99 protein-coding genes, 1 tRNA gene and 1 pseudogene (2 of these 101 running past the window's edge) are annotated in these 115343 nt (G+C 63.2%); 34 read left to right on the plus strand and 67 right to left on the minus strand.

The genetic code is table 11. The features are described 5' to 3' along the window. On the plus strand, nucleotides 1-1047 hold the 3' portion of the coding sequence (locus AC3ANQ_RS14485; protein ID WP_488301687.1) for an NAD(P)H-dependent flavin oxidoreductase. Its footprint begins 36 nt before the window's first position; only the last 1047 of its 1083 coding nucleotides appear in the window; its start codon lies off the left edge, out of view; it ends in the stop codon at nucleotides 1045-1047. 11 nt (nucleotides 1048-1058) lie between these two features. Here AC3ANQ_RS14485 and cydD read toward each other — a convergent pair whose 3' ends face one another. Genes cydD through AC3ANQ_RS14500 form a run of 3 tightly spaced genes read right to left on the minus strand, consistent with a single transcriptional unit; the run spans nucleotide 1059 to nucleotide 7219 of the window. Beyond that, nucleotides 1059-4487 (minus strand): thiol reductant ABC exporter subunit CydD, encoded by a 3429-nt coding sequence (cydD, locus tag AC3ANQ_RS14490; RefSeq protein WP_488301688.1) that lies wholly within the window; start codon nucleotides 4485-4487, stop codon nucleotides 1059-1061. Nucleotides 4488-4490: 3 nt separating this feature from the next. Beyond that, complete coding sequence (gene cydB, locus AC3ANQ_RS14495) at nucleotides 4491-5588, minus strand: cytochrome d ubiquinol oxidase subunit II (RefSeq protein ID WP_488301689.1); 1098 nt, start codon at nucleotides 5586-5588, stop codon at nucleotides 4491-4493. Between the two features lie 20 nt (nucleotides 5589-5608). Beyond that, the gene (locus AC3ANQ_RS14500; protein ID WP_488301690.1) at nucleotides 5609-7219 is read right to left on the minus strand and encodes a cytochrome ubiquinol oxidase subunit I; all 1611 of its coding nucleotides are present in this window, start codon (nucleotides 7217-7219) and stop codon (nucleotides 5609-5611) included. Nucleotides 7220-7489: 270 nt separating this feature from the next. Here AC3ANQ_RS14500 and AC3ANQ_RS14505 point away from each other — a divergent pair, with 270 nt between their 5' ends. Both AC3ANQ_RS14505 and AC3ANQ_RS14510 read left to right on the plus strand, forming a co-directional pair. Continuing rightward, a complete protein-coding gene (locus AC3ANQ_RS14505; protein ID WP_395801992.1) occupies nucleotides 7490-7876 on the plus strand; it encodes a BlaI/MecI/CopY family transcriptional regulator in 387 nt (128 codons plus the stop codon). Between the two features lie 6 nt (nucleotides 7877-7882). Beyond that, nucleotides 7883-8875 (plus strand): M56 family metallopeptidase, encoded by a 993-nt coding sequence (locus tag AC3ANQ_RS14510; protein WP_488301691.1) that lies wholly within the window; start codon nucleotides 7883-7885, stop codon nucleotides 8873-8875. A gap of 22 nt (nucleotides 8876-8897) precedes the next feature. On the opposite strand, the gene AC3ANQ_RS14515 is transcribed toward AC3ANQ_RS14510, so the two are convergent. Next, nucleotides 8898-11006 (minus strand): DNA gyrase/topoisomerase IV subunit B, encoded by a 2109-nt coding sequence (locus AC3ANQ_RS14515; protein WP_488301692.1) that lies wholly within the window; start codon nucleotides 11004-11006, stop codon nucleotides 8898-8900. Nucleotides 11007-11228: 222 nt separating this feature from the next. Between AC3ANQ_RS14515 and AC3ANQ_RS14520 the strand changes: the two genes are divergently transcribed. After that, nucleotides 11229-11450: a DUF7455 domain-containing protein gene (locus AC3ANQ_RS14520; RefSeq protein ID WP_265978992.1), complete on the plus strand. Its 222-nt coding sequence runs from the start codon at nucleotides 11229-11231 to the stop codon at nucleotides 11448-11450. Nucleotides 11451-11606: 156 nt separating this feature from the next. Here the strand turns inward: AC3ANQ_RS14520 and AC3ANQ_RS14525 are convergent, their stop codons facing one another. Both AC3ANQ_RS14525 and AC3ANQ_RS14530 read right to left on the minus strand, forming a co-directional pair. Further along, a complete protein-coding gene (locus AC3ANQ_RS14525; protein WP_488301693.1) occupies nucleotides 11607-12257 on the minus strand; it encodes an FMN-binding negative transcriptional regulator in 651 nt (216 codons plus the stop codon). 37 nt (nucleotides 12258-12294) lie between these two features. After that, complete coding sequence (locus tag AC3ANQ_RS14530; protein WP_488301694.1) at nucleotides 12295-13254, minus strand: DMT family transporter; 960 nt, start codon at nucleotides 13252-13254, stop codon at nucleotides 12295-12297. On the opposite strand from AC3ANQ_RS14530, the gene AC3ANQ_RS14535 reads away from it, so the two are divergent. After that, the gene (locus tag AC3ANQ_RS14535; protein ID WP_488301695.1) at nucleotides 13253-14665 is read left to right on the plus strand and encodes an aminotransferase-like domain-containing protein; all 1413 of its coding nucleotides are present in this window, start codon (nucleotides 13253-13255) and stop codon (nucleotides 14663-14665) included. The two genes, AC3ANQ_RS14530 and AC3ANQ_RS14535, sit on opposite strands and share 2 nt — an antisense overlap. An 86-nt stretch (nucleotides 14666-14751) precedes the next feature. Here AC3ANQ_RS14535 and AC3ANQ_RS14540 read toward each other — a convergent pair whose 3' ends face one another. The 4 genes from AC3ANQ_RS14540 to AC3ANQ_RS14555 form a co-directional block, all read right to left on the minus strand. Further along, complete coding sequence (locus AC3ANQ_RS14540; protein WP_488301696.1) at nucleotides 14752-16047, minus strand: RNA polymerase sigma factor; 1296 nt, start codon at nucleotides 16045-16047, stop codon at nucleotides 14752-14754. Nucleotides 16048-16411: 364 nt separating this feature from the next. Further along, nucleotides 16412-17677, minus strand: a complete 1266-nt coding sequence (locus AC3ANQ_RS14545; protein ID WP_488301697.1) for a DUF4192 domain-containing protein — start codon at nucleotides 17675-17677, stop codon at nucleotides 16412-16414. A gap of 163 nt (nucleotides 17678-17840) precedes the next feature. After that, complete coding sequence (locus tag AC3ANQ_RS14550; protein WP_488301698.1) at nucleotides 17841-19199, minus strand: MFS transporter; 1359 nt, start codon at nucleotides 19197-19199, stop codon at nucleotides 17841-17843. A 35-nt stretch (nucleotides 19200-19234) separates the two neighbouring features. Further along, nucleotides 19235-20173: a proteasome assembly chaperone family protein gene (locus AC3ANQ_RS14555; protein ID WP_395801971.1), complete on the minus strand. Its 939-nt coding sequence runs from the start codon at nucleotides 20171-20173 to the stop codon at nucleotides 19235-19237. A gap of 319 nt (nucleotides 20174-20492) precedes the next feature. On the opposite strand from AC3ANQ_RS14555, the gene AC3ANQ_RS14560 reads away from it, so the two are divergent. The 5 genes from AC3ANQ_RS14560 to AC3ANQ_RS14580 all read left to right on the plus strand — a co-directional run bounded on the left by AC3ANQ_RS14560 (nucleotide 20493) and on the right by AC3ANQ_RS14580 (nucleotide 26585). Continuing rightward, nucleotides 20493-22013 (plus strand): leucyl aminopeptidase, encoded by a 1521-nt coding sequence (locus AC3ANQ_RS14560; RefSeq protein WP_488301699.1) that lies wholly within the window; start codon nucleotides 20493-20495, stop codon nucleotides 22011-22013. A 235-nt stretch (nucleotides 22014-22248) separates the two neighbouring features. Then, nucleotides 22249-23631 carry a dihydrolipoyl dehydrogenase gene (lpdA, locus tag AC3ANQ_RS14565; protein WP_488301700.1) on the plus strand — a complete coding sequence of 461 codons (1383 nt, stop codon included), beginning with the start codon at nucleotides 22249-22251 and terminating at the stop codon, nucleotides 23629-23631. A 107-nt stretch (nucleotides 23632-23738) separates the two neighbouring features. After that, complete coding sequence (gene sucB, locus AC3ANQ_RS14570) at nucleotides 23739-25463, plus strand: 2-oxoglutarate dehydrogenase, E2 component, dihydrolipoamide succinyltransferase (protein WP_488301701.1); 1725 nt, start codon at nucleotides 23739-23741, stop codon at nucleotides 25461-25463. 157 nt (nucleotides 25464-25620) lie between these two features. After that, on the plus strand, nucleotides 25621-25974 hold the full coding sequence (locus AC3ANQ_RS14575; RefSeq protein WP_488301702.1) for a hypothetical protein: 354 nt from the start codon (nucleotides 25621-25623) through the stop codon (nucleotides 25972-25974). A 182-nt stretch (nucleotides 25975-26156) separates the two neighbouring features. Next, nucleotides 26157-26585, plus strand: a complete 429-nt coding sequence (locus AC3ANQ_RS14580) for an OsmC family protein (RefSeq protein WP_265979004.1) — start codon at nucleotides 26157-26159, stop codon at nucleotides 26583-26585. A gap of 95 nt (nucleotides 26586-26680) precedes the next feature. Here AC3ANQ_RS14580 and AC3ANQ_RS14585 read toward each other — a convergent pair whose 3' ends face one another. Beyond that, complete coding sequence (locus tag AC3ANQ_RS14585; protein ID WP_488301703.1) at nucleotides 26681-30190, minus strand: S41 family peptidase; 3510 nt, start codon at nucleotides 30188-30190, stop codon at nucleotides 26681-26683. Nucleotides 30191-30273: 83 nt separating this feature from the next. On the opposite strand from AC3ANQ_RS14585, the gene AC3ANQ_RS14590 reads away from it, so the two are divergent. Continuing rightward, nucleotides 30274-31173 carry a TIGR01777 family oxidoreductase gene (locus AC3ANQ_RS14590; protein ID WP_488301704.1) on the plus strand — a complete coding sequence of 300 codons (900 nt, stop codon included), beginning with the start codon at nucleotides 30274-30276 and terminating at the stop codon, nucleotides 31171-31173. A gap of 14 nt (nucleotides 31174-31187) precedes the next feature. On the opposite strand, the gene AC3ANQ_RS14595 is transcribed toward AC3ANQ_RS14590, so the two are convergent. Then, entirely contained in the window at nucleotides 31188-32813 is a 1626-nt protein-coding gene (locus AC3ANQ_RS14595) for a serine/threonine protein kinase (protein ID WP_488301705.1), read from the minus strand. Nucleotides 32814-32958: 145 nt separating this feature from the next. Here AC3ANQ_RS14595 and lipB point away from each other — a divergent pair, with 145 nt between their 5' ends. The 3 genes from lipB (at nucleotide 32959) to AC3ANQ_RS14610 (ending at nucleotide 35495) form a co-directional block, all read left to right on the plus strand. Beyond that, a complete protein-coding gene (gene lipB, locus AC3ANQ_RS14600) occupies nucleotides 32959-33627 on the plus strand; it encodes a lipoyl(octanoyl) transferase LipB (RefSeq protein WP_488301706.1) in 669 nt (222 codons plus the stop codon). Next, entirely contained in the window at nucleotides 33624-34643 is a 1020-nt protein-coding gene (lipA, locus tag AC3ANQ_RS14605; RefSeq protein ID WP_488301707.1) for a lipoyl synthase, read from the plus strand. The genes lipB and lipA overlap by 4 nt, the downstream gene beginning before the upstream one ends. An 87-nt stretch (nucleotides 34644-34730) precedes the next feature. After that, nucleotides 34731-35495 carry a DUF4191 domain-containing protein gene (locus AC3ANQ_RS14610; RefSeq protein WP_488301708.1) on the plus strand — a complete coding sequence of 255 codons (765 nt, stop codon included), beginning with the start codon at nucleotides 34731-34733 and terminating at the stop codon, nucleotides 35493-35495. 73 nt (nucleotides 35496-35568) lie between these two features. On the opposite strand, the gene AC3ANQ_RS14615 is transcribed toward AC3ANQ_RS14610, so the two are convergent. Then, the gene (locus AC3ANQ_RS14615) at nucleotides 35569-36006 is read right to left on the minus strand and encodes an RDD family protein (protein WP_488301709.1); all 438 of its coding nucleotides are present in this window, start codon (nucleotides 36004-36006) and stop codon (nucleotides 35569-35571) included. Between the two features lie 339 nt (nucleotides 36007-36345). Between AC3ANQ_RS14615 and glnA (AC3ANQ_RS14620) the strand changes: the two genes are divergently transcribed. Beyond that, entirely contained in the window at nucleotides 36346-37770 is a 1425-nt protein-coding gene (glnA, locus tag AC3ANQ_RS14620; RefSeq protein WP_488301710.1) for a type I glutamate--ammonia ligase, read from the plus strand. Nucleotides 37771-37904: 134 nt separating this feature from the next. Here the strand turns inward: glnA (AC3ANQ_RS14620) and AC3ANQ_RS14625 are convergent, their stop codons facing one another. The 4 genes from AC3ANQ_RS14625 to AC3ANQ_RS14640 all read right to left on the minus strand — a co-directional run bounded on the left by AC3ANQ_RS14625 (nucleotide 37905) and on the right by AC3ANQ_RS14640 (nucleotide 41419). Next, complete coding sequence (locus tag AC3ANQ_RS14625) at nucleotides 37905-38198, minus strand: tyrosine-type recombinase/integrase (protein WP_488301711.1); 294 nt, start codon at nucleotides 38196-38198, stop codon at nucleotides 37905-37907. A gap of 511 nt (nucleotides 38199-38709) precedes the next feature. Next, nucleotides 38710-39297: a hypothetical protein gene (locus tag AC3ANQ_RS14630; RefSeq protein WP_488301712.1), complete on the minus strand. Its 588-nt coding sequence runs from the start codon at nucleotides 39295-39297 to the stop codon at nucleotides 38710-38712. A 263-nt stretch (nucleotides 39298-39560) separates the two neighbouring features. Continuing rightward, nucleotides 39561-40241, minus strand: a complete 681-nt coding sequence (locus AC3ANQ_RS14635) for a hypothetical protein (RefSeq protein ID WP_488301713.1) — start codon at nucleotides 40239-40241, stop codon at nucleotides 39561-39563. Further along, nucleotides 40238-41419, minus strand: a complete 1182-nt coding sequence (locus AC3ANQ_RS14640; protein WP_488301714.1) for an Acg family FMN-binding oxidoreductase — start codon at nucleotides 41417-41419, stop codon at nucleotides 40238-40240. The genes AC3ANQ_RS14635 and AC3ANQ_RS14640 overlap by 4 nt, the downstream gene beginning before the upstream one ends. A gap of 1343 nt (nucleotides 41420-42762) precedes the next feature. Here AC3ANQ_RS14640 and AC3ANQ_RS14645 point away from each other — a divergent pair. The 4 genes from AC3ANQ_RS14645 (at nucleotide 42763) to AC3ANQ_RS14660 (ending at nucleotide 46031) form a co-directional block, all read left to right on the plus strand. After that, nucleotides 42763-43914 carry an NAD(P)/FAD-dependent oxidoreductase gene (locus AC3ANQ_RS14645; RefSeq protein ID WP_488305336.1) on the plus strand — a complete coding sequence of 384 codons (1152 nt, stop codon included), beginning with the start codon at nucleotides 42763-42765 and terminating at the stop codon, nucleotides 43912-43914. A gap of 4 nt (nucleotides 43915-43918) precedes the next feature. Further along, nucleotides 43919-44839 (plus strand): RNA polymerase sigma-70 factor, encoded by a 921-nt coding sequence (locus tag AC3ANQ_RS14650; protein WP_488301715.1) that lies wholly within the window; start codon nucleotides 43919-43921, stop codon nucleotides 44837-44839. Between the two features lie 568 nt (nucleotides 44840-45407). Further along, nucleotides 45408-45743 carry a hypothetical protein gene (locus AC3ANQ_RS14655; protein WP_488301716.1) on the plus strand — a complete coding sequence of 112 codons (336 nt, stop codon included), beginning with the start codon at nucleotides 45408-45410 and terminating at the stop codon, nucleotides 45741-45743. 27 nt (nucleotides 45744-45770) lie between these two features. After that, nucleotides 45771-46031, plus strand: coding sequence for a hypothetical protein (locus AC3ANQ_RS14660; protein ID WP_488301717.1), 261 nt, complete (start codon nucleotides 45771-45773; stop codon nucleotides 46029-46031). Nucleotides 46032-46038: 7 nt separating this feature from the next. Here AC3ANQ_RS14660 and AC3ANQ_RS14665 read toward each other — a convergent pair whose 3' ends face one another. The 3 genes from AC3ANQ_RS14665 to glnA (AC3ANQ_RS14675) are packed head-to-tail and all read right to left on the minus strand — an operon-like array spanning nucleotide 46039 to nucleotide 50972. Continuing rightward, the gene (locus tag AC3ANQ_RS14665; RefSeq protein ID WP_488301718.1) at nucleotides 46039-46560 is read right to left on the minus strand and encodes a GNAT family N-acetyltransferase; all 522 of its coding nucleotides are present in this window, start codon (nucleotides 46558-46560) and stop codon (nucleotides 46039-46041) included. A gap of 50 nt (nucleotides 46561-46610) precedes the next feature. Further along, entirely contained in the window at nucleotides 46611-49622 is a 3012-nt protein-coding gene (locus AC3ANQ_RS14670) for a bifunctional [glutamine synthetase] adenylyltransferase/[glutamine synthetase]-adenylyl-L-tyrosine phosphorylase (RefSeq protein WP_488301719.1), read from the minus strand. A gap of 9 nt (nucleotides 49623-49631) precedes the next feature. Then, nucleotides 49632-50972, minus strand: a complete 1341-nt coding sequence (gene glnA, locus AC3ANQ_RS14675; RefSeq protein ID WP_488301720.1) for a type I glutamate--ammonia ligase — start codon at nucleotides 50970-50972, stop codon at nucleotides 49632-49634. Between the two features lie 191 nt (nucleotides 50973-51163). On the opposite strand from glnA (AC3ANQ_RS14675), the gene panB reads away from it, so the two are divergent. Next, nucleotides 51164-52066, plus strand: a complete 903-nt coding sequence (panB, locus tag AC3ANQ_RS14680; RefSeq protein ID WP_488301721.1) for a 3-methyl-2-oxobutanoate hydroxymethyltransferase — start codon at nucleotides 51164-51166, stop codon at nucleotides 52064-52066. 4 nt (nucleotides 52067-52070) lie between these two features. Here the strand turns inward: panB and AC3ANQ_RS14685 are convergent, their stop codons facing one another. Beyond that, the gene (locus AC3ANQ_RS14685) at nucleotides 52071-52235 is read right to left on the minus strand and encodes an SPOR domain-containing protein (RefSeq protein ID WP_155854374.1); all 165 of its coding nucleotides are present in this window, start codon (nucleotides 52233-52235) and stop codon (nucleotides 52071-52073) included. Between the two features lie 115 nt (nucleotides 52236-52350). On the opposite strand from AC3ANQ_RS14685, the gene map reads away from it, so the two are divergent. The 3 genes from map (at nucleotide 52351) to AC3ANQ_RS14700 (ending at nucleotide 54232) form a co-directional block, all read left to right on the plus strand. Next, nucleotides 52351-53229: a type I methionyl aminopeptidase gene (map, locus tag AC3ANQ_RS14690; protein ID WP_488301722.1), complete on the plus strand. Its 879-nt coding sequence runs from the start codon at nucleotides 52351-52353 to the stop codon at nucleotides 53227-53229. Between the two features lie 72 nt (nucleotides 53230-53301). Next, complete coding sequence (gene ppgK, locus AC3ANQ_RS14695; RefSeq protein WP_488305337.1) at nucleotides 53302-54105, plus strand: polyphosphate--glucose phosphotransferase; 804 nt, start codon at nucleotides 53302-53304, stop codon at nucleotides 54103-54105. Next, nucleotides 54095-54232, plus strand: a complete 138-nt coding sequence (locus AC3ANQ_RS14700; protein WP_488301723.1) for a hypothetical protein — start codon at nucleotides 54095-54097, stop codon at nucleotides 54230-54232. Before ppgK ends, AC3ANQ_RS14700 begins: the two co-directional genes overlap by 11 nt. Nucleotides 54233-54356: 124 nt before the next feature. Here AC3ANQ_RS14700 and nrdR read toward each other — a convergent pair whose 3' ends face one another. From nrdR to AC3ANQ_RS14715, 3 genes are all read right to left on the minus strand, one after another. Then, nucleotides 54357-54860, minus strand: coding sequence for a transcriptional regulator NrdR (nrdR, locus tag AC3ANQ_RS14705; RefSeq protein WP_488301724.1), 504 nt, complete (start codon nucleotides 54858-54860; stop codon nucleotides 54357-54359). A gap of 169 nt (nucleotides 54861-55029) precedes the next feature. After that, entirely contained in the window at nucleotides 55030-56403 is a 1374-nt protein-coding gene (hisD, locus tag AC3ANQ_RS14710; RefSeq protein WP_488301725.1) for a histidinol dehydrogenase, read from the minus strand. Between the two features lie 9 nt (nucleotides 56404-56412). Next, on the minus strand, nucleotides 56413-56958 hold the full coding sequence (locus AC3ANQ_RS14715) for a hypothetical protein (RefSeq protein WP_488301726.1): 546 nt from the start codon (nucleotides 56956-56958) through the stop codon (nucleotides 56413-56415). A 117-nt stretch (nucleotides 56959-57075) separates the two neighbouring features. Here AC3ANQ_RS14715 and AC3ANQ_RS14720 point away from each other — a divergent pair, with 117 nt between their 5' ends. Then, a complete protein-coding gene (locus AC3ANQ_RS14720; protein WP_488301727.1) occupies nucleotides 57076-57576 on the plus strand; it encodes a flavin reductase family protein in 501 nt (166 codons plus the stop codon). A 45-nt stretch (nucleotides 57577-57621) separates the two neighbouring features. Here AC3ANQ_RS14720 and dnaE read toward each other — a convergent pair whose 3' ends face one another. From dnaE to AC3ANQ_RS14840, 24 genes are all read right to left on the minus strand, one after another. Then, nucleotides 57622-61179, minus strand: coding sequence for a DNA polymerase III subunit alpha (dnaE, locus tag AC3ANQ_RS14725; RefSeq protein WP_488301728.1), 3558 nt, complete (start codon nucleotides 61177-61179; stop codon nucleotides 57622-57624). A gap of 47 nt (nucleotides 61180-61226) precedes the next feature. Further along, nucleotides 61227-62171 carry an RluA family pseudouridine synthase gene (locus AC3ANQ_RS14730; RefSeq protein ID WP_488301729.1) on the minus strand — a complete coding sequence of 315 codons (945 nt, stop codon included), beginning with the start codon at nucleotides 62169-62171 and terminating at the stop codon, nucleotides 61227-61229. Then, entirely contained in the window at nucleotides 62164-62757 is a 594-nt protein-coding gene (gene lspA, locus AC3ANQ_RS14735; protein WP_488301730.1) for a signal peptidase II, read from the minus strand. The genes AC3ANQ_RS14730 and lspA overlap by 8 nt, the downstream gene beginning before the upstream one ends. Nucleotides 62758-62850: 93 nt before the next feature. Then, nucleotides 62851-63534, minus strand: a complete 684-nt coding sequence (locus AC3ANQ_RS14740) for a DivIVA domain-containing protein (protein WP_488301731.1) — start codon at nucleotides 63532-63534, stop codon at nucleotides 62851-62853. Between the two features lie 167 nt (nucleotides 63535-63701). Continuing rightward, on the minus strand, nucleotides 63702-63989 hold the full coding sequence (locus AC3ANQ_RS14745) for a YggT family protein (protein WP_488301732.1): 288 nt from the start codon (nucleotides 63987-63989) through the stop codon (nucleotides 63702-63704). A gap of 103 nt (nucleotides 63990-64092) precedes the next feature. Continuing rightward, complete coding sequence (locus AC3ANQ_RS14750; RefSeq protein WP_488301733.1) at nucleotides 64093-64623, minus strand: cell division protein SepF; 531 nt, start codon at nucleotides 64621-64623, stop codon at nucleotides 64093-64095. A gap of 88 nt (nucleotides 64624-64711) precedes the next feature. Then, a complete protein-coding gene (locus AC3ANQ_RS14755) occupies nucleotides 64712-65461 on the minus strand; it encodes a YggS family pyridoxal phosphate-dependent enzyme (protein WP_488301734.1) in 750 nt (249 codons plus the stop codon). Next, nucleotides 65454-66149 carry a purine nucleoside phosphorylase YfiH/LACC1 family protein gene (locus tag AC3ANQ_RS14760; RefSeq protein ID WP_488301735.1) on the minus strand — a complete coding sequence of 232 codons (696 nt, stop codon included), beginning with the start codon at nucleotides 66147-66149 and terminating at the stop codon, nucleotides 65454-65456. Before AC3ANQ_RS14760 ends, AC3ANQ_RS14755 begins: the two co-directional genes overlap by 8 nt. Before the next feature lie 38 nt (nucleotides 66150-66187). Continuing rightward, nucleotides 66188-67417 (minus strand): cell division protein FtsZ, encoded by a 1230-nt coding sequence (gene ftsZ / locus AC3ANQ_RS14765; protein ID WP_488301736.1) that lies wholly within the window; start codon nucleotides 67415-67417, stop codon nucleotides 66188-66190. A 215-nt stretch (nucleotides 67418-67632) separates the two neighbouring features. Beyond that, a complete protein-coding gene (locus AC3ANQ_RS14770) occupies nucleotides 67633-68472 on the minus strand; it encodes a cell division protein FtsQ/DivIB (protein ID WP_488301737.1) in 840 nt (279 codons plus the stop codon). Beyond that, nucleotides 68465-69838, minus strand: coding sequence for a UDP-N-acetylmuramate--L-alanine ligase (gene murC / locus AC3ANQ_RS14775; protein ID WP_488301738.1), 1374 nt, complete (start codon nucleotides 69836-69838; stop codon nucleotides 68465-68467). Before murC ends, AC3ANQ_RS14770 begins: the two co-directional genes overlap by 8 nt. After that, nucleotides 69835-70941, minus strand: coding sequence for an undecaprenyldiphospho-muramoylpentapeptide beta-N-acetylglucosaminyltransferase (gene murG / locus AC3ANQ_RS14780; protein ID WP_488301739.1), 1107 nt, complete (start codon nucleotides 70939-70941; stop codon nucleotides 69835-69837). Before murG ends, murC begins: the two co-directional genes overlap by 4 nt. A 6-nt stretch (nucleotides 70942-70947) precedes the next feature. Then, nucleotides 70948-72252: a putative lipid II flippase FtsW gene (gene ftsW / locus AC3ANQ_RS14785; RefSeq protein WP_488301740.1), complete on the minus strand. Its 1305-nt coding sequence runs from the start codon at nucleotides 72250-72252 to the stop codon at nucleotides 70948-70950. Between the two features lie 2 nt (nucleotides 72253-72254). After that, the gene (gene murD, locus AC3ANQ_RS14790) at nucleotides 72255-73856 is read right to left on the minus strand and encodes a UDP-N-acetylmuramoyl-L-alanine--D-glutamate ligase (protein WP_488301741.1); all 1602 of its coding nucleotides are present in this window, start codon (nucleotides 73854-73856) and stop codon (nucleotides 72255-72257) included. Beyond that, complete coding sequence (gene mraY / locus AC3ANQ_RS14795; protein ID WP_265979046.1) at nucleotides 73838-74947, minus strand: phospho-N-acetylmuramoyl-pentapeptide-transferase; 1110 nt, start codon at nucleotides 74945-74947, stop codon at nucleotides 73838-73840. The genes murD and mraY overlap by 19 nt, the downstream gene beginning before the upstream one ends. Next, nucleotides 74944-76434, minus strand: a complete 1491-nt coding sequence (locus AC3ANQ_RS14800) for a UDP-N-acetylmuramoyl-tripeptide--D-alanyl-D-alanine ligase (protein WP_488301742.1) — start codon at nucleotides 76432-76434, stop codon at nucleotides 74944-74946. The genes mraY and AC3ANQ_RS14800 overlap by 4 nt, the downstream gene beginning before the upstream one ends. Before the next feature lie 6 nt (nucleotides 76435-76440). Beyond that, a complete protein-coding gene (locus AC3ANQ_RS14805; protein WP_488301743.1) occupies nucleotides 76441-78081 on the minus strand; it encodes a UDP-N-acetylmuramoyl-L-alanyl-D-glutamate--2,6-diaminopimelate ligase in 1641 nt (546 codons plus the stop codon). Nucleotides 78082-78203: 122 nt separating this feature from the next. Beyond that, nucleotides 78204-80000: a peptidoglycan D,D-transpeptidase FtsI family protein gene (locus AC3ANQ_RS14810; RefSeq protein WP_488301744.1), complete on the minus strand. Its 1797-nt coding sequence runs from the start codon at nucleotides 79998-80000 to the stop codon at nucleotides 78204-78206. A gap of 43 nt (nucleotides 80001-80043) precedes the next feature. Continuing rightward, a complete protein-coding gene (ftsL, locus tag AC3ANQ_RS14815) occupies nucleotides 80044-80703 on the minus strand; it encodes a cell division protein FtsL (protein WP_488301745.1) in 660 nt (219 codons plus the stop codon). Continuing rightward, the gene (gene rsmH, locus AC3ANQ_RS14820) at nucleotides 80700-81698 is read right to left on the minus strand and encodes a 16S rRNA (cytosine(1402)-N(4))-methyltransferase RsmH (RefSeq protein WP_488301746.1); all 999 of its coding nucleotides are present in this window, start codon (nucleotides 81696-81698) and stop codon (nucleotides 80700-80702) included. Before rsmH ends, ftsL begins: the two co-directional genes overlap by 4 nt. Nucleotides 81699-81881: 183 nt before the next feature. Further along, nucleotides 81882-82313: a division/cell wall cluster transcriptional repressor MraZ gene (gene mraZ, locus AC3ANQ_RS14825; RefSeq protein ID WP_488301747.1), complete on the minus strand. Its 432-nt coding sequence runs from the start codon at nucleotides 82311-82313 to the stop codon at nucleotides 81882-81884. A gap of 380 nt (nucleotides 82314-82693) precedes the next feature. Further along, nucleotides 82694-83056 carry a DUF3040 domain-containing protein gene (locus AC3ANQ_RS14830; protein WP_488301748.1) on the minus strand — a complete coding sequence of 121 codons (363 nt, stop codon included), beginning with the start codon at nucleotides 83054-83056 and terminating at the stop codon, nucleotides 82694-82696. Nucleotides 83057-83292: 236 nt separating this feature from the next. Next, nucleotides 83293-84549, minus strand: coding sequence for a DNA polymerase IV (gene dinB / locus AC3ANQ_RS14835; RefSeq protein ID WP_488301749.1), 1257 nt, complete (start codon nucleotides 84547-84549; stop codon nucleotides 83293-83295). A gap of 118 nt (nucleotides 84550-84667) precedes the next feature. Beyond that, complete coding sequence (locus AC3ANQ_RS14840) at nucleotides 84668-84823, minus strand: hypothetical protein (protein WP_488301750.1); 156 nt, start codon at nucleotides 84821-84823, stop codon at nucleotides 84668-84670. A gap of 70 nt (nucleotides 84824-84893) precedes the next feature. Here AC3ANQ_RS14840 and AC3ANQ_RS14845 point away from each other — a divergent pair, with 70 nt between their 5' ends. Beyond that, a complete protein-coding gene (locus AC3ANQ_RS14845; protein WP_488301751.1) occupies nucleotides 84894-85181 on the plus strand; it encodes a hypothetical protein in 288 nt (95 codons plus the stop codon). Further along, nucleotides 85178-86269: a polyprenyl synthetase family protein gene (locus AC3ANQ_RS14850; RefSeq protein WP_488301752.1), complete on the plus strand. Its 1092-nt coding sequence runs from the start codon at nucleotides 85178-85180 to the stop codon at nucleotides 86267-86269. Before AC3ANQ_RS14845 ends, AC3ANQ_RS14850 begins: the two co-directional genes overlap by 4 nt. Nucleotides 86270-86369: 100 nt before the next feature. Here AC3ANQ_RS14850 and AC3ANQ_RS14855 read toward each other — a convergent pair whose 3' ends face one another. Continuing rightward, entirely contained in the window at nucleotides 86370-86723 is a 354-nt protein-coding gene (locus AC3ANQ_RS14855; RefSeq protein ID WP_488301753.1) for an Rv2175c family DNA-binding protein, read from the minus strand. A 233-nt stretch (nucleotides 86724-86956) separates the two neighbouring features. Between AC3ANQ_RS14855 and AC3ANQ_RS14860 the strand changes: the two genes are divergently transcribed. Then, complete coding sequence (locus tag AC3ANQ_RS14860; protein WP_488301754.1) at nucleotides 86957-88312, plus strand: lytic transglycosylase; 1356 nt, start codon at nucleotides 86957-86959, stop codon at nucleotides 88310-88312. Between the two features lie 72 nt (nucleotides 88313-88384). Beyond that, entirely contained in the window at nucleotides 88385-90460 is a 2076-nt protein-coding gene (gene pknB, locus AC3ANQ_RS14865; protein ID WP_488301755.1) for a Stk1 family PASTA domain-containing Ser/Thr kinase, read from the plus strand. A 73-nt stretch (nucleotides 90461-90533) separates the two neighbouring features. Here the strand turns inward: pknB and AC3ANQ_RS14870 are convergent, their stop codons facing one another. Together AC3ANQ_RS14870 and AC3ANQ_RS14875 are read right to left on the minus strand one after the other, a co-directional pair. Continuing rightward, entirely contained in the window at nucleotides 90534-91961 is a 1428-nt protein-coding gene (locus AC3ANQ_RS14870) for a class II 3-deoxy-7-phosphoheptulonate synthase (protein WP_488301756.1), read from the minus strand. A 67-nt stretch (nucleotides 91962-92028) separates the two neighbouring features. Next, nucleotides 92029-92832, minus strand: a complete 804-nt coding sequence (locus tag AC3ANQ_RS14875) for a lysophospholipid acyltransferase family protein (protein ID WP_488305338.1) — start codon at nucleotides 92830-92832, stop codon at nucleotides 92029-92031. A gap of 302 nt (nucleotides 92833-93134) precedes the next feature. Between AC3ANQ_RS14875 and AC3ANQ_RS14880 the strand changes: the two genes are divergently transcribed. Both AC3ANQ_RS14880 and AC3ANQ_RS14885 read left to right on the plus strand, forming a co-directional pair. Then, the gene (locus tag AC3ANQ_RS14880) at nucleotides 93135-93950 is read left to right on the plus strand and encodes an alpha/beta hydrolase (RefSeq protein WP_488301757.1); all 816 of its coding nucleotides are present in this window, start codon (nucleotides 93135-93137) and stop codon (nucleotides 93948-93950) included. Beyond that, nucleotides 93943-94500 (plus strand): hypothetical protein, encoded by a 558-nt coding sequence (locus tag AC3ANQ_RS14885; protein ID WP_488301758.1) that lies wholly within the window; start codon nucleotides 93943-93945, stop codon nucleotides 94498-94500. Before AC3ANQ_RS14880 ends, AC3ANQ_RS14885 begins: the two co-directional genes overlap by 8 nt. Before the next feature lie 41 nt (nucleotides 94501-94541). Here AC3ANQ_RS14885 and AC3ANQ_RS14890 read toward each other — a convergent pair whose 3' ends face one another. Then, a complete protein-coding gene (locus tag AC3ANQ_RS14890; RefSeq protein WP_488301759.1) occupies nucleotides 94542-95657 on the minus strand; it encodes an ROK family glucokinase in 1116 nt (371 codons plus the stop codon). A 207-nt stretch (nucleotides 95658-95864) separates the two neighbouring features. Here AC3ANQ_RS14890 and AC3ANQ_RS14895 point away from each other — a divergent pair, with 207 nt between their 5' ends. Beyond that, the gene (locus tag AC3ANQ_RS14895) at nucleotides 95865-97676 is read left to right on the plus strand and encodes an AMP-dependent synthetase/ligase (RefSeq protein WP_488301760.1); all 1812 of its coding nucleotides are present in this window, start codon (nucleotides 95865-95867) and stop codon (nucleotides 97674-97676) included. Between the two features lie 92 nt (nucleotides 97677-97768). Here AC3ANQ_RS14895 and AC3ANQ_RS14900 read toward each other — a convergent pair whose 3' ends face one another. Continuing rightward, on the minus strand, nucleotides 97769-101164 hold the full coding sequence (locus AC3ANQ_RS14900; RefSeq protein ID WP_488301761.1) for a pyruvate carboxylase: 3396 nt from the start codon (nucleotides 101162-101164) through the stop codon (nucleotides 97769-97771). 313 nt (nucleotides 101165-101477) lie between these two features. Here AC3ANQ_RS14900 and AC3ANQ_RS14905 point away from each other — a divergent pair, with 313 nt between their 5' ends. Continuing rightward, complete coding sequence (locus AC3ANQ_RS14905) at nucleotides 101478-102296, plus strand: ParA family protein (protein ID WP_488301762.1); 819 nt, start codon at nucleotides 101478-101480, stop codon at nucleotides 102294-102296. A 143-nt stretch (nucleotides 102297-102439) separates the two neighbouring features. Here AC3ANQ_RS14905 and AC3ANQ_RS14910 read toward each other — a convergent pair whose 3' ends face one another. The 5 genes from AC3ANQ_RS14910 to gcvH form a co-directional block, all read right to left on the minus strand. Continuing rightward, the gene (locus AC3ANQ_RS14910; protein ID WP_323054716.1) at nucleotides 102440-103033 is read right to left on the minus strand and encodes a MerR family transcriptional regulator; all 594 of its coding nucleotides are present in this window, start codon (nucleotides 103031-103033) and stop codon (nucleotides 102440-102442) included. 241 nt (nucleotides 103034-103274) lie between these two features. Continuing rightward, a complete protein-coding gene (locus AC3ANQ_RS14915; RefSeq protein ID WP_488305339.1) occupies nucleotides 103275-103778 on the minus strand; it encodes a bifunctional nuclease family protein in 504 nt (167 codons plus the stop codon). Then, nucleotides 103778-104494, minus strand: coding sequence for a transcriptional regulator FtsR (gene ftsR, locus AC3ANQ_RS14920; RefSeq protein WP_488301763.1), 717 nt, complete (start codon nucleotides 104492-104494; stop codon nucleotides 103778-103780). Before ftsR ends, AC3ANQ_RS14915 begins: the two co-directional genes overlap by 1 nt. A gap of 20 nt (nucleotides 104495-104514) precedes the next feature. After that, a complete protein-coding gene (locus tag AC3ANQ_RS14925) occupies nucleotides 104515-104994 on the minus strand; it encodes an FHA domain-containing protein (RefSeq protein ID WP_488301764.1) in 480 nt (159 codons plus the stop codon). Between the two features lie 141 nt (nucleotides 104995-105135). Continuing rightward, nucleotides 105136-105522 (minus strand): glycine cleavage system protein GcvH, encoded by a 387-nt coding sequence (gene gcvH / locus AC3ANQ_RS14930; RefSeq protein WP_488301765.1) that lies wholly within the window; start codon nucleotides 105520-105522, stop codon nucleotides 105136-105138. 163 nt (nucleotides 105523-105685) lie between these two features. On the opposite strand from gcvH, the gene AC3ANQ_RS14935 reads away from it, so the two are divergent. After that, complete coding sequence (locus AC3ANQ_RS14935; RefSeq protein WP_488301766.1) at nucleotides 105686-106588, plus strand: DNA-formamidopyrimidine glycosylase family protein; 903 nt, start codon at nucleotides 105686-105688, stop codon at nucleotides 106586-106588. A 51-nt stretch (nucleotides 106589-106639) separates the two neighbouring features. Here the strand turns inward: AC3ANQ_RS14935 and AC3ANQ_RS14940 are convergent, their stop codons facing one another. After that, on the minus strand, nucleotides 106640-107863 hold the full coding sequence (locus tag AC3ANQ_RS14940) for an MFS transporter (RefSeq protein ID WP_488301767.1): 1224 nt from the start codon (nucleotides 107861-107863) through the stop codon (nucleotides 106640-106642). A gap of 172 nt (nucleotides 107864-108035) precedes the next feature. Between AC3ANQ_RS14940 and AC3ANQ_RS14945 the strand changes: the two genes are divergently transcribed. Continuing rightward, nucleotides 108036-108482 (plus strand): MarR family winged helix-turn-helix transcriptional regulator, encoded by a 447-nt coding sequence (locus AC3ANQ_RS14945; protein ID WP_461836203.1) that lies wholly within the window; start codon nucleotides 108036-108038, stop codon nucleotides 108480-108482. Nucleotides 108483-108560: 78 nt separating this feature from the next. Here the strand turns inward: AC3ANQ_RS14945 and AC3ANQ_RS14950 are convergent, their stop codons facing one another. From AC3ANQ_RS14950 to scpB, 8 genes and pseudogenes are all read right to left on the minus strand, one after another. Further along, nucleotides 108561-108911, minus strand: coding sequence for a zinc ribbon domain-containing protein YjdM (locus AC3ANQ_RS14950; protein WP_488301768.1), 351 nt, complete (start codon nucleotides 108909-108911; stop codon nucleotides 108561-108563). Nucleotides 108912-109198: 287 nt separating this feature from the next. After that, a tRNA-Pro gene (locus AC3ANQ_RS14955) sits at nucleotides 109199-109272 on the minus strand. 127 nt (nucleotides 109273-109399) lie between these two features. After that, complete coding sequence (der, locus tag AC3ANQ_RS14960; protein ID WP_488301769.1) at nucleotides 109400-110950, minus strand: ribosome biogenesis GTPase Der; 1551 nt, start codon at nucleotides 110948-110950, stop codon at nucleotides 109400-109402. Between the two features lie 10 nt (nucleotides 110951-110960). Then, nucleotides 110961-111660, minus strand: a pseudogene (locus AC3ANQ_RS14965) (lysophospholipid acyltransferase family protein). A 25-nt stretch (nucleotides 111661-111685) separates the two neighbouring features. After that, nucleotides 111686-112399 (minus strand): (d)CMP kinase, encoded by a 714-nt coding sequence (gene cmk / locus AC3ANQ_RS14970; protein ID WP_488301770.1) that lies wholly within the window; start codon nucleotides 112397-112399, stop codon nucleotides 111686-111688. Continuing rightward, complete coding sequence (locus AC3ANQ_RS14975) at nucleotides 112399-113505, minus strand: prephenate dehydrogenase (protein WP_488301771.1); 1107 nt, start codon at nucleotides 113503-113505, stop codon at nucleotides 112399-112401. Before AC3ANQ_RS14975 ends, cmk begins: the two co-directional genes overlap by 1 nt. Before the next feature lie 3 nt (nucleotides 113506-113508). After that, the gene (locus AC3ANQ_RS14980; protein ID WP_488301772.1) at nucleotides 113509-114744 is read right to left on the minus strand and encodes a pseudouridine synthase; all 1236 of its coding nucleotides are present in this window, start codon (nucleotides 114742-114744) and stop codon (nucleotides 113509-113511) included. Between the two features lie 169 nt (nucleotides 114745-114913). Further along, a protein-coding gene (gene scpB / locus AC3ANQ_RS14985; RefSeq protein ID WP_488301773.1) for an SMC-Scp complex subunit ScpB crosses the window boundary here: on the minus strand, nucleotides 114914-115343 show its 3' portion. 236 nt of this gene lie beyond the right edge of the window; 430 of the gene's 666 nt are visible here — the last part of the coding sequence; its start codon lies beyond the right edge, outside the window; it ends in the stop codon at nucleotides 114914-114916.

Raw genomic sequence — 115343 nt, forward strand, 5'->3', positions numbered from 1 at the left:
AATATTGAACTGCCCATCGTTCTTGGCCCGTTCGGCGGTCTCTCATGGGTGGAGCTGTCGGCCACCGTCAGCGAGGCCGGCGGACTCGGTTCGTACGGGCTCTACGGCTATGAGCCGGAACGGATTGCCGCCACAGCCCGCGAACTCCGGGAGGCCAGCGGGAAACCATTCGGGCTGAACGTCTGGCTCCCCATCGAGGGCGAGGAACCGCCGTCGGTGGATGCCGAGCAATTCGCCGGCTACGTGGACGTCCTCCGGCCCTATTTCGAGCTGGTGGGCGTGGAGCCTCCCACGCAGCCTGAAACCTATCTGCCCGATCTGGAAGGTCAGATCCAAGCGGCCATTGACGCCCAACCGGCCGTGCTGAGCTTCGTGTTCGGTGTTCCGTCCGAGTCTGTGATCGAACAAGCCCACCGGAACGGCATTGTAGTAATGGGTACGGCGACCACCGTGGACGAAGCCGTAGCCTTGGATGCCGGCGGAGTAGATGCCATCGTTGCCACGGGGATGGAGGCTGGCGGCCACCGGGTTTCATTCCTGCGTGCTCCGGAGGACTCGCTCGTTGGAACCATGGCCCTTGTGCCGCAGGTGGCGGATGCGGTCTCGGTTCCGGTCATCGCGGCCGGCGGTATCTCCGATGGCCGTGGGGTCGCTGCGGCCCTGGCACTGGGTGCTGATGCGGTCCAGATCGGTTCGGCTTTCCTTGCCACGCGCCAATCAGCCATCAGTCCAGCGCACCTGGCCGCGCTGCACGGACCCGACGCCGCCCACACTGTCCTGACCCGCGCCCTCAGCGGTCGTTTAGCGCGCGGCATCCCCAACCGGATCATCGCTGAGCTCGCCGACCCCGCCGTCCACGCCCCGTTCCCTATCCAGAACTGGCTGACCGGCAAGTTCCGCCCCGCTGCGGCTACCCAGGGAATCCCGGGGCTCATGTCCCTGTGGGCCGGACAATCGACGCCGCTCATCCGGGAAGACGATGCGCGGAAGCTCGTGGACAATATCGTCGAGTCGGTGGACGCCATCTTTGGGCGGCTCGGCCGTTAGCCGCTGCTCCGCTAGTTTCCGTGCACCAGCGCCGGGAGGCCCGATGGTAAGCCGAGGTCCAGCCGGGAGTCTCCCCCGCTGATATCGGCCGGGTTGTGGGTCACGAGGACTACTGTGACGTCTCCCAGTCCGCCACGAAGTTCTGCCATCATCAAACGGGCGGCTTCGGCGTCGAGATGGGCCGTCGGCTCGTCCAGGAGGAGGACTTTTGCTCCGGTCAGGAGCGTGCGGGCCATGGCGAGACGCTGCCGTTCGCCGCCGCTCAGGAACGAACCCGAGGGGCCTATGCGGCTATCCAGCCCGTAAGGAAGCCCCGATACCAGTCCGGAGAGCCCGACGGCGCCCAAGGCCTCGTGCATGTCCGCTTCGGAAGGTCTGTGGCTGGCCGGGCGGGCGAGCAGCAGGTTGCCGCGGATGGTGGAGTCGAAGAGGTGGGCCTCCTGCGGACACCACGCCGCGTTCCCGGTGACGTAGGCTGCGCCGGACGATGCCGGCAGGAAACCGAGCAGCACCGAGAGCAGTGTCGATTTGCCGGAACCGGACGGACCCGTGACGGAGAGCCACCGCCCGGGGGCAGCCTCGCCGCCCAGCCCGCTGAACACCGTGGTGCCGCCGGGCCAAGACGCTTCGAGTCCGTCCAACAGCAGCCCCGGAGAACCGCCAGGCCGCTCCGGTAAGGCCAGTACACCGCCGTCGGACGCAGCTGACGTGTCAAACGCTCCCGACTTGGCGATTCGCCGCAATACCGCGGCCAAGGCGGGGGCCTGCCGCACTGCAGACACTACCGCCCCGTAGGGTTCCGCGAGCGCCAGTTGCATGAGCACAACCACGGCAAGCACAGCTGGCGCGACAGTTCCGGCTTGCACCGATGGTGCAGCGAGAATGCCCGCGGCCAAGGCTCCGAGGGTGCAGGCAAGAACGGTCAGTGCCTGGCCTATGCCGTCAGCCCACGCGGAACGCTGTGCGGCCGCAGTGGCCGCGTTGTCACGTCGGGTCAAGGACGATAGGACGGCAGGGGCCACGCCGTTGGCGCTGAGTTCGGCACGAGCGTCGAGGGCGGAGGCAACGTCGCGTAGCACCAGCGAACGCAATTTCTGCTCAGCGCGCGCGGCGTTGCGGTCCGCCCACAGGGCAAGCAGGGGGGCCAGAACAACCCCAACCACAGACGCCGCGATAACGGCCGGCACCGCTACGGGCACGAGCAGTGCCGAGGCGGTCACCGCCGACGCCGCGACGGCAAGGGCCGAGAGCGGCGGAAGTACGACGCGGGGCAACAAGTCCCGCAGCGTATCGACGTCGTCGACCACTGCCCCGAGCACGCTGCCGCCTTGCAGGAGCCGTCGGAGGGACAGTGCCCGCGCACTGAGCGCCGCCCACAGCGCTCCCCGGAGCCTTGTCATGGCGGCGAAGACGGCGTCGTGAACGAGGAGCCGTTCAGCGTAACGGAGCACTGCCCGGCCAATGCCGAAGAACCGCACACCGACAATGGCTCCGAGCAAGTAAAGGATGGGCGGTTGCTCACTGGCCCGGATAATGAGCCAGCCGGACAATCCGGACAGGGCCACGGCGAACAAGGCGGCGAGCGCCGCGATCAGCACAGCACCGGCGAACTTGTAGCGGACGGGAGCGAGGATACGTGCCAAGGCGTTGAGGGTGGAAATGGCGGTGGGGGGTTCAATCCCCCCGGCCGGGCCGCCCCGAAGATGGCTGTCCTGCTGGATTGCTGTTCCACGTGCGGCTGCCGCGGGCTCGGGATTGGCCCGGCCCGCTTGCTGCTCTGCCGTCCCGCCCTCGAGCCGCACCACGTGGTCCGCAAGTTTCCGGGTTGCGGCATCGTGGGCGACCAGGATGACAGTGGCGGCCCCTCGCAGGCCCTGGATTGCCGTGCGGATGGCATCTGCGGAGGCGGCGTCGAGATGGGCGGTGGGTTCGTCGAGCAGGAGTACCGTGGCTCCGGCTTTGAGGCGCGCCAGGCCGCGGGCGACGGCAACGCGCCGCAATTCGCCAGGGCTGAGCTCCGCGGGGTGTTTGAGTGCGAGGTGTTCCGCGGCAGCCTTCTCCAAGCACTCCATTGCGGTCGCGTTGCGGGCGTCCGGCGTGGATTTGGAGTCGGTTGTCGGGAAGCCCCGGCTGCCGCCGTTGAGGTAGAGGACGATCTCGTCCAGCACCGTTCCAGCCACCATGACGGGATGCTGCGGCACCCAGGCCACGGCTCCGGCGCCCAGTCCGGCAACGGTACCGCTAACGCGCGCCCGCGGACCGTCGCCGGTCGTGCCAGCCAGAACGCCCAGTACGGTGCTCTTTCCCGAACCGCTGCGGCCGTCAAGGGCCGTGATCTGCCCTACGGGGGCATGGAAGTCGATGGGCCCGACGGCGGCCGCGGCCCGTCCCGCGTAGCTCACCGTCAGGCCGGTGACCACGACGTCGGCGAGCGGCTTGTTTGTGGCGTCCGCGCCGACGTCGTACGCCTCTGTGCTGGAAACTTCGCTCAGGGGGCGGCCCGCCGGCGACTCCAGCACGGCGTTAGCGGCGGCCAGTGCTTCGCGGCCGTCGTCGCTGGCGTGGTGGGCCGTGCCCAGCTCACGCAGGGGAAGGTAGCAATCGGGGGCGAGGATGAGAGCCAGCAGGCCTGCTTCCAGGCCCATGTCCCCCGCCACGAGTCGTACGCCGATGAAGACGGCAACAACGGCCACGGAAATGGTGGCGATGAGCTCCAAGGCGAGGGCGGAAAGGAAGGCCGTCCGCAGGGTTCCCATCGTACGGGAACGGTATTCCTCGGAGAGGTCTTCGAGTGCTGCGCGTTGTTCGCGGGCGCGGCCCAATCCCACGAGCACCGGGAGCCCCTTGGCCAGCTCCAGGATGTGCCCAGAGAGCCTCCTCAAGGTGGATTGAGCCTCGTGGACCCTGTCCTCGGTGTGGCGGCCGATCAGCACCATGAAAAGCGGTACCAGCGGCAGGGTCAAAACCACAACCACGGCACTGACCCAGTCCGCGAAAAGTATCCGGACGCCCAGGAGCAAAGGTACTGCGGCGCAATTGACCAAGGCCGGCAGGAACTGGGTGTAGTAGTTGTCGAGCGCATCAAGTCCGCGCGTCGCGAGCACCGCCATCCCGCCGTCGTTCACTCCGCCGACCCGTCCCGCGGCCCCGGCACCGAGGGCTCGGCCCAGAAGCCTGGACCTCAGCTCTTCCTTGACCCCGAGGGCCGCCCGGCGCGCCGCGACTCCCTGGCCCCAGACCGTCAGCGACCGCAGCACCGCGCCGATGGCACCCCAGAGGAGTCCTTCCCGCCACCCCATGCCGCCCGCGGCAAGTCCGGACAGCATCCCCGCGACGGCCTGTGCAATCAGGACCAGTGACAAGGCCTTGAGCGATGACAACAAGCCAAGGGCGTACAGGGCGGATCGGGTGGCGGGTCCGTCTGGCAACTGGGGCTTCATCCGCTACTCCCTCGCGTTGTGGCGTGCGTGTTTTGCAGCCGGACCGCCCGACGCCGCGTGACCGACCAGCACCTTGGCCGCGATGGCCGGCAGGAAACCATGTGCGGCCGGAATGTGTGCCGCGCTGACGCGCTGGCGGAACACCCAGTAGGTCCACGCCTGGTAGGCGATGACAAGGGGCAGACCGACTGCCGCAACGATGCTCATCAACCCCAAGGTGTAGGCGGAGGATGAGGCGTTGGAAATGGTGAGGTTGAAGGCAGGATCCAAGGTCGAAGGAATCACCACCGGGAAGGCTGCACCGAAGATGGATGCTGTGGCGCACACCAGGAACACACCCAGGGCTCCGAAGGCCCTGCCCTCGGCTCCCTTGCGGGCGAGAACCCAGGCCGCTGCGGCAGCCAGGACTCCCACGATCACGAGTGCCCAGGTCCACGTCTTGCCGCTAAGGAGTTGGACGGCCACCATCCATCCCAGCAGCGGCAGCAATGCGACTGGCGAGAGCCGCACAAACCAGCGGCGCGCGCGATGGCGCACCTCGCCGTCGGTCTTCAAGGCTAGGAACGCCAAAGCATGCACCAGGGCGAACGCCACGACGGCGAAGCCGCCCAGCACTGCGTAACCGCTGAACCAGGCAAAGGGGCCGCCTTGGCGGTCGCCGTTAGCGTTGAGCGGCAGCCCGGTAGTGGTCAATGCCAGGGCCGCGCCGATGCCGAACGCTGCCGTGAACGAACCAATGGCAATGGCCCAGTCCCAGATGGTCCGCCAGCGCGCGGTGTCCACCTTGCCCCGGTACTCGAAAGCCACAGCTCGGAAGATCAAGGCCACCAGGACAAGTAGCAGGGGCAGGTAGAGGGCCGAGAACAGCGAGGCGTACCAGAGCGGGAAGGCCGCAAACGTGGCGCCGGCCGCGGTCAGCAACCAGACTTCGTTCCCGTCCCATACCGGGCCGATCGTGTTCAGTAGAACCCGGCAGTCGGTGTTGTTCCGGGCGAAGAGCTTCATGAGCATTCCGACGCCTAGATCGAAGCCCTCCAGGAAGAGGTAGCCGGTCCACAGCACGGCGATGGCTATGAACCAGACGGTTGGCAACAGTTCCATGCGAAAGATTCCTCTGCTTCCTAGTAGGCGAATGCCAGGACGTCGTCGCTGTCGCCGGGCTGGCCCGGGGCACCCGGGGTCCCGCCGTCGTCCTTCTTTTCTTTCTTTTCGCCGTGGCGAGCCTCAGCGAGCTCCGGCATCGCGGAGGCCACGCCCCCGCGGGCATATTTGACCAGCAGCCGGACTTCCACCACCAACAGGACCGCGTAGATCGAGGCCAACACCACCAATGAGGTAATGAGCTCAGCGGCAGACACTCCGGGAGAGACGGCCGCGGCCGTGAACATGAACACCTGGTCGATGCCGCTCGCGTCCGGATTGGGCGCGACGACGAATGGCTGCCGGCCCATTTCCGTGAAGATCCAGCCGGCGGCGTTGGCCCCAAAGGGAGCAAGGATCCCGAAGACTGCAAGGCGCATGATCCAACGAGATTGCGGCACCACTCCCCTGCGCGTCACCCACAGGGCAAGCAACGCGGCAAAGGCGGCAAGCCCACCGAAGCCAATCATCATGCGGAAGCCCCAATAGGTGACTTCCATGACCGGCACGTACTGGATTTCCTGCCCTGCGCGATCGCCGTATAGGGGATCGTTCGGCAAGTGAGTGCCGTACTTGGCCTTGTACTCGTCCAGGAGGCTGTTGACGCCCTTCACCTCTGTGCTGAAGTCGCCCTTGGCCAGGAAGGAGAGAATGCCGGGAACCTCGATCACGGCCACAACGTCGTTGCAGTTCTTGGAGCCGACATTGCCGACACTCAGCACGGAGAATCCAGTGCCGTCGTGGCATGCGGCCTCAGCTGCGGCCATCTTCATGGGCTGCTGTTCGAACATCAACTTGCCCTGCAGATCGCCCGTGAAGGCGGTCCCGGCAAAGGAGATCATGGCAACGACGGCGCCGATCCGCAAGGAATTGATCCACACCTTGTAGTCTGCCTTGTCCCGTCCGGGGATGTTGGCTTCGCCGGGAATGGCGCGGCCGTCCGCATCGACGGTGTCAATGCCGTCGTGGCGGCGCCGCCAGAGGTGGTACCACGCGATGCCCAGAAGGAACGCACCGGCGACGCCTAGAGCGCCGAAGAGCGTGTGCGGCACAGCCACCAAGGCGGTGTTGTTGGTGAAGACCGCCCAGGCGTCGGTCATGACGGGGCGCCCGTTGACCATCTCGATGCCGACCGGGTGCTGCATCCAGGAATTGGCGACGATGATGAAGTAGGCCGAGAAGAGCGAGCCGATCACTGCGATCCAAAGGCACGCGAGGTGGACACCCCGCTTGAGCTGCTTCCAGCCGAAGATCCACAGCCCTAGGAAGGTCGATTCCACAAAGAACGCCAGAAGCGCTTCCAGGGCCAGGGGCGCGCCGAAGATGTCTCCAACGAAGCGGCTGTACTCACTCCAGGCCATGCCGAACTGGAATTCCTGCACAATGCCCGTGGCCACGCCCATGATGAAGTTGATTAGGAAGAGCTTGCCCCAGAACTTGGTCATCCGCAGGTATTCAACTTTTCCGGTGCGGTACCAAAGTGTCTGGATGACGGCCACAACAAGCCCCAGCCCGATGGTCAGCGGCACCATCATGAAGTGGTAGACCGTGGTGATTCCAAATTGCCAGCGTGCGATTTCCAAGGCGTCCATGGCTGTCCTTATTGTCCCGCCGCCCGCTTGCGGCGTCCATTTTCTACGTTGTGTAGAAATTTCTTCTTCTACGCAGTGTAGAACAAATCCGTCCGATGTGATCACCACTCTTCCAGTGGCGTAACAGTGCCGCAAGGACACGCCGCGCCGCATGTTCTACTTCACGTAGAATCGCGCTCCAAAAAGCGGTAGATTGATGGTGGAATGTTGGATCATCGCACTCCCCCGGGCCTATCGCGGCGGGGAACTGCGGAAAGTAGGGATGCATTGATGGCAAGTCTTGGTGAACTGGAACGGGCGGTCATGGATCTGCTCTGGGCAGGCCAGGAGGCTGCGACAGCCAACAAACTTCGTGACCTGCTGGCGCAGGACTCCGCAGCCGCCGATGGCATCGCAGGGCACCAGGGCAAGGACCTCGCCGTCACCACGGTGTTGACGGTCTTGTCCCGCCTTGAGAAAAAGGGCCTTGTGGAGCGCGAACGGGGTACCCGTCCGCACCGCTACCAGGCCGTGTCGAGCCGCGCTGACCACACGGCAGACCTCATGCATGAGGCGCTGGGGTCGGCCCCTGACCGCGAAGCCGTGCTGGCCCGGTTCATTGGTTCCGTAAGCGAAAGTGAAGCTGCCACGCTGCGCAAACTGCTCGGCAAAAACTAACCACCCATGTTCTGGACCTCATATTTTCTGGCGGTCCTTGCTTTGGTGCTGGCATGGCCAGTTCCGGTTCTCTTGTCGCGCGCCGAGTGGCCGGCGCGCGCACCTTTCATGGCCATGGTCCTCTGGCAAGCCATCGCACTTGCCGGGGGCCTCTCCATGATCGGGGCCATGCTCGTCTACGGACTTGAGCCCGTCGGCGACAACCTCATTGCGGGGCTGCGTTCGTTGACCGGCATGGTGCTTCACAACGAGCCCACTACAGCGCTGGGCTTCTGGCATTTGTTCGCTCTGTCCGCAGCGGCGCTGCTGAGCGCCCATCTGGTGTTTACCCTGCTGCTGACCTACGTCAAGATCGAGCGGCAGCGGCAGCGGCACCGTGAACTCCTCGCGCTTCTGGCCTCACCCTCCGACGACGGTCCGGGAACCGTGGTCATCAACCATGCCTCACCCGTTGCCTACTGCCTTCCCGGCGGAGCAAGGTCCGTGACCGTGCTGTCCGATGGCCTGATGGCCGCACTGGAACCTGCTGAACTCAGGGCCGTCCTGATCCACGAGAACGCGCATCTCTCGCAACGCCACGACCTCCTCTTGTGGGCCTTCGCCGCGTGGCGCCAGGCGCTGCCCTGGTTCCCCACTACCCGGCTCGCCCAGGTGGCGGTCAACTCCCTGATGGAGATGCTCGCCGATGACGTGGCGCTGCGCACCGAAAGCAAGGGAACCCTCATCAAGGCGATCGCGATCGTGGCCAACGGTTCCGCCCGTCCCGCGGAGCGGGTCTCGCTCCCCGGAACAAGCGCCCAGGACTCTTCCTCTGAAGACGGCACATTGAGCGGCACCGGTGGTGCCGATTCACCACGTACGACGGCGTCGCGCGTCAGCAGGCTACTCTCGCCCAAGCCCCCGCTTTCGGCAGGACTTCGCGCCTTGGTCCTCGCGGCGTCGGCCATGTTGCTTGCCGTGCCCACAGGACTGCTGATCGTGCCGGGCCTGCTGGGCTAAGCCGTGCCCGCTGAATCGGGCATCAGGCGTCGATGCGTTCCCGGTCCAGGTCTGCGGCGCCCGCAATGATGAAGTCCTTGCGCGGGGCGACGTCCGAACCCATCAACAGGTCAAAGGTGTCCTCCGCCATCTTGGCATTCTCAATCCCCACCTTGCGGAGGGTGCGGTGGCGCGGATCCATGGTGGTCTCGGCGAGTTGCTCGGCGTCCATCTCGCCCAGGCCCTTGTAGCGCTGGATCGGTTCTTTGTAGCGCTTGCCTTCCTTGGCGAGCTTTGCCAGCAGGACGTGCAGCTCGGCCTCCGAGTACGTGTATATCATCTCGTTGGCTTTCTGGCCCGCGTTGATGACCTCCACCCGGTGCAAGGGCGGTACTGCCGCGTACACCCGGCCCTCGTCGATCATCGGACGCATGTACCGGAAGAACAAGGTGAGCAGAAGCGTGCGGATGTGGGCGCCGTCGACGTCTGCATCGGTCATGAGGATCACCTTGCCGTAACGGGCGGCGTCGATGTCGAAGCTCCGGCCGGACCCTGCACCCACTACCTGTATGAGGGCGGCGCACTCTGCGTTGGAGAGCATGTCCCCCACCGAGGCTTTCTGCACGTTCAGGATCTTTCCACGTATGGGCAAGAGCGCCTGGAAGTCCGAGGACCGCGCCAGCTTGGCGGTGCCAAGGGCGGAGTCACCTTCCACGATGAACAACTCGGAGCGTCCGACGTCGTCCGTGCGGCAATCAGCTAGCTTGGTTGGCATCGACGACGTTTCCAGTGCATTCTTCCGGCGCTGCGTTTCCTTGTGGACCCGGGCCGAGATGCGGGACTTCATCTCGCTGACGATTTTCTCGAGCAGCAAGGTGGACTGGGCTTTGTCATTGCGGTTCGCCGAGTTCAGACGCGCCGTGATCTCGTCTTCCACCACTTTGGAAACGATCGCCCTGACCGCCGATGTGCCCAGGATTTCCTTGGTCTGGCCCTCGAACTGCGGCTCTGCCAGGCGGACAGTCAGCACGGCCGTCAGGCCTGCCAGCACGTCGTCCTTCTCGATCTTGTCGTTGCCCGCTTTGAGTTTGCGTGAGTTCGTTTCCACGGCCTTGCGGAAGGTCTTCAGGAGTGCCTGCTCGAAGCCGGCCTGGTGTGTTCCGCCCTTGGGCGTGGCGATGATGTTGACGAAGCTCCGCATGGTGGTCTCATAGCCGATCCCCCACCGCAGCGCGACGTCAACTTCACAATCGCGCTCCACTTCGGCGATCTTGCTGTGCCCATTCTCGTCAAGGACCGGAACGGTTTCCTTGAACTTGCCCGCACCGTGGAGCCGCCAAATGTCAGTGACACCCGAATCTGCGGCAAGGAAGTCGACAAACTCGGAAATGCCGCCGTCGTGGTGGAAGACCTCTTCGTGCGGGCCGTCCGCACCGGGCGTGCCGGGGAGTCGGCGCTCATCGCGCACGGTGAGCTTGAGGCCCGGAACCAGGAAGGAGGTTTGGCGGGCGCGGGCAGCGAGGTCCTCGTGCGAGAACTTCGCGTCCGGGGTGAAGATCTGACGGTCCGCCCAGTAACGGATGCGGGTGCCGGTGACGCCTCGTTTGGCTTTGCCGACAACGTCGAGCACCGAATCTTCGACGAACGGTTCAAAGACCGACGTCGGGCTGGGCTTGGAGCCGGTGTCCTTGAACCGTCCGGGTTCCCCCCGGCGGAAGGACATCTGGTAGGTCTTGCCGCCGCGGTCCACCTGCACGTCAAGACGGGCAGAGAGCGCATTCACAACGGACGCCCCAACGCCGTGCAAACCACCCGAAGCCGTGTACGAGCCGCCACCGAACTTTCCGCCGGCGTGCAGTTTGGTGAAGACGACCTCGACGCCGGTCAGCCCGGTCTTGGGTTCCAAGTCAACGGGGATGCCGCGGCCGTCGTCGTGGATTTCCACCGAATTGTCAGCGTGCAGGATGATTTGGATGTCGTGGCCGAAGCCCGCCAGCGCTTCGTCGACTGAGTTGTCGATAATCTCCCACAGGCAATGCATGAGGCCACGGGAGTCGGTGGAGCCGATATACATGCCCGGACGCTTGCGGACCGCTTCGAGGCCTTCCAGGACTGAAAGGTGCCGGGCGTTGTATTCAGAACTCGGTGCCACGGGCGGGGCGCTCCTTCGGGGTGTAACAGACGCAAATTAAGGCTTCTCCTAGGCTAGTCGCCCCTGAGCCAAGACGAGTGCTGCCACTCCCAATCGTGCCGGACGCCACTTCCTAGTGTTACGCACATGTGATACGCGGACAGCGAACGTGACCCATCCTTGCCATGGTTTCGCTTCGAATGCTGGTTATATGGATACACAGAACTACTAAGGAGGCCGAACATGACAACAGCAGTTGCAGACCGCACACTCAATGCACTCGACCGGTGCGACCGTTGCGGGGCCCAGGCATATGTCCGCGTTGTACTCGAGTCCTCCGGCGGTGAGCTGCTCTTCTGCGGCCACCACGCACGCGCAATAGAGGCCACGCTGCGGCCGATGACCTCGGACTGGCATGACGAAACGGGTCGCCTTCAGGAGAAGGAACCCGTCCTGGCCGACTAGCCATCCATGGCCGCCCACAGGCCGCCCGGTTGACAAAATTTCATAGAGATAGCGAGGCCCCTCCGGATGGAGGGGCCTCGCTGCGTTAACCGTGCTGCGTTAAATCAGTGGCGGCATAGAGGAAGCGCCGCTTAACAGGGAAGCTGTCTCCGTGCCCTACGCGAAGCCGGCGTCCGGGCGCGATCTTTCCTGCCTGGCTCGCGCTACGTCGGCGGAGGCCTCTGCTTGCCCGCGTGCCTCAAGGCCAGCAATCACGCCATCAATGTCCGTGTCAGGTCGGTTTTGGCTGAGTTTGGTTTTCGCTTCGATCCTCGTGATCAATAGTTCGACGCCAACGATGGCTCGCAACTGACCTGCGACGTAACGCTCCGGCGCATCGTCCACGGACCACGGTCGCTCAAAGGGGGCTTCGTTGAGCCCTGTCAGCCGCCGGACCTGGTTGCCGAGCCACGCCACATCGTCATGGACGGCGAGCCTTCCGTAGACGTGGGCTGTGGAGTAGTTCCACGTCGGGACGACACGTCCGTGTTCGGCCTTCGAGGCGTACCACGAAGGCGAGACATAGGCATCCGCACCCTGGATGATGACTAGTGATTCTCCGATCGCCGGCTCGGACCATTGCGTGTTGGTTCGGGCGAGGTGTCCGTGCAACGCGCCGTGTTCGCCGATCGAAGGATCGTAGACGAAGGGCACGAAACTGGCGAGCAGGCCTCGCTGGGTCATGGTGACTAAGTTTGCAGCGCCCGGCCGCATGAGGAGGTCATGGATGGAGTCGGTGCCGGCTTGGAAGTGCGCTGGAATGTACATGGGGTTCTCCTTCGGGGTAGGGGGATCTTGATGTCCGTTAGCGATTCTGGTTCGCAGGCTTCGGATTGAGCCGGACGCGGACGGCGACGCCGGCGCAAAGGATGACGGCGATTCCACCGACGATTGTGGTCCAGCCCAGGGTTTCGCCAAGCAGCAATCCTGCCCAGCAGATGCTCATCACGGGCTGGACGAGTTGTATCTGGCTGACCTTGGCCATAGGCCCAATGGCGAGGCCCCGGTACCAGGCGAAGAAGCCGAGGAACATACTAACGATTCCGAGGTATGCAAAAGCAGCCCATTGAGCCGGTGAAGCTAACGGAGGCTGCTGAGCCATGGAGAGCGCCGTCAGACCGGCCATCAACGGCAATGCCAGCACGAGCGCCAAGGATACGGTCTGCCACGCGCCGAGTTCGCGTGCGAGCAGTCCCCCTTCGGCGTAACCGATAGCCGCCGCAATGACGGCACCGAGGAGCAGCAAGTCCGCCCAGTTCAGCTGTCCGAGCCCGCCGGACTGCGCTGGGTGACCTGCCTGCGATAGGGCGAATGCAATGGCTGCAATGGCTCCCACGGCCGTGACCAGCCAGAAAGCGATCGGCGGATGCTCACGTCCGCGCAGCACTGCCGCAGTTGCCGTCGCGGCAGGCAACAGAGCGATGACGACGGCACCGTGACTGGCCGGCGTCGTCATGAGGGCGAATGAGGTAAGCAACGGGAAGCCGACAACAATCCCGGCAGCGACCACCGCGAGCCGCGCCCATTGCTTGCCTCGAGGAAGTCGCTGCTTGGTGAGCGAGAGCGCACACATTGCGAGTATCCCTGCGACGACGGCACGACCCGAGCCGATAAACAGGGGCGACAGGCCACCAACCGCCGCTCGGGTGAAGGGAACAGTGAACGAGAACGCCGCTACTCCCAGAAGGCCCCACCAAAGGCCCGTGGCTGGAAGGGACGGTATCACTGGGCGAATAAGCGTAGTAGCGCTACTATTGTCTCTCATGAACAACGATAGCAGTTCCCGGATTGCGATGCGACTGCGCGAATGGATCGCAGGGGCGGCGCCGGGATCCCGGCTGCCATCCACGCGGTCGCTGGTTGCCGAGTTCCAGGCCAGCCCGGTGACGGTGCAGAAGGCCCTGCAAGCGCTCACTTCCCAGGGCTTGATTGAGAGCAGGCCCGGCGTCGGGACTTTTGTGCGGGCCGTCCGGACTGCCAGGCCGTCGGATTACGGCTGGCAGACTGCGGCGCTGCGCGCACCGCAGGCACCTCCCCGCTCGGCCTCCACAACGATGCGCAGCACCTCGAACGACGTCATTGCTTTCCACTCCGGCTACCCGGACCGGGAACTCCTGCCGGAGCGCCTTGTGCGGGCCGCGCTCGCCCGCGCCGCCCGGGGAGACGCGGCATTGTCTCGACCACCCGCGGCGGGGCTTCCCGAGTTGCAGTCCTGGTTCGCGCACGAACTAGGCTCTACGACCCTGGCAGGGCTCACCCCGCCAACACCGAGCGACGTCATCGTGCTGCCAGGAAGCCAAGGCGGCCTCAGCTCGATATTTAGTGCGTTGGTGGGCCACGGGCAGCCACTGCTCATGGAATCCCCGAGCTACTGGGGAGCCATTCTGGCCGCGACGCAAGCGGGAGTCCGCATAATTCCGGTGCCCAGCGGGCCCGATGGGCCCGACCCGGAAGAATTGGCCAGGGCCTTTGAGGAGACCGGTGCACGCCTGTTCTACGCACAACCGAATTACGCGAACCCCACCGGAGCGCAATGGCCCGCTCGACGGGGCGAGCAGGTCCTGGACGTGGTGCGCGCGAACGGTGCGTTCCTGGTGGAGGACGACTGGGCGCACGATTTCGGCATCACTTCGGCTCCCATGCCCATCGCCGCACGTGACGATTCCGGGCATGTCGTCTATCTGCGCTCCCTCACGAAGAGCGTCTCCCCGGCCATCCGCGTTGCTGCCGTCATCGCACGCGGCCCGGCCCGCGAACGCATCCTCGCAGACCGGGCCGCAGAGTCGATGTATGTCAGCGGGTTGCTCCAGGCTGCAGCACTCGATGTCGTCACACAGCCAGCCTGGCAGACACATCTACGCAGCCTTCGCCATCAGCTTCAATCCCGCCGCGACCTTCTGATCACGAGCCTGCGCGAACACGCCCCTCAGGCCCATATCAGCCAGATCCCCAAGGGAGGGCTGAACCTCTGGGCACGCTTGCCGGACGGGACAGACCTAGAAAGGCTGACCCTGGATTGCGAGAGTGCCGGGGTGATGATCGCCGTCGGCAATGAGTGGTTCCCGGCTGAACCGGCAGGTCCGTTCATCCGGCTCAACTATGCCGGCCCCAACCCGTCCGCCTTCCCGGAAGGTACAAGGATCCTCGGCCAGGCACTCGAACGAAACAAGCGTTAGGAACATGAAAATGGACCCCCGGAAGTTCAACCGAGGGTCCATTTTCGTGGAAGCCTTGCGCCGCTTAGCGCAGGGCGTCCGTTGCTTTAGTCGAGGTAGTCCCGCAGAACCTGCGACCGTGAGGGGTGGCGCAGTTTGGACATCGTCTTGGATTCGATCTGACGGATGCGTTCGCGGGTGACTCCGTAGACCTTGCCGATTTCGTCTAAAGTCTTCGGCTGGCCGTCGGTGAGGCCGAAGCGCATGGCTACCACGCCTGCTTCACGCTCGGACAGGGTATCGAGTACCGAGTGCAACTGCTCCTGGAGCAGGGTGAAGCTCACGGCATCCGCCGGCACCACGGCTTCGGAGTCCTCGATGAGGTCGCCGAACTCGGAGTCACCGTCCTCGCCAAGCGGGGTGTGCAGCGATATGGGCTCGCGGCCGTACTTCTGGACTTCGACGACCTTCTCGGGCGTCATGTCCAGTTCGAGGGCCAGTTCCTCAGGCGTGGGTTCGCGTCCGAGATCCTGCAGCATTTGGCGCTGGACGCGTGCCAGTTTGTTGATGACTTCCACCATGTGCACCGGGATGCGGATGGTGCGGGCTTGGTCTGCCATGGCGCGGGTGATGGCCTGGCGGATCCACCAGGTGGCGTAGGTGGAGAACTTGAAGCCCTTGGTATAGTCGAACTTCTCCACTGCACGGATCAGGCCCAGGTTTCCTTCCTGGATGAGGTCCAGGAACAGCATCCCGCGGCCGGTGTAGCGCTTGGCAAGGGAGACCACAAGGCGAAGGTTGGCTTCGAGGAGGTGGTTCTTGGCGCGCTTGCCGTCGTGGATGATGAACTCAAGCTCACGCTTGAGCTTCGGGTCCATGGAACCGTCGTCCGCGTTGACCTTCTCCTCTGCGAAGAGGCCGGCTTCAATGCGGAGCGCAAGGTCGACTTCCTGCTCCGCGTTCAGGAGGGCGACCTTACCGATCTGCTTCAAGTAATCCTTGACGGGGTCGGCCGTTGCGCCGGCAGACATAACCTGCTGGACAGGAGCGTCGTCGTCATCGGCATCCGAGTAGACAAAACCGGAACCTGTTGAGGCAGGCTTCTTGCCCTCGTCGCCTTCTTCGACTTCCTCGGTGAGCTCTGCTTCATCGGGAACGACGGCGTCAAAATCCTCGACTTCTTCGGAGTCCTCGTCGGCGCCGGCGGACTTGGTGGCTGCTTCGGCAGCGGCCTTGGCGCCGGGCTTGGGCCCGCGCTTCTTGGGTGCCGGCTTCTCTGCACCTGCAGTTGAAGCATTGGCAGCACGCGTTGCCGCACGCTTCGCAACTGTAGCCGCCTTCTTTTCTTCGGCGGACAGTTCGGCCTGGGCGGCGGGTTCCTTCTCGGCGGAAGACGGGGTCACAGAAAACCTTTCTAGCGGCGGTCTGTGGAATCACCATGGGGGCAACACCACTATGACCCTGTCAAGTCCGCGATGAACATCAAGTGCCATCGCCGACCGCAGAGTCTTTAGATAGAACTCCCGACGACGCCTAAATGTTCCCTAGGTTCAGGGACATTTGGGGCACTTGAAACACGGACCCAACCGGGTCTCGGCAACCATTGTCTCACGGTTTTGGATTCCGGGGGTCGATGAGGGCTTCCTTGCGGACAATTACGCGTCGGCGGATTTCCCGCGGTGATACGCTCTGGAGGCTTCAGGTCGGATGCCTGTCTTCACGTCGGGTCCCTGGCTTTACGTCGCATCACCACGTCACGGCATCTCGTCACGCCGCAGCCCCACCGAACTTCCGCCACGCAGAGGTCTTGCTTTTCGCCCACCCGCACACTGTGCCGCGTCGTACCACTTCCGCAAGAAGTTCCGCGAGTCGATAGCCCTGTTGTTCGGCGTCCGCTCGCGAAAAGAACTCGTCGGCGAACGAACCGCTTCCCTGACACCATTGAATCCACCCCCGGATCGTGAGCGCGGCAGCGCGTCCCTCGCCACCGCCGCGCCGCGAGAGCCTCGCCAGAACCCGGTCCAACGTGGTCAGCCGTTCCCAGTTCGGGTTATCCGGGTAGAGTCCCATCAACACGTCTCCGTACCGCAACGCGTTGATATCGGCAGCCGCGGTCCTCGGAGGCTCCCCTCCTGATGCCCGGCGCCCCTTCCCTGCTGCCGGCGACTTCCCTGCTGCCTGCGAGAGGGGACGAAGTCCGGGCGGAATGAGCAAGGCTTCTTCGTGATCGCCTTCGGGAGAAAAGAAGCGGAAGGCCTCCGCACCGCCGCGGGCGACGCCTTTCCCGGCGGCTGCCAAGACCACTACGGCGTCGCGCCACGCCGGGACCCGCAGGCTCGCCCGGAGGAACGCCGCAGCCTCAAGGTCGATTTCTTCGGGAAGACCGGAGTCGAGGACACGTGTCCACACATCCAGCATTTCTTCGAACGCCCCTTTGCTTTGCCACCTTCGAAGCATCTCCTCAAGGGTGGCGGCTTCCGCACTCAAGAACTCCGGATCAACGGCCGGTTCGTCCTCCGGCCCCAGCAACCGGGGTGACTCCCTGACGCTGCTCCCCCTGAAAACCATTTCGGCGTTGAGCCGGCTGTCGAGGATCTGGTCCACGGAACGCCCAGGGATAGGGCAGCACGCGACGTCGGTGCAGAACGCGCTGCGCCAGTAGTCAGAACCAATAAACCAGGCGTCCCGGAGCGCTAGGCCGCGGCGGGCCAGCACGAGATCCAATGCCTCCAGCAGCGGAACGTTGCCCCGCACAACGCCTCCATCTTCCCAGCCATCGTCACTGAAAATTGCCAAGAGTGCTCCGTCGGCGTCATGGTCCGCTTCCAAATATTCGGCGATCCTCCGTGAGTACACCGCGAGCACCCTTTCGGATCTGTCGGGTGGAAGGTCCACTCGCAGGGTGGCGCCTAGCGTCTGGCCGCGCAAAGTGATGGCCACGAGACTCTCCTTTGGCCAGTGCCCCAAGGCATGGGGAATGAAGCCCAGAATGTCCTCGGGCCGGGAGATGGTTACACGTTTGTCTGCTGTCATGAATCCAGCATCGGCAGCAAAAGGCGGCGACGGCAGGCCTCATTTGCCCTATGTGGACAAAGGTTCCAGTGACTGCCTGTGGAGGAACACTTCCGCAGTCCGCACTACGACGCCTCCCGAAGAAAGGCGGGCCACCGCGAAAGGGCGCCAGGGCGGAAGCAGGCTAGCTCGCTGAGCTTCGCTGCTTCGCGAGCCGTTCGCGTCGCAATTCCACGCGGCGCCGGCGCTGATTTGCCAATGACACGAGGAGCGGTGGAACGTGCACGCCCTGCGCCGCCATCTGGCGGCGCACCTTGCGGCGGGTCATGACGATCAAGACGGTACCCACAAGAAGGAATAGGAATTGCACGCTCAATGCGATGCGAAAGGACGCCAGGCCGTACAGCTCCCCGCCTGAGAAGCCGCTGGTGTGGAGAATATCTAGGATGAGCCCCACCAAGTAGATCGTCAGGAGCGCCGCAACGAAGCCGCCCACGTTGACGATGCCCGTGGCAGTACCGATCCTGTGGGACGGATTGAATGTCCGGGCAAAATCAAAGCCGATCATGGACCCGGGGCCACCGATAGCGAGAGCGATCACCAACAAGGCAAGCAACCACAAGGGCGCCCGGTTTGGCAGCAGCAGAACCGCACCCCAGGCAAGTGCGGTGGCCGCCGTAATCAGGAGGACCATGGCCGAGCGCCGCATCGGGTGCCTGGCCACGAAGGTTCCAAACAGAGGCCCCACGAGAATGCTCGTAACCACAAAAAGTCCCATCAGGGCGGACACGGTGGCCGCGTCCAGGCCCTGCGCCGACACCAGAAACGGGTAGCCCCAGGACATGGCGAAGACGTTACCGCTGAACTGGACAGTGAAGTGGCACCAGAGCCCCAAGCGCGTCCCGGGCTGCCGCCACGCACGCGCCAAGGTCACACCCGTGGCGCGCAGCCCTTGCGCGCTCTCCCGGGGCGGATGACCGGGCGGCACGTCCCTGAGCAAGGCGAGGACAAGGACGACGGCGAGTGCGGACAGGGAACTCAGCGCCAAGAAGGCTGTATTCCAGCCCGCGGAATGGAGGACCAGCGCGAACGGCACCACACTGATGAGCTGGCCGAGCTGGCCCGACATTCCGGTCAGCTGGGTGACGAGCGGAACCCGGGCCGGCGCGAACCAGATCGGCACGAGCCGGATCACGGAGACAAAGGTCATGGCGTCGCCTGCGCCGACGAGCACCCGGCCGAGCACGCCGCCCGGAACCGTCTCGGCATAAGCCAGTTGGAGTTGGCCGAGCCCCATGAGCACGGCCCCGCTGGCAATCATGGCGCGGGAACCGAAGCGGTCAACGAGCAGCCCGACCGGTATCTGGAGGCCGGCATAGACGAGCAATTGCAGCACCGTGAAGAAGGAAATAGCGGCAGCGCTGGCATGGAATCGCTCAGTCGCTTCAAGTCCGGACACACCAAACGATGTGCGCTGGGCCACTGCCACCAGATAGGCGAGCACCCCGATCGTCCATATGAGCCAGGCGCGGGGTGCGTTCACCCTTCCATTATGCCCGGGGCTGCATTAAAGCTGCTTTATGGGCGCGCATCTTTACGTGCGAGGTACGCCTCAACCGCGGCGCCCAAGTCCTCGGCGTTGGGCAGCTCGTCGTTCTCGTCAGCGAGCAGGGATCGGCGGACGGTCCCCTCGGCTTTGTCGTCATAGCGGGATTCCAGTTTCGAAACCACCTGCTGGACGTCCTCGGATGCCTCCACCTGTTCTGCGATCTGCCGGCCCACTTCCCTGCCGGCCTCACGGAGACGGTCCGTGGGCAGCATCAGGGACGTCGCCGCACCGAGGTATTCAAGACCCGCGACCGCGGCTGGCGGGTACTCCGCATCGGCGAGGTAGTGCGGAACATGGATAACGTAACCGGCCACCTTGCGCCCGGCTTCGCTCAGCCGCAGTTCAAGAATGTGGCCAATGGCCGAAGGGACATCGACAGTAGGCTTCCACGTTGAGATCCCTTCGATGAGTTCCGGGCGGTTGCCGTGCACCGTGACCCCGACCGGCCGGGTGTGCGGAACCGGCATGGGGATCGAGTGGATCCACGTAACCAAGTTGACCTCGAGTTTTTCCACGATCCCAACGACGGCGCGCGAGAACCGCTCCCACTGGAGGTCGGGTTCAAAACCGGCAAGCAGCAGGAAGGGCTCGCCCAGGCCGTCCTTCAGCATGTAAAGCGCCAACTGAGGGGCCTTGTAATCCTCCAGATGGTCCTCGACGAAGCTGATGTGGGGACGGCGCGTGCGGTAGTCAATGAGCTGGTCGGCATCGAAGACGGCCACGGTTTCGACCTCAAGGGTGTCCAGCAGTTCCCGGTTGATCTGGTGGACCACGTGGCCGGCATCGGCAAACCCCGTGAAGCCCATCAGCATGTTGAGCCCCCTGATTTCCGGGCTGTGGAAGAGCTCGGTGTTGCTCGCGTACAGCGACTCAGGGTCAAGGAGTGAGCCGGAAATCCGTTCAAACACGGCGTGTTCCTTTCGCAGTTGCAAATTCTAGGAGGAGCAGGCGTCCGCACACCGCGGCAGGTGCCTTCGGCGGCCGGCCACGCTCCATGTATTGGTACAACGCCCCGGACAGGCTACGCATTCCTGTCAGCTTGTGTGCTGCAACTCTCACTTAATTGCTATCCGGCGCAACAGACAGACTACGATCGAGACGTGCCGCCATATGCGGACCGACGCAACCGCAAACGTTGTCACAAGCGGACAACCGACGGGTATCAGGGCCGGGCGCCCAACATGCAGCCCGGCCAATCCATGCAGAGAGAAATGAGGACGGATCCTCGTGGTGAAGACTACAGACATCACCCTTGGCACCATTGCCAAGGACCTGAAAAAGTCGCCCAGCGACGCACTCGTGATAGGCATCGGGCAGGGTCCTGACGGACCGGTTCTGCTCGGGAACCCGCTGAGCGCCAAGGCTGCGGAATCCCTCGCAGCCTCGCTGGGACTCCTGGGCATCACAGGAGCAGCCGATCAGGTTCACCGTCTGCCAGGTCTTCCGGAGACCGGCTCGGGCGTTCTTGTCCTGGCGGGTGTCGGCAAAGTGGCCGACGACGCTCCCCTCACTGAGGAAGCCCTGCGCCGCGCTGCGGGATCCGCGGTCCGGCAACTGGCTGGCCTTTCCTCCGTGACGCTCGCCCTCCCGACGGCGTCCCTCGCCGATGTCGCAGCTGTAGCCGAAGGCGCCGTGCTCGGTTCCTATTCCTACACCGAGCACCGCTCCAGCAAGGACGGCCTCAAGGATCGGGTCGGCAAGGTCCTGATCCACACTGCGCTTGACGGCAAGGAAGTCCAGACCTACCTTGACCGGGCGTTGCTCGTGGGACGCGCGGTCAATGCGACCCGTACGCTGGTCAACCAGCCGCCAAGCCACCTTTACCCGGAGTCCTTTGCCGAAGCTGCCAAAGAACTGTCCAAGGGACTCCCGGTCAAGGTGACCGTGTGGGACGAGAAGCGCCTTGAGAAAGACGGCTTCGGCGGAATCCTGGGCGTCGGAAAGGGTTCAACCCGCCAACCGCGCCTTGTCAAGGTGGAGTACGCACCGGCGAAAGCCACCAAGAAGATCGCGCTCGTGGGCAAGGGCATCACCTTCGACACTGGCGGCATTTCGATCAAGCCGGCCCTCGGCATGGGCGACATGAAGAGCGATATGGCGGGCGCCGCCGTCGTACTTAATACTGTTTTGGCCGTCGCGGGACTCGGGTTGCCGGTCAAGGTGACCGCGTGGCTCTGCATCGCCGAGAACATGCCCTCCGGCGCGGCACAGCGCCCGGCGGATGTCCTCACGGTCTACGGCGGCAAGACGGTGGAGGTCCTCAACACCGACGCCGAGGGACGCCTGGTCATGGCCGACGGCCTGGTCGCGGCGAGCCTCGAACAGCCGGATGCCATCATCGACGTCGCAACGCTCACCGGCGCACAATTGATCGCCCTCGGCGACCGTACTGCAGGCGTCATGGGTTCGGATGCTGTCACCGGCGCGCTCAAGTCCGCTGCCGACCGCGCCGGCGAACTCGTCTGGCCGATGCCGCTGCCGGAAGAACTGCGGGCAAGCCTCGATTCGCAAGTGGCGGACATCGCCAACATCGGCGAACGCCACGGCGGAATGATGACCGCGGCCGTTTTCCTGCGCGAGTTCGTCGGCAAGGACGCAGACGGCAAGCAAATCCCCTGGGCACACGTCGACATCGCCGGCCCGTCCTTCAACAACGGAAGCCCTTACGGCTACACGCCCAAGCAAGGCACCGGTTGCACCGTCCGGACGCTGCTCGCCTACGTCGAAGACGTGCTGGCAACCGCCTGAACCAGCCTCCAAGTGGGGCCGGTTCATGACCGGCCCCACGGCCCGACGTGAGTCTGGCCACAAGCGCCCCACAAAAGCCTCGGCAGGGTGGAGCATGGATAAGTGGTTCGCTAAGGTGAACCACGGTAGTCACAAATGCAAGAGAACTTCGGTGCTGGCATAATCGCGGCAGTACAAGTTCCAAGACCAGATGACGCGTAGTCGCGTGTCATCGCTCACGCGAGGGAGCGTCCTAGTGGCCGATCAGGCAACTGCGCAAGAATTCGACATCCTGGTACTCGGTGGCGGCAGCGGCGGCTACGCCACGGCTCTGCGTGCCGTTCAGCTTGGTTTCACCGTTGGTCTCGTCGAGAAGGCAAAGCTCGGCGGAACCTGCCTGCACAACGGGTGTATCCCCACCAAGGCACTGCTGCACTCGGCCGAACTGGCCGATCACGCACGCGATTCCGCCAAGTACGGCGTCAACGTCACGTTGGACAGCATCGACATCACCGCCGTGAACGCTTACAAGGACGGAATCGTCGCCGGTAAGTACAAGGGCCTGCAGGGACTCATCAAGTCCAAGGGCATCACGGTCATCGAGGGCGAAGGCAAGCTCCAGGGCACCGACACCGTAGTAGTCAACAGCACGGTGTACAAGGGCAAGAACATCGTTCTCGCCACCGGCTCGTACTCCCGTTCGCTGCCCGGCCTCGAAATCGGCGGCCGCGTCATCACTTCCGACGAAGCGCTGACCATGGACTACATCCCGAAGAGTGTCATCGTCCTCGGCGGCGGCGTCATCGGCGTCGAATTCGCTTCTGTATGGAAGTCCTTCGGCGTCGACGTCACGATCGTTGAAGGCCTCCCTTCCCTGGTTCCCAACGAAGACACCGCCATCGTCAAGAACCTTGAGCGCGCCTTCAAGAAGCGTGGCATCAAGTTCAGCACCGGCGTCTTCTTCCAGGGCGTGGAGCAGGACAACAACGGCGTGAAGGTCACCTTGGTTGACGGCCAGACCTTCGAAGCCGATCTCCTCCTGGTTGCCGTGGGCCGCGGCCCGGTCACCGCCAACCTTGGTTACGAAGAAGCAGGTATCACCCTCGACCGCGGCTTCGTCATCACCAACGAACGCCTGCACACCGGCGTCGGCAACGTCTACGCCGTCGGCGACATCGTCCCCGGCGTCCAGTTGGCCCACCGCGGGTACCAGCAGGGCATCTTCGTCGCCGAAGAGATCGCGGGCCTGAACCCGGTGGTCGTTGAAGACGTGAACGTCCCGAAGGTCACTTTCTGCGAACCCGAAATCGCCACCGTTGGCTACACCGAAAAGGGGGCCAAGGAGAAGTTCGGCGAGGACCAGGTCCAGACCCAGGAATACAACCTGGCCGGCAACGGCAAGAGCTCCATCCTGGGCACCGGCGGCATCGTGAAGGTCGTCCGCCAGAAGGACGGCCCCGTCGTCGGTATCCACATGATCGGCTCCCGCATGGGTGAACAGATCGGCGAAGCACAGCTGATCGTCAACTGGGAAGCACACCCGGAGGACGTGGCTCAGTTCATCCACGCACACCCGACGCAGAACGAGACCCTGGGCGAAGTCCACCTCGCCCTGGCGGGCAAGCCGCTCCACGGCTAAGTCTTTACGCAAGACACCCGGTCCTGCGCCCGCACGAACTGCGGGCGCAGGACCCCAGCAGGCACCACTCATCCGCACTAAAGATCAATAAGGAGAACGGGGACGACATGTCTGAATCCGTTAACTTGCCCGCCCTTGGTGAAAGCGTCACCGAAGGCACCGTCACTCGCTGGCTCAAGCAGGTTGGTGACCGAGTGGAAGTCGACGAGCCCCTGCTCGAAGTTTCCACCGACAAAGTAGACACTGAAATCCCGTCTCCTATTGCCGGCATCATCGAAGAGATCCTCGTAGCTGAAGACGAGACCGCCGAAGTCGGTGCTCCCCTGGTCCGGATCGGTAGCGGCAGCAATGGCGCAGCAGCTCCCGCAGAGGCACCTGTGGCAGAAGCACCGGCGGCGCCCGCCCCTGTCGAAGCGCCGGCTCCTGAAGCGGCACCGGCCCCAGCAGCCGAGCCGGCTGAGGCACCCGCAGCAGCTCCTGCCGCCGCATCGGGCCACGATGTGACCCTGCCGGCCCTGGGCGAAAGCGTCACCGAAGGCACGGTAACCCGCTGGCTCAAGGCCGTCGGCGACACCGTCGAGGTCGACGAGCCGCTCCTTGAGGTGTCCACCGACAAGGTCGACACCGAAATCCCCTCCCCTGTTGCTGGTACCCTGCTGGAAATCCGCGTCAACGAAGACGACACCGCTGAAGTCGGATCAGTCCTGGCTGTCATCGGCTCCGGCGCCCCCGCCGCCGCTGCACCGGCACCAGAAGCTGCTCCCGCACCAGCCGCTCCGGCTGCCGCTCCCGCACCAGCCGCAGCCGCTCCGGCTGCCCCCGCGCCCGTTGTTGAGGCAGTACCCGCAGCAGCACCCGCCGCCCCGCCAGCTCCGGCCCCGGTTTCAACAGAATCCGGATACGTCACCCCCCTCGTCCGCAAGCTTGCCAACCAGAACGGTGTCGACATCACCACCGTGACGGGCACCGGCGTCGGCGGCCGGATCCGGAAGCAGGACGTGCTCGCCGCGGCCGAAGCAAAGAAGGCAGCCGCTGCCACTCCCGCGCCGGCGTCCGCAGCTCCTGCGGCCCCCAGCAAGCCTGCCGCCGCTCCCGTGGTTGCCTCTTCGCTGCGCGGGACCGTGGAAAAGGCTCCGCGCATCCGCCAGGTCATCGCCCGCCGCATGCGTGAGTCACTCGAAACCTCCACGCAGCTGACCCAGGTGCACGAGGTCGACATGACCAAGATCGCCAAGCTCCGGCTCAAGGCCAAGGGTTCCTTCGAAGCCCAGAACGGCGTCAAGCTCACCTTCCTGCCGTTCATCGCCAAGGCCGTCGCTGAAGCACTGAAGCAGCACCCCAAGCTGAACGCTGCCTACGACGAAGCCAAACAGGAAATCACCTACCACAACGCGGAACACCTCGCGATTGCGGTAGACACCGACAAGGGCCTCCTGGTCCCGGTCATTTCCGACGCCGGCAACCTGAACCTCGCAGGCCTGGCCAGCAAGATCGCCGACGTCGCCGGCCGCACGCGCCAGGGAAAGATCGGTCCTGACGAGCTGTCCGGCGGCACCTTCAGCATCACCAACATCGGTTCTGTGGGCGCCCTGTTCGACACGCCGATCATCAACCAGCCGCAGGTAGGAATCCTGGGCACCGGCGCCATCGTCAAGCGCCCAGTGGTGGTTGCTGACGAGAACGGCGACGACTCGATCGCCATCCGCTCCATGATGTACCTGTCGCTGACGTACGACCACCGCTTGGTCGACGGCGCCGACGCCGGCCGCTTCCTGCAGACCCTCAAGGCCCGCCTTGAAGAAGGTGCCTTCGAAGCGGACCTGGGCCTCTGATTCCAGTCATGGCGTAGCGACCGCACCGCCTAACGGTGCGGATCACGACGACGGGCAGGCACCGGTGGGAAACCGCCGGGGCCTGCCCTTTTTTTGTGCGCGCACTTGCTCCGTGGCTTTGCTACGGCATGTAGAAGATTCTGGCTAAGCTGGAGCCATGAGTATTCTCTTCAACGTCCTGCTGTTCTTGCACATCGTCGGCGCAGCCATGATTGTGGGCTTCTGGATCGCCACCATGAAGCAGCCGACCGTCCACCCGCGTCAGCGGGATGGCGCATTCGTGCAGCTGATCACCGGCATTGCCATGATGGGAATCCTGCCCATGCTGCCCAATGCCCACCCCGACTACTTCAAACTCGGTATCAAGTTCGTCATCGGCCTCGCCGTAGCCGTGCTCGCCGTCATTGGCTCCCGCAAGGTCAAGAAGGGCGAACCGGTCTCCACCGGCCTCGCACACGGCGTCGGAGGATTAGCCTTGATCAACATCGCCATCGCCACGATCTGGCAGTAATTCCCTGATCGACATGCGGCCGCCTGGACCCACCGTCCAGGCGGTCGTTGCCGTTTTGGCCGTGGCGGTCACAATCCTCTGAGAGCGGACAAGCGCTGCGCCGCCGTCGTCGAATCCCTAGGATTGAACCCGGCGGCATCCGGCATCCGGATGCCAATTCGCAACGACGCAGAGGAGTGGACATGGCTACAACACGCACCGCACACACCGTATGGAACGGCAACCTGATCGAAGGCGCCGGCAACACCACGCTGGACAGCTCCGGACTCGGAAACTTCGACGTTACCTGGAAGGCCCGTGCGGAGTCCGCAGAGGGCAAGACCAGCCCGGAAGAGCTGATTGCGGCAGCACACTCGGCATGCTTCTCGATGGCCTTCAGCAACGGCGTGGCAGGCGCAGGCTTCACCCCCGAAGAGGTCAACACCAAGGCCGACGTCACATTCCAGCCAGGTGTTGGCATCACCGGTATCCACCTCACCGTGAGCGCACGCATCCCGGGTGTCTCCGAGGAAGAATTCCAGCGCCTGGCCGAAGACGCCAAGGTGAACTGCCCGGTCTCACAGGCACTCCGGGCAACCCCGATCACGCTGGAAGCCTCTTTGGCCTCCTAGCACTAAGCGCGAAAGGCCCCGCCGACTCCCCGTATCAGGGGTTGGCGGGGCCTTTCGCGTTGGCCGATCCGGGGCCTTTTGCCAGGCGGTTTGGTTCAGCCTTGTTGCGGCCGAGCGGGCAGTGCGGCCGGACGGACCTTACGGTAGCCTTCGCGCAGCGGAGGCCGGTCAGTGGGCAATTCCTGGACCATTTCCTTGAGCGCACCAATCCCGTACTCCAACTGGGGATCCATGCCCGCTGCGTAAGCGTGCGGCGGGAACACCACTTCGATGTCGGGCTCAACCCCAAAGTTCTCCACGCTCCAGCCGATGCCGCCGGAGAACCATGTGGCATAACGCGGCTGGGTCACACCCGTGCCGTCAGCCAGGGAGAAGCGGTTGTCGATGCCCACAACGCCTCCCCAAGTCCGCGTGCCGATGACGGGACCGATGCCGCGGAGCTTGGACACCTGCGTGATGATGTCGCCGTCGGAGCCGGCGAATTCGTCGGTGAGGATAATGACCGGTCCTCGCGGAGCATGTTGGGGGTACGTTCGTGGCTTTTCGCCCCGGGGCATGCTCCAGCCCGTGACCTTGCGGCCGATCAGTTCAGCCACCAGTTGAGACGTGTGGCCGCCGCGGTTGCGCCGGACATCAACAATCAACCCGTCCAGGGCGGTCTCGGTATCGAGATCCCTGTGAAGCTGTGCCCAGCCGTTGGCCATCATGTCCGGGACGTGCAGGTAGCCGAACTTTCCATCCGAGGCCTCGCGTACGGTACGCCGGTTGGCATGTACCCATTCCTGGTACCGCAGGCGTTCCTCGTCCTTCACAGGAACCACGGCAATACGCCGCTGCCGACCAGCCGCTTCACCGTGTCCATCGCCATTGAGGAGCGTGAGTTCCACGGTGCGGCCAGCGGCGCCCACCAGTTGTTTTGCCGGAGTTCGGTCCGCTGAAAGCCCGACGCCGTCAATCGCCAAGACGACGTCGCCCACCTTCGCGTCGGCTCCGGGTCGCGTCAACGGCGAGTTGGACAGGGGGTCTGAGGAGTCTCCCGCGAGGATGCGCGTGATCTTCCAGCCAGCCTCCGTGAACTTAAGATCGGCACCGAGCCGGCCCTGTCCGTTGCTGCCGGGTTCACCCGCGGCCGCCGGACGTACATAGGCGTGGGAGGTACCGAGCTCGCCATGGATTTCCCACAGAAGGTCCACCAAGTCGTCGTGCGATCCGAGGCGTTCGACGACGGGACGGTACAGGCGGTGCACCGATTCCCAGTCCTGGCCGGCCATGTCCTCGGTCCAGAAGAAGTCCCGCTGCAGCCGCCATGCTTCGTCGAACGCTTGCGCCCACACAGCAAGCGGATCCATGATGACCCGGATCCGGTTGAGCTCAACGTTGACGCGCTCACCTGAGTCATCATCAACCTTGGTGTCCGAGGGCACGGCAATAACAAGCTTGTCGTTGACGAAGACCAGTTTCTTGCCGTCACCGGACAGCCGGTAGCGCTCAACCGCCGAAGCCAAGGTGACCTGCTTTTGCTTCGAAAGCTCGTAGCGGACCAAAGCGGGAGCCGGTGCCTTGTCCTGCGCCTTCCCCCGGCCTTCTCCAGTAACACCTGAAAGCGGGGTGTCGAGCCACAGGAGCGCATCGCTGGCAGCAGAAAGATCCGAGTAGTTGCCTTGCGGCACGGGGACGCCGATGACACGCAATGCCAGGCCGTCAAGGTCCACCCGGACCTGGACAGTCGCTCCCGCGCTGTCCTTCGCGCCGCCCGTCGCCACTGTGGCAGCCTCGGTCTCCTCAAACAGGTCCACGACCGGCCCGAAGGGAGAGGGAGTGTCCGCTGCGAGTGCCACGAGGTACGGCTTGATCGGGCTGGGGAAGGACAAATCGAAGGCGTGGCCGTCGTAGACGGGATCAAAACTGCGATTCGACAGGAACGCCAGGAACTTGCCGTCGGGGGTGAATGTCGGTGATTCGTCACAAAAACGGCCATCGGTGACATCCACAATGTCTTCCGGGCTGGCTGTATTGATCATCCGCAGCTTGCTCCGCGAACCAAACGACGTCACAGGTTCGGACCACGCGAGCCATTGTGAGTCCGGCGACCACGCGAGTCCGTCAATGCTGCCATCCCCCACGCTCACAACCAGCGACAAAGTGCCACCGTCCGTGTCTGCGAGGTAGACGTCACCGAATGCGGTACCTACTGCAAGCCGTCGGCCATCAGGGCTGGCCTCAAGGGCACTCGGGCGGGCTGCCCTGGGGAAGTCGATCCGCAGCTCGTCCGCCTGGCCCTCCGGAGCGACGTCGAACGCCGCTGGGCTGCCCTCTGAGGCCGGAGCGGCTTCCGTGTGCGGCTGCGCATGCCGAAGCGCGGGCATCACCGGCTGTCCCGCGATGGCTGACGCAGAGACGGGGCGGGGCAACTGAGCGGCGCCAGCCTCGTCGGATGCGGGCGGCACTTCGGTTTCGGGCGCCACAGGGGCGGCATCCTGGACCGGGGCTGCGAGGGTCGGCCGCGGGACCCGCGGGGCGATCCTCTTGATGTAAACGGAGTCGACGCCGTCGTGGTCCGCCACATAGGCGATACGACCGTCGATGAGGGGCCGCGGAAGCCTTGCCCGCACGCCGGGAGTCGCTTCGACAACCCGGGACGGCCCGTCTTTGTGGCGCAGCCAGTGGATGGTTCCGTGGGATTCCACTGCGCTGGCCGAACCTACGGCATTCGGGCACACTTCGCCCAAGTGGGCGGCTACCTTCAGTGGTGCCGGTCGGCGCGACTGCGATGCCGAGCCGAGCGTAATGTCGACCTGTACCGCTTCTGCATCGGCCTCGAGCGTCGGCAGGATCCACAACTCGCCTGCCGATTCGAAGATGACTCGCTTGCCGTCGCTCGCTGCGTGCCGGACATAGAAATCTTCATGATCGGTGTGCCGGCGCAGATCGGTTCCGTCGGGCTGCACGGAGTAGAGATTTCCGTATCCCTCGTGGTCCGAAAGGAAGGCGATCCGGCCACCTACCCACAGCGGGTCCGCGAGATTCCCGTCGAGTTCAGGGACCAGACGGGCGAACTCGCCGTTTCCGTCGGCGTCGATCCACAGCTTTCCAGCTGTACCGCCGCGATACCGTTTCCACCAAGCGGGCTCGCGGGAGAGCACGCTAGCGAGGACAACGGGACGCTCATCTCCCACTTCCGGACCGAACACCAGCGATTCCACCGGACCCAAGGGAAGTTCGACGGCGGGGCCACCGTCAAGCGGCAAGGCGTAGGCGTGGGTGTGCCGCCCCTCGGCCTGTTCGAAAGCGGAGGTGACCACAACGTCGCCCCCGGAGGTGAATCCCTTGACCCGGGTAGTGCTGTGGCCAAAGTAGCTCAACTGCCGGTACCCGCCGCCGTCGACCTCTGCTGTGACCACCTCGGGAGCCGCGCCGACGATCGTCGTCCAGACAAGCCGCTTGCCGTCCGGGCTGAAGCGCGGATTGCGTGCGGGCAACTGCTGCGCTGAAATCCGCCATGCGCGGCCTCCGGCCACGGGCGCGATCCAAACGTCGTCTTCGGCTACGAAGGTGAGTAGATCACCATGCAGATGCGGGAAACGGAAGTAGCTGGAGGAGGTCATTGTTCGATCATAGTCAAAGGAGAAGCAAGCTCTCTGAGGCCTGCCGGAGTGCCGAAGTGACGCTCGCCATGATGTGATGAGGCATGCGAATCGTGATTTCGGGTGCATCGGGATTTATCGGAACCGCGCTGACCGAGCGTCTTCTTCGGAAGGGGCACGACGTCGTCAGGCTAGTTCGCCGCCCACCAACAGGAACCGACGAGGCACAGTGGGATCCTGGCGCGGGGCAATTGGACGAGGCGGTCCTGGACGGCGCGGACGCGGTGGTCAATCTCTCCGGGGCAGGCATCGGGGACCGCCGCTGGACCAATTCACGTGTGCGGGAAATCATCGACTCACGCCTGCGGTCAACAAAAACACTCACGGCGGCCATGGGGCGGCTCGGAACCCCGCCCGGAACGTTTCTGAGCCAGTCAGCGTCGGGCTACTACGGCTCGTCCCGGGCCGGTCTGCTCCGTGAGGAAACGGGACCGGGCAAGGGCATGCTGGCCACCCTGTGCGTTGATTGGGAGGCCGCCGCCCACAAGGCCCCTGCGGGCGTTCGGGTCGTGACCCCGCGCACCGGCGTGGTCCTCAGCCCTGACGGCGGGGCACTGGGGCCACTCCTGCCGTTATTGAAGTTGGGCGTGGGTGGTCCGCTGGGAAATGGTCGGCAATACTGGCCATGGATTTCGTTGGTGGATGAAGTCTCCGCTTTCGAATACCTGCTCGACTCGCCGCTTGAGGGTCCCGTCAATGTCTGCGCTCCCGAAAGTGCTGACGTCAACGCGATAGTTGCCCAGCTGGCGGCAGCGCTCCACCGACCAGCGTTCTTCCGCGTACCGGCTCCGGCGTTGCGCCTCGTGTTGGGCGGCCATCTGGCAGAGGAACTGGTTCTTGCCAACCAGCGCATGGAACCAGCCAAGCTTATGGCCGCCGGCTTTGACTGGCAGCACCCCGCACTGGCTGACGCGGCCCGATGGGTGGCAAGCGGCGGCAACTGATCACCCTTTTCCACTCACGTCTGCCTAGCCAGGATCTCGGCGATCTTCCACCCCTCGCCGTCCCTCAAAAGGACCACCCTGAGTTCCTGGGGTTTGCCTGCGGGACGCACATGGACCACTTGCCCACTGACGTCCCGTTCTTCATATGCTGAGGTCTCCAGCGTGACGGCAACCGTCGCGCGGTCCCGGCCGGCAGCACCTTCCATGCCCGTGCTGATCAAGGTGGTGGAGAAACCCGAAAGAACGACGCCGGCGCTCTCCAGTCCCTCCCTGATTTTGCTGTCGGCAGCAGCTGCCGCAGAGCCCTCCGTGTTGATGTATGCCAGTAGTTCAAACTTGCCGGTACTGAACGCCCTGTCCCGGAGGGCCGATAGTCCCCTGATGGCTTCCTCGGGATTCTGGGAGCGGATCTGGTCTTGTACGGCGGCGGGAACGCCGTCGAGGACGGTACCCATTTGTCTGGGTTCTTCCCGCCCCTGCGCCTGTGCCTGCATTTGCGCTTGCTGCGCAGCTCCCGGTCCTCGATCACCGGTCCACCACACTGCGGTTGTTGATCCGGCCGCCACCAGTGTCCCGAGGGCAAGCACGATGGGTGCCGCACGCCGTCGCGTGGAAACGAGCGCAGCTGCCTGCCGGCCTGTTCGCCCTCCCCATCGCGAACGGAAGCGGCCGAGAAATGCCTTGATGCGGGTCCGTCTCGCACGAGGACGAGAAGCCCGACGCCGGGTCAGCAGTTCCGGAACAACCGTCGCGTGCACCGCATCCGAAAGGTCCACAGCAGCCGGGGCCGCGCTCCGGTAGATGGCGATACCAAGTTCCGCCGCCGAAGGCCTTTGCTGCCCCTCTGGATGAAGTCCGGCCTCGATGGCAGCGGCGAGGGCCGCGGGGACTGCCGGCACCAGGAGCGTCAGCGGTGGCCTGCGGGCCGCACTGTCCGGCGCGGAGCCGATGAGGCAATACCAGCCGAGGGCGGCAAGGGCGTAGGTATCGCGCTCAGGGTGGAGCTCCGCAGCCCCATTGACAATCGGTCCCGGATCCGCGAAGCCGGGCGTGCCGGAGTCCGGGACGCCGGCAGCATCTCCCACCATGCGCGAAACGCCCAGATCCGACAAGAGCGGTTTCCCCTCGGCAGTGAAAAGCACGTTCCCGGGCGAAACGTCGGAATGCGTCATGCCCTGGTGGTGCAGATAGCCCAAAGCCTGCGCGAGGGGAGTCAAGATGGTCACTGTCTCCCCCACGCTGAGGCGCCCCCTGCTGGAGAGCAACTGCCCCAGCGAACCCCCGGGCGCGTAATCCATGACCAGGCCCAGGCCGCCGTCGAACGCCCCTCCCAACTGGACGACGCCACGCACCTTGACAAGGTGCTCGTGGTCCAGCCGCGACAGAAGGTGCAGCTCACGAAGCAAGGAAGACTCGGCGTCGCCGGGATCCCCCATCTCCGGTATCCGGGGAAGGCATTTCACTGCGAAGCTGCTCCCCGAGCGCTTCTCCGTGGCGAGCCATACTGTGGCACTTCCGCCGCGGCCGAGCTCGCGGACGGGCACAAAGCCTGGAATCACAGGTTCGGCAGAATCCGTCTCCTGGGAGCGCATGGCGCCCGAATCGTCCTGACCGCCCGTGCCGGGCGCAAAAGTCTCCATGCCTCAACAGATACCGGATTTCCCGGATTGCCGCAGAAGTTATCCACAGGCAGATGTGGCGTGCGCCGCACGACCTAGCCGAGTACGACTGAGAGCTTGGCCACAAAATCATGGCCTTCGTCCGGCGGGGTCTAAGCTTGTCTCCATGACTCTTGAGTTTTCACAGCTGGGTCTTGCCCCGGATTTCGTCGACTATATGCAGGGCTGGGATATCCAGCGCGAACTCCACAACAAAGTTGTTGCCGGCGAGAAACCCAGCACCGTCCTGCTCCTCGAGCACGCGGCGGTTTACACGGCAGGCAAGCTCACGGAGGACCACGAGCGTCCGTTTGACGGCACTCCCGTTGTCCCTGTGGATCGGGGCGGCAAACTGACTTGGCACGGACCGGGTCAGCTGATTGCCTACCCCATCCTCAAACTGAAAAACCGCGCCGGCATCCGTGACTACGTCGAGCGTCTCGAAGACGTCATGATCGCGATCATGGAGGATTACGGGATCAAAGCCACCCGGGTCAAGGGCCGGGCGGGCGTCTGGGTCCTGGCAGATGACAAGGGTCCGGACCGCAAGATCGCCGCGATCGGCATCCGCGTTCTGGACGGCGTCACCATGCACGGCGTGGCCATCAACTGCAGCAACGATCTCGCGCCTTACGCGCAGATCATCGCATGCGGCATCACGGATGCCAGTGTCACCACCATGTCCATCGAGACCGGGCGGACCATCAACCCCGCCGACATTGCTGAGCGCTTCATGGAAGAGTTCCGCAAGCACGAAGAAGCACTCGTATCCAGCCCCGAAGGAGCAATCCAGTGACCCTGGCACCTGAAGGCCGTAAGCTGCTGCGCGTTGAACAACGCAACAAAGCCGTCCCGGTCGAACGCAAGCCCGAGTGGATCAAGGCCAAGGTCCAGATGGGCCCGGAATTCGTGGGCCTGAAGAACCTCGTGAAAAAGGAAGGCCTGCACACCGTCTGCGAGGAAGCCGGCTGCCCGAACATCTTCGAGTGCTGGGAAGACAAGGAAGCAACCTTCCTGATCGGCGGCTCCGAATGCACCCGCCGCTGCGACTTCTGCCAGATCGACACCGGCAAACCCTCCCCCGTGGACATGTTCGAACCCACCAAGGTCGCCCGCTCCGTCCAGGCCATGGCCCTGCGTTACGCCACCGTCACCGGCGTCGCCCGGGACGACCTCGCCGACGAGGGCGTCTGGCTCTACGCCGAGACCGTGCGCAAGATCCACGAACTGAACCCGGGCACCGGGGTGGAACTGCTCATCCCGGACTTCTCCGGCAAACCCGAACACATCAGTGCGATCTGCGACTCCGCCCCCGAGGTCTTCGCGCACAACGTCGAGACCGTGCCCCGGATCTTCAAGCGCATCCGCCCCGCGTTCCGCTACGACCGCTCCCTGGACGTCATCACCCAGGGCCGGGACGCCGGCATGGTCACCAAATCCAACCTGATCCTGGGCATGGGCGAAACCCGGGCCGAAATCTCCGAAGCCCTAGCCGACCTGCACGCCGCGGGCTGTGACCTGATCACCATCACCCAGTACCTGCGCCCCTCCGAACGGCACCTGCCCGTGGACCGCTGGGTCAAACCCCAGGAATTCGTCGAGCTCGCCGCCGAAGCCGAGGACATCGGCTTCCTCGGGGTCATGTCCGGACCCCTGGTCCGCTCCTCCTACCGCGCCGGACGCCTCTGGGCCACCGCGATGCGCAAAAAAGGCCGCGACATCCCCGCCCACCTGGCCCACATCGCCGACGGCATCCAGGACTCCGGCACCACCCGCCAGGAAGCCAGCACCCTCCTCGCACACCACGCGTAGCACCCGAGCAAAGCACGGTCGAAGGACCGGACCCGAGCAAATCCGGCGTCCGGTCCTTCGGCATAAATCACGTAGAATTAAGGCACTATGGCGAAATCCCCTGATTCCAGCAACTCGACAACATCGGCTGCCGACGCTCCCAAGCGCGGCTTGTTTTCCCGCAAGCCCAAGGAAGCCAAGGCCAAGAAGCCGAGCCAGCTGAAGCAGATCGGCGAGGTCTTCAAGATGACCCGCCGCAATGACCCCACCGTTGTGTGGCTCATGCTGCTGGCTTTCCTGGGTGTCGTTGCCGTCAGCCTCGTCGTCGGTCTCCTCCTGAACAACTGGGTCACGGGCCTGATCATCGGCATTCCCCTGGGCCTGCTGGCAGCGGTCTTCATCCTCTCGCGCCGCGCGGAGCGGGCAGCCTTTGCGCAGATCGAAAACCAGCCCGGAGCCTCAGGCGCGGCTCTGGGAACCCTGCGCCGCGGCTGGATCACGGAAGACCAGCCGGTCGCCGTCAACCCTCGCACCCAGGACGCGGTCTTCCGCGCCATCGGCCGTCCCGGCGTCGTACTGGTGACTGAAGGACCTTCGCACAGGGTCAAGCCGCTGGCTGACGCCGAGCGCAAGAAGCTCTCCCGCATTCTCCCGAATGTGACGATCCACGTCATCGAAAGCGGTCGTGGCGAGGGCCAGGTGCCAATCAGCCAGATTGCAAAGACCATGAACAGATACAAGAACGAGCTCACCAAAGTTGAGGTCAACGCTGTAAGCAAGCGGATCTCCTCACTCGGCAACCGTCTGCCGATCCCGAAGGGCATCGACCCGTACAAGGCACGCCCGGACCGCAAGGCAGCCCGCGGACGCTAAACACGGCAGACAAAAGAACCGCCCGGTTCCCGGACTTATCCAGGAACCGGGCGGTTCTTTTGTCTGCAGAAAGTTACATTCGGATGAGAATCGTGTTCATGGCTTTGTCATGGAGGCCCCGCTGATCCGGATCAAAGACAACCGCAGGAATCACGAGGCACAGGAGAAGCGTCCTTACCATGGCAGCCAAGGGCCCTGCCGGCCCTCCATCGAGCCGCATCACGTGGATGCCCGCAACCCGATGTCCGATGCTGTAGCCGAGCGTACCGATGAGAAGTATCTGTTCCACCGCAAAGACTGCGAGGGTTGCCCACTGGTTGCCGCCGAAGGCAAAGTTGCTGATCGCCAAGGCGATGACCCAGTCGATGCAGATTGCCAGGATACGGCGGCCGGCCCGGGCGATGGAGCCGGGGCCGGACTCGGGCAACCCGAGCCGCTCTCCCGGGTACTTGGAGATTCCGGACGTATCCGGCCCTGTGAGCCATGAACCAATGTCTTTTCGATCTACCACTGTTCAAGCTTACGGCTTCACCGTTGGATGCCCGACGGCGGGTGGTGGCGCCCGGCGGCGGGTGGTGGCGCCCGGCGGAATGTTCATTCCGTTCACAAGGAAACAGACACACGGAAGAAAGACATAGACTGGCACTGCAGTAGACCAGTAGCGTTTACACGGCAGGCAGTTCTGTAACCTGCACGAAACAATACTGACACCCCGGGGAAATCCCGTTTCCCTATGGTTGGAGAAGTTGCTAGCCGCCGACGCAGGGACACTTTTTTGTTTCCCTGCCTTCGGTTTGCGCTGGATCAGACGGCCTGAAGGCCTGTTACCTGTTATGCGATAGGAGCATAGATGTTCAAGACTGCGGACGAAGTCCTCAAGTTCATCAAAGACGAAGACGTAAAGTTCGTCGATATCCGCTTCACCGATCTTCCGGGCGTCCAGCAGCACTTCAATGTGCCGGCCAAGAGCGTCGACGCTGACTTCTTTGTCAACGGTCAGCTCTTTGACGGATCTTCCATCCGCGGTTTCCAGGGCATCGCCGAGTCCGACATGCAGCTCATCCCGGACGTCACCACGGCCTTCATTGACGCCTTCCGCGTCGAGAAGACCCTTGCTCTGAACTTCTCCATCGTGAACCCGCGCACTGGCGACCCGTACCACCGCGACCCCCGCGGCGTGGCCGAAAAGGCCGAAGCCTACCTGGCCTCCACCGGCATTGCGGACACGGCATTCTTTGCTCCCGAAGCTGAGTTCTACGTCTTCGACAACGTTCAGTTCGAGTCCTCCCCCCAGGGTTCCTTCTACAAGGTCGACTCGATTGAAGCCCCTTGGAACACGAGCCGCGAAGAAGAAGGCGGAAACCTCGGTTACAAGACCCCCTTCAAGGGCGGTTACTTCCCTGTTTCCCCGGTTGACCACCAGGCTGACCTTCGCGACGCCATGTGCCTCGCCCTGGACGAAGCAGGCCTCGAAGTCGAGCGCTCGCACCACGAAGTCGGCGCCGCAGGTCAGGCTGAGATCAACTACAAGTTCACGACGCTGGTGCACGCTGCCGACGACCTGCAGAAGTTCAAGTACGTCGTCAAGAACACCGCGTGGGAGTTCGGCAAGTCGGTAACCTTCATGCCGAAGCCGATTTTCGGTGACAACGGCTCGGGTATGCACTGCCACCAGTCCCTGTGGAGCAACGGCGATCCGTTGTTCTACGACGAGAAGGGCTACGCCGGCCTGTCCGACACCGCACGCTGGTACATCGGCGGCCTGCTGAAGCACTCCTCGGCTGTGCTCGCCTTCACCAACCCGACGGTCAACTCCTACCGCCGCTTGGTCAAGGGCTTCGAAGCTCCGGTCAACATGGTCTACTCGCAGGGCAACCGCTCCGCCGGTATCCGCATCCCGATCACGGGCTCCAACCCGAAGGCCAAGCGGATCGAGTTCCGCGCTCCTGACGCCGCTTCCAACCCGTACCTGGCGTTCGCTGCCCAGCTGATGGCTGGAATCGACGGCATCCGCAACCGCATCGAGCCCCCGGCTCCGATCGACAAGGACCTGTACGAACTGCCTGCAGAGGAAGCCAAGGACATCCCCAAGGCTCCGGGTTCCCTTGAGGAAGCACTGGCCGCGCTGGCTGAGGACAACGAGTTCCTGCAGGCCGGCGGCGTCTTCACCCAGGACCTGATCGACACCTGGATCGAGTACAAGTACGAGAACGAGATCCGTCCGCTTTCCCTGCGCCCGAACCCGTACGAGTTCGAGCTCTACTACGGCGTCTAGCTAGATGACGCGGCTAAATCGGGCCTAGTCCGCGGACAGTCCGCAAGAATCCGCGTACAGAAAAGGCCGGTCCCAGGTTTCACCACCTGGGACCGGCTTTTTTCGTCTGCCAAGATCCCACCTATGCTTCCTTCTCAATCCGCGACCTCAGCCGCTCCCCCAGCACCCCAGCTACCGCCGCCCTCGCTGACTCTTCCTTGTCCGGCCACATGTGCCCGTACGTGTCCAGCGTCGTCTTTGGCAGAGGAATGCCTGAGGCTCTTCTGAACCACCTTCACGTCAAGGCCCTGGGCAATGAGCAGGGAGGCGAAGTAGTGCCGAAGGTCATGGAACCTGAACCCCTTAGACGAATGATGTCGCAGCTTCGCTCCGCCGAATGTTGGCCGATTCAACGTGCGTGTGTCTAGGGAAAGTGGGCACGAAAGCACGTAGACATGCGCTCGGAGCGCCCCTAGAGTCGATACTGCCCCAGTTCAGCGGCAGGGACTGGGTCAACGGAACGAGTCCTCGTGATTAGCCCGCTAGCAGTTCTAACGCTCATGCTGATCGGCCTAGTGATGACATTCCCCTACGCCATCTTCGAGTCGCACCACCCGCGTCAGAAAGGCGAGGCGCTGGGTTCCCGGAGGATCGCGCTAATGAGCCTGGCTTTGACGGGTTGCATGCTGTCCCTAGCTGCAAGCGCTGTCCCGTTCGTTACGCCCCGCTAGTAAAGGCCCGTAATCAGGATGCCCGGCTGCTAGAACTCTGTGGTGTTCGTCTCGATGCTGGCCTTGACGACCCGACTGGCGAGGTGGCACGTCGCCGCGCGTCGTGAACTTATCATAAACGTCTGCCGCGGCGGCCCGGAAATGGGCACATGATGACGGACGTACAGCAGGCGTACAGGCATAGCCATGCGGGAGTTGCGCGCGAAAGCGAAGTATTCGGCCAGTCCTTTCAACCCGAGACCGGATGCCGGAAAGCCGCATGCTCCTTTGAGCCACACGTACAGGTCGCAGTGCTTCCGGCCGGCGAGCGGGTCCTTCGTCCCGAGCCTCGCGGCGGCCCTGCGTGTCGCGGGAGGTCCGCCCCACGGCCTGCCCAAGTCACGATCGGCAGCTGGGGGTGCGTGTCGAGAATCCGTCCTAGGTCTTCGAGAAGCCTTTGTTCGTCCGCATCGGTGTCGTCGGCCCACACCTGGTGGACAAGAGCGGGGCCGAAGCCTTTCGCCACGACGGTGCCGGCCAGCCAGACACGCTCCCCGAACGGCTGCGTCAGGTACTCGAGGTCGAGCACGATGAACCCGTCTCCGACGGGCGGCGGGGCCCCGAAGAACTGGGCAGAGCCTTCACCGTACGCGCGGGCATGGTGCTGCCAGCGCTCGGCCATCAGATAGTCCGGAATGTGCCTGCGGACCGCCCCGGCGACCTCAGCCTTCAACAGAAACGGTTGCGCCACAATATGGCCCACCGACACATCGAAGTCGGCGGACAACAAACGCGCCAACTCCAACTGGGACTCGCAGATCACCAGATCCCGCTCCATGGCGTCGATGATGGTCCCTTGAACGACACCGAATTGTGCGACCCACGCGAGAAAACCTGCCTATCCGCACACTAGCTCCGCCTCCGCGAGCAGCACCGCAAAGTGATCCCTTTCAATGACGTGGTGCCACGCTGAAGCACCAGCAGGCAGCTTTGCCGGTGAGCCGAAGGATCAGCGGGCGCTTTCTTGGGCGGGTCAGGTGGGACAGAATCACTGCCGCAGTCCTGACGACCGTTGGCATCCAATCGTGGATGCTCCATGGCCTAAGAGTCCCGTCCCGTGGCGAGGACCGGAGTTCTCCGCAAGGTGGCGATGGCACCAAGTCCTAAGGCAATGACAGCGAGTAGCAGGCTCGCGATGCTCCACCAAGTAAGGAGTGCGAAGGGCACGGTGCCAAGGGTAAGCAGCGTCATTCGCAGCAGTTTGGAGGGAACCGATGGCGCGACGACCACGGCGATGCCGCCAACGATTCCGATTGCGGCCATCCACCCCACACCCGTGCCTACGGCCAGCATCAATTCGAACAGGCCGAGCACGCTCACCAATCCAGAAAGCCAATGCGTCACAACGAATTGACGTGACTCGTGTGCCTCCCCCGCACTGACCGCGAGAACCGTCGCTGCCAGCAACAGTCCGCCGGGCAGGTACCAGAGGGCCCCCACCGTCGTGAAGCACAGCAGCCCCGGGATCAGCAGCCCCATCGCCGCCGCCAGTCGGTGCGGCGTGGGGAGCGGAATTCGACCGAGGGTGACCGCGCCGACGAGTGCGACGAGACACAGACTCACCGTGAGCACGCCCAGTCCGAATGGGTTGTTCTTATCGCCGGTCCACTCCGGGATCTGGGCTCCCAGGGTGGCCTGAACTACCCCCGCGACGAGACCGAGAGCAGCGCCCGCGATCCCAAGCCACAGCGCGGTTCGCTGGCGTAGCAGCATCCCGTTCACAGGACCACATCTTTCAATGGGCGCCGAGGGCCGGGTCGGGATGCCCGTACCGGAGTCCCAAGTCGGAACGCGACCAACGGCACAACTCCGGCGGGCAGAAGCTCCCGCAGGCGCGGCGCAAATGATGCGGGAAGGCTCTGTTCGTGTTCGCGATCGATCCGTTCGGTGATCTGGTTCATGTGCTGCATTCCCAGTCCTCGTGAGGTGGCACCGAGGTGAACCCGCTGCAGAAGCCTGCCACCGGCCAGCCGCAGCCGGGGGTCGTCGGCATCAGTGACGGTGACCACACCGAAAGCGGCTGCCGTTGCGGTGCAAACCGTGCGGGTCTGGTCAAGCCAGAACTGGTCACCCTCAGCACGTGAATAGGCGGGCAGGAGCTTGGCGAGGGTGAGGGTGGGCGGGGCAAGTCCCTGTCCGTCGAGCGTGACGCCGTCGCGGAACCGGTCGATGTCGTCACGGTTGTTCCTGAACCGGATGAAGAACTCCTCCGACTGGCCGCGATCCTCAATGATCGCCTGGGTGGCATCAATCACGATCGTGCTGAAGGCCTTCTTCTCTGCCGTCGAGGTGAGCCAGTGAACCCGGACACCGCCATCCCCGGTGGGGCCAGCCAATTCGCCAAGCACGGCATCCGCAACCTGACCGTGTTCATACGGTCCACGATTCGAGTGCCTGTCGCCGATGGCATCGTGCAGGGATGAGGATGTCGCCTCCACAGAGGTCAACGTGACCGACGCCACATGAGTGGGATCGGCCGCGGAGGGCATCAAAATCGCCTCTGACCGATACCCACGGGCCAGCAGCCCGAGCACGAGATTCTCGATGGCACAGCCGAGACCGACGTGATGTTCCCGCCGAAGTGGATCCGTCATAGGCATCTCCCGCGTCGGATCTGCGAACACGTCGACAGCCTGCGGGGTCACGCGGAAAGCCCAGCCCTGCTGATTATGGGGACTCGCGGCCAGGATCGCCGCCCCGACCGCCCCCACCGGCGTCGGGTCGGTACGCCAGTGTGTCCAGGCGTCGTAGGGCGCGCCGGATCCAGCATCCATCACACCGTTGTCGGAAGCGCGGTAGCTGACGAGCCCCGCGGCAGTCACCAGAATTGTGGCGCCCCCCAACCCGAGACCCCGCACAACTGAGCGGCGCGAGACCATGCCGCTTGCGTCGGAAACCATGGTGCTAGACCGGCTGCAGGCAAAACATGGGGTGACTGACCGCTTCGAACTGGATTTCCGCGTCTGAGGAGTCGGCCGTGACGCTCCAATACGGGCCGGTGGCCGGCACAGTGCGAATGTAGGGTCGGATGACCGACAGAACTTCGACCCCGGATGCCGGCCAGGCAGTCATCGTCTCCGTCCGGCGTCCCCGGCTCAATGTGATGCTGGGATGTGCCCGCACATTGCGCAGCCAATTCCGACAGGCAGCCCCCGACCCGGGTGTGGTCAACAATCCGAAAACCAAATTGGCTGCGCGTTGCGGACCGCCGAGCCGGTAGGTCTTGACCATCATTCGCTCCATCTCAGGGGTTGGATAAACTCAGGATCGCTTTCCGGCGCCGGACCACTAGGGCACTTGGTCCCGCGGACACTGCTGTGAATCGACTTCGTGGCGCTCGAGCGGGTTACGCGCAGTCTATCTTTTCGGAGCCAAGAGCCGATCGGGCGAGTCTTGGCCAGCTGATTCACGCACGACACTCACCTTACGCTCCGAACGGGAACCAACGCGACGGGGGCACCCGAGGCCTTGGTCCCATGACGCACAACTGAGCCCGAAAGCGGGTCCCCCACCGCAACATCTCCACTCTCCTGTGACTGTCAAGTGGGAATGGCGGTTCTGCAGGGTAGTTTAAGGAACGCTGACCGCGACGGCACCGGTTGGGAACGGATTGGGCTGACAAGGCTTGTCCGGGGCCGCGGATATCCGGGCTGTGCCAACGCCGTTGGAAATCCGCAGGCGGTCGCCGTCAGCTCAGCTCAGTGCGATAAGGAACGCGAGGCCAGCCAGCACAAGCGCCGCCGGGGCCATATGGCGCCCCTTTCGTACTTGCTCTTTGACGCGAGGTTGGTCAGCACGCTGAGTAATACGTAGGCCGCGATCACCCACATCGCGACGACAGCAACAAAGGGCATCCGGAGGATCGTAATCAACGCGGCACGATCCAGAGCAACTACTGCAAAGGTCGCATAGACGACGACTGAGACTGCGTTTCCGACGCGGAGCCGCGCCGGAAGCACCGGGTTTGGTCTTCCCAGGCGAAACGGCCAAAGGGAAGCCCGATGATGAGCAGCAGCTGGAACACAGCAAGGACGCCGAGCACTGTACAGAATGCTAGGGGGATTTCTGGCGTCATGATCTGGAGCCTACCGGGTCGCACAAGCCTCTCCCCCACCCCGACACACTCCGGGCGACGCAGTTCATGCGGCGACTTTCTTTGCCGTGTCACATTTCAGGTCTCGGCGGTGTCCTATGTTCAAACGTTCGTTAGCGATAGGAGTCTGATGTGTCAGCACGCTGTCGGGTGGTTATTATCGGCGCCGGGTATGCCGGGGTCATGGCCGCGAACAGGCTTGCCGGAAGTCAGCGATTGTCGGAATCCATAAGTGTTACCGTCATCAACTCGGTTTCCGATTTCGTGGAAAGGATCCGCCTTCACGAGGTCGCGGCCGGAAGTCGGGAATCAGCGTCGGTGCCGATGCGGTCTCTTCTGCATGAGCATGCGGACATGGTCGAGGGCACTGCTTCGCGTATCGACCCTGAAAACCGCAAAGTGCACTTATCAGGCGGCCGCGCCCCGCTCGACTACGATGTTTTGCTGTACTCCGTGGGCAGTACCCAGGCATCGAGCAGGATTCCGGCCGGTGCGTACGGGCTGAAGGATTCCGACGACGCAAACCGTTTGCGGGCCCGGATTTCACAACTGGATCCGGGCGCAATCGTCAGCATCATCGGAGCCGGCCTGACCGGCATCGAGGTTTCTGCCGAAATTGCCGAAAAGTATCCGCAGCTGCAGATACGTCTCATTTCCCGCGGAGCCATTGCGGAGAGCCTCTCCGGATCCGGCCGACACGCGGTAATGAAACGGCTTTCAGCGCTCGGCGTCGAAATGGTAGAGAATACCGACGTGCAGCGGTGCGATGATTCTTCGGTTATAACTTCGGGTGGTGACACCTTGCGATCTGACTGCACCATCTGGACCGCAGGATTCAGCGCACCGGCCCTGGCCCTGGACAGCGGACTGCCAACCGATGCCCTGGGGCGGCTCATGGTCGACGAGTCACTGGCATGCCCGCAGTACCCCGACATCTTCGGAGCGGGCGATGCCATACAAGCCCCCCAAACGGTCGCCGGTCACCTGCGCATGAGCTGCGCGACAGCCCTACCGCTTGGTGCTCACGCGGCCGACAGCATCATCGCCCGCCTCGAAAAACGAGCTCCGGCCCCGCTTTCGGCGGGATACATGCTCAGGTGCATCAGCCTGGGACGTAAGTCAGGGCTCGTTCAGACCGTACGTGCCGACGACCAGCCCCGCAGCTTCGTCATTCGGGGTCGCCTCGCTGGAATGGCGAAAGCGCAAATGTGTCAAATGACGCTTTCCTGGATCAGAGGCGAGCTTCGCCGGAACGGTTCGTACAGCTGGCCCAAGGGCCCCCGGCCGGCAGAAGCCAGGTAAGGCTGTGGGAACCGCAGGAGTTTTCGAGGAACACCGTTCCCTGCTTTTCACCATTGCCTACGAAATCACCGGAACAGTGACGGATGCCGAGGACGTCGTTCAGGACAGCTTTCTGAGATGGTCCGAGGTTGATGTAGAAGCTGTCCAAAATCCACGAGCCTACCTGGCCAAAACCGTGACGCGTCAAGCGCTGAACTCCCTCAGGGCAGCTCAACGCCGCCGGGAAGACTACATTGGTCCGTGGCTCCCGGAGCCTGTGGTCACCGCCCCGGATGTTGCTGAAAATGCTGTACTGAGTGAATCACTGTCTTTTGCCATGCTCGTGGTCCTCGAAACCCTGTCCCCTGACGAGCGGGCCGTTTTCGTCCTCCGCGAGGTTTTCGATTTTCCATACCCGGAGATCGCCGAAGCCACCGACAAGTCGCTTCCGGCCGTCCGGCAAATAGCAAGCAGGGCAAAGGCGCACGTGCGCGCGCGGCAACCCCGCTTTAAGGTGGATGCACGACGGCAAAAAGCGGTCGCTGACCGGTTCCTCGCGGCTCTACTTGGGGGCGACATGCAGTCCCTCATGGATGTCCTCGCCCCCGGAGCCGTCCTCCTCTCCGACGGTGGCGGAAAAGTTACGGCAGCCCGCAAACCCGTCATCGGTGCGGACAACATCGCGCGCTTCCTCGTCGGCATCGCCAAAACCCCTGTCCCCGATATGCGGATTGAATCGTCGTCACTGAACGGGATGCCGGCCCTCATCATTTACAGCGGAGACAGGGTTGACCTCGTGGCACTTGTTGAATCAAGCAACGAACAAGTCACCGGCGTCTACCTCGTACGAAATCCGGACAAACTCGGCGCGACCACCAAAGCCCGAAGCTTCCGCACGCTCTTCGCCATTGAACAGGGCTTGCGGAAACTTGGCCATCACTCATGACAGCCCGGAGAGAGGCACCTGTATGTCCCTGAATCCGGGGAATCACCACTTCGAAGCATTCCTTCACAGAAAACGGGTCCTGAAAGTCGCAAGGCCTTGGGCCGTCCTGACCGGGGGTCCGCGAGTGGACTCCTCCCAGCAGACAGGGTGGCCAAATGAATCCCCTGCTGATGCCCCTGGTGCTCGTACAAGGGCGGAGGGCGCGGGCGAAACGCCTATGCTTCCTCCAGCGGCCGGACCAACCTCCGGTGCCGTGGGACATGAATCAGATTGCCTCTGAGTCTTGCTGAGCTTGACGAGTCGACAGCCGCAGGACCGACCCGCCGGCCAGCCGGCCGCGGGCGAAGCTGGCCACGCGGGAGGTGAGATGGGCGACTGACACCGGAGCGCATCGACACGTCGGTACCGGCCCTGGCCCACCAGCATGGCGTGTCCTGGCACACCGCCTGGGATGCCATCAAGGCCGAAGCAACTCCGGAGTAGCCTTGGCTGGCGCCCTGCCTGAGGTAGCCGTGGACTTGTTGACGCAACCGAAACGGCGCTCACGCCGTTGACTGAGGAGATCTACATGGAATCAGCGTTGTCCTTCACTATTGGTTACCACGCCTTCCACCCCGATAGGAGCATCAACTATCAGCTCAACCGATTCTCGGACGGGACCCCGGCGTCGGTCGCGGAGCTAAGCGGGGCCGCACCGCGGATAACCGACTACGCAGACTACACGCGCGAACTCCGCACACTCTCCGACGCGGCCTTCGCAGACGGGCGAACCCTCGCCGGCGCTCTGTACTGTGTCCGCTTTTCTGATCCGCGACCCAAAGAAGCCTGTCGCCGCAGTAAAGGTAGTGGTACGTTCAGCGTGATCAGGATGCTTAAGGGAATCCTCATCCATTCCGGCTCCTGACGCAACTTCTCAAAGCGGAGGCATACGATGACAACACTAATGATCTTCCATGAGGTTGACGACGTTGAGCACTGGCTCAGCTCACCGAAGCGGGAAGAAATCTTCGGACCCCTGGGCTTCACAGTTCGCACGTTCGTCGACCCAGGAAAAACCAACCGTGTTGGTTTGATCGTCGAAGTCCCGGACATGGAAACGTTCCAGCGAATGATGGAGTCTGAGGCTGCGGCCGACGCGATGAAATTCGACGGCGTGCGCCCGGAAACAATCCTGACGCTCGTCGAGTCCTAGATACCGCTCAACCGCCGAAATCCCGGTACATCGTCCATTGCGGCCCGGCTGAGCCACCCAGGTACGTGCCCGTCTCGGCGAAGCCCGCCTTTGCGTATGCGGCCTTGCCGGCAGGATTGCGCTCGTTGACAGAGAGCACGACGCCGGCCTGGCCGCCACCCAGCCTCGCAGTCAGCTTCACCGCTTCCCGGGCAGCCGCGGCTGCAGCCTGGGTGCCCAAGCCTCTCCCTTGGTGCCGCCGGTCGATCAGGAACCCTCGCAAAAGCCAGGCAGAATCGTCGTCAGGCCAACCTGCCAGGGTTGCTGCACCGGCCTGCAAAGTGAAGACTCCGACGGCGGCACCGGCCGCTTCGATCACATACGGCAGGCGGCTTTCGTCCTCCAGGCCCATGAGCATCATCTTGAAAGGGTCGCCGACGAAGTCTTCCTGCCCCGCGGCCAATTCCATACCCGCGATGTCGCCGAGTTTGATGGCTCGGGCGTCGTCGTCGAGATTCTTCAAGGGAATGAGCCACACCGTTTCAAGCATCTTTCGAGCTTAGCTGTCCCTGCGCTGCGCCCGGCAACGCGAACCTGAGATCACTGGCCGTAGAAGTCCTTTACAAACACGGCCCGGGTCCGTCGGCTCAGGCGCAGGTAATCCTCTTCGAACACTGCAGCTTGGCCAGGAGCGTAACCACACCACCGGGCAACAGCCTCCAGGTCCCGCCGGGATGCAGGCAGGAGATCAGAGGCACGCCCGGTGCATATCACATTCGCCGATCGGATACGGCTCGCGAGCCGCCACGCTTCGCGGAGCAACACGATGTCGCTCTTGTCGATCAGGCCCAACGACTCAATCGCGTCGAGGGCCTGCAGGGTGGAAGTGGTCCGGAGCTCCGGATGCTCGCCTGCGTGCTGGAGCTGCAGCAGCTGCACAAGCCATTCGACGTCGCTGAGTCCGCCCCTGCCCAGCTTCACATGCCTTGCGGGATCGGCCCCCCTGGGGAGCCGTTCGGACTCGACCCGCGCCTTGACCCGCCGGATCTCCCGCACATCCGTCTCGGCGAGGGTCTTCGGGTAGCGGATGGTGTTGATGAGCCAGAGGAATTCCGCCGCCAATTCGTCGTTTCCGGCCATGGGTTGGGCCCGCAGCAGCGCCTGGGCTTCCCAGATAAGGGACCACCGGCGGTAATACTCCGCGTAAGACTCCAGGGAACGGACCATGGCGCCGCTCTTCCCTTCGGGGCGAAGATCGGCGTCAACCGTCAGGACCCGCTCCGCCAGGATGGCCGGCTTGAGGGGCTGGGTCAGCAGGGTGGAAATGTGACCAACTATGGCAAGGGCCTGTTGCTGGGCTTCGGATTCACTCGCCCCGGGAAGGGCGCGATGAACGTACATGACGTCTGCGTCCGAGCCGTAGCCGATCTCGCGTCCGCCTTGCCTGCCCATGGCAACCACCAGGACCTGCGTCTTGAGAGGCCCCTCGGAGCCTACGATGGCTTCCGCGACGTGCAGGGCGCCTAGAACTGCCGCGCGGTCGGCGTCGGCCAATGCCGTGCCCACTGCATCCTGTTCCAGGAGGCCGGAACTGTCCGCGATGGCAATACGGAGGATCTCCCGGCGCCGGATAAGCCTGATGAGCCGCATTGCATTCTCGGGATCCGCATGCCGTGACATCTTGGATTGGATTTCCTGCCACTGAGCTTCGAAGCTTAGGGGCATGAGTTCCTTGTCGGCACCAAGCCAGGCAACGGATTCCGGGGAAACCTCCAGGAGGTCCGCGATCAGCCGTGAATTGGAAAGCACGTGGCATAGCCGCTCGGCTGCCGCTTGGGAGTCCCGGAGCATTCCGAGATACCAATGGGTGGTTCCGAGGGCTTCGCTGACACGACGGAAGGCGAGCAGACCGGCGTCGGGGTCTACCCCTTCGGCGAGCCAGCCGAGCAGGATGGGAAGCAGTTGCCGCTGCAAGGCGGCGCGGCGACTGACCCCTGCTGTGAGGGCCTCTATGTGGCGCATGGCGCCCTGCGGGTCGCGGTAGCCCAGCGCCGCCAGACGGCCTTGCGCGGCTTCCGGGGTGAGCCGGGCGTCCTCGCTACTCAACTTCGCAGCAGTGTTGAGCAGGGGCCGGTAGAAGATCCGGTCGTGCAGTTCCCGAACGGACCGCTTGGTCTTCTGCCAGGTCTCGATCAGGGCATCAGGATGCGGCCTGCCCGTAGAGAACGGACCCAGGACGGCCTTCGCGAGGAAACGCAGCGATTCTTGGCTGGTAGGCATGAGGTGCGTGCGACGCATCTGGAACAACTGGATCCGGTGCTCAAGAACCCGCAGATAGCGGTAGGCCGCGTCGAAGGCGGCGGCATCGACCCGACCAATGTAGCCGCCTGCGGACAGGGCGGAGATTGCCGAGGTCGTATCCCGGCAACGGAGCGTTTCGTCGGACTTTCCGTGGACGAGTTGCAGGAGCTGCACGGTGAACTCGACATCCCGCAGCCCGCCGGGACCGAGCTTGATTTGGCGCTGTTCCTCCGCCGGGGCAATGTTGTTGGTGACCCTGCGGCGCATCGCCTGCACAGATTCCACGAAGCCTTCCCTGCCCGCCGAAGCCCACACGAGGGGCTGGACGGCTTGCTCGTACCGTGCCCCGAGGTCCTTGTCCCCCGCGATGGTCCGGGCCTTGAGAAGTGCCTGGAATTCCCAGCTTTCTGCCCATTTCGCGTAATAGCTCAAGTGCGAGGGAAGCGTCCTGACCAGCGGACCCGACTTTCCTTCAGGCCGCAGGTTCGCGTCGACCTCCCACAGCCCGGGTTCGGGCGCCGTAGAGGAAATTGCGCGGGAGATGCCGGCGGCGAGGACCGTACCGATGGTTGCGGCCTCGGAGTCCTCCAGGTCCGGCGCCTCGATCACGTAGATGACGTCGACGTCGGAAATGTAGTTGAGCTCCCGGGCACCGCATTTGCCCATGCCAATGACGGCCAGCCCGACGCCGGCAATATCGGCGACGTCGAAAGTCGCCGCGGCTTCCGCCCGGGCCACGGCCAGGGCGGCCTCTATCGCCGCTCCGGCGAGGTCGGCCAGTTCGGCGCCGACGGCGGGCATGAAGTCCTGGGGGCTGGCGGCGCAGAGGTCCTTGATGGCCAGTTCGGTCAATCCCCGCCGGTAGGCCGTCCGAAGAGCGGTGTATGCGGCCGGTCCCGAAATTCCCGCGACAGGCCGGGGAGAGTTGGGGTCCGCTCTGACCGAACGGAGGAGTTTCGACCGCAGTTCACCGGCGTCGGCAGACAACGGCTCGGGGCTGACGCGGACATCGAAGACGTCCAGGTGTTCCGGATGCCTGATGAGGAACTCCCCCAGGGCTTCGGATGCCCCCAGCAGGCGGTACAGCGGCTCGCTGCGATCCGGGTGCTCCCCGGCGAGCTGTTTGAGTGAGGGGTGCCTCTCAATCAGGCGGACAAGCGACTGGAGAGCGGTGTCCGGGTTGGCGCTAAGGTGCAACCCGGCAAAAATTTTGTCTGGGTCGATGCCGTCGAGTTCACGCGCGGCAAGAAACCGTTCACCCTTCTCAAGGTCGCTGAAACCGGCCGAGATGAGCCGGCGGGCCAGGCTCACACTCACAGCCTAGAGGATGCCGAGGTTGCGCTTGAGCTCGTAGGGTGTGACCTGGAGCCGGTAGTCCTGCCATTCCGCACGTTTGTTGCGCAGGAAGTGGTCAAAGACTTGTTCGCCGAGGATGTCCGCCACCAGTTCTGAATCTTCCATGGCGCGGATGGCATCGTGGAGGCTCGCGGGCAGCGGGGTGTGGCCCATCGCTCTGCGTTCGGCCGAAGTCAGCGACCAAACGTCGTCCTCCGCGGCAGCCGGAAGTTCGTAGCCTTCCTCGATGCCTTTGAGCCCGGCGCCCAGCAACACGGCGTACGCCAGGTAAGGGTTGGTGGCAGAGTCGATCCCGCGGTATTCGATCCGCGCGGACTGGCCCTTGCCCGGCTTGTAAAGCGGCACACGAACCAGGGCGGAGCGGTTGTTGTGTCCCCAGCTCAGGTAGCTCGGGGCTTCGCCGCCGCCCCAGAGACGCTTGTAGGAATTCACGAATTGGTTGGTGACGGCCGTGAATTCCGGGGCGTGCTGGAGGATGCCGGCAATGAACTGGCGTGCGGTCTTGGACAGCTGGAATTCGGCGCCGGCCTCGTAGAAGGCGTTGGTGTCACCCTCGAACAGTGAGAAGTGCGTGTGCATGCCGGAGCCCGGGTGATCCGTGAAGGGCTTGGGCATGAACGTGGCGTACGTGCCCTGCTGCAGGGCCACTTCCTTGATGACCGTACGGAAGGTCATGATGTTGTCCGCAGTCTGGAGGGCGTCCGCGTAGCGGAGATCGATCTCGTTCTGGCCGGGACCGCCCTCGTGGTGGCTGAACTCCACCGAAATGCCCACGGATTCAAGCATGGTCACGGCAGTGCGGCGGAAGTCCTGTGCCACGCCACCGGGTACGTGGTCGAAGTAGCCGCCCTCGTCAACGGGAACAGGAACTCCGTTTGGGTCAAGGTCCTGGGACTTCAGGAGGTAGAACTCGATCTCGGGATGCGTGTAGCAGGTGAACCCCATGTCCGCAGCTTTGGCGAGGGTGCGCTTGAGTACGTTCCGGGGATCGGCAGCGGACGGCTCGCCGTCCGGGGTCAGGATGTCGCAGAACATTCTGGAGGTCTGCTCAGTCTCACCGCGCCAGGGCAAGATCTGGAACGTGGAGGGGTCTGGCTGGGCCAGCATGTCCGATTCGAACACCCGGGCGAGGCCTTCGATGGCCGAGCCATCAAAGCCCAGGCCTTCTTCGAAGGCGCCTTCCACTTCTGCAGGGGCCAGTGCCACTGATTTCAGGGAACCGACGACGTCGGTAAACCACAAGCGTACGAAGCGCACGTCACGCTCTTCGATAGTTCGCAGAACGAACTCTTGCTGGCGGTCCATGGGGCCTCATTTCCGGGTCAACGTCCATGCCGTGGGTTCGAGGGTTCGAAGCCGACGACAACTCAGCATTCACTCTACTAAGCATTGGCCCGGAATGGCTGCACCCCCGTTTCGCGTAACACAGCGTTTACAAATGTGAGGCTCCTCATGCGCCGGTGGCTAGGACGGTCAGTACCGCATACGCTCTATTCATGGCCCCAAGCAACAGTTCCGATTCCAGCATGCCCGCCGATGTTCCTGCTCCTTACGGAACCGGGCCTGCTGCTGCAGGTCCAGCGGCTGCTTCCGCGCCGAAGGCTCCTGCCAGGATCCGGACGCACCACCTTCAACAAGCCAAGGCCAAGGGTGAGCGCTTTGCGATGTTGACCGCCTACGAGCAGTACACGGCTGAAATCTTCGATCAAGCTGGCGTCGAGGTCCTGCTGATTGGCGATTCGGCTTCCAACAATGTCTTTGGAAACGAAACCAGCCTCCCCGTAACGGTCGATGAACTCCTCCCGCTGTGCCGAGCGGTGGCCCGGTCCGCCAAGCGTGCTTTGGTAGTGGCCGACCTTCCCTTCGGCAGCTACGAAGTCTCGCCGGAGCAGGCAGTGGCAACAGGTGTTCGTTTCCTGAAGGAAGGGCTGGCTCACGGCGTCAAGATCGAAGGGGGCGCCTTCTACGCAGGAACCGTCCGGGCCATGGTCCAGGCAGGCATTCCCGTTATGGCGCACATCGGCTTCACGCCCCAGAGCGAACATTCGTTGGGCGGCTACCGCGTCCAAGGCCGGGGCGACGATGCCGCCCGCTTGGTCGAGGACGCAGTTGCCCTGGCCAACGCCGGAGCGTTCTGTGTGCTCATGGAGATGGTCCCCGCGGAGACTGCAGCCGCCGTCGACGCCGCTATTGAAGTGCCCACCATCGGGATCGGCGCCGGGAATGCAACCACGGGCCAGGTTCTGGTGTGGCAGGACATGGCCGGTCTGCGTGGCGGAAAGATGGCCAAGTTCGTCAAGCAATACGCGGATCTGCGCACTACGCTCAGCGACGCGGCCAAGGCGTACGCCGACGATGTCCGGTCAGGTCAGTTCCCGGGTCCGGAACATTCCTTCTGACGGGTCAGTCCTCGTCGTCCTTGTCCCAGGCATCATTGCGGGCTTTGACCTTTTCCAAGGCGTGCTCGGCTTCTTCGCGGGTCTTGTAAGGACCGATCAACTGGGTCCAGTCAGACAACGCGTCCTCTTCGATCTGGTGTGTCTGAACGTTGTACCAGTACTCCGCCACGGTTTCTCCTCTGCGAATCCCGCCGAAGCATTGGCGGGGGCTGTAGCCCTTCGACCGGGCCGTTATTTAGCTACTTAGTTACTTGCGTCTCGTGCGTCCCTTATATGATCAATCTATGCCTTCTCCCGCCCTGACCGCACCCATCGGCACGCTCACCCGAGGAACCGTCAGCCCACAGCTGCCTGTGCCGGCGTCCATCCCGCGTCCGGAGTATGTCGGCAACCCGGCACCGGCGAAGTTCACCGGTTCAGAGGTCAAATCGGCGGAAACCATTGAGAAGATCCGCATCGCCAGCAAAATTGCCGCCCAGGCGATTATCGAGGTCGGAAAGCACGTCCAACCCGGCGTCACCACGGACCAGCTGGACCGGATCGGCCACGAGTTCCTTCTGGACCACCACGCCTACCCGTCAACGCTCGGCTACCGCGGCTTCCCGAAGTCGCTGTGCTCGTCCCTTAACGAGGTCATCTGCCACGGCATTCCGGACAGCACCGTAGTGCAAGACGGCGACATCCTGAACATCGACATCACGGCCTACATCAACGGCGTTCACGGTGACACCAACTTCACCTTCCTGGTGGGAGACGTGGACGAAGAGTCCCGCCTGCTGGTTGAACGCACCCGGGAGTCGCTGAACCGGGCCATCAAGGCCGTAGCGCCGGGCCGCGAAATCAATGTGATCGGCCGGGCTATCCAGTCCTACGCGAAGCGCTTCGGCTATGGCGTGGTCCGCGACTTCACCGGCCACGGTGTTGGTGAGGCCTTCCACACCGGACTGATCATCCCTCACTATGACGCCGCGCCCGCCTACAACACAGTGATCGAGGCGGGTATGGTCTTCACGATTGAGCCCATGCTCACCCTCGGCACGATCGAATGGGACATGTGGCCCGATGATTGGACCGTAGTCACCCGGGACCACAAGCGGACCGCACAATTTGAACACACTCTGTTGGTCACCGAGACCGGCGCCGAAATCCTGACTCTTCCTTAAGCTCTCCGGAAGGTCACCTGCAGCCGTTCGTGCTGCGACCTGCCCACCCCTCCTGCCATGAACGGAAACGCATTGACCAAGAAGGATGAGAAGATCCACAAGAATGGCCCGCTGATCGGCATCGACGTCGGTGGCACCGGCATCAAGGGCGGCATCGTCGATCTCAAAAAGGGCAAGCTACTCGGAGACCGCCTGCGCATTCCCACGCCGCAGCCCGCGACGCCCCAAGCTGTCGCCGAGGTGATCGCGCAGATCGTCGACGAGCTGTCTGCCCGCGAGGACGCCCCGGCCGAGGGTTCGCCGGTTGGAGTAACCTTCCCGGGAATCATCCAGCATGGCGTGGTCCGCTCGGCCGCCAACGTGGACAAGTCCTGGCTCGATACCGACATTGATTCACTTCTCACCGAGCGCCTGGATCGCCCCGTTGAGGTCATCAACGACGCCGACGCAGCCGGACTCGCGGAAGCCCGCTACGGCGCGGGCGAAGGCGTCGATGGCACCGTCCTCGTCATTACGCTCGGCACCGGTATCGGTTCGGCCTTCATCTTCAACGGGCACCTGGTGCCCAATGCCGAACTCGGCCACCTCGAAGTGGACGGCCACGACGCTGAAACGAAGGCCTCAGCCGTCGCGCGTGAACGCGACGGCTTGAGCTGGGAAGAGTACAGCGTGCTGCTGCAACGCTATCTCTCCCACGTCGAATTCCTGTTCTCCCCCGAGCTCTTCATCATCGGTGGCGGTATTTCGAAGCGCTCGGATGAGTACTTCCCGCACCTGGACCTGCGTACCCGCATTGTCACGGCGGAACTGAAGAACGACGCTGGAATCGTGGGAGCGGCCCTGGACGTCGCCCTCCACCACAAGCTTGCCAAGTAGCACGGCAGCATTCCGGATGGACGACGGCGTGCCCGACCTCGCGGTTGTCTCCGGCGCCAGCCGGGGCACCGGCGCTGCGATAGCCCTCAGGGCTGCTGCCGCAGGGTACGCCGTCGTCGTCAATTAGCGGAGGGGCCTGCAGCGTGCAGGCCGACGTCGGCTACATCACCGGAGCTTTGCTTCCCGTATCCGGCGGACGATAGTTGGTGCCGGTGGTGGCTGCGGCTTCCCCTCCGCTGCCACCACCGGAGCTAGAGGGAGCTCTTCTCGGAGCTCTTGCCTTTGGCCACCTTCGCCGCGGCGGCAGTTTCAGCCTCGTGGCGTAGGAGCGAGATGGCGGATTCGAAGTCCTCGAGGGATTCGAAGGCTTGATAGACACTTGCAAAACGCAGGTAGGCCACTTCATCAAGTTTCTGAAGCGGTCCGAGGATTGCCAAACCGACCTCATGGGCGTCGATTTCGGCCGCACCGGATGACCGGATGTTCTCCTCGACCTCCTGGGCCAGCATGGCGAGGTCGTCCTCGGTCACGGGCCGGCCTTGGCAGGCCTTACGTACGCCGTTGATGATCTTTATCCGGCTGAACGGTTCTCCCACTCCGGATCGCTTGATGACAGACAAGCTAGTGGTCTCCACTGTGGTAAAACGGCGTCCGCATTCAGGGCACTGCCGCCGACGGCGGATGGCGGAACCGTCGTCGGCCATTCGACTGTCCACGACGCGCGAGTCAGGGTTACGGCAGAACGGACAATACACGCTGGGCCTCCCCCGCTCGGTTCCGGCCCGGACGTCCTCACGGCAGCATCGGCCGGGAACGCAAAAGGTGCCGGAAGTTTGACTTCCGGCACCAGTTTACGGCTACATAAGGGCTAATGACAATACTGTAATTACTATATGTAGTGGTAGTTACCCATACATGTAGTGGTTAGGCACCCGCAAAGCGGATCTTGACCGCGTCGCCGTGGCCTGGAAGGTCCTCGGCGTCAGCAAGACTCACAATGTGCTTGCTGACCTCCTCCAAGGCAGCCTTGTTGTAGTTGATGACCTGGACGGCGCGCAGGAATGTTGTCACGTTCAGGCCCGAAGAGAAGGCAGCGGTTCCGCTCGTGGGCAACACATGGTTGGAGCCTGCACAGTAGTCACCGAGGCTGACTGGGCTGTAGTCCCCCACGAAAATCGCCCCTGCGTTGCGGATTCTTGCCGCGACCGCGGCCGCATCCGCCGTCATGATTTCCAAGTGTTCGGCTGCGTACGCATCGCAGACCGCAACGCCCTGCTCCAGATCGTCAACCAGCACCACGCCTGATTGCGGTCCGGACAATGCGGTGCGGACCCGTTCGCCATGTTTGGTAGTCCTTGACTGGAATGCGAGTTCCCGCTGCACGGCCGAGGCAAGTTCCTCGGAATCGGTGATCAGCACCGAGGCCGCCTTGGGGTCGTGCTCAGCCTGGCTGATGAGGTCCGCCGCCACGAGCGCCGGGCGGGCGGACGCGTCAGCCAAGATGGCGATCTCCGTGGTGCCCGCCTCTGAGTCGATCCCCACGACGCCTTTGACCAGACGCTTGGCGGTGGCCACGAAGATGTTGCCGGGACCCGTCACAACATCCACGGGTTCGATGGACTGCTCATGGCCGGCTCCCGGGATCCCGAAGGCAAACGAAGCGATCGCCTGGGCACCCCCGATGCCATAGACCTCGTCAATTCCCAGCAATGCGGCAGCGGCCAGGATGGTTGGGTGGGGCAAGCCGCCAAAGTCCTTCTGGGGCGGGGAGGCCAATGCGATGGATGTGACTCCGGCAGCCAGCGCCGGAACGACGTTCATGATCACCGAGGACGGGTACACGGCCAATCCGCCCGGAACATACAGTCCCACCCGGCCCACGGGTACCCAATTCTGGCTGACGACGGCGCCGTCCCCCAGTTCCACGTCGACGTTCGCCGGCCGCTGGCCGTCGGCGAAACGGCGGGCGCGGCTGATGGATTCCTCGAGGGCGGCACGGACTGCCGGATCCAGGTTTTCGAGGGCCCCGGCGAGGGCGGCAGCGGGCACTCGGGGGTGGGACTGTTCCACGCCGTCGAACGCCAGAGCCAACTCACCGAGCGCTTCAAAACCCCGGGAACGGACAGCGGTGATGATATCCAGGACCTTTTGCTCTGCGTCCGCCATGGTCTGACGCTCCGCGCGGGGCACAGCGGCGCGCAGTTCCGCCAAGGTCAGCGACCGTCCGCGCAAGTCGATACGACGGAAGTCCAGGGGCTGGGCGGCGGTGTCGGCAGAATTCTCCGGAGAAATGGTCACCAGATCATTTTACGGGGCGTCGGGCGATGCCTCCGGCTGCTTTCCCATCAGCCCGAAAAGAGTCAGGAGAAATGTCACGAGGGCCGTCGCTCCTGGCCACAGCAAAAGCGCCGCGATTGCCCGCAAGGTGAAGCCTTCACTTCCACTCGTTGCGGCGCTGGAAGCGGGGCCCCACCACTGCGCCGCGAGCAGGCCAACTTGCCAAGCCACCAGCGCGCCAGCCAAGCCACCGAGAACAGCGAGGAAAGTCCTCATGCCCTGACCCGGCCTCAGTACTTTGCTGTCCAGCAGGACCGCTGTGAAGCAGCCGGCAAGAAGCAGAAGCCCGGCCAAGACCAAGTCCCGCGGAAATCGACCCGCAGCAGCCGAGGGATCGGCGAGGGCGGAATTTCCGGAGATCAAGTTGAGTCCGCCTGGAGCAAGGAGCCACCATGTCAGGCCCAGTCCGATGCCCGAGGCGGCTGGCACGGCGAGCCACAACCACCATCTGCGGTCTCGCGGGTCCGTGTCCGCCGCGGGGACGGACTCGAGGAGGTTGGATGTTGGCTTGGTCATGACACAAACATTAACAAACGTTTCTGGACGCCCAACAAGCGGGCGCCCCGGCAGGTGGCGGAATACGCTGAACCCACCAGCGTTAATACCAATACGTCATGCAGGAGATCGAGCAAAGTGGCTTCGGAAGAATCGGCTTTTGAAGGAACCTTCAAGCAAATGTTCCGCCGGCATGCCGCCGGGGTTGCCATCATCACTGCCGACCTCAACGGCAAGCCTTTCGGCTTCACCGCGACGTCGGTGGCGTCGCTGTCGGCCGAGCCTCCGCGTTTTACGTTCAACATGTCGCGCAGTTCCAGTTCCTGGCCCGCGGTGGCGAATTCGACGTATATCGGCCTGCACATGCTGGGCCTTGAGAACCAAGCACTCGCCGACCGTTTCGCGCGCACCCAGGAACGGTTTGAAGGCGATCACTGGGAACCTGGACCCTTCGATGTCCCCATCCTGAAGAACGTGGCCGGCTGGTTGATCGGCAAGATCCAGATGCGCCTATCCTTCGAAAACAACGCGATCGTGGTGGTGGAAGTTGTCGATGGGCTTGTCGGCGACGACGACGCTCCCCTGCTCTACCACTCCGGCTCTTACAGCCAACCGGTTCCGCTCGACTACGAAATCTAAGTAACCAAGCGTCGCCGGCTGGCCGGTTCAGGTAGTCGCGCGCAATCAGTTGTCCAAGCAGGTTGGACCGAGAAGGACCTTGAGATCGCCGAAAAGGGATGGGGTGGGATTGACCCGCAGGTGCACAGGCAGGCCCATCACTTCGACCTTTGAATCACCCTGCAAGTGGAGCCTGACCTCGGAGTTCCCCCGGTGGGTGGTGAGGACATCGCGAAGATCCGTGACTGCCGCCTCGGTTGCCTTGTAGGTGGGCATCGTAATGACTAGGGGCCCGTTCGTGCTTTCGCTCAGGTCCGGGACCGAGAGCTCCATGCAGTTCAGGGTGACCGCACCGTCGTCGCGCCGCTGCAGGCGGCCCTTGACCACGACAATCAGGTCCTCCGCGAGGACCGAAGCGATAGGACCATAGACCTGCCCGAAGAACATGACCTCGATGGAAGCGCCCAGGTCTTCGATCTCCGCCCGCGCGTAGGCGTTGCCGCTTGCCTTGGCAATCCTGCGGCTGAGCGAAGTGATCATGCCGGCAATGGTGACGATGGCGCCGTCGTGCGGGCCGTCTTCTCCCAGGATCGAAGTGATCGACTGCTCCGCGTGCTGGCTCAGGACGCCCTCAAGCCCTTGCAAAGGATGGTCCGAGACATAGAGGCCGAGCATGTCCCGTTCGAAGGACAGCTTGTCTTTTTTCTCCCATTCCGGCAGATCCGGGATCTCGATGCTCAGGGACGCCTCGGATTCAGCTTCGTCGAAGCCGGCGAAGAGGTCGAACTGCCCGATCGCCTCGTTCCGCTTGAGCGTGATGACGGAGTCGATGGCTTCTTCATGGATCATGGCCAGGGCCCGCCTGTGGTGGTTCAGCGAATCGAACGCGCCGGCTTTGATCAGTGATTCGATGGTGCGCTTGTTGCAGACCACCGCTGGGACTTTCATGAGGTAGTCCTTGAAGGAGGTGTAGGCGCCTTCCTTTTCACGGGCCGCGACCATGGCTTCGACGGCGTTCACGCCGACGTTGCGGATGGCGCCCATGCCGAAGCGGATGTCGTTGCCGACAGGGGTGAAGTTCAGGGCCGACTCGTTGACGTCGGGCGGCAGCACCGTGATGCCCATCCGCCGGCACTCGTTGAGGTAGATCGCGGACTTGTCCTTGTCGTCGCCCACCGAGGTCAGCAGTGCGGCCATGTACTCCGGCGCATAGTGCGCCTTGAGGTAGGCGGTCCAGTAGGAGATCACGCCGTAGGCGGCCGAGTGTGCCTTGTTGAAGGCGTAGTCGGAGAACGGCAAAAGGATGTCCCAGAGCGTCTTTACTGCGGCCATGGAGTAGCCGTTGTCCTGCATGCCCTGGGAGAAGCCGGCGAACTGCTTGTCCAGTTCCGATTTCTTCTTCTTGCCCATGGCGCGGCGGAGGATATCGGCCTGGCCCAGCGTGTAGCCTGCGAGCTTCTGCGCTACGGCCATGACCTGCTCTTGGTACACGATCAGCCCGTACGTTCCGCCGAGGATTTCGGCGAGCGGTTCCTCGAGCTCCGGGTGGATCGGGATGACTTCCTGGATCTTGTTCTTGCGCAGGGCGTAGTCGGTGTGGGCGTTGGCGCCCATGGGACCGGGCCGGTAGAGGGCCAGGACAGCGGAGATGTCTTCGAAGTTGTCAGGCTTCATGAGCTTGAGGAGGGAGCGCATGGGGCCGCCGTCGAGCTGGAACACGCCCAAAGTGTCACCGCGCGCCAGGAGGTCATACGACGCGGCGTCGTCCAACGCCAGGTTCTCCAGATCAAGGTCAACGCCACGGTTCATCTTGATGTTTTCCAGGGCGTCGGAAATGATCGTCAGGTTCCTCAGGCCGAGGAAGTCCATCTTGATCAAGCCAAGGCCCTCGGACGTCGGGTAATCGAACTGCGTGATGACCTGGCCGTCCTGGATACGGCGCATGACAGGAATGACGTCGATAATGGGGTCCGAAGACATGATGACACCGGCGGCGTGCACGCCCCACTGGCGCTTCAGTCCTTCGATGCCCAATGCGGTCTCGAAGACCTTGGCAGCCTCGGGGTCCGTGTTGATGAGCTGTCGGAAGTCCCCTGCCTCGCCATAGCGCTTGGCCTCCGGGTTCTGGATGTCCGCAAGCGGGATGTCCTTGGCCATTACGGCTGGCGGCAGGGCCTTGGTGAGCTGCTCACCCATGCTGAACGGATACCCGAGCACGCGGGAGGAGTCCTTGAGCGCCTGCTTGGTCTTGATGGTGCCGTAGGTGACAATCATGGCCACGCGCTCGTCGCCGTACTTCCGGGTGACATAGTCGATGACCTCGGAGCGGCGGCGATCATCGAAGTCGACGTCGAAGTCGGGCATGGACACACGGTCCGGGTTAAGGAAGCGCTCGAAAATCAAGCCGTGTTCGAGGGGATCGAGGTCGGTGATACGCATGGCGTACGCCACCATGGAGCCCGCTCCGGAACCACGGCCCGGGCCCACTCGGATGCCGTTGTTCTTCGCCCAGTTGATGAAGTCCGCCACCACCAGGAAGTAGCCTGGGAAACCCATGGACGTGATGACGTCAAGCTCATAGTCGGCCTGCTTGCGCACCTTGTCCGGAACGCCCTTGGGATAGCGGTAGTCAAGACCTGTGGCGACTTCCTTGACCAGCCACGACGTCTCGTCCTCGCCCGGCGGACAAGGGAACCGCGGCATGTAGTTCGCACCCGTGTTGAATGACACTTCGCAACGCTCCGCGATCAGGAGCGTGTTGTCGCAGGCCTCGGGATGCTCGCGGAACAACTCACGCATCTCTTGCGGTGACTTCAAGTAGTAACCGCTACCGGAGAAAGCGAATCGGGAACCGCCGTTGTCATAGGTGGGCTCCAGCAGGGTGGAGCCGGACTGGATGGCCAACAAGGCCTCATGGGCCTTGGCATCATGCTCATGCGTGTAGTGGAGGTCGTTGGTGGCCACGAGCGGAAGCTTCAGTTCCTTGGCCAAGCGCAGCAGGTCGCCCGTGACCCGCCGCTCGATGTCCAGGCCGTGGTCCATCAGTTCGCAGAAGTAGTTTTCCGCACCAAAGATGTCGCGAAATTCCGAAGCCGCCGCGAGTGCCTCGCGGTACTGCCCCAAGCGAAGGCGGGTTTGCACTTCACCGGAAGGACAGCCCGTGGTCGCAATGAGGCCTTCAGAGTAGGTGTTCAGCAGTTCACGGTCCAACCGGGGCCATTTGCCGAACACTGAGTCGAGGGATGCAATCGAGGACGCCCGGAACAAATTGCGCATGCCGACGTTGTTGTAGCTCAGCAGCGTCATGTGGGTGTACGAACCACCACCGGACACATCGTCCTTGCGTTGGCTCTCGTCGCCCCAGCGGACGCGCTCTTTGTCGCCGCGCGCCGTTCCCGGCGTGACATAGGCCTCGACGCCGATGATCGGCTTGATGCCTTTGTCAGTGGCCTTCTTCCAGAAATCGAAGGCACCGAAGAGATATCCATGGTCCGTGGTGGCAAGCGCAGGCATCCCCAGCCGCTCGGTCTCATCGAACAATTCAGTAAGACGGGCCGCACCATCCAGCATGGAGTATTCAGTGTGGGTGTGCAGATGGACGAACGAGTCATTGCTGGAAGTCACCACGACAGTCTACCGGCAGGGGTCGCGCAGAGAGACTGGAATCCTCGCTACGCGTTGCCACTTTCGAGAAGCTTCAGCGCGTACTGCAGGTCATCCGGGTACTGGCTGGTGACTTCCACCCATTCGCCAGTGCGGGGGTGGTTGAAACCGAGTCGGCGCGCATGCAGCCATTGCCGGGTAAGTCCCAGGTTTGCGGCTAGGCGAGGGTCCGCCCCATAAGTCAGATCGCCTGCACAGGGATGCCGCAGGGCCGAGAAATGAACCCGGATCTGGTGTGTCCTGCCGGTCTCAAGGTGGATTTCCACGAGGGTCGCCTTGCCAAACGCTTCGAGTACTTCGTAGTGCGTCACCGAGGGACGGCCATCCTCGATGACCGCAAACCGCCAATCATGCCCGGGGTGGCGCCCGATGGGGGCGTCGATGGTGCCTTCCAGGGGATCCGGCAGGCCTTGGACGACGGCGTGGTACACCTTGTCCACTGTGCGCTCCTTGAAGGCCCTCTTGAGCACCGTGTAAGCATGTTCTGTCTTCGCCACCACCATGACCCCTGAAGTTCCGACGTCGAGACGGTGGACGATACCAGCCCGTTCAGGGGCGCCGGAGGTGGAGATCCGGTATCCGACACCAGCGAGGCCACCGACCACGGTGGGGCCGACCCACCCCGGCGATGGATGCGCCGCCACGCCAACAGGCTTGTCGATGACAACAAAATCCTCATCGTCCAACAGGATCTTCAGGCCTTCCACGACTTCCTCCACGACTTCCAAGGGATCCCGGCGTTCGGGAACGGTGACTTCCAGCACGGACCCGGCAAGGAGCTTCGCCGACTTGCCGACTGCGGCCGATTTGCCCACCGTGCTTGCAGAGACGGTCACGTTGCCTTCGGCAATCAGCAAGGCAGCCGCGGAACGGGAAATATCCATGAGTTTCGCCAGTCCGGCGTCCGCCCTGGCCCCGCCCAGATCTTCGGGAACAACGAATTGCTCAGACATCGCCCGGCTCCTCGCCTTCGGGCGTCGTAGCGCGGGCTCCGGCGGAGTGTTGGCGGGAGCCATCCAGGCCGATCCCCCGCAGGGTCAGCAGGCAGATGATCACGACGCCGGAAACCACGGCTGAGTCGGCGATGTTGAAAATAGCGAAGTTGGGCAGTTGGATGAAATCCACCACGTGGCCCATGGCGAAAGAGGGTTCGCGGAAGAGCCGGTCCGTGAGGTTTCCGAGCGCCCCGCCCAGAAGCAAGCCGAGGGCAAGCGCCCACCAGGCGGACCCCAATCGACGCAGTTGGAAGAGGATCGCCACGGAGACAGCAGCCATGACGATCGTAAAGACCCACGTGACATTTTCACCGATTGAGAAGGCGGCCCCGGAGTTGCGGATGTAGTACCAATGCAGCAGCGGAGGCAAGGCGGGGATACGTTCCCCCTCTACCATGGTGCTGGTGACCCAGAGTTTGGTCAGCTGGTCGAAGGCGTACGCGAAGACGGCGAAGCCTGCGAAAACCCAGAGCAATGCGGGACGCCACGTGTGGACTTTGGTGCGGAGCGGCTCCGTGGTGCCGTCAGTTTGTTCGTTGCTCATAGTACTTTCATTCGGTAACCGTAGGCTTCTGGCGCCTTAACAGGCGAAAGCCGGTGGCCGGGAATCCCCAGCCACCGGCTTTCAGAATACTTGCTAGACCTCTGCGGCGGCTTCGCCGACCTCGGGGGCCGCAACGGAGCCGCGGGCATCCAGGTCGCGCAGCTGGCCCTCGATGTAGGCCTTCAGGCGGGAGCGGTAGTCGCGCTCGAAGCCGCGGAGCTGCTCCACCTTGCGTTCCAGAACGGAGCGCTGCTGCTCGAGTGCACCGAGGATCTTGCGGGACTTGTCCTGAGCGTCATTGACAAGGCTGGAGGCTTCGATCTGTGCCTCGGCAATGATCTTTTCCTTCTGCTGCTCGCCGTCAGCCACGTGCTTGTCATGCATCTGCTGCGCCATGGCCAGCAGGCCCGCTGCAGACTCGGCAGAGGGAGAGCCGGCGGAAAGTGCGGCCGGGCCCGGAGCTGCGGCAACGGCCGGTTCCTTCTTCTTGTCGGCTTCGGCTGCCTTCGCTTCGGCTTCCGCCTTTGCCTGTGCGTCCTTGTCGGCCTTGACCGGTGCGGGCACCTTCTCGACCACGGGTGCCGATGCTGCGCTGGCAGGAACCGGGTTTCCGCCTTCGGCGAGCTTCTTGCGCAGCTCGTCGTTCTCTTGGTTCAAACGCCTCAGCTCGACGACGATTTCGTCGAGAAAGTCGTCGACCTCGTCCTGGTCGTAGCCTTCGCGGAACTTGGTCGGCTGAAAGCGCTTGTTGACAACGTCTTCTGGCGTCAAAGCCATCTGGTCACCTCGTTGGTCTAGTTAGTCAGTAGGCCTTCCGGCCGTTCAAAACTACGGTACCTAAATATCATCTGATTCCCCCAATTCAACACCATCGTGTTGGACCGAAGGATTGCAGTCCCCGTGCCGAAGAAAAATGATCGTCGGGCACGCGGGCTGCGGCAAAGCTACGCCAGCGTGTAGACGAAACCCATCGCGATGCTGACGACAATAAACATGATCAAAAACGCCAGGTCAAGGGATACCCCACCAAGCTGCAAAGGTGGAATCAGCCGACGAATCCGCCTCAAGGGCGGATCAGTCACAGAATAGACCACGTGCGCAGCCACCAGGGCGGCGCCACGAGGACGCCACTGGCGGGCAAACATCTGCACCAGATCATAGACGAGCCTGATGATGAGGGTGACCAGGAACAGCAGCAATGCAATGTACAAAAGGCCGAAAACTATGCCCACGGGTTAGCTCAGATCTCCTAGTTCGCCACTTTTCTCGGTCAGTCCCTCTATTGCAACACAGATGCCAGGCAGATCGCTCTGCCTGGCATCTTTGTTGACTGGGCTAGCTCTGGTTGAAGAACGTTGCCTGCGCTTCGCTGACCTTTTTGTCGTCGCCAAGAACTTCGACGTACGACGGCGACAACAGGAAAACCTTGCTGGTGACCCGCTCAATGCTGCCATGGAGTCCAAAGACCAGGCCGGCTGAAAAATCGACGAGGCGCTTGGCATCTGCCTCACCCATGTCCGTGACGTTCATGATCACAGGGATGCCGTCCCGGAAACTTTCGCCAATGATCTTGGCGTCATTGTAGGAACGGGGATGGACGGTGGTGATCTGCCTCAGTCCAGAGGCGTCTTCGCGGCTAGATGCCGCACGCTTGATAGGTGTCACGGGTGCGCGGTATTCCTCTTCGGCGACAGGGGGGACTTCACGAACTACTTCACGTACAGGTGCAGGGACGCGGCGCTCTTCACGATTGTGGTCGACAGACCGGTCCTCGTCCGTGTGCTGCACGTGCTGCTCAGACTCGTAGTGTTCATCGCCATCGGCGAGCCCAAGATAAACCATTGTCTTGCGCAGTGCGCCAGCCATGCTGGACTCCTATCGTGTCTGCAGTAGGCGGGCCGCCCATGACTTGACATCGCTGAAATCCCGGCCCGTCGCTTCCAATACTTTGACGCTACCCCACCCGCGGACGCGAACCGAGAATATCCGAACCAATTCGCAGGTGTGTCGCACCGGATTGCACAGCAGCTTCGAGGTCCTGGCTCATCCCGGCAGAGATCCCCGCAGCTTCCGGATGCAGTCCCCGCAGATCCGCGGAAATGGCAGCGAGTTTCTCAAATGCTTCCGGGGGAGGCGCGCCCAGGGGAGCAACGGCCATCAAGCCGGCCAAGCGCAGCCCGGAAGCGATGGCGATGGATTCCGCGAGGCGCTCGACGTCGGCCGGAGCTGCACCGCCGCGGTGGGCACCGGCGTCGTCCTCAAGACTGACCTGGATGTAGCAGTCAAGGTCCGCCCTGCCGGACTCTTCCTGCTCCCGGACAATAGCCTTGGCGAGGGCTTCCGCGAGCTGCGGACGGTCAATCGACTGGACGGAAAACGCGTACTTCGCCACGGACTTGGCTTTGTTGCTCTGCAATTGACCGATGAAGTGCCAACGCATAGCGAGTCCGGCAAGCTCCGCGGACTTCGTAGCCGCTTCCTGATCGCGATTCTCACCGACGTCGGTCACGCCGAGGGCCGCAAGGCGGACGACGTCCGCTGCTGGATGGAACTTGCTGACGACTATCAGTTGCGGCTCTTCGCTTCGCCCAGCCGCCACGGTTGCAGCCGAAATCCGCTGGCGGACGGCTGCGAGCCGTTTCCGCAGTTCGGCTGTCCGCGGATCGACGTCGGCGGTTCCGGCTGCCGGGAGGGTCTCACTCATGCGTCCACACCAAACCTGCAAAGCGCCCGGTTTGCTGACTGCGCCGGTAAGAGTAAAGCCGTGCGGTCTCCCGCGTGCACGACCCCGAGTATTCGACCACGACGCCGAGCGCCTCCAACTGGGCCCGGACGCCGGCCGGCAGGTCCAACGCAGGCGTACCCCACGAGGTAGTGGACCAGGTTTCAGGCACAGCGGCCGTTACTTCTTCGCGCAACTGTTCGGGAACTTCGTAACAATCTCCGCAGATGGAAGGCCCAAGCCAGGCACTGATGGTCGCCGCACCTCGGTTTCGCATTTCAGCGACTGTGGCCGAAACGACGTCCGCAGCAACGCCGGGGCGGCCAGCGTGGGCTACGGCCAAGACAGGTTCCATGTTGCCCCGCCTCTCGCCCAACAACACTATGGGGACACAATCTGCCACCATGACCGCAAGCGGCTGTCGCGTCGACACCATGGCGTCAGCCGTTGGGCAATCGCCATGCGCAGTGATGAATTCGACGGTTTTTCCGTGCACTTGATTCATGTACTGAAAATGCCGTTCGCCGAGCCCCGCCGCTGCTTCCAGCCGGGCCCGGCGCGTCATTACATCCTGAAGATTGTCCGCCACGTGCAGCGCAAGGTTGCCCGCGTCGATATCGGAGAAGGCGACCGAAATTCCCGGTCGCACTTCTTTTCGCCACCAAAACACTACTGACTAACTCTCCTGAACGGCTTGATATGGACTGCCTACTTCAGGAAGTCCGGAACGTCGAGGTCGTCGGTACGACTGCCTGAAAGGTCCGGTTCGACGACGGCCGGGAGGTCGACGTCGAAGCCGGAGTCAGCCGGCAAGGCGGAGTGGCGTTGCTGGCCCCAGTTGCTCAAGCCGGACGCACCGACGCCGGCGGCAACGTGCTGCGGCGCGGAATAGGCCGGGGCAGCTGAAGGTGCGGCAGGACGCTCCGGAGCCGTAGGGGCCTGGTGCTGACCCGATTGCGGGGCCGACTGGTTCATCGACGGCGATGTGGCCTTGACGTCGTCAAACCCGGCGGCGATGACCGTGACGCGCGCTTCGTCGCCGAGGGCGTCGTCAATGACGGCACCGAAGATGATGTTGGCCTCGGGGTGGGCCACTTCCTGGACAAGCCGCGCAGCTTCGTTGATTTCGAACAGGCCAAGGTCAGAGCCGCCCTGGATGGAGAGCAGCACACCGTGGGCGCCATCGATCGACGCCTCGAGCAGAGGCGAGGCAATGGCGAGCTCAGCAGCCTTGACAGCACGGTCTTCACCGCGTGCTGAGCCGATACCCATGAGGGCCGAGCCTGCACCCTGCATGACGGACTTGACGTCGGCGAAGTCGAGGTTGATGAGGCCAGGGGTGGTGATGAGGTCCGTGATGCCCTGGACACCCGACAGGAGTACTTGGTCAGCGGAACGGAAAGCGTCCAGGACGGAGACGTTACGGTCGCTGATGGAGAGGAGACGGTCGTTGGGGATGACGATGAGGGTGTCGACCTCGTCGCGCAGGGCGTCAATTCCGGCCTCGGCCGAACCGGCGCGTCGGCGGCCTTCAAAGGTGAAGGGCCGGGTGACGACACCGATGGTCAGGGCGCCGAGCGAGCGTGCGATCCGGGCCACGACGGGGGCGCCGCCGGTTCCGGTGCCGCCGCCTTCGCCTGCGGTGACGAAGACCATGTCGGCTCCGCGGATAACTTCTTCGATCTCGTCGGCGTGGTCTTCGGCTGCCTGGCGTCCGACGTCGGGGTTGGCGCCGGCTCCCAGACCGCGGGTGAGTTCGCGTCCGACGTCGAGCTTGACGTCCGCGTCACTCATGAGCAGAGCCTGGGCATCGGTGTTGATGGCGATGAACTCGACGCCGCGAAGGCCGACTTCGATCATTCGGTTAACTGCATTCACGCCACCGCCGCCGATGCCGACGACCTTGATGACGGCCAAGTAATTCTGCGGTGCTGCCACGTTTCGTGCCCCTTGCTTGTGTCCTATAGCGAAACAGATCGAGTCCAACTTGAATTCTTGGACCTTAACCCTCTAGTTGAAGGTTATAGTTATGTCAAGTAACTCTTAAGTGACGGTATGGGCTATGAATCCGACATTCAATGACCGCCTCCGCGTGTCGTCTGAAAGTCCCAAAAATAGCCCCGATCGCCAGCGAAGTTACTTCTTGAAATGGCCTACTTGGTAAATGGATGCCTCGGTGCGCTCACATCATAGACATTCACCGGAACTTTCGGATTGGCCGGCGCCTTCAGCAACGCTTCCAGGACGCGTGCCTTGAGCTCTTTCTCATCCGCGTTTCCCCAGACGACGATCTTGCCGTCCGTGAGCTTGAGCTCGACGGCGTCGGGCGACTTCGCCGAGGCGCTGGCCATCTTTGCCAGGACATCGGCCGGCAGCGTCGCCAGGACAGCAGTGATCGCCTTGAAGAGGTCCTGGTTTGCCCCGAGCCCGTCGATGACGGGCAAGGGTACCGATGCATTATCAGGAGTTGAACCAAGCTTGACGCCGTCGACGTCAACCAGCAGGTAGCTGTCACCGTTCTTGACCAGTGCCACAGGCACCCGTTCGGTAATGTGCACCAACAGTTCGGACGGAGGACGGGCCTCCGTGCTGACGGAGCGTACCTGGACCAGCGGCTTGAGCAGCGCGGCGATCTCGGCGTCGTTGATTTGCGGAAGCGGCTTTCCCTTCACCGGCTCCAATGCTTTCTGGACTGCAGCCGGCTGAAGCAACTTGGCTCCGTCCACCGTCACAGTGCGCACGGCGAACACCGGTGAATAGATGACCGCCGCCATAATGCCGGCAACCAGGGCGACAATGATGGCGAGCACGGCAAGAACCGTCCGCCGGCGCTTGCGCCCTTTCGGTTCCGGAAAGGCCAGCACATTGCTGTCCTTTCCGGCTGCGGCCCCTGAAGGGACCTCAACAGGATCGTCGAGGCTGCGTTCCGCACTGACGGTCCCGGGCCGGGTTCCCGCCCGCGGCTTGAAAGTGGGCTTCCGGGTATCAGCCACCCAACAACTCCACGATCCGGGGCCCGTAAGCCGTCACGTCACCGGCTCCGACGGTCAAGATAATGTCGCCATCGCTGGCCGCGGAGAGAACCGCATCCAAAGCTTCCTGCCCGTCCGCCACCAGTCTGCCGCTCTTGAGGCGCTCCGTTATCAAGGTGCTCGTGACCCCGGGAATGGGGTCCTCGCGCGCAGGGTAGATTTCCAGGACAAGGGCGGTATCCGCTTCCCCAAGCGCCTCTGCAAACTGCTCGGCGAATTCGCGGGTACGCGAAAACAAGTGCGGCTGGAAGAGCACGTGCACCTTGTTGCCGCCTGCCACCGAGCGGGCAGCCGACAAAGCAGCCCGGACCTCCGTGGGGTGGTGGGCGTAGTCGTCATACACCCGGACGCCCCTCCCCTGCCCCTTGAATTCAAATCGCCGCGACGCTCCCGTGAAGTGGCCCAGGGCGGCCGCGGCAGCCTCAGGTGCCACGCCGAGTTCGACGGCGACGCCGAACGCGGCAGCCGCGTTCAGCGCGTTGTGCCGGCCAGGGACTTGAAGGTCGAGGCGGTGCCGCTGTCCATCGGCGGAGACCCAGACATCACCAGGACCGCCATCGTGCAGGCGGATGTCGGCGTCCTCTGCCGTCCCATAGCTCAGGACACGGGTATTGCCCGCTGCGCGGGTCCGCTCCGCAAGCGCCCAGGCGCCGTCGTCGTCCGCGCAGGCGAACAGGACTCCAGACGTTGGCAACAGGGCTGCGAAGCTGTCGAAGGAGGCATAGACGGCCTCAGGCGTGCCGAAGTAGTCGAGGTGGTCGGCCTCGACGTTGGTGACGACGGCAATGAGCGGCCGGTAATTGAGGAAGGAACCGTCCGATTCGTCGGCCTCGGCAACGAAGATGTCCGAGGTGCCGTGCGCCGCGTTGACGCCGAGGGCAGGCACGTTGGCACCGATGGCGAAGGATGGATCCAGGCCCGCTTCCCTCAGCAGCACAGCCACCATGGAGGTGGTGGTGGACTTGCCATGGGTACCTGCCACGGTCACGACACGATCGGAGCCCATCGTCGCAGCGAGGGCCTCCGAGCGGTGCAGTACCGGGATCCCGGCCGCTCGGGCCGCCTCGAGCTCCGGGTTCTCGGCCTTGATGGCCGAACCTGCAACAACAGTTTGCGCGTCACCGAGATTTCCTGCGGCGTAGCCGACCGCGATCCGCGCGCCCGCGGCCTGAAGGTCCGCCATGACGGGCAGGTCCTTGGCGTCCGAACCACTCACTGCCACGCCCCGGGCCACCATGATGCGGGCGACGGCGGACATGCCTACGCCGCCGATGCCGATGAAGTGGACCCGGCCAAGGGAATCGAGGTCTGCAATGGGCTGGGTCATTCGGATACCGCTTCCAGTACAAGATCAGCCATCCGCTGATCAGCATTTCTAATGCCGAGTTCCTTTGCCTTGCTGGCCATGTCATCGAGGCGGGATTGATCCGTGAGCAAAGGAATCAACTCGGCTTTGAGCCAATCCGCGGTCAGGGCCGCATCATCGACCAAGAGGGCGGCACCGGCCTTGACCAGCGCGGAAGCGTTCAGGGCCTGCTCGCCGTTCCCAATGGGCAACGGAACGAATACCGCGGGGAGCCCGACGGCGGCTACCTCGCTGACCGTCGCCGCTCCGGAACGCGCGAGGAGGACATCTGCTGCTGCGTAGACGTTTTCCATGCCGTCCACGTATTCCACCTGATGGTACCCATCGGCCGCGAGGGGCGCGCCGTCGTCGTTCTTGACTGCCTTGCCACGGCCGGTGATGTGCAGTGTTTGGATGCCCGCTTCCGCCAAAGCGGCAACTGCACCGGCAATGGTGCAGTTGATGCTCTGGGCACCTGAGGAGCCACCCGTCACGATGAGCGCAGGTTGTCCGGCGTCCAAGCCGAGCGATTGCCTGGCATGCGCGCGACCAGCCGCCCGGTCCAAGCCGGCAATGGCCTTGCGCATGGGCATGCCAAGATGACGGGCATGCGGCAACCGGGTCTCCGGGAAGGCCACGGCAACATATTTGGTGAACATGGCCCCTACCCGGTTGGCGAGCCCGGGGCGCGTATTGGCCTCATGAATGACGATGGGGATCTTCCGGCGCCATGCAGCAATATACATCGGCGTGCAAACGTAACCGCCCACGCCCAGCAGGACGTCGGCGTGCGCGTCGTCGAGAATGCGGCCGGCCTGTTTGACGGCGGCAGCGAGCTTGCCGGGCAATTTGAGCAGATCCGCGGAAGGCTTTCGGGGAAACGGAACCCGATCAATGGTGGCCAGCTCATAGCCAGCGGCCGGAACGAGCCGGGTTTCCATGCCATTGGGCGTGCCGACGGCAAGGATGCTGGCATCCGGCCGCAGCGACTTGAGGGCGTCGGCGATGGCGAGCAGCGGGCTGATGTGTCCGGCGGTCCCGCCACCGGCGAGGACCACGGACAGTGGCTTGGGCTGGGAATTCATGGAGTGCTATGTACGCTTTCGTGCAGTTTTCGCTGGCCGCCCACTCGGTTTGGAAGGGCTGGCGGAAGTCATTTGGGCGCGGGCCAAAGACAACACTACGCCCACGCCGCATAGGGACATCACCAGTGCTGAACCGCCATAGGAGATGAAAGGCAGCGGAACGCCGATCACGGGCAGCAGACCGGCCACCATGGCCATGTTGATGGCCGCTTGCCCGAGCATCCACGCCATGATCGAGCCGCCCAACACACGGGCGAAGAGGTCTTCCTGATGGCTGACCACGCGATAGATGGCAACAGCGAGCAGCGCGAAAAGCACCAGGACCACTAAGGTTCCCACCAGGCCGAGTTCCTCCCCGATGACGGCGAAGATGAAGTCATTGTGGGCTTCGGGAATCCACTGGTACTTCTGCCGGCTCTGGCCAAGCCCCACACCAAGCCAGCCCCCGGAAGCAAGGGCGTTCAGCCCCTGTTCGCTCTGGAAGCCGATGTCGCTTGCTCCCGCACAGCTCTGCCCCATCCACGAGGTGATCCGGCACATCCGGTTTCCGCTGGTAACGGCGAGTATCAGCGCTGCGGCGGCGGCAACGCCACCTGCCGCAGCGAAGAGCTTCATGTTGACGCCACCGAAGAACAACCCGGCAGCCATGATGAGCATGACCACCAGAGAAGTTCCGAGGTCATGGCCCGCGACGATCAATCCAATGATGCAGAACGAGACAGGGACGATCGGGATCAGTGCGTGCGTCCACCTATCAAGAAGCTTTGCCTTGACGGACAGGACCGTGGCCATCCAGAGCACAAGTGCGAACTTGGCGTATTCCGAGGGCTGGAAGGTGAAGCCGCCGATCTCGATCCAGTTCTGGTTTCCCAAGACCCGCTTGCCGATGACCAGGACCAGAACCAACAAAGCAACCGCGAGCACGATGGCTGGCCACGCGAATCGCTTGAGCCAAAGGACATTGACCCGCGACAGCACCAGCATCAAGACGATGCCGATGCCCGCGAAAATTCCTTGCTTTGTGGCGATCGAGTAGGGAGATTCGCCGGCCGCAATCGCTTCAACACTGGATGCCGAGAGGACCATGATGATCCCGATAGCCGTAAGTGCAAGCGATGCACCAAGAATCAGGTAGTAGGTGGACCCGTTTCTCGATTTACCGCTTCCCTCAAGCGTTGACCAGAAACCGGTGATGCCAGAACGAATGCGCGACGGCAACGAGGGCCGAGCATCGCCGGCCGCGCGTCCAGCGGGCGCTGCCTTGCCGGCCCGGGTCCGCCCGGGCCCGGTGCGCGTGGGCGTGCTGACCATTGTTACTCCTCGGTGGTCTGTGCCTGGCCTTCCACTAGCTCGCGAACTGCCCGGATGAAAGCGTCGCCACGATGAGCGTAGGAAGAGAACTGGTCCATGGAAGCAGCCGCCGGGGCCATCAACACAGTGTCGCCGGGCTCGGCGATACTTGCTGCCGACGCGACAGCATGGGCCATGACGGTGTCGCCGAAGATCGGAGACGGTTCCGGGGCGGCACCAGCTGAATCGGCGGACTGCACCATTTCAGTGTCGCCCTTGGGCTGCCCGATTACAGGCACATCCGCTGCGTGTCGCTTGAGGGAGGCTTCCAGATCCGCGGTGTCGGTTCCGATCAGGACCACGGCCTTGAGCCTGCGCGCGTTGCTTTTGACCAGCTCGTCATAGTTGACGCCCTTGGACAAGCCGCCGGCGATCCACACGACGCTATCGAACGTCGAGAGGGCTGCCGAGGCGGCGTGCGGATTGGTGGCCTTGGAGTCGTTGATCCAAACCACGCCGTTCAGCTTGGCCACGGGCTGGATGCGGTGGTCTCCCGGGAGGTAGTTCCTTAGTCCTGCGCGCACGGCCGCGGAATCGACGCCGTAGGCGCGCACCAGGGCGGCAGCAGCCAGGGCGTTGGCGACCATATGCCGCGGGGCAGCCGGCCCCAGGTCCGCCAAGGACGCAAGTTCCTCGGCTGAGCTCCTGCGTTCTTCGATGAAGGCACGGTCCACGAGTAGCCCCTCGACGACGCCAAGCATGCTGACCGCCGGCGTCAAAGTGGTGAATCCGATCGCCCGGCAACCCTCCACGACGTCGGCGTTCTCCACCATGCGTTCGGTCTCGATCTGCTCAGCGTTGTAGATACACGCCTTCTGCGTGTGCTCGAAGATCTTTGCCTTGTCCGCGAGGTAAGACTCGTAGGAGCCGTGCCAGTCAACGTGGTCTTCGGCCACATTGAGGCAGACGCTGGCCACAGGAGAGAGCGATTCACTCCAATGCAGCTGGAAGCTGGAAAGTTCAACCGCGAAAGCATCGTATTCCACCGGGTCCCGGAGGGCGTCGAGGATTGGAGTCCCGACGTTCCCGACAGCAATCGCCTTGAGGCCCGCAGCCCGCAGCATGGCCTCGGCCATGCCCACCGTGGTGGTCTTGCCGTTTGTACCCGTGATCGTGAGCCAGTCCGCCGTCTTGCGGCCCTCGCGTTCGCGCACCCGCCAAGCGAGTTCGACGTCGCCCCACACCGGTACATGGGCGCGTTTGGCAGCTGCCAGGAGGGACTGGTCTGGCCGCCAACCCGGAGACGTCACCACGAGTTCGGCCTTCTCGCCATCCACCAAAGGCAGTGTTTTGACAGCGTCCTCGCCAAGGAGGACGTCGGCCGCGCCGACGATCTTCAAGGTGTCCGCCTGGGCGAGTGCCTTGGCGCTCGTGGCGGCGTCAACCACCACCACCCGCGCGCCCAGCTCGATCAAGGTGTCGGCGGCAGCGAAACCCGAGACGCCAATGCCCGTCACCACGACGCGAAGGCCCTTCCAGTCCGAGTCCCAACTGACGAGATCCCGGAGCCGGTCATTGGCCGAAGGCTTGGTTTGAGGACTTGCGCTCACAGCAGCACCACCCATTCAGCATAGAAAATACCAAGGCCTGCGGCCACGAAAAGGCCACAGAGAATCCAGAATCGGACAACCACCGTGATCTCGGCCCAGCCCTTGAGTTCGAAATGATGTTGCAGGGGAGCCATCTTGAAGACCCTCTTGCCCTTGGTGACCTTGAAGTAGCCCACCTGGATGATGACCGACAGCGTGATGAGGACGAACAGCCCGCCGATGATGCCCAACAGAAGCTCTGTGCGGGAGAGGATCGCAAAGCCCGCCACCGCGCCGCCGATTGCCAGCGAACCGGTATCCCCCATGAATATCTTCGCCGGGGACGTGTTCCACCAGAGGAAGCCCACCAGCGCAGCACTGCAAATGGCCGCCAGGAGGGCAAGATCGAGCGGGTCACGGACCGAGTAGCAGCCGCTACCGGCCTCACGTGGCGAACCGCAGGCCTGGTTGTTCTGCCAGATTCCCATGAGGGTGTACGCCCCGAAGACCATGATAGAGGCGCCCGCGGCCAAGCCATCCAGGCCATCCGTCAGGTTGACGCCGTTGGTCGCCGCAGTGACGATCAGGTTCGACCAGATGACGAACAGGATGGCGCCGAGGACCGTGCCCCCGAAGGCCAGGTTCAGCCAGGGAATGTCCCGGACGAGGGAAATATGCGTGGATGCCGGAGTGATGCCGTCCGCATCAGGGAAGTTCAGGACCAGCACGGCGAAGACAATGCCGACGAAAGCTTGAAGGATCAGCTTGGCTTTGGCGTTGAGCCCGAGGCTGCGTTGCTTGGAAATCTTGATGAAATCGTCGAGGAAACCAACGAATCCCATGCCAACCATGAGGAACAACAAAAGCAGGCCCGAAGCGGACGGGCCCGGTGAACGCGGATTCATCATCCACATGATCACATGGGTCAACCCGTAGCTGATGAGCACGGCCGCAACCACCACGGCGCCGCCCATGGTGGGAGTACCACGCTTGGTGTGGTGGGACGTGGGTCCGTCGTCCCGGATGAACTGGCCATAGCCCTTGGTCACAAGGAACCGTATGAAGAGTGGTGTCCCGATCAAAGCCACCAGGAGGGCGACGCCAGCGCCGATCAACAGTGCAATCACAGGAGCTCGTTCCCTTCATTGGCGGCGGTTACAGCCGCGGTGTTCGCACTCGTCCCGGCCTGTGGGGGTAATGCTATCCGATCCCCCAAATGCCGGAGGCCCACCCCGTTCGAGGACTTGAACAGCACCAGATCACCTGGTTCAAGCTCAGCCTGCAGGAGTTCGTAGGCCTCGTCAGCCGACTCAGCGAAACTGCACTCGTTGCCCCAGGAGCCCTCCTGGATCGCGGAAATGTACAGCGCCCGGGCTTCTCGGCCAACCACCACCAGGCGGGAAATGTTCAAGCGAACCACTTGGGTCCCCACCGCCGTGTGTTCGCGGATGGAGTCTTCGCCAAGTTCCAGCATCGCGCCCAGGACAGCCCAGGTGCGACGACCTTGGCCGAGGTCGGCAAGGGTGCGCAGGGCGGCACGCATGGATTCAGGATTCGCGTTGTATGCGTCGTTGATGATGGTGACGCCGTCTGCCCGCTCCGTGCGCTCCATCCGCCACCGGCTGGCCGGCGACTGCTCGCTCAGCGATGCGGCAATGTCGGCCGCGGGGACGCCTGCCGCAAACGCCGCGGCCGAGGCGGCAAGCAGGTTGGTGATGTGGTGCGCACCGATCAGCTTGCTGTGGACCGCATGGGAGGCCCCGCCGTCGGGCAGGATGAGATCGAATTCCGGGTGGCCGGCCTCGTCGATATCGGCGTTCCTTGCTTCGACAGCCCACCCGGAAGCGCCAGTAGCCGTGGTTCCAAGCACCTTGGCCTGGGTGCGTGAAACCATCGCCGCGACCCGGTCGTCGTCGAGGTTGATGATCGCCGTTCCGTCCTGTCCCAGCGCTTCGACGAGTTCGCCCTTGGCCTTGGCGATGTTCTCCACGCCACCGAACTCGCCAGCGTGGGCGGTACCGACGCCAAGAACGACGCCAATGTCGGGTTGGACCATCTCGGCGAGGTACTTGATGTGACCGACTCCGGTGGCGCCCATTTCGATCACGAGATAACGGGTGCCGGCATCGGCTCGGAATACGGTGAGCGGTACACCGACTTCGCCGTTGTACGAACCTTGCGGGGCAACTGTGACCCCGGCCCGGGACAGAATCCCCGCCAGCAGGTCCTTGGTAGTGGTCTTGCCTGCCGAGCCCGTGATGCCAATAACGGTGAAAGGCTCCCCTTGTGCCGCGCGGGCCGCCCGGATGCGGCGAACGGACTCGGCGGCCAGCGCACCCATGGCGAGCACGGCGTCATCGACGACGACGGCGGGATATGTCCGGCCGGCGTCGTCAGAAACGTCGCGCTCGGTCAGTGCCAGAACGGCGCCGCGCTCAAATGCGGCGCCCACAAAGGCATGACCGTCCGCGTTCTCCCCCGGCTTGGCCACGTACATCGATCCGGCAGCGACCTCGCGGGAGTCGGTGACGATGGACACCGGAACAATGCCGGGGTCCGCTGCCAATCGGCCGTTGGTGATATGGGCGATTTCCGCCGCAGTAAGTGCAATCATCTCGGTCTAGGACTCTATCCGCTCGTCCGTGGAAACTCTGAATCCCCTGGCTGTCAAGGCAGCCCGCAGTTCTACCCGGTCATCCAGTGCAAGGTTGACACCCTTCACTTCCTGCCAGACTTCATGTCCGCGGCCGGCGATCAGGATGGTGTCCCTTTCTGTGGCCATTTCCACGGCCTGGCGAATGGCAACATCACGGGGATGAGCTTCCAGGATCTCGCAGTCAAGATGCTCCGACTCGCGGGCAGCGCGGGCCCCGGCGATGACTTCCGAGCGGATGGTCGCCGCGTCTTCGTCGTGGGGGTCGTCGTCGCTGACAATGACGACGTCGGCGAGCCGGGCCGCTATGGCTCCCATGGTCGGCCGCTTTCCCTGGTCCCGTTGGCCTGTGGCACCGAAAACGACGATCACCCGGGATCCGGGCTCCGGGGAGCGCACCGCCTTCAGTGCCCTCGCCAGCGCGTCCGGGTTGTGCGCGAAATCAACCACGGAAGCCGGGGCGTCCGAGATCAGCTGCATCCGGCCCGGTACGGAAACGGTAAAGGGATCGTCACTGTCCAGCGCCGCCTGCAATGTCTGCGGATCGATGCCCGAAGCCAACACCATGACGGTCGCCAGCGCCGCGTTGGCGACGTTGAAGTCCCCCGGCAATCCTGTGTGGACGCGCAGCGCTGTTCCGTTACGGTGGCGCAGCTCGAAGTCGGTTCCAAGCCCTCGTTGCGTGGTGGAGACCACAACCCAGTCAGCATCCGTACCGGGTACGGCGGACAACGTGGTCACGGGAATTCCAGCCTCTTCGGCCAGCAACAACCCCCACTGATCGTCCACGGTCACCACGCCCCGGCGTGCGCGGGCGGTGGTGAAGAGTTCCGCTTTCGTCCGGAAGTACTCATCCATGCTTCCGTGAAGGTCCAGGTGGTCCTGAGTCAGATTAGTGAAGCCGGCGACGTCGAACGTCACCGAGTCGACCCGGTGGAAGGACAGGGCGTGGGAGGAGACCTCCATGGAAGCCGCATCGAGCCCGCGCTCACGCATGAGGGCGAGCAAGGCATGGACATCCGTCGACTCTGGCGTCGTCAGCAGGCTCGGGATGGCTTCGCCTCCCGCAACGATTTCGATCGTCCCAATCAGGCCAGGGTTCAAGCCCAGCGCGCGGAGAAGCGAATTGATGAAGTAGGTAGTGGTGGTCTTGCCGTTTGTACCGGTGACGCCGAAAAGTGTCGGCGAAGACGCGTCTTCGGGTTGGCTGCGATAAATCAAGGCAGCAAGAGGCCCGACGGCGGCGCGGGGGCTCCCGACGATCAGCACAGGAACAGCGAGGTCGTCGCCGAGCGCCAGTTGGCGTGCGCCGTCTTCATCACTCAGGACGGCTACGGCGCCAGCGGCCACAGCTTGGGGGACAAAGTCGGCTCCGTGGCGTGTGGCTCCGGGCAGGGCCAAGTACAGGTCTCCAGGTTCCACGGTGCGCGAATTCAGGGACACACCAGTCACCGACGTACCGCCGGAGTCCGGAGGAAGCGCGATTCCCAGGGAAGCCGCGATGGCCTCAAGAGGGACCGCGGTCACGACGGCGGGGCGGAAGCCGGGTTTGTCCGTAGCCGGCGGGTTCCCTTTAGGGATCGATACGGCGTCATTCTGCTCTGACAAGTGGGTCTCCGTTGGTACTCGTAAAACTGGCCGCGCGGGAACCGTGGGGCTCCCGGAATCGGCATGGGTGGATCGTAATTTGGCCGGACAGATGCCCAACAAGCTTACTTGGCGAAAATGACTTACTTGGCGTACTGCGGGAACCGCGCCGGTGTCCCGGTGGACGGGGGGACGTTGTAGGTGCGCAGGACCTGGCCCATGACCGAGCGGAAAATCGGTCCCTGGGTGATGCCGTAAATGTTCCCTTTAGGCCGCTGAACAACCACCTCGACGATGAACCGTGGATTTTCCATGGGCGCCATTCCAATGATGGAAGCGGTGAAACCATCGAAGCCAGGCAGTCCGTCTTCACGGGGCGCCTCGGAGGTTCCAGTCTTCGCACCCACCCGGTATCCGTCGATGCCGGCATCTTTGACTTCACCCATGGTGACGTTGCTCTCAAGGATGTCGCGGACCTGTTGGGCCGTCTCCTTGGAAACGACTTGCCTGGGATCCTTGGCAGGAACTTTCGCCTCCACACCGTCGGCGCCGACGTAGCCGTCGATAAGTCGTGGCTGCAGCATCACGCCGCCATTGGCCACGCTTTGGTAGGCCCGAACCGTTTGGACGGTGGACTGGGAAACACCTTGGCCGAACAGCACGGTGTACTGCTGCCGGTCGTCCCATTGCTCAGGCTTCGCGAGGATGCCGGTGGCTTCAGAGGGAAGACCAATGTCCGGAGCTTCGCCGATGCCGAAGCGCTTGAGGTAGTCGTAGCGCTGTTGCTTGGTCAGGCGACTGCCGACCATCACGGTACCGGTGTTCATCGAATAGCCGAGAATGCCGGCAAGGGTCCTCTGTTCGGTACCGTGTAAGAAAGCATCAGTAAACGTCTGACCGTCAATCGTTACAGCCGGCGGAATGGTGAACGTGTCCAGCGGGCTGGACTTTCCTTCATTGATCGCGGCCGATGCCGTGACCATTTTCTCTACCGAGCCAGGCTCGTAGGCGGCCGTTACAGACCGCACACCGCGGTCCGCGGCCGCAACCTTACCGGGGTCATTGGGATCCGGGGCATTGGTATCCGCCATCGCGATGATGTTCCCGGTCTTGATGTCCTCGACGACGATCGATCCCCATTGGGCGTTGAGCTGGTTGACCTGCGTCTGAATGGCCTGCTGCGCAAAGTACTGGATATCCGTGTTCAAGGTCAGCTTGACGTCTTTGCCATTCACGGCCGGGGTCAGCAGGTCGGTTGCCACGGGAATGCGAAGACCGTCGGCGCCGATCTCAAATACCCTCTTTCCGTCTTTCCCACGGAGGAGCTCGTCTTGAGTCTGTTCAAGGCCTGCCTGGCCCGTGGTGCCGTCCTTGAGGAATCCGATGACGCCCCCGGCAACGCTCCCATTGGGGTAGACGCGTTTGCTGATGCCTTCCGATCCAACACCCGGGATATGCAGTTGGGAAATCTGGTCTTCAACTTCGGGCTTCACTTCCTTGGCCACGATGCTGTATTTCTTCTCCCCGCTCACGGCTTGCGTGACCTGGTTGACATCCATCCCCAAGGCGCTGGCCAGCTCCGCAATGCCCTGGGTCCTGGAGATCTTGTCGATGCCTTGGGTCTGGGGGTTGTAGCGCGAAAACTCAGTGGCGGCGGTGTTGACCGTTTGGTCAACCACGATGTTGTAGCGGATCACGCTGCTGGCGAGCACCGTGCCGTTGGCGTCAAGAATCTTGCCGCGTTCGGCAGGCAGAATCGTAGACTTCAGCCGGTTGTTATAGGCGGCCTCGGCCATGCCGCCGACGTCCAGTCCCTGGACGAGGAACAACTTGCCCCCGACCACCAAGAGGAGTGTCAGCATGATTCCGAGGCCGATGCGAAGGCGCTTCTTCGCCGCCGGCGTTCTCTTGTTCTTCGATTTGCCGGTCTTCTGCACCACGTCGATTCCTTGCTGTTTTCCTTGAAATCAGGTCGGCTGGAGGCTATTGCCCGGGCACCCTCTGTTGTGGGGCGGGGACCGAACCACCGTGGAGATCCACAACCGGCTGCGGTGCCACAGGAGCCGCGGGCGCCTCCGGCTTGGCCGGTGTGGAGTCAGCAGTTGCTGCTGGCTTGCGGTTTTCCAGCGGATCCTTGGCGGTCGCAGGAGGTACGACACTGAGCTGACCTGCAACCGCAGGAGCAGCTATGACAGCACCGGGATTCTGTCCCTTGACTGCCGGCGTCGCTTTACCTGTGACCGTCAGGCTGTCCAGATCGATCTGGCCCGTGGCAGTGGAAGCTACCATTCCCAATTCTGCGGCCTTGGCCGCCAGATTCTGCGGAGCTTCGAAGTTCTGGACCTGCTGTGTCAGATCCTGGTTCTGCTTGTTCAGGGAAGCAGCATCGTTCCTGAGCTTCACGAGATCGTACTGGGCTGTGGAAACAGAGATGTTGAGCACCAGGACCGTCAACAGCGCTGCCGCGAGGACGCCGAAGCAAAAGACGACGAATGGAGTACGTCGTCTTCCGGGCACACTCTGCACGAGCGAGAGCGGGGTCCGCGCCTTGCGGGGGGCGTCGCGCTCCGGGCCACGAACGGGCAGGGCACGCGCTGTGTTGCCCACCGTGGTCGGCAAGATCTTCGCGGCGGCGGTGCTCATGCTGTTCTCCTCGCTTTGATGCGTTCCACTGCCCGCAGCCGGGCGGATGCCGCACGCGGGTTTTCGGCGATTTCTTCGGGCGTCGGCACTTCCGTGCCTTTAGTCAAGGTCTTGAATTCCGGTTTGTGTTCCTCGAGCTCCACCGGAAAACCGAGGGGAGCTGATGACTTGGACCGTGACTGGAATACTGACTTGACGATCTTGTCTTCGAGCGAGTGATAGGACATCACCACCACGCGTCCCCCCAATGCTGAGGCCGAGAGAGCAGCAGGTACTGCCCTTTCCAAGACGTCGAGTTCCTCGTTGACTTCAATCCGCAAAGCCTGGAAAGTCCGCTTTGCCGGATGTCCTCCTGATTTTGCCGCCGATGCAGGAACCACGCCGCGAATCTGCTCTACCAGTTCTCCCGTGGTGGCAAAGGGCTTGATGGCCCGCGCCGCGACGATGCGATTGGCGATCCTGCCGGCGAACTTCTCTTCGCCCCATTTGCGGATGATCCGAACCAAGTCTTCTTCGGAATAGTTATTGACAACGTCAGCGGCCGTCTGGCCGCGGCTCGTGTCCATGCGCATGTCCAGTGGTGCATCGTAGGAGTAGGCAAAGCCGCGCTCCCGCTCGTCCAGCTGAAGGGAAGACACTCCGAGGTCCATGAGGATGCCGTGCACCTCGGGGATGCCAAGGTCCGCAAGGACGTCTTCAATCTCGTCATAGACGGCATGTACCAGATCAGTGCGGGACTCGAACGGCTTCAGTCGCGCTCCTGCCAGGGCGAGGGCCTCTTCGTCCCGGTCTATTCCAACAAGGTGTAGATCGGGGAAACGTTGGAGCATCGCTTCGGAATGGCCGCCCATTCCCAACGTTGCATCGATGGCCACGGGCGTCTCTCCACGGCTGCGGGCCGCTTCAAAACCGGGGGCCAACAAATTGATGCACCGGTCCTTCAGGACCGGTACATGGCGCTCCGAGGTTGGTTTTGGCGCGTCTTGCTCCTCCATGCGGCCTCCTCAGTGCTGAATTGTTCGGTGCATCTGCCGGTCAGTTGGTTGCTTCTTGGGTCGGATCCCCATCCGCGCCTATCGCAGTGTCCGCCTGGCTCCGGGGAAGGTGAGCCAGGAAAACAACGTGATGGGCGGCTGGAGATCCCATCCAAGAAGCCTTGCTGCTTCTTGGCCCGGCTTCTAAAAGAACCCGGGGAGATTGTTGTCGTCGGTCTCCGAGAAGGCGGCTTCCTTCTCGGCCAGGTACTCATCCCAAGCTTGGGCATCCCAGATCTCCGCTCGGGTTCCGGCGCCGATTACCGCCAGTTCCCGATCGAGACCCGCGTAGGTCCGGAGCGCCTGCGGAATTGTCACGCGCCCCTGCTTGTCAGGTACCTCGTCAGAGGCTCCGGACAGGAAAACCCGGATGTAGTCACGTGACTGCTTGGAGGAGATGGGGGCCTCCCGCATGGATTCGTGAATACGTTCGAATTCCCGCTGGCTGAAGACGTAGATGCAACGCTCCTGGCCTCTTGTGAGCACCAAGCCGTCAGCAAGTTCCTCGCGGAACTTGGCGGGGAGGAAGATCCGGCCCTTTTCGTCCAGACGCGGCGAATGCGTGCCAAGAAACACTGGCCCACCGCCCCATCTGTCAAAGGTGCCCGTACCTGTCCAACGCCGCCACTACCCTCTTACTTGCTCCACTTTACTCCACAAGCCCCCACAGTCAACGTAATCCGGCGTGTTTCTGCACCACTTTCGAATGAGAACGCCTGAAAACACGGCGATTTCGTGCGTGGTGGAAAGTGGAGCGGATTCTGCGGCGGCCTTCCCGGGAGGGCGCGACGGCGGAGCCAAAGCCGTGCCACGCCTCCTGGGATGCGGCGAACCGGGCGTTTAAATGCGAAAAGACCCGAAATTCGGGTCTTTTCGCAATCAGGCCAGCGCCTGGTGGTGCAATGTGGAGGGCCTCGGCTTCCTGCGGAAGACAAACGCTATTTGAGGGCTCTCAACTACTCTTCGCCGCGGCGACGCTCGTCCCAACGCTCCTCAAGATTGCTCATGAATGAGTTCCTGGCCTTACCGGTTTTTGCACTCTTCGTCTTGCCGCCGATAGCCCTTCGCAGGGTCGCGAAGTAAACGCCGGCGCCCATGACAATGAAGCCCAGCACACCAAGGAAGATGTTCTGCAACGACACACCTACCAACAACAAGAGGATCCCGGCGATAGTGCCTAGAACGCCAATAACGATGTGCCTGGTCGACCATGAACGAATGGGGTCAGAGCCCATTGAATTGGCAAACTTTGGATCGTCCTCATGCAGTTGCTTCTCGAGTTGCTCGAGGAGCTTCTGTTCGTGCTCCGAGAGGGGCATCGCGACCTCCTTTAGTCGGCCAGCGTCTGGATACGCCGCGGCCGTTGCCTCTGTTCCTTTTGAACGGACGAATCCAAAAAAGGGTTCCCGAAGACCGGGTCTTGTGAACACGGTCTCACGGAACAGACACAACGGAGCAATTTATCCAGACGGTCTAAATCTGTGTACCTCTAGGATAGTTTGTTGGCCGCTGTTCTGAAAGACACGCCGGAGGCAGACAAGGAGCTCTTCGACAGCTAAGGAGATCCCGGCTCATTGGGCTCTGTCTGCGGTTCCAGAAGCCTCGCCGGAAGAACGGTTTTACTGCCGAATCGCTCGCTGACGCGGTCCAACGCCTGCTCAGCAGCCCGCCAATTGTCGTCCCTGCGATCGAGGCTCAACTGCAGCGAGGCGTGTTCGGCCGGCTCGAGCTGCTCGGCCCGTACACCAACAAGGCGCACGCTCATGGGCCTGTCCCCCAAGGATGCAAGCAGTTGGCTCGCCACTTGATAGATGAGCTGGGCGCTGTCCACCGGTGTGTGCATCGTCTTGCTGCGGCTGATTGTCGAAAAATCGGCATAGCGCAGCTTCAGCGCGATTGTCCGGGCCAGCATCCCGGCAGTCCGTAGCCGTGAAGCGGTGCGGTGGGAGAGCCTGAGCAACTCGCGGTGCAGCAGTGCATCGTCCGGGGTATCGACCGCGAAAGTCTCTTCGGAGCCAATGCTCTTTTCCAAGCGTGTGGGCGTGACCGGCCGGGGATCCAAACCCATGGACAATCGGTGGACGTGCTCTCCCGGAGCTCCGAGTACCCTTTTCAAGGAAGAAAGGGGCGTTGCCGCAACATCGGCAACGGTGCGGATTCCCAGCCTGGCAAGGACATCGGCAGTCTTGGCCCCGACTCCCCACAAGGCGCTTACGGGAAGACTGTGCAGGTACGCTACGGTCTGGTCCGCCTCAATGAGTAGCAGGCCGTCGGGCTTGCAGCGCGTGGAAGCAATTTTGGCAACGAACTTGTTGGCGGCAATCCCGACGGACGCCGTAATTCCTAGCTCTGAGGCGACACGGCGCCGGATCAGATGTCCGATCTGAAGTGGCGGACCCAATCTCCTGATCGCCCCGCCGACGTCCAGGAAAGCTTCGTCGACGCTCAGGGGCTCCACGAGGTCAGTTATTGATTCAAAGATTCCCATTAACTGCCGGGAGACCTCGTAGTAGAGGCTGTGGCGTGGTTCGATGATGACCGCTTTGGGGCACATCCGCATGGCGTTGGCCATGGGCATGGCCGACCTTACGCCCAAGGCACGCGCTTCGTAGGAGGCGGACAGCACAACGGAGCGATCCACCGGGAAGCCCACAATGACAGGTTTTCCGCGGAGTTCAGGACGGGTGCGCAATTCAACCGTGACAAAGAAGGCATCCATGTCCACGTGGAGGATGCTGGTGCGCCTGAGCTCCCGCAACGCAGCTGGATTCGGGGTGAATCCTTGCCCGGGGTCCTCTGCGTATGGTTTCACAAGGAAATCCTATGCCGCTGTACCCGTTAAACTGGAGGCAGCTTCCGGCACCCTAAGCTGGAAGCAGCATCCGGCGTCGTCCCCAGGAGGAAATCCCTGTGAAGCTCTTTGGAAAGCCTCAACCCGCCAGCCTGGCCCTGTTGGCCACGGGTGTCGCGTTGACCATTTCGGCTTGCGGGGCGTCCCCTGCGAGCACGGTATCCCAAGGGCCGGCGCCAACATCGTCCGGGCCGGCGGCTGCTTCGTCAAGCCCCGCGGCGACTACTTCTTCCACGGCCAACCCGGGGGCGTCCGCGACCGTCGGAGCCCTCGTACCGGGGTTTCCGCAACAACTGATTCCCCTGATGCCCCAGGCAGCCGTCGAGTCCAGCAGTTTCGACAAGAACACCTCCCCGGCTTCGGTGGCCTTAGTCGGCACCATTGCATCGCCCGCTGACGCCGTGGTGGCCTTTTACACATCTGCGCTCACGGCACAGGGTTTCAAGGAAGTTCCAGGGAACACTGTGGGAAGTATCAAATCAAAAGACTTCCTGCGTGGGGACAATGAAACGGTAAATATCTCGGTGGTGGAAAACACCGGGAAATCCACATTCACCATCGGCGCCAACGTGGCCGCCGGGTCCGTCAAGTGACTACCGAAAGCCTCGCTGCGGAACAGGGCCGCTTTGTTGCCGACGTCGCCGCCAAACTTAACGGCTTCCTTGGTGCCCAACAAGAGACCATGTCGACCATATCCTCCGATGTCACTCCCCTCATGGGCTCCATCACGAACCTTGTGACAGGCGGGAAGCGCCTCCGGGCATTGATGTGCTACTGGGGGTGGCGAGGTGCCGGAGGTGAGTCTGCGCATCCGGACATCATCACGGCCGGCTGCGCCTTGGAACTCTTCCAAGCCGCAGCCCTGATTCACGATGACATCATCGACCGCTCTGATACCCGGCGCGGAGGTCCCAGCGTTCACAAACGGTTCAGCCAACTCCATGAGCGCGAGGGCTGGGCACTCGACAGCGAACGTTTCGGGCATGCTGCCGCTATTCTCACCGGGGACCTGTGCCTGTCCTTCAGCGAGGAGGCGTTCACACAGATCGGCGCCAGGGCTGCTTCCGGGACCTCTGCGCGGCGGATCTTCAACCTGATGCGCGCCGAGGTCATGGCAGGGCAGTACTTGGACATCCTGGAGGAAGTAGCAGGTCCAGTTCGGGACCGCGCGGGTGCCGTCAAGCGAGCCCAGTCCATCATCCGTTTCAAGTCGGCAAAGTATTCGACAGAACACCCCCTGGCGCTTGGGGGCGCCTTGGCCGGCGCAAGCACAGAGCTCCTTCAAGGCTATTCCGCCTTCGCGCTGCCTCTTGGTGAGGCATTCCAGCTGCGCGACGACGTCTTGGGCGTATTCGGCGACCCCGGGATGACTGGAAAGCCAGCGGGCGATGACCTGCGCGAAGGCAAGCGGACCGTGTTGGTCGGCTTTGCCATCAACCAAGCCGGAGTTCCAGATTCCGCCTACATCGACTCCATGCTCGGCAGGCAGGACCTCGGTGAGGCCGAGGTTGCCGAGATCAGGCGCATCATCGTGGATTGCGGAGCGCTCGAAGCCACGGAAGCAATGATCGAAGAGCTCAGCAACGAAGCTTTCGAGGCGTTGGACCGCCTACCCCTGGCTGAACTGCCACTCACAGCCCTCCGGCAGTTGGCCGAAGCCGCTGTCAGCCGGGCCGCATGAACTCTTGACTAAATCCGGGTGAAAAGCAGCCTGAATATCAGGCCTAATGCAGTGGTGGCGGCAGCTTCCTGCCGCCACCACTGCATTAAAGGCGGGTCCTTTACCAGGCCAGCGATTGGGCCCTGCGTCGGATTTCAGTCTTGCGCCCTTCACGCAACGCATCGACAGGGCGGCCACGCAGCGATTCATCCGGGGTGAAGAGCCATGCAATGAGCTCCTCATCCGTGTACCCGGCATCGCCAAGCACTGCAATGGTGCCCTTCAGGCTGTCCACCACATGACCGTCCTGGATGAAGAGGGCGGGAATCGAACGGATGTTCCGTTCGCCAACCCTCACAGCCACAACTGCACGCTCATCCAGAAGACCGTGGACTTTGGTGATTGAAACGTTCAGCAGCTCTGCCACATCGGGCAGCGGCAGCCAATCGGAAACGAGGCTTTCTAGATTACTCACGGATCAAGATTGCCACGCCTGTGCGCTTTGCGCCTAGCCAGCCCGGCGGCAAGGGCAGGATTTATGGCCGTGAATGCCCAAGAATCGAAAACCCTGGGATTTCTTGTGCGGAACCGAAAAATGTGAGAGATTCACATTGATCACATTTGCATCACTACCCACTTTAGTAACACTGGTATCACTGGCAACAGCGGCATTCCCAAATATCCGCTGCTGAGATGAGGATTGCTCCCATGACGACGCCCCGCTCGCCCAAGAAAACAACGAGCATGCCCAAAATTGCGGCCACAACAGCGGCCCTGCCCGTCGTCATGCTCTCTTCACTGGCGCTCGCCCAATCGGCAACTGCATTGCCGGCGGTACAGCCTCAGCGGATGCCGGCCACCCTGGCCGCCGCCATGGAGGCGCAGGCTTCGGCCGTGTCCGCCAACGTCATTCCGGCGTCTGCCGTTGCTTCGACAATCCCGGCTTCCATGCAACCGATGGCTCCAGCTGTTCCGGCCATGTACACGATCGTCCGGGGCGATACCATCAGCGGCATCGCTGCCCGTTACGAGCTGAACACCAACACAGTGCTGGAGCTCAACGGGCTCTCGGCCAACACCATCATCTACCCAGGGCAGCAGATCAAGCTGTCCGGTTCCGGGACTGCTGCGCCAGCACCGGCCGCGTCAAGCCCGGCCCCCAGCCCGTCGTCGTCATCCGGGGCAGCGACTTACACCGTCAAGCCCGGCGATACTCTGAGCGGTATTGCCGCCCGCAATGGAGTGGCCCTGTCCGATGTCTTCAGCTGGAACGGCCTTAACGGCCGGTCCATCATCTACCCGGGACAGCAGATCAAGGTCGGGTCCGGAACAAGCGCACCGGCTCCTGCGGCGCCGGCACCTGCTCCGGCTCCCGCGCCGGCAGCGCCGGCGCTTGTCGACACCGGCGCCTACACCATCAAGTCCGGCGACACTTTGGGCGGTATTGCGTCCCGCCTTGGCGTCTCCCTCTCGTCCCTGCTCTCGGCAAACCACTTGTCCATGAGCACCATCATTTACCCGGGCCAGAAGCTCGCCATCCCCGGCGCTCCCGCCGCTCCTGCTCCCGTCACTACCCCCTTGGTCCCGAGCACATTCCTGGGCTACACCTACCCGGCGGCTGTCGTCAGTTCAGCCAACGCGAACAAGGCGCTCCTCAATGCTGCTCCGGTTCCCAGCACCGCCCAGATGAAGGGGATCGTCGCCGACACTGCCCGCCGCATGGGCGTAGACCCCTCCTTGGCCATGGCGTTCGCCTTCCAGGAATCCGGCTTCAACCAGCGTGCAGTCTCACCTGCCAACGCCATCGGCACCATGCAGGTCATTCCCTCCTCCGGCGAATGGGCCTCCCAACTGGTAGGACGCAAGCTCAACCTTCTCGACCCGTACGACAACGTCACTGCCGGCGTCGCGATCATTCGGGCCCTGGTGAACACCAGCAAGGACGTGAACACGGCCATCGCAGGCTACTACCAGGGCCAGTACTCGGTGAGCAAGTACGGCATGTACGACGACACCAAGGCCTACGTGGCCGCAATCCTGGCTCACAAGAAAAACTTCAGCTGAACCACGCCGCAAACATGGGCCCGGATCGCATGCCGATTCGGGCCCATGTTTTTGCTCAACTAGGATCGTAGGGTGCAGGAACAAGTTTCGGACCATCTCCTCGGATCCCTCGTGGACGGGCGTTACCTCGTCCGATCGCGCTTAGCGGGCGGCGGAATGTCGACTGTCTACCTCGCCACTGACGAGCGACTCGACCGCGAGGTGGCGCTCAAAGTGCTGCATCCGCATCTGACCAACGACCAAAACTTCCTTGACCGCCTTCGGCGCGAGGCTCGGGCGGCCGCCAGCCTGTCCCACCCCCATGTGGTCGGCGTCCTCGACCAGGGACAAGACGGCCACGTTGCGTACATCGTCATGGAATACATCAAAGGGCATACGCTCCGCGATGTCCTCAACGAAAAGAGCGCGCTCCCGCCCCGGCTGGCCTTTGCACTGATAGACCCGGTCATCGAAGGACTGGCTGCCGCCCACGCAGCGGGGCTGATACACCGCGACGTGAAGCCAGAGAATGTCCTGATCGCCGACGACGGCCGCATCAAGGTGGGCGATTTCGGCTTGGCCCGCGCGGTGACGGCGACCACGAGCACTGGCGCCCTGATCGGCACAGTTGCCTACTTGGCTCCCGAACTGGTCTTAGGCAAGCCCGCCGACGCCCGGAGCGACATTTACTCTGCCGGCATCATGCTTTACGAGATGCTTACCGGCGAGCAACCCTATTCCGGCGACGTTCCAATCCAAGTGGCTTACCAGCACGTCAACGCGAGCGTCGTGCCGCCGTCGCTCGCTGTTCCCGGACTGGCCGCGGACATTGACGAACTCGTCCAATGGTGCACCGCAAAGGAACCCGAAGAGCGTCCTGTGGACGGTTCTGCACTCTTGTCGGAACTGCGGCATATCCGGACAACACTGAGCGACGCACAGCTGGACATCAGCCCGCCTGCCGCCAAGGCGCTTGCCGCGGGGGCCGAAAGCGCACAAGAGACCGGGGCAACCGCGGTAGTCGCCCCCTTCCATGCCGAACGCACGGAGACGTTGGAAAGAATCGGCCGCCCGACGGAGATCATCTCAAGCCAGCGCAATCCGACCACGGTGCTGCCGCCGTCGGGCTTCTCCCCCGGTGAGACGACGGTTCAAGCTGTGTTGCCCACGGAGCGGTCTGCACCGGCGAGCAAACGCGACCTCAAGAGAATGGCTCGCCAGGAAGAAAAGGACCGCGTCCGCGCCGCGGCCACCCCGTCGCGCTCTTTGCAGGAAGGCAATCCGCGCCGCCGTGCCGTGATCTGGACGGTTGTCGTGATTGTCCTCGCAATCCTCGCTACCGCCGCGGGCTGGTTCTTCGGCATGGGGCCAGGCTCGCCCGGAACCATTCCGGACACGAAAAACAAGACGGTTGCGGAAGCCCAGCAGTTACTGAGAACCGCCGGCTTCCAGTCTGAACCGAGGGACGTATTCGACGACCAGGTCACGGCCGGGCTAGCGGTTGGCACGGAGCCCGCATCCGGCCAGGTCATCCGGAAGTTCCAACCCGTGTCGCTCTTCGTTTCGAAGGGACCGCAGTTGTTTCCGCTCACTGCGATGACGGGCCTCACGCTGGACCAGGCCAAGAATGCCCTCGGCACGGCAGGAATGACGCTCGGCAACGTTACAGAGCAGTATGACGAAAGAGTGCCTTCAGGCTCGGTCATCTCCCAGTCCCCGGTTCAGGACACGGCAGTCCGCCACGGCACGCCGGTGGCATTGGTGGTCTCGAAAGGACCTCAGCCCCTGCCCGTCCCCGATGTCCGTGGGATGACCCAGCAAGCAGCTGTTAAAGCGATCAGCGACGCCGGGCTGACCGCCAAAATTGCGCCGGAACCCGTCAATGACAAGAAGGTTCCCGCGGGGGCCGTGGTCAGCCAGACCCCTGCCAACGGCACTTTGACCCGTGGCGAGCCGGTCACGTTGACCCTGTCCAAGGGACCGAAACTCGTTCATGTTTCCAGCTTCATCGGGAAGCAGGCGGATGCGGCACGCAAAGCCTTGGAATCGCTGGGATTCGAGGTCAAGATCAACAACGTTTTGGGTGGCTTCTTCGGCACAGTCCGGGACCAGAACCCCGTGGACAGCGATGCACCGGAAGGCTCCGTCGTCACCTTGACCGTCGTGTAGGACGCCCCGCATACAGGAAAGGCGATCCGGAACATTCCGGATCGCCTTTCCTGTATGCGGCCTGCTCGCTGGACTACCGCTTTGTGAGGGCCCCAGCAACAAGGAATGCCATCTCAAGGGACTGCATGTGGTTCAGGCGGGGATCGCACACCGACTCGTAGCGGTCCAGGAAAGCGTCCTGGTCAATGGGGTCGGCGCCGCCCAAACATTCCGCGACGTCGTCGCCGGTCATCTCCATGTGCAAGCCACCCGGTACAGTGCCCAGGGCGTGGTGTACCTCGAAGAAACCGCGGACTTCGTCCACGACGTCGTCGAAGTTGCGGGTCTTGTACCCGTTGGGCGAGGTGACCGTGTTCCCGTGCATCGGGTCCGTAACCCAGAGAACCTGCGCGCCTGAGGCAGTGACCTTCTCGACGACGGCGGGCAGCTTCTCCCGGATGTTCTTGGAACCCATCCGGGTGATGAAGGTGAGGCGGCCTGGCTCGCGGTTCGGGTCCAGCTTGTCAATGAGCCGCAACGCGTCGTCTCCGGTGGTTCCGGGACCGAGCTTGACGCCGATGGGGTTGCGGACACGGGAAAGGAAGTCCACGTGCGCGTGATCGAGCTCACGCGTACGCTCCCCGATCCAGAGGAAGTGGCCGGAGGTGTCGTAGGGAAGGCCCGTGCGGGAGTCGATGCGGGTCAGGGCACGCTCGTAGTCAAGCAGTAGCGCCTCGTGGCTCGCGAAGAACTCCACGCGCTTGAGGGCTTCGAAATCGGCACCGCAGGACGCCATGAACTTTATGGCGCGGTCGATGTCTCTCGCCAAGGACTCGTAGCGGGCATGGGCGGGGTTTTCCGTGAAGCCCTTGTTCCAGAGGTGCACCAGGCGAAGATCCGCGAAGCCGCCCTGCGTGAAGGCGCGGATGAGGTTCAGAGTGGAGGCCGAGGTGTGGTACGCCTTCAGCATGCGGCTGGCGTCGTGGGCCCGGGACTCCGGAGTGAAGTCGTAACCGTTGACGATGTCGCCACGGTAGGCGGGTAGCGTCACGCCGTCGCGGGTCTCTTCGTTCGAGGATCGCGGCTTGGCGAACTGGCCGGCCATGCGGCCCATCTTGATGACGGGCATGGCCGCGCCATAAGTTAGGACAACGGCCATCTGCAGGATAGTACGGACGCGGGCGCTGATCTTGTCGGCTGTGGCATCCTCGAAAGTCTCCGCGCAGTCGCCACCTTGAAGAAGGAAAGCCTTGCCCTGGGCTGCCGCGGCCAAGCGCTCGCGCAATATGTCGACTTCGCCGGCGAAAACCAGCGGCGGAAGCACGGAGAGTTCTTTGACGGAGGCATCGAAGACGCCCCTATCAGTCCAGGTGGGTTGCTGCGAGATAGGCAGTTGGCGCCAATCGTCCAAGCCGGGATAGTTTGCCGCGCCACTTTGCGCAGTACTGGTCAGGGGGCTGCCCAGGGAACTAGTCATGGGGCCGGTCACGGACGGTGCGGGGTTCGCGGATAGCTCAGTCACTCTCCAAGACTAGTTGCCTTGCCCGCTGTTCGGCGCACAGCTGCCGTAACTGATATTCGCCGGGCCGTCACACTTTTCCAGACACTCCATCGTCGCCGTCGTCCGGCTCCGATCCGCCGGCGGACCCGGGCTGCTCTTCAGTTCCGGCATCGGCGGGAATTGTTCCGCTGCCGCTCTCCGGGCCTGGAAGCTGCCCGGCCAGTCGCTGCTTGACGATGGCGGCGTATTCGTCCACGTATTCCTGCCCCGAGAGTCGCATGAGCTCGTACATGATTTCATCGGTCACGGCCCGTTGGACGGCGCGGTCTTCCTCCTGGCCGTAGTACCGGCTGAAGTCGAGCGGCTGGCCGAAGATGATCCCGATGCGGCGGATATTGGGCAAACGCTTGCCGATGGGTTGGACCTTTTCAGTGCCGATCATCGCTACGGGAACAACGGGTACCCTCGTCTGGAGCGCAAGTTTGGCGACGCCCACTTTGCCCCGGTACAGCTTGGCATCGGGACTGCGGGTGCCCTCGGGGTAGATCCCCAACAGGCCGCCGGCAGCCAGGACATCCCTGCCGGCTTGCAAGGACAGCTCGGACGCAGCCCCACCCGAACGGTCCATGGGCAACTGGTTGGTGAGTCGGAAGAACATGGCCGTGAGCCTGCCCTTGAGTCCGGTGCCCGTGAAGTACTCGGACTTTGCCAGAAAGCTGACGGGTCGAGGCACCATCACCGGCATGAAGATCGAGTCCGAAAAAGACAAATGATTGGAAGCCAAAATCGCGGGACCATCGTGCGGAACATTGTCGAGGCCCTTGACCCAAGGACGGAACAGCAATTTGAGAACCGGACCCAAAAAGATCCCTTTCATGACCCAATAGAACACTTTGGTTCCTCTCCGGGGCGGCGTCTGCTGGGCGTCCGGACGGTCCCGGCCGGCACTCAAAAGCCACCCTACTCCAGTGAGAAATCTCCAGAACAGTGACACGATGGACTCATGACGGAAAGCAGTGTTCCGGGCGTCATTGGCCCTTTGCACTACCCCGGCCACGGTCCAAACGCCGGCACCGGGGTAGCGATTTGCTATGGCCATGTCGCCACCCTTGATGTGGACGCGGCGACAATACTAGAGGAATCGACCACCTTTTTCCCGCAGCATGCCGCCAACAGAGTAGCCTCGGAGTCATCATGAACACTCTCCCTGATCCCTCCCCGTACGCCAGCAGTTTCACCGGTAGTGGACCGAGCATCGGCGTGGTGATGAGCCACGGTTTTACGGGCAGTCCGCACAGCATGCGCCCGTGGGCGGAGCATCTTGCAGCGGAAGGCTACGCCGTGCGGCTGCCTTTGCTTCCGGGCCATGGGACCACGTGGCAGGACATGGCTACGCGGCACTGGCAGGAGTGGCACTATGCTGTGGATGCGGCGTATCTCGAGCTCCAGGCCGAGTGCGATTTCGTTTTCGCTGCCGGCCTGTCGATGGGCGGGACGCTGGCTCTCCGGATCGCGGCCACTCGCCCCGTCGCCGGCACAGTCGTCGTCAACCCTGGCTTGGTGATTGACGACCCCCGCGCGGCAGTGGTTGGCGTCCTCAAGCACGTCATGAAATCCACCCCGGCCATTGCCAATGACATCCTCAAACCAGGCATGGACGAGGGCGCCTACCCGAGGACTCCGGTCGCCGCGGCCCATGAGCTGAAGAAGATGTACAAGGACACGGTCACTCTCCTCCCCCGGATTTCCGCCCCAGTGCGCGTCTTCCGTTCTTCCGTGGACCACGTGGTTTCGGACCGAAGCATCAAGCAGTTGAGGGAGCGTGTCACAGCTCCGATGGAGTTCAGCATGCTGGCGAACAGCTACCACGTGGCCACACTGGACAACGATGCCCTGGAAATCTTCCGCGGCTCGGCCGAATTCATCCGGAAAACGATGGCTGGACTGGCCAACAGCTCCGCCCCTGCCCGCCCGTCCGGCGCCGAACTCCGGGACATACCCCATGAATAGGCCTGGACCGGACTCACCGGACCAGAGCGCCAACAACGACGACGACGCCGTCTGGCTGGATCTGGTGGCGCGGCTTGAGTCGATGCCTTCCTCGCCGCTCGACGAACCGCGGCCGGCGGGAGGCCTCCCCAAGGATCCCGGAACAGAACCGGGTCCAGGACCGGACGCTGTTCCGGGTACATCGACGTCCCGCTCTTTCCAGGACTTCGATCCCCTTGGATTGGCTAGGAGGGGCGCTGCCGATGAACCCGGCGCACGCGAAGACGAAGGCAGCGGGGCGACCGGTCCGCGTGACTTTGAAGTCGAGGACGAGGGCGGGTTCGTGCCGGAGGATCCACCGAGCCTGGCCGGTACTGAACCGCTGACAATGCTCGCCTGGCTCGGAGCCGTGGGCGGTCCCCTTGCCCTGCTGTTTACCGCAATGTTCTGGCGCTCGGCGCCCCTCCTGGCCGTCATGGGCATCTTGGCGGCATTTTTAGCTTCGGTGGTGTACCTCATCATGAAACTGCCCCAGGAAAAAGACGAGAACGACGACGGCGCCCGCGTCTAAGGGATTGCCGCGCCTCGGATTACCGGACAGCGGAGCTTGTGCTAGCCGCGCGCCCTGCCGCTGACCCGCGACAGGTCGGCGGCACCGATCATCCCTGCCCGGGGCCCGAGAGCCGCAAGCTTGATGGCGGCTGCCGGCCGGAAGCCACGGCCCGTGAGGTTCCGAGTGAATGCGGTCCGCGCGGGGCCCACAAGAAGCTCGCCGGCATCGCACAGGCCGCCGCCGATAACAAACGTTCCCGGGTCCAGCGCTGCCGCGAGATTCGCAAGGCCGAGCCCGAGCCAGTGCCCCACTTCTTCCAGGAGCTCCCTCGAGGCGGAGTCCCCCGCTTGGGCCCGTTCCGTCACGGTGACGCCCGTGATGTTCTCCGCAGTGCCTCCGGCAGCCTTGAGCAATTCGTAGGCAACCGGGGAATTCCGCAGGGCCAGCTCCCTGGCTTCCCTGCCGAGCGCGTTCCCAGACGCGTATTGCTCCCAGCAGCCCCGGTTGCCGCATTCGCAGCGGTGCCCGCCGGGCACCACGATTTGGTGCCCGAACTCCCCCGCTACTCCGAATCGCCCACGTTCCACGCGTCCGTCCATGACCATGGCACCACCAATGCCGGTGCCGAGCGTGATGCAGACAAGTCTGCTCTCTCCCTGCCCTGCGCCGAAGCGCCATTCAGCCCAAGCGGCTGCGTCGGCGTCGTTGGTGACCAGGACCGGGCGCCGCAGCAAGCTCTGCAGGTTCTCCCGCAGCGGTTCGTTGCGCCAAGCGAGATGCGGGCTGAACAGCACCGTGCCGCCGTCGAGGTCCATCCAACCGGCGGCGCCGATCCCCACTGAAGCAATCCGGTGGCTTCTGCTCAACTCTTGGACAAGCTCGACGATTACCTGCTCCACGGCCCGGGCATCATTGCCCGGGGTGGAGCGCCGCGCTTCATCGACTACATGGCCCGAGGGATCCACAACTCCCGCGGCCACTTTCGTGCCGCCGATGTCGATCCCGATAGCCAATCCCCTGCGGCCTAGATGGGAGCGGCGCGCGGCCCATGGAACTGACTCCCAGCGAATGCCGCCATCGGTGGAGCCGGGGCGCCGGCCGGTTGCGGTTGAACCGGACCAGGAAATCTTCCGAACGCGTGCCGTGGTCTGGTCGTTGGATGAATTCAGAGGCATGCCGCCATCCTATTCCGAGTGCCGCATATGTACGGACATGCGCCTTGTATGAACGGGCGTTGTACCCAGCTGCATTGGATGAATGGCACACTTCACGTAATGTTACTCATCAGTAACTTGAAATTGGTGAATTGCGCCGCACCCGTTACTTGGCCGTATAGAGTTAGAGCAGCCCCGCAATGGTCTGTTGATATCGAAGGAGCTATCGTGCGTGAATTCAGCGTTCCGCCCTTGGTGAATGTTGCCCCCGAAACCAACATCACGGACCTCGTGGTTCGTCAGGCCGCCAAGCCATCCAACCCCGCCCTGTTTGCCAAGCTCAACGGCGCCGGCCAATGGCAGGACATCCGGGCAACTGAATTCCTCAACGACGTGTCCGCGCTGGCAAAAGGCCTGATCGCTAGCGGCGTCGCGGTAGGCGACCGCGTGGGCATCATGTCCAGGACCCGGTACGAATGGTCCCTCGTGGACTTCGCCGTGTGGTTTGCGGGCGGCATCTCCGTGCCGATCTACGAAACGTCATCGCCGTCACAGGTGGCCTGGAACCTGGGCGATTCGGGCGCCGTTGCGGCATTCGCCGAGTCCCCACACCACGAGGACATCATCCGCCAAGCCGTCACGGCTGAAGGCCTCAGCTCAGTTGCCCATGTCTGGCAGCTTGAGGGAGGCGGCCTTGATACCCTCCGCGCCGCCGGGAGCGGGATCAGCGACGAGGAACTCGAGTTGTGCCGCGGCAGCGCCGTGCTTGCCGACGTCGCCACCATCATCTACACCTCCGGCACTACCGGGCGCCCCAAGGGTTGCGAACTAACGCACGGCAACTTCGTGGAACTTTCAGAGAACGCGCTGGCTTCCCTTGGTGACGTCGTCAATGAGGACGCCAAGACCATCATGTTCCTCCCGCTGGCCCACGTCTTTGCCCGCTTCATCTCGGTCCTGACTGTCGCAGCCGGCTCCCAGGTCGCCCACACCCCGGATATCAAGAACCTTCTCGGCGACCTCCAGAGTTTCCAGCCGTCGTTCATCCTCGCCGTTCCCCGCGTCTTCGAAAAGGTCTTCAACTCGGCCCTCACCAAGGCGGAGGACGGTGGCAAGGGCGCCATCTTCCATAAGGCAGTGGACACGGCAATCGCCTACTCCAAGGCGCAGCAGTCCGGCTCCGTCGGGCTCGTCCTGAGGCTCAAGCACGCCGTCTTCGACCGTTTGGTGTACGGGAAACTCCGCGCGGCAATGGGGGGCCACGTCAGTCACGCCGTCTCCGGTGGTGGCCCCCTAGGCGAACGGCTAGGGCATTTCTTCCACGGTATCGGCTTGCAGATCCTGGAAGGATACGGGCTGACCGAGACCACGGCGCCCATTTCAGTAAACACCCCGTCCCTGATCAAGATCGGCACGGTAGGGGCACCGCTTCCCGGCAATGCGGTCAAGATCGCCGACGACGGCGAAATCCTCGCCAAGGGCGTCTGCGTCATGAAGGGTTATTACAAGCGCGACGACCTTGCTGCGGACACCTTCGTGGACGGCTGGTTCCGCACAGGTGACATCGGCGAACTGGATGAACAGGGTTTCCTGAAGATCACGGGCCGCAAGAAGGAAATCATCGTCACGGCCAGCGGCAAGAACGTGGTGCCGGCCCTCCTCGAGGACCAAATCCGGGCGGACGCACTTGTCTCCCAGGTCCTGGTGGTCGGCGACAACCGGCCCTTCATCGGCGCGCTGGTCACCCTCGATGAGGAAGCCCTGCCGGGCTGGTTGGAACGCCATGGCCTTCCAACGTCCACCACTCCGGCGGACGCTGCCGGCAACACTTTGGTCAGGGCGGCCGTCCAGGAACTGATCAGCCACGCGAACCAGTCCGTCTCCCACGCGGAGGCCATCAAGTCGTTCCGCATTGTGCCGTCAGATTTCACCGAGGCCTCCGGCCACCTCACACCGTCCTTGAAGGTCAAGCGCGCCCAGGTCATGAAGGACTTCGACGCCGTGATCGAGGAAATGTACTCGACGCCCAAGGCGTCCTGACGCCCCGGACCCTGACATATCGGGAAAAGGAAGGTCCCGGGCTCACGAGCCCGGGACCTTCCTTCATGCCTGCTCTGCGAAGAAGCGAGCTGTCATTCGACGACGATCAACAAATCGCCGCCCTGAACCTGCTCCACGTTGTTGATGGCGAGGCGGGAGACCGTGCCGGCTACCGGCGTCGTAATGGATGCCTCCATCTTCATCGCCTCAATGGTGGCCACGGTGTCGCCTGCCTTGACGGCGTCGCCGGCTTTGACCGTCAGCGTCACGGCACCGGCGAACGGCGCTGCAACCTGACCGGGCTGGGACGCATCAGCTTTCTCCGCGGCCTTCACGTTGCTGACGACTGACTTGTCGCGAACCACCACGGGGCGGGACTGGCCGTTGAGCTTGCACATGACGGTGCGCATGCCCTTTTCGTCCGGCTCCGAGACTGCTTCGAGGGAGGCGATCAGGCGCACGCCCTTTTCGAGTTCCATGACGTGCTCGGCGCCCAACTGGAGGCCATAGAGGTAGTCGCGGGTGTCAAGGACCGACAGGTTGCCGTAAGTGTCTACGCTCTTGAGGTAGTCCTTCGTGGGACCGTCGAACAGTAGCCGGTTCAAGGTTCCCTGGCGGGACGTGGAATCGCCCTTGAGGGCCGCACTGTCCTCGGCGCTCAGTTCGACGTCGCGGACCTTGATGCTGCGGCCCTGGAGCGCCTTGGTGCGGAACGGCTCGGGCCATCCTCCGGGAGGATCTCCCAGTTCACCCGACAGGAATCCGATGACGGAGTCCGGGATGTCATAGTTCTGCGGGTTCTCGTTGAAGTCCGCCGGGTCCGCATTGAGTCCTACCAGATGGAGCGCGAGGTCGCCCACCACCTTGGAGGACGGGGTCACCTTGACCAGGCGGCCCAGAATACGGTCCGCTGCGGTGTACATGTCCTCGATGGCCTCAAAACGCTCGCCGAGCCCTAGCGCCATGGCCTGCTGGCGCAGGTTGGACAGCTGGCCACCAGGGATTTCGTGCTGGTAAACCCGGCCCGTGGGGCCCGGAAGCCCGGATTCGAACGGCGCGTAAACGCGACGGACAGCTTCCCAGTAGGGCTCCAGCGCGCTGACGTTCGCCAGGCTGAGGCCGGTATCCCGCGGGGTATGTGCCAGGGCGGCCACAAGGGCCGACGCCGAAGGCTGGCTGGTCGTGCCGGCCAGGGACGCGGACGCGACGTCGACGGCGTCCACGCCGGCGTCCACGGCTGCCAGCAAGGTGGCCAGCTGGCCACCTGCGGTGTCGTGGGTGTGCAGGTGGACCGGGAGGTCGAAACGCTCGCGCAAGGCGCTGACAAGCTTGGCAGCGGCCGCAGGGCGGAGCAGGCCAGCCATGTCCTTGATGGCGAGGATGTGTGCACCGGCGTCGACGATCTTCTGGGCGAGGCCCAGGTAGTAGTCGAGCGTGTACAGCTTCTCGTCCGGGTCCAGGAGATCGCCTGTGTAGCAGAGCGCGACTTCGGCTACGGCGGTGCCGGTTGCACGCACCGCACGGATTGCCGGAGCCATCTGGTTGACGTCGTTGAGGGCGTCGAAAATGCGGAAGATGTCGATGCCTGTTGCCGCGGCCTCATTGACGAATGCCTCGGTGACTTCTTCCGGGTACGGCGTGTACCCAACAGTGTTCCGGCCACGGAGCAGCATCTGGATACAGACGTTGGGCAGCGCCTTGCGCAAAGCGGCGAGGCGGTCCCAAGGATCTTCGCCGAGGAAGCGCAGTGCGACGTCGTATGTGGCACCACCCCAGGCTTCGACCGACAGCAGTTCGGGCAGCAGGGCGGAAACGGCAGGGCCGGCTGCGACGAGATCGCGGGTACGGACGCGAGTGGCAAGGAGCGACTGGTGCGCGTCACGGAAGGTGGTGTCCGTGACCGCAACGGCGGTCTGCTCGCGCAGGGCCTTGGCGAATCCTTCCGGACCCAATTCCAGAAGCCGCTGGCGGGATCCCGCCGGTGCTACGACCCCGGAAACCGGAGGCAACTTGGCCGCGGGGTCGGAGTGGACCTTGAGTTCCCCGTTGGGCTTGTTGACGGTTACGTCGGCCAGCCAGGTCAACAGTTTGGTTCCGCGGTCTGCTGAAACGTGGGACTTCAGCAACTCGGGGCGCTTGTCGATGAAGTCGGTGGCGACGTTTCCGGCAATGAAGTCCGGATCAGCAAGAACAGCCTGGAGGAAGGGGATGTTGGTGGATACGCCACGGATTCGGAATTCGGCCAGGCCGCGCCGCGCGCGGGCCACGGCGGCCGGGTAGTCGCGGCCGCGGCAGGTCAGCTTGACCAGCATGGAGTCGAAGTGCGGACTGATCTCGGCACCCGAGTAGACCGTGCCGCCGTCGAGACGCACACCGGCGCCGCCTGCGGAACGGTAGCCGGTAATCTTTCCGACGTCGGGGCGGAAGCCGTTGGCGGGATCTTCCGTGGTGATGCGGCACTGCAGGGCGGCGCCCTTGATGGATACCGACTCCTGGCTCAGGCCGAGGTCTGCAAGGGTCTCGCCCGATGCGATGCGCATCTGTGCCTGGACCAGGTCAACGTCGGTGATTTCCTCGGTGACTGTGTGCTCTACCTGGATGCGCGGGTTCATCTCGATGAAGACGTGCTGGCCAGCGCGTTCGCCCTCCGTGTCCACTAGGAACTCGACCGTTCCGGCGTTGACGTAGTTCAGGGCCTTCGCGAAAGCCACGGCGTCGCGGTAGAGGGCTTGGCGGATGGACTCATCCAGGTTAGGGGCCGGAGCGATCTCCACGACCTTCTGGTGGCGGCGCTGCAGGGAGCAGTCACGCTCGAAGAGGTGCATGACATTGCCCTGGGCATCGGCCAGGATCTGGACCTCGATGTGACGAGGACGCAGGACGGCCTGCTCCAGGAACATGGTGGGATCGCCGAACGCAGCGTCCGCCTCGCGCATGGCCGCCTGGAGGGCTTCCGGAAGGTCCTCGCGCGTCTCCACCCGGCGCATGCCGCGGCCACCGCCACCCGCAACTGCCTTGGCGAAGATCGGGAATCCGACCTCGTCCGCTGCAGCAATGAGCTCGTCGATGTCGCGGGACGGCGCGCTGGACTTCAGGACCGGTACGCCGGCCTTGCGGGCGGCCTCGAGGGCGGCGACCTTGTTGCCGGCGAGCTCCAGCACCTCCGCCGGCGGGCCGATAAACGTTATGCCCGCGTCTTGGGCAGCCCGGGCGAGGTCCGGGTTTTCAGACAGGAACCCGTAGCCCGGGTAGATCGCGTCTGCACCCGATTCTTTGGCTACACGGATGATTTCGTCCACGTCGAGATAAGCACGGACCGGATGACCCTCTTGGCCAATCAGGTAGGCCTCATCAGCCTTCTGCCGGTGGATCGAGTTGCGATCCTCATACGGGAAGACCGCTACGGTCTTGGCGCCCAGTTCATAGCTAGCGCGGAAGGCCCTGATCGCGATTTCGCCGCGATTAGCCACCAGAATCTTGGAAAACATGCTTCTCCTGCATCATTGCGGGTGTAACGGTCGGTGGTCACAGTGTGTAAGACCTCCATACCCAAACACAAATCTTTGTGGTGACAGTCACACGGGGATTCGTCACGAGCAGTGTACCTTCGCGCACGATACGGATTCACGTGCTAAAGACCGGAGAAGTAACAAGCCATCCAAGCCGTTCAGGGCTGATAAGGCAGGAATCGGTGGCCACTCAACATATGATGTTGAAGGGCGGCGGCAGAGCCCCGGTTCCGGCGCAGCCGGAACGCAAGCACCGCGACACGGCAACCGGCGTTAGGTTTTGGGTTTTCAAGTGCAAGTAGTCAGCATCAGCAGCCTTAAAGGCGGCGTGGGAAAGACATCCGTAACCACTGGGTTGGCCTCGGCCGCACTGGCCGCAGGCATCCCCACCCTTGTTGTGGACCTGGATCCCCACGCCGACGCCACCACAGCCCTCGGCGTCCAGGCCGGAGACCAGCTCGACATTGGCCGGATGCTGAAGAATCCCCGCAAGGCCAGGCTCCTGGACAACGTGGTCAGCAGTGGCTGGGTTGAACAGGCCCGCCGCAATGGCGGAGGGACGGCCCTTGATGTCGCCGTCGGATCCGCCTACACCGGAATCTACGATCGGCCGGACCTCGGGCGCCGCGATCTCCGCCGACTCTCTGCCGTCCTCGCTCCCGCCGATAAGTATGAGCTGGTGCTTGTGGATTGCCCGCCATCACTCAACGGGCTGACCCGCATGGCTTGGAGCGCGAGTGACCGCGTTGTGCTTGTTGCCGAACCCGGACTCTTCTCAGTAGCAGGCACCGAACGCACCATGCGTGCAATCCAGCTGTTCCGCCAGGAATTCGCTCCGCAACTGGCCCCTGCAGGCATTGTGGCCAACCGGGTCCGTCCCGCCTCGTCCGAGCACACATTCCGGCTCGCCGAGATGGAATCGATGTTCGGCGAGCTCTTGTTGGCGCCACAAATTCCAGAGCAGGCGAACTGGCAGCAAATACAGGGTGCAGCGCACGCTGTGCATCACTGGCCCGGTGATTCCGCCAAGAACACGGCCAAATTGTTTGACACCCTCTTGGAGAACCTGCTGTCCTCACGCAACGGCACGCGGGAACGCCGCCAGCGCTGACCCAGGTCCGGTGCCCGCGCCCAAAAGCTGCGTCGCGGAGAGAAACGCTATGAAGCCGCCTTCCTCTCGGAAGACGGCTTCATTGGTCTTTGGTGGCGGTTCGCAGGAATCCCGACGGCGGTTTAGCCCGTGCGGCGCGCGGTTTAGCCCGTCCGGCGTGCCGTACGGCGTTTGCTCAGTTCGTCGTCCGGAAAGGGTTGTTCTGCTGCATGCTCGCTCGGGAGGGCAGCGAGGCTGCCCTCGACTTCGCGCCAGACCCGGCCAACTGCGATGCCGAATACGCCCTGGCCTCCCTGCACCAAGTCAATGACTTCGTCTGCAGAAGTACATTCATAAACGCTCGCGCCATCGCTCATGAGTGTGATCTGGGCCAGGTCTTCCACTCCGCGTTCACGCAGGTGCTCAACGGCCGTGCGGATCTGCTGGAGGGACACGCCTGTGTCCAGGAGGCGCTTGACGACTTTGAGGACCAGGATGTCACGGAAACCATAGAGCCGCTGCGATCCGGAGCCAGCTGCGCCGCGGACAGCTGGTTCTACAAGTCCTGTACGCGCCCAGTAGTCCAGCTGGCGGTAAGTGATCCCTGCTGCCTTGCACGCGGTGGGACCGCGGTAGCCGGCATCTTCATCCAAGACCGGAAGGTCCTCGGTGAAAAGCAGACCCTGGGCACCGCTTGCGGGGACAGCAACGCCTGCCGAGGCCTGCTTTAGCTCGCCTGCTTCGCCTTTGGGACTCACGTGACCCTCCTTGTCAGAAGTTCCCTTAGGGATGGTGCATGTGGCGGCCAACACGAAAGGGAAATGCAGTCGTGTAATTTCAACGCGTCCGCACCTTTCAGTGTGACTTGCGCGGGTCCCGGATGCAACGAGAACTTGATACCTTCGACGTTAGGCGTGCCGAGGCCTGAGGTCAAAGACGTTCGGACCATTTTCAGGTCGTGTCGAAACTTTCACCCTCAACTTTAACCTTAGGTGGCCTTCAGCCTTCGAAATCCTCAGGCTCCACGTCGTCCAGAAACTCCCGGAAACGGCGCAATTCACGCTCTTCGTCGACTTCGGGGCCGGGCTCGGTATCTTCGCCTTCATCGTGTTCGGTGATCCGGACTCCGGCTTCATCCATCACGGCATCGGCACACCAGATGCGGCATTTCGCCCGTAAGGCAAGGGCCAAGGCGTCAGACGCACGGGAACTGACCACTGTGCCGTCGTCGAACTGGAGCTGACCGTAGAAGATGTTGTCCTCAACCGCCACAATATTCACGCTGACGATCGTGTGGCCTAGAGCCTCAACGACGTCGATCAGGAGATCGTGGGTCATGGGCCGGGGCGGCACCACACCCTGCTGGGCCAAGGCGATGGCGCTGGCTTCGGGCGTGCCGATCCAGATGGGAACATGGCGTTCCCCGTGCATCTCGCGCAGGAGAACCAGAGGCTGGTTTGAAGGCAGTTCAATCCGCACTCCAACGATCTCGACCTCGATCATCATGCTTCCATACGGGAGATACGGTCCTGCACCAAGGCACGGTGCAGGCTGAGGCAGAGTTCGCTGATTTCGCGGGCGGCTTCTGCAGCCCGAGACTGCGATGCCGCATCCTTGCGGGACGTCAGCGGAGCAACGACCCGTTCCACCAGGCCGAATTCACGTTCGGCGGCGGCTTGGAAGGGCCGGAGGTGCCGGGGCTCAAGTCCATGGCTTTCAAGTTGGACACATGCCCGCGCCACTTGGAGGGCGTGTTCGTCGAATTTTCCATTGACGTGGCTGATGAGCCCGAAGCTGAGGAGGGACTGCAAAAGCGGGACGCTGGCTCCCGATTCCGTCCGGAGCTGTTCCTCGTTCAAGGCGCGCGCGTGGCCCTGCAATTCAGCGGCCAGTTCGTCCGAGACTATCCGGGGTGAAACGGACACGCCGGGCGGAAGGTTTTCGGGACGCTCGCCGCGGTCTATCGCGTCCAGATAGTCCTTGATGACTTTGAGCGGCAGGTACTGGTCGCGCTGGAGCGCCAACACGAAGCGCAAACGCTCGACGTCGCTCTCGGAATACTGCCGGTATCCGGCAGGAGTGCGCTTCGGATTGATCAGTCCCTTTTCCTCAAGAAAACGGATCTTGGACGCCGTCATGGTGGGAAAGTCGTCGCTGAGTTGAGCGAGGACCTCTCCGATGTTGAGGACCTGCGGTCCGCGCCGTTCCGGCTGGGCCATTGCCACAGGCGTACCCGGAATCAGTCTTGGCCTGCTGCGCGGGCAGGACTCAGGTAGTAGGTGAGGCGGAACTTCCCGATCTGGACCTCGCTGCCATTCTTGAGTAGCACATTGTCTACCCGGTCTTGGTTGACATAGGTGCCGTTGAGGCTTCCGGTGTCCACCACTTCGAAGCCCTCGGGGGTGCGCACGAACTCGACATGCTTACGCGAAACCGTCACGTCATCCAGGAAGATGTCCGCATCCGGGTGGCGGCCGGCCGTGGTGGTGTCCGAGTCTAGGAGGAACCGTGCACCGGCGTTGGGGCCGGTGTGGGCAATCAGCAACGCCGATCCTGGAGGCAATGCTTGGACTGCCGCGCGCTCTTCGGGTGCCAATGGCGGGCGGACATCCGACTCATGGTGCCGCACGGGCGTGAGTTGGATTGACGTGGTCTCCGACGTTGGCTGTCCTACTGCACCGTGCTCGTCACGGGCTTGGTTCTGCTTGCCGCCAACCATGGAAATCCTCCTCATCCGCCAGCAATTGTCACCAACTGCCGGTTACGCATCTACCCGGTTCCGCCGGGCCAAACGGGTCGCTGGCCCGCCGCAGCCGCTCCCCTGTTTTGAGGAGAACCGACTTGGCGGGCCAGATACCTTTTAGCCTACCTGTTGTTCGTACTCTGATGCACTGAGCAGGGTCTCGATGGCGTCAGCTTCCGAAAGCTTTACCTCGAACAGCCAACCGTCACCGTAGGGATCCGAGTTGATCAGGGCAGAGTCAGTATCGAGAGCCTCATTGCGGGAGACAATTTCGCCGCTGACCGGGGCGTAAACGTCGCTCACGCTCTTCGTGGACTCAACTTCACCCACGACGTCGTTTCCCTTCACCGTGGTGCCGGGTTCCGGCAGCTGGGCATAGACAACGTCGCCGAGTGCATCCTGGGCGAAGTCCGTGATGCCGACGCGCACGACGCCGTCTGCATTCGGGGCGCTAACCCATTCATGTTCGGCGGTGTAGGAAAGATCGGCAGGAATAATGCTCATGAGTCGCCTTTCATCGGGACGTTACGGACCACGACGGCGGCCCGGAGGTCCGGCCACCGCTGAAAGTATAAGCACATACAGCTCTCCTCCCCACAGGTGTCTGGGATGATTGGAACCAGACTCGAGCCGCATAGTCCTGCAACGCCGTCGAAGGAGCGCGATCATGCCGGAACTGCCGGAACTAACTGCCCTGACCGATTTCTTGGACGAGCGGCTATCCGGCGCACGGCTCACCCAGTTGCTGCTGCCTTCGGCGTTCGCCCTGAAGGTTGCGGATGTTCCCTATGAATCGCTGATCGGGCGGACAATCGATTCCGTCGATCGACAGGGAAAATTCCTTGCTTTCAAAATCGCCCCTTCCGTTGAAGCACCCGAGGGCGGAGACTCAGCAGAGCCGCTCTACCTGATCGTCAATTTCGCGAAGGCCGGCTGGCTGCGGTTCTCAGACAAACCTCCTGGTGCCGAAGCCACTGGTGCGGGCGGCTATTTCGCCGCGCAGCTGGGCTTTTCAAACAGCGGCCACGATTATGGTGTCACCCTGACCGATGCAGGAGCGTGGAAGGGATTGGCCATCTTCATCGTTCGCCAGCCTGTGGAGGTCCATGGCATCGCAGAACTGGGACCGGATCCCCTCGGCCGCGGCTTCGGCTTGGACGAGTTCAGCAGGCTCTTCCGCAACAGGCAGCAGATCAAAGGGATCCTGAAGAACCAGAAGCTCATGGCGGGTATCGGGAACGCCTATAGTGACGAAATCCTTCACGCAGCGAAGCTGTCCCCCGTCGCTACCGCCTCTTCTCTGGAGCCGGACGCAGTGGAACGTCTCTTCACGACAATGAAGGACATTCTCAGTGGCGCCGTCCAGGAGTTCTCGGGAAAGAAACCCAGCGAGCTGAAGCCGGCCAAGAAAGCCTCCATGCGCGTGCACGGCCGGACCGGAGAGGCTTGCCCTGTCTGCGGGGACACCGTGCGGGAGGTTACCTTCGTGGGCACCTCGATGCAGTACTGCCCCACATGCCAGACCAACGGCGAGATCCTGGCCAAACGCGGTTCGGGCAACGACGGCTGATTCCCAACCAAAGCCCAGGACATTCCTGTGGCGGGCTTCGGTTTGTTTCGCTTACGCGACCGGCGACTCCTCAGGTTCGCGTACGACGTCGGGGGCTACTTGCGGTGCGGAAGCAGACTGTCCGGCTCCCCCGCGCCGTGCGGCTCCCGCGGCCGCGATCATCACGAGCAGGGCGGCGACGGTGATAATGGCCCCGGCCCAGATGGGCGAGGTGTAGCCCAAGCCCATGGTGATCGTGACGCCGCCCATCCAGGCACCGAGGGCGTTGCCCAAGTTGAAGGCGCCTATATTCGCGCCGGAGGCAAGGGTGGGCGCGGTGGTGGCAAAGTGCATGACGCGCATCTGCAGGCCCGGGACTGTGGCGAAGCCGAATCCGCCCATGAGCGCCAGCGAGAACAAGGTAGCCACGGGGCTCGCGGCGGTGAGTGCGAAGAACACGAGCACCAGCACCAGGCCCGCAAGGATGACCACAAGGGTTTTGTCGATGGATTTGTCGGCCGCCTTGCCGCCGGCAATATTGCCAACAAACAGTCCGGCGCCAAACAAGACCAGGAGCCACGGGACGGCGTGGGGATCAAATCCGGAGACTTCGGTCAGAGTGAAGGCGATGTAGGTGAAAGCGCCGAACATGCCACCGAAGCCAAGGATGGTGACGATGATGGAAAGCCACACCTGACCGGACTTGAAGGCGCCAAGCTCACTGCGGAGACTGCTGGTTACAGCGTCGTCCTTGGTGCGCGGGACCATGAGGCCAATGCCGACGAGGGCGACAACGCCGATGATGGTGATGGCCCAGAAGGTGGAACGCCAGCCCAGGTTTTGACCGAGGAAGGTCCCGAAGGGCACGCCCAGAACGTTGGCGGCAGTGAGACCGGTGAACATGATGGCAATGGCTCCGGCCCTTTTGTGGGCGGGGACCAGGCTGGCTGCGACGACCGAGCCAATGCCGAAGAAGGCTCCGTGACAGAGGGCGGCGACGACACGCCCGATCAACATGGCCGAGTAGCTGTCCGCGATGGCGGAGAGGAAGTTGCCAGCGATGAACAGAACGAGAAGCCCGATCAGCACGGGCTTACGGGGCAAGCGCGTTACGGCCGCTGTGACCAGGAGGGCTCCGACAACGACGCTGAGCGCATAGCCGGTAATGAACCAGCCGGCGGCCGCTTCGCTGACTCCGAAGTCCGTGGCAATCTCGGGCAAAAGGCCCATGATGACGAACTCGGTCAAGCCAATGCCGAATCCGCCCAGGGCAAGGGCAATCAACCCTGCGGGCATGTCGTGCTCCTTTGTGGGGATGGATTCCCGTGAGACTGGAAGTGCGTCGCCGAGAACCGTAGAATATTAGTTGCAGACGCCGTATATATGGTTGCACACGCCATGTATTTGCGCAAGCAACTACTTTTTGCGCGTCTAGTTTTCTTCATCAATGGCAGGAGTTACGGGAGACATGGGCATCAAGGACGACGCCGTTGAGGTGCGCGCACAGGGGTGGCGGACTCTCGCTGCCCTGCATGGCAACATCGAGGCAGCGCTCGAGAAGGCGTTGCAGTCGGCCGCGGATCTTTCGGTGGTCGAGTACACCGTGCTGGACGCGCTGAGCCGCCAGGACGGCTGGCACATGCGCATGCAACAGCTGGCCAGGGCGACTGCACTATCCAGCAGCGCTACCACGCGGCTGGTAAACCGGCTCGAGGACCGTGCGCTGCTGACCAGGATCCTGTGCGCGGACGACCGCCGCGGGATTTATACCGAACTTACCGAGGCTGGCCAGAAGTTATTGCTGGCGGCGAGGCCGGTGCACGACGAAACCCTGGCGGAGTCCCTGGCTGCCGCAGAATTGGTGCCGGAGCTTGAGCCGCTGGTCAAGGCGCTGGGGGCGCTGCAGGGGGTTTGAGGCTTTTGCCTTGTTTCGTCGGGCGCGCGCTGGGCGTGGTGCCCTGGCGTGCAGCGGCGCGCGCCCTACGGCGGGGCGTCAGACTTTTTTGACGACGCTGGATTTGAGCTGCATGGGGCCGAAGCCATCCACTTTGCAGTCAATGTCGTGATCCCCCACGCCGTTCACGAGACGTATGTTGCGGACCTTTGTGCCGACCTTGATGGCCGTAGCACTCCCCTTGACCTTGAGATCCTTGATCACCGTCACGGTATCCCCGTCCGCGAGCAGGTTGCCGACGGCGTCCTTGATCTCCGTCGACTCTGACTCCGCTTCATCAGACGCGGCTTGCGACCATTCATGGGCGCACTCGGGACAAACCAGCAAGGCGCCCATCTCGTAGGTGTATTCGCTGGCGCATTCGGGGCAAGGGGGAAGGATTTCACTCACCGTCCAATGATAGACGGGATGAGCGTGCTTCGGTCTCGGCACTTGGCTCGGTCTCGCCCTGCCTGACATGGACGACGCGCATCTCGTTTAACGACACCCATCTTGACCCCGGACACCGGAATACACGCGTCCCATGTCCGTTTCCGGGTCGTGGATCGGTTTCCGCGTCACGGGTCCTTTGCAGCGTCGACCCGCGATCAGGCAGGATCCTGGAACAAGCAAGCAACTTAAACGCAAAGTCCCGGGAACCCTCCGGTTCCCGGGACTCTGTTATCGATACCTTGCGGTCGGGCTGACAGGATTTGAACCTGCGACCCCTTGACCCCCAGTCAAGTGCGCTACCAAGCTGCGCTACAGCCCGTCAGTTCTGCCGTTCTCCGCCTAGATTTTCACCTAAGCAGTCCGGCCGAACCACCTCAAAAAGCTTACACGATGTTCGAGGTTTCCAATGACACCTCGGCGGGTGTCATCTGTGATGCGCGTCTCAATTAGCGCTTCTTGCCGCGCTTTTCGCGGACGCGCATGTTGACCTCGATCGGCGTGCCATCGAAGCCAAAGGTTTCCCGCAGGCGGCGAGTGATGAATCGGCGGTATCCGGGGTCCAGGAAGCCCGTGGTGAAGAGCACGAACTTTGGCGGACGGCTGGATGCCTGGGTGCCGAACAGGATGCGGGGCTGCTTGCCGCCGCGGACCGGGTGCGGGTGGGCAGCCACGAGCTCCCCCAGGAACGCGTTGAGGCGTCCCGTGGGGATGCGCTTGTCCCAGCTCTCCAAGGCGAGGTCCAGTGCGGGCACCAGACGGTCCTTGTGCCAGCCGGTCTTGGCTGAAATGTTGACGCGCGGCGCCCACTCCACGTGTGCCAGGTCCTGCTCGATTTCACGCTCAAGGTACCGGCGACGTTCGTCGTCGAGCAGGTCCCACTTGTTGAACGCGAGGACTAGCGCGCGGCCCGACTCGATGGCGAGCTGCAGGATGCGGACGTCCTGTTCGCTGAGGACTTCGTCGACGGCGAGGAGCACGACGGCGACCTCCGCCTTTTCGAGCGCGGCCTGGGTGCGCAGGGAAGCGTAGAAGTCTGCGCCCTGGGCCATGTGCTGGCGGCGGCGGATGCCTGCGGTGTCCACGAAGCGCCACGTGCGTCCACCGAGTTCGATGAACTCATCCACGGGGTCGCGGGTGGTTCCGGCGAGGGTATCAACCACAACGCGCTCAGATCCGGCCAGCTTGTTCAGCAAGGAGGACTTGCCGACGTTCGGACGGCCGATGAGGGCAATACGGCGGGGTCCGCCGGAGCGCTCAACACCCTCTACCGTGGAGAACTCGGGCAGGGTGTCCATGACGTGGTCCAGGAGGTCGGCAACGCCACGTCCATGGAGGGCGGACACGGGGTACGGCTCGCCGAAGCCAAGGCCCCAGAGCGCGGCCGAGTCGGCTTCCTGCGCAAAGTCATCGACTTTGTTGGCCACCATGATGACCGGCTTCTTGGACTTGCGCAGCATCTTCATGACGCCTTCGTCCGTGGCAGTGGCGCCGACGGCGGAGTCCACCACGAAGAGCACTGCGTCAGCGAGTTCCACGGCCATCTCGGCCTGTTCGGCGACGCGGGCGTGGATGCCCCTGGCGTCGTGCTCCCAGCCACCGGTGTCCACCAGCGTGAAGTTGCGGCCGTTCCAGTGTGCCGAGTACATGACGCGGTCACGGGTAACTCCCGGAGTATCCTCGACGACGGCCTCGCGGCGGCCGAGGATGCGGTTCACCAGGGTGGACTTGCCGACGTTCGGGCGTCCAATGATGGCCAGTACCGGGTCAAGCTTGAGCGGACCGTCTTCGCCTTCGTCGTCGTAAAGCCCGCTCAGCAGCGCTGCGTCGTCCTCGTCGAGGTCATAGTCGTCCAGGCCTGCCCGGAGGGAGGCTGCGCGGAGTTCGGCTTCATCGTCGTCCAGGGCGGCGAGGTGTTCAGCCACCTGGTCGGTGCCGGTGGGCGTGTATTCGTCGTCGCCGGCTCCGATGTTGCCGGATTTGTGAGTCGTATCGCTCATTGCACTTTCCTTAGTGGTGATCTGCCGGCGTCCCGGCTACTTCTTCTTGGCGGTGCTGCATTGGCTGTGGGCCGGTTCGTCTAGTCCCCCGGAAGGGACTGACCGGTGGTCTTGACGGCATCCTGGACGTGTCCAGCCAGCGCAGCGCGGATCTCCGCAGCCGCCCTGTCCATTGAAACACGCCCCGACTCGCCATTTCTGCGGGTCACATTGAAGGGAGCTCCGAAACTGACGTGCAGGCGGCGGCGCGGCCTCGGAATGGAATCACGGTGTTCGTCTCGGATCCGCGTTCCGAGGATAGCCACGGGAATGACCGTGGCCCCGGACATCAGGGCGAGCCACGCAACGCCGTTGCTGATGCTGCCGGCGGTGCCGCTCCCTCGAGTTCCTTCAGGGAGAATCCCGACGCAACGGCCGGCGTCGAGCACTTGCTTTCCGAGCTGGAGCGCAGCGCGGTCGCCGGAACGGTCAACGGAAATCTGCCCCGAAGCACGGAGCACACGTCCCAGGAAACCCTCGAACATCTCCTTCTTGACCAGGATGTGCATGGGCCGCGGAGCAGCGCCGAACATCACCGGCCCGTCCAGGAAGCTGATGTGGTTGCCCGCGAAAATGACCGGACCGGACTTGGGAACGTTGGAGCGCCCCGTGATCGCGGTCCGGTACAGGACATGATCCAACAGCCAGCCCACAGGCCGGCTCCAGAGCATGGTCCAGCGTGCCGGGAGGCGGGTTTCAATCACCGTAGATAACCTTGCCCACAATGCTCAGTGCTGTTTCGACCGTTTCCTCGAAGTCCAGGTCCGAGGAATCAAGGGCGACGACGCCGTCGGCCGCCTGCGTGAAGTTCACCACAGTGGAATCTTTGGCGTCGCGGTGGATCACTTGGGCGGCGAGTTGCTCCTTGCTCTGCGTTCCGCCGAGCTGGAGGCCACGGCGCCGCAGCCGGGCTTCCTCACTTGCGGTCAGCAGCATGCGGACCTCCGCGTTGGGCGCGACGACGGTGGTGATGTCCCGCCCTTCCACCACCATGCGACGGTGGTGCTGTTCGATCAGCTGGCGCTGGCGGCGAATCAGCTCGTTGCGGGCACCCAAGGTGGTTGCCACCGCGCTGACGGACGACGAAATCCTGGGCTCGCGGATTTCCTCCGTGATGTCCACTCCGGCAACGCTGACGTACTCGGTGTTGGCGCTGGTGCTAAGTTCCAGCGGGAGATCCTTTGAGGCTTGCTCGACGGCGGCACCATCCGTGAGGTCGATGCCGGTCTTGAGGCAGTACCAAGTCAATGCACGGTACATCGCACCCGTGTCCAGGTAGGCGAGCTTCAAGCGCCGGGCAACTTCCTTGCTGACGCTGGACTTGCCGGAGCCGGACGGGCCGTCGATGGCGACCACGAGTGGCTTGCCCGGGCGTACAACGGTCTCCGGGCCGAAAAGGTCACGTGTCATTACTGGAGTACCCGCCATCCACGGTCGGTCAAGGCTTCAACAAGGAGGTCATGCTTGTTGGGCATCACGGAAAGTTCCACCATGCCAACGTTCTGCCCGGACGAGTGATCCAGGCGGAGGTCTTCGACATTGACGCCGATCTCACCGATCTCCGTCAGCAGCCTGGCAATCTGCCCGGGCCTGTCGTCTACCAGAACTGTAAGCCATGAATATGCCTGCGGGGGTCCGCCATGCTTCCCCGGGATTCTGGCCTGCCCGGCGTTGCCCTCGCTGATGAGCTGGGCAAGGTCCAGGCGGGCACCGGGGGCCGTGGGATCCTCCAAGGTACCGATCAGGCGGTTGAGGTCCTCACGGACACCATGGAGGATATCCACCATCTTGGCCGCGTTGTTGCCAAGGATCTGCACCCAGAGAGTGGGATCGCTGGCAGCAATCCTGGTGGTGTCCCGCAGCCCATTGCCCGCCAATGACAGCGCATGAAGCGGCGTTCCCTGCAAGCGGCTGGCGAGAAGCGATGACATCACCTGGGGCAAATGAGACACCAAAGCAACGGCTTCATCGTGTTCCTCCGCCGTGAACTGGGAAACGATTGCCCCCAGGTCTCCGGCAAGGGAACGCGCGGTCTGAAGCGCATCGGCGCTGGTCACCTCGGACGGACAAAGTACCCAAGGCATGGAGGTGAAGAGCTCGCCACGGGCGGCAACCGGCCCCGACTTTTCGCGCCCAGCCATCGGGTGCGTCCCGACGTAGCGGGACATGTCCACCCCACGGCCCCGGAGGTCAACCTGGATTGCCAGCTTGATGCTGGCAATGTCCACCACAACGGCCTCCGGGTATTCGCCCAGGGCACGCTGAACGACGTCGGCGGTGACATCCGGCGGCGCGGCAACGACAACCAACTGGGGAGAGCCGTCGAGCTCCGACAATGGCCTGCCCGCACCGATGTCCACGGCCACGGCCTGGTTGGTTGGCGACGGGTCCGAAAGGAACACGGAGACACCCCGGCCACGCAGGCCGAGACCGATGCTGGCTCCGAGCAGGCCGGTGCCGAAAACGACCACCGGGCCGTCAAGGTGGCCCCGGCCGTGCGAGTGGAATGCCGACATGCCTTACAGTCCTACGGAGGCCAGAAGGTGTCCGACTTCCTGCTTGCCGAGGTTGCGGATGCTGCCCTGGCGCTGGTCGCCCAGGCCGATGGGACCGATCTTGACGCGAACGAGCCGCAGCACGGGGAACCCGACGGCTTCGAACATGCGGCGGACAATACGGTTCTTGCCGGAGTGCAGCACAACCTCGATCAGCACATGGCCCGGAGTGGAGTCCACTAGCTTGAAGGAGTCGACGGAAGCAATGCCGTCTTCGAGCTCGATGCCGGCCTTCAGCTGCGCGCCGACACCCTGAGGGAACGGACCACGGACCTGTACCAGGTACGTCTTGGGCACCTCATAGGAGGGGTGCGTCAAGCGGTTGGCAAGTTCGCCGTCGTTGGTCAGCAGCAGCAGTCCCTCGGTGGCGACATCAAGGCGGCCCACGTGGAAGAGACGCTCGCCTTTGTTCTTGGCGGACTTGAGGAAGTCGCTGATGCAGGGGCGGCCCTCGGGATCTTCCATGGTGGAGACGACGCCCTTGGGCTTGTTGAACACCATGTAGAGCATGGTGTCATCGAGCTGGATGCGAATGCCGTCGACGTGGATCACGGCAGACGTGGGGTCAACGCGCATGCCAAGCTCGGTAGTGAGCTGGCCGTTGACCTCGACGCGGCCTTCCTGGATCATTTCCTCGCAAACACGGCGGGAAGCCACGCCGGCCTGGGCCATGACCTTCTGCAGGCGGACGCCATCAGCGTCGTGCTGCTCGGACTGAAGAACTTCGCCGCGGCGACCGCGGGGCTTGCGGATCGGACCAAGGTTCTGGCCGAAGCGCTCACTGCCGAAGGCGCGGGAAGCGTACTGTTTCTTGTTGCTGGCCTTCGGCTTCAACGCGCCCGGCGTACCCGGAGCCTTGCCGAAGCCGGGCTTGTTGGAGCCTGGCTTACGGGGGGCCTTTGCCGGCCTCGCGTCTTCACGGCGCTCGTAGCCTCCCGCCGAGGTGGGGTTGTCCGGATCGAAGGGGCGCTCTTCACGCGGACGGGTTGGCTTGAAGGGGCGGTCTCCGCCCGGGGAGAAGCTGCGCTTGCTGCCTCCGGAAGCGCCGCCTGCACGGCTTGCGCCTCCGCGGCCGGCGCCGAAGCCGCTGCCTCCTGCGCGGCCAGCGCTGCTGCGGCCTGAGTCTTGCGACTCATTGCGTCCGGAACCGTTTCGTCCCGAACTATTACGTGGTGAACCCTGGCGTCCCGCCTGTGTCATGACCCGTCCTTTTGTTATTGTGGCCAGCTTGTTCTTTCTCAACATTAGCCAGCCGGACAGAGAATATCTGCCCTGTGAACTCTGCCCGCTACTAGCCGGGCGTTGGTAGATCCTTGCAGTATCGAGTTGTTTCGCGCTGCCCTGCCTGCGGCCTGCTTGCGTCCCGCGATTACATGCGTTCGGCGTCGAAGAACTCCTCGATCCCCTCCAACCCCGGAAGGTGTGGGGACAATTGAGGCAGTTCCGCTACCGAGCCAATGCCCATGCGCTCGAGGAAGTACGAGGTAGTCCGGTAAAGGATGGCCCCCGACTCAGGATCGGTACCTGAGTCCTCGATCAGCCCGCGTTGGACAAGGGTCCGTACGACCGAATCGACATTGACGCCGCGGATAGCCGACACCCTGGCCCTGGAAACCGGCTGCCGGTACGCGATGACCGCCATGGTTTCGAGAGCTGCCTGCGTCAGCCGCGCGGTCTGGCCTTCGAGAACGAACCTGCCCACGACGTCGGCAAATTCCGCGCGTGAATAGATCCGCCACCCTCCGGCAACGTTCCGCAACTCAAAACCCCGGGGTGCAGCGCTGGCACTTGCATCGGTG

The sequence above is a fragment of the Arthrobacter sp. DMZ02-1R genome, assembly GCF_057747935.1.

Bases quoted from the DNA above. Each gene is read 5' to 3' on its own strand.
- cydD (WP_488301688.1), bottom strand. From the start codon at position 4,487: ATGAAGCCCCAGTTGCCAGACGGACCCGCCACCCGATCCGCCCTGTAC.
- cydB (WP_488301689.1), bottom strand. From the start codon at position 5,588: ATGGAACTGTTGCCAACCGTCTGGTTCATAGCCATCGCCGTGCTGTGG.
- AC3ANQ_RS14500 (WP_488301690.1), bottom strand. From the start codon at position 7,219: ATGGACGCCTTGGAAATCGCACGCTGGCAATTTGGAATCACCACGGTC.
- AC3ANQ_RS14505 (WP_395801992.1), top strand. From the start codon at position 7,490: ATGGCAAGTCTTGGTGAACTGGAACGGGCGGTCATGGATCTGCTCTGG.
- AC3ANQ_RS14510 (WP_488301691.1), top strand. From the start codon at position 7,883: ATGTTCTGGACCTCATATTTTCTGGCGGTCCTTGCTTTGGTGCTGGCA.
- AC3ANQ_RS14520 (WP_265978992.1), top strand. From the start codon at position 11,229: ATGACAACAGCAGTTGCAGACCGCACACTCAATGCACTCGACCGGTGC.
- AC3ANQ_RS14525 (WP_488301693.1), bottom strand. From the start codon at position 12,257: ATGTACATTCCAGCGCACTTCCAAGCCGGCACCGACTCCATCCATGAC.
- AC3ANQ_RS14535 (WP_488301695.1), top strand. From the start codon at position 13,253: ATGAACAACGATAGCAGTTCCCGGATTGCGATGCGACTGCGCGAATGG.
- AC3ANQ_RS14530 (WP_488301694.1), bottom strand. From the start codon at position 13,254: ATGAGAGACAATAGTAGCGCTACTACGCTTATTCGCCCAGTGATACCG.
- AC3ANQ_RS14545 (WP_488301697.1), bottom strand. From the start codon at position 17,677: ATGACAGCAGACAAACGTGTAACCATCTCCCGGCCCGAGGACATTCTG.
- sucB (WP_488301701.1), top strand. From the start codon at position 23,739: ATGTCTGAATCCGTTAACTTGCCCGCCCTTGGTGAAAGCGTCACCGAA.
- AC3ANQ_RS14575 (WP_488301702.1), top strand. From the start codon at position 25,621: ATGAGTATTCTCTTCAACGTCCTGCTGTTCTTGCACATCGTCGGCGCA.
- AC3ANQ_RS14580 (WP_265979004.1), top strand. From the start codon at position 26,157: ATGGCTACAACACGCACCGCACACACCGTATGGAACGGCAACCTGATC.
- AC3ANQ_RS14585 (WP_488301703.1), bottom strand. From the start codon at position 30,190: ATGACCTCCTCCAGCTACTTCCGTTTCCCGCATCTGCATGGTGATCTA.
- AC3ANQ_RS14590 (WP_488301704.1), top strand. From the start codon at position 30,274: ATGCGAATCGTGATTTCGGGTGCATCGGGATTTATCGGAACCGCGCTG.
- AC3ANQ_RS14595 (WP_488301705.1), bottom strand. From the start codon at position 32,813: ATGGAGACTTTTGCGCCCGGCACGGGCGGTCAGGACGATTCGGGCGCC.
- lipB (WP_488301706.1), top strand. From the start codon at position 32,959: ATGACTCTTGAGTTTTCACAGCTGGGTCTTGCCCCGGATTTCGTCGAC.
- AC3ANQ_RS14610 (WP_488301708.1), top strand. From the start codon at position 34,731: ATGGCGAAATCCCCTGATTCCAGCAACTCGACAACATCGGCTGCCGAC.
- glnA (WP_488301710.1), top strand. From the start codon at position 36,346: ATGTTCAAGACTGCGGACGAAGTCCTCAAGTTCATCAAAGACGAAGAC.
- AC3ANQ_RS14630 (WP_488301712.1), bottom strand. From the start codon at position 39,297: ATGGAGCGGGATCTGGTGATCTGCGAGTCCCAGTTGGAGTTGGCGCGT.
- AC3ANQ_RS14640 (WP_488301714.1), bottom strand. From the start codon at position 41,419: ATGGTTTCCGACGCAAGCGGCATGGTCTCGCGCCGCTCAGTTGTGCGG.
- AC3ANQ_RS14655 (WP_488301716.1), top strand. From the start codon at position 45,408: ATGGAATCAGCGTTGTCCTTCACTATTGGTTACCACGCCTTCCACCCC.
- AC3ANQ_RS14660 (WP_488301717.1), top strand. From the start codon at position 45,771: ATGACAACACTAATGATCTTCCATGAGGTTGACGACGTTGAGCACTGG.
- AC3ANQ_RS14665 (WP_488301718.1), bottom strand. From the start codon at position 46,560: ATGCTTGAAACGGTGTGGCTCATTCCCTTGAAGAATCTCGACGACGAC.
- glnA (WP_488301720.1), bottom strand. From the start codon at position 50,972: ATGGACCGCCAGCAAGAGTTCGTTCTGCGAACTATCGAAGAGCGTGAC.
- panB (WP_488301721.1), top strand. From the start codon at position 51,164: ATGGCCCCAAGCAACAGTTCCGATTCCAGCATGCCCGCCGATGTTCCT.
- map (WP_488301722.1), top strand. From the start codon at position 52,351: ATGCCTTCTCCCGCCCTGACCGCACCCATCGGCACGCTCACCCGAGGA.
- AC3ANQ_RS14715 (WP_488301726.1), bottom strand. From the start codon at position 56,958: ATGACCAAGCCAACATCCAACCTCCTCGAGTCCGTCCCCGCGGCGGAC.
- AC3ANQ_RS14730 (WP_488301729.1), bottom strand. From the start codon at position 62,171: ATGTCTGAGCAATTCGTTGTTCCCGAAGATCTGGGCGGGGCCAGGGCG.
- lspA (WP_488301730.1), bottom strand. From the start codon at position 62,757: ATGAGCAACGAACAAACTGACGGCACCACGGAGCCGCTCCGCACCAAA.
- AC3ANQ_RS14740 (WP_488301731.1), bottom strand. From the start codon at position 63,534: ATGGCTTTGACGCCAGAAGACGTTGTCAACAAGCGCTTTCAGCCGACC.
- AC3ANQ_RS14750 (WP_488301733.1), bottom strand. From the start codon at position 64,623: ATGGCTGGCGCACTGCGCAAGACAATGGTTTATCTTGGGCTCGCCGAT.
- AC3ANQ_RS14755 (WP_488301734.1), bottom strand. From the start codon at position 65,461: ATGAGTGAGACCCTCCCGGCAGCCGGAACCGCCGACGTCGATCCGCGG.
- murC (WP_488301738.1), bottom strand. From the start codon at position 69,838: ATGACCCAGCCCATTGCAGACCTCGATTCCCTTGGCCGGGTCCACTTC.
- murG (WP_488301739.1), bottom strand. From the start codon at position 70,941: ATGAATTCCCAGCCCAAGCCACTGTCCGTGGTCCTCGCCGGTGGCGGG.
- ftsW (WP_488301740.1), bottom strand. From the start codon at position 72,252: ATGGTCAGCACGCCCACGCGCACCGGGCCCGGGCGGACCCGGGCCGGC.
- murD (WP_488301741.1), bottom strand. From the start codon at position 73,856: ATGGGTGGTGCTGCTGTGAGCGCAAGTCCTCAAACCAAGCCTTCGGCC.
- AC3ANQ_RS14800 (WP_488301742.1), bottom strand. From the start codon at position 76,434: ATGATTGCACTTACTGCGGCGGAAATCGCCCATATCACCAACGGCCGA.
- ftsL (WP_488301745.1), bottom strand. From the start codon at position 80,703: ATGAGCACCGCCGCCGCGAAGATCTTGCCGACCACGGTGGGCAACACA.
- rsmH (WP_488301746.1), bottom strand. From the start codon at position 81,698: ATGGAGGAGCAAGACGCGCCAAAACCAACCTCGGAGCGCCATGTACCG.
- AC3ANQ_RS14830 (WP_488301748.1), bottom strand. From the start codon at position 83,056: ATGCCCCTCTCGGAGCACGAACAGAAGCTCCTCGAGCAACTCGAGAAG.
- AC3ANQ_RS14845 (WP_488301751.1), top strand. From the start codon at position 84,894: ATGCCCCAGGCAGCCGTCGAGTCCAGCAGTTTCGACAAGAACACCTCC.
- AC3ANQ_RS14860 (WP_488301754.1), top strand. From the start codon at position 86,957: ATGACGACGCCCCGCTCGCCCAAGAAAACAACGAGCATGCCCAAAATT.
- AC3ANQ_RS14880 (WP_488301757.1), top strand. From the start codon at position 93,135: ATGAACACTCTCCCTGATCCCTCCCCGTACGCCAGCAGTTTCACCGGT.
- AC3ANQ_RS14885 (WP_488301758.1), top strand. From the start codon at position 93,943: ATGAATAGGCCTGGACCGGACTCACCGGACCAGAGCGCCAACAACGAC.
- AC3ANQ_RS14890 (WP_488301759.1), bottom strand. From the start codon at position 95,657: ATGCCTCTGAATTCATCCAACGACCAGACCACGGCACGCGTTCGGAAG.
- AC3ANQ_RS14900 (WP_488301761.1), bottom strand. From the start codon at position 101,164: ATGTTTTCCAAGATTCTGGTGGCTAATCGCGGCGAAATCGCGATCAGG.
- AC3ANQ_RS14915 (WP_488305339.1), bottom strand. From the start codon at position 103,778: ATGATCGAGGTCGAGATCGTTGGAGTGCGGATTGAACTGCCTTCAAAC.
- ftsR (WP_488301763.1), bottom strand. From the start codon at position 104,494: ATGGCCCAGCCGGAACGGCGCGGACCGCAGGTCCTCAACATCGGAGAG.
- AC3ANQ_RS14925 (WP_488301764.1), bottom strand. From the start codon at position 104,994: ATGGTTGGCGGCAAGCAGAACCAAGCCCGTGACGAGCACGGTGCAGTA.
- gcvH (WP_488301765.1), bottom strand. From the start codon at position 105,522: ATGAGCATTATTCCTGCCGATCTTTCCTACACCGCCGAACATGAATGG.
- AC3ANQ_RS14935 (WP_488301766.1), top strand. From the start codon at position 105,686: ATGCCGGAACTGCCGGAACTAACTGCCCTGACCGATTTCTTGGACGAG.
- AC3ANQ_RS14940 (WP_488301767.1), bottom strand. From the start codon at position 107,863: ATGCCCGCAGGGTTGATTGCCCTTGCCCTGGGCGGATTCGGCATTGGC.
- AC3ANQ_RS14945 (WP_461836203.1), top strand. From the start codon at position 108,036: ATGGGCATCAAGGACGACGCCGTTGAGGTGCGCGCACAGGGGTGGCGG.
- der (WP_488301769.1), bottom strand. From the start codon at position 110,950: ATGAGCGATACGACTCACAAATCCGGCAACATCGGAGCCGGCGACGAC.
- cmk (WP_488301770.1), bottom strand. From the start codon at position 112,399: ATGACACGTGACCTTTTCGGCCCGGAGACCGTTGTACGCCCGGGCAAG.
- AC3ANQ_RS14975 (WP_488301771.1), bottom strand. From the start codon at position 113,505: ATGTCGGCATTCCACTCGCACGGCCGGGGCCACCTTGACGGCCCGGTG.
- AC3ANQ_RS14980 (WP_488301772.1), bottom strand. From the start codon at position 114,744: ATGACACAGGCGGGACGCCAGGGTTCACCACGTAATAGTTCGGGACGA.